An 82,119-nucleotide genomic window follows, 5' to 3' on the forward strand; every position below is an offset into this window, starting at 1 on the left:
CGCGCGGAGACGAACCGACCCTCTCGATCCGACGCGCCCCGGCGCGGGAGCCCGCTCGCTGCGGCGCTCCTGCTCGTGACCGCCCCCGCCGGTCCCTCCTCCGCACCGCCCTGATCGGGACGACGACCGCTCTGCTGGCCGTCCTGGTCGCGGCGGCGCTCCTGTTCCACGCGTCCGGCGGACGCTGGTTCATCGTGCAGACGCCCTCCATGGGCACGGCCGCCCCGGTCGGCACCCTCGTCCTCACCGAGCCGACGGCCCTCGAGGAGGTCCGGGTCGGCGACGCGGTCAGCTTCCACCCCACCACCACGCCCGACGAGACCTACACCCACCGGGTCGTCGAGATCGCGGACGACGGCACGCTCCGCACCCAGGGCGACATCAACGGAGCCGTCGATCCGTGGGCCACCGGCCAGGACCAGCTCATCGGAGTCGTCACCACGGCGCTGCCGGTGCTCGGCTGGCTCGTGCGCGGCCTGCCGCTGGTGATCATCGGCGCCGTCCTCGTGCAGCTGCTCACCCGCTTCATCGCCTCGCCCACCCAGCGGGCGTCGATGCGGATCCTCGGCCTCTCGCTCGTCGCGTCCGTCACCGTCTTCGTGCTCCGCCCGCTGGTCGGCATCGTCGTCCTCGAGGCCACCGTCGACAGCGGCACGACGAACGCCACGCTCGTCTCGACGGGCGTCCTCCCCATCCGCGTGAGCGCCAAGGGCGCCGACCCCGTCGACCTGGTCTCCGGACAGGTCGGCCGCCTGCAGATCCCGGCGCACGACGGAGACGCCTACGCCCTCTCCTCCGCTCTGCACCTGCCGTTCTGGGGCTGGGTCCTCTTCGTCCTGCTCTGCGCGATCCCGGTGCTCTACACGGTCTTCGTCGGCCTCCCCGGGGAGCCGGAGCGGACCGCCGAGCGCGGCCGCCGCGCCGCCCGCGAGGAGGAGACGGCATGAGCCGGCACCGCCTCTCCGCCGCCTCACCGGCCGCGCGGCTGCGCACCCTCCTCGCCCGCCCGAGGTCTGTCGTCGCCGCCCTCGCCGCCGCCGCCCTGGCCGCCGTGCTGCTCACCGCCCCGGCCACCTCCGGCGCGTACACCGCCTCGATCCTGAACTCGACCAACACGGTCGGCAGCGCCGCCGCGTTCTTCACCTGCGACGGCGCCCTCGCCGCCGACCGCGGGGCCGCGCTCTTCGCCTACACGCTCGCGCAGCCGAGCGGATCGACGACCGCGCCCGACACGGACTCCGGCCAGTACCCGGGCACCTACCGCTCCACCAGCCTCTTCCCGACCGCGATGGTCAGCTCCGCCGCGACGCCCAAGGCCTGCCCGCGCGACGCGGGCGGCTCGTGGACGCCGAACGGCACCAACCAGTACCTGAGCACGCCGCTGGAGATCAGGAACCCCGGCACCTTCAGCACCGAGATCTGGTTCAAGACCACGAACGCCGGCGGCAAGCTCTTCAGCTTCAGCGCGGGCGCCACCGCTCCCGGCGGCCAGTACGACCGCCACACCTACATCGGTGCCGACGGCAAGCTCGTCTTCGGCGTCTACAACGGCGCCGCGCAGACCATCACGAGCACCCGAGCCGTCAACGACGGGCTCTGGCACCACGTCGTCTCCACGCTCTCGCCGACGGCGGGCATCGCGCTCTGGGTCGACGGCGTGAAGGTCGCCTCGAACAGCACGTACCGCACGGCCGAGAACACGACGGGCACCTGGAAGATCGGATACGACAGCCTGGGCGGCCAGTGGCCGAACGTCGGCTCCTCGTACTTCGGCGGGAGCCTGCGCTACGCCGCGGTGTACTCGACGGTCCTCACGCCGGAGCAGATCCAGACGCACTACGCGGCAGGACGCTGAGCGAACGGCCCGGTCGGCGGCGCCTCCGCAGCCCTAGGGTGAGCGGATGAGCACCCCCGCCCTCTCGCGCCGCGCCCGCTTCCACCAGCGGTTCCTCGTGGAGGAGCGCGTGATGGCCCCGGAGGCGCGCCGCGGCCTCGACCGGGCCGGCTTCGGCCTCATCGGCGTCGGCGTCGTCCTCTTCGCGGCCTTCACCGCGCAGGTCGCGAGCGGCACCGGCCTCACCGTCCTCGATCCGGTCGTCGCCGAGTGGTTCCGCGAGAAGCGCTCCGCCGAGGGCACGGTCGTGATGGACGCGCTCGCCACCGTCTTCGGGCCGGTCTACCTGCCGGTCATCATCCTGGCGGTGCTCGTGCTCTGGTTCGTCCTCGCGCGGCACCTCTGGCGGCCGATCCTCCTGGCCGGCGGCATGCTCGTCGGGATGCTCAGCGTGCAGCTGGCCGCTCACCTCGTGATGCGGATGCGCCCGCCGGTCGAGTACATGCTGCTCGGGCCCGACGGCACGTTCTCGTTCCCCTCCGGCCACGTCACCGGCGTGAGCGACTTCTTCCTGATCACCACGTTCCTCCTCGCCTCCCGCCGCTCCTCCCGGAGCTGGATGATCGGGGGCTTCGCGCTCTCGCTCGGGATGATCGCCGGCCAGATCGTCGCCCGGCTCTACCTCGGCTACCACTGGCTGACCGACACGCTCGCCTCGGTGTCGCTCGCCCTGATCGTGCTCGGCTCGGTGATCGTCATCGACACCCGCCGGACCGCGGTCGTGCGGGGCGACGCGGGCTGACCGGCGGGGCGGCTCCCTCTGCGGCGAGGAGCAGGCCGCGGGAGCAGGCCCTGTCGTCAGCCCCGGTCGGCCGGATCCTCCCCGGTGACGATCGGCACCGGCTCCGTCACGCCGATCGTGCTGACGATCGGGACGATCCCGGTGCGGGTGAACGGCTCCTCGGCGGCCGGCGCCGACTCGTCGGACAGCGGTGCGGGGTCGACCGCGGCCGGCGCCGACGGGTCGGACGCCGTGAGGCCGGATCCGCTGCCCGACGCCGTGGCGTCCTGTGCGGTGTCCGCCTGCCCGGCCTCGGCGCCGTCGGGGTAGAGGACGTCGGCGGCGAGGGCCTGCTCGATCCCGCGGTCCCGGCGGGTCCGGGCGCGGACCGGCGCCACCGCGCGCACGATCGGGGTGCGCAGGCGGCGGTAGGCGATCCGGCCGAGCGTGACTCCGCCGGCGAGGCCCAGCGCGATCATGCCCGCCTGGAGCAGGAGCTCGATCCCGGCGCTCGGGCCGGCGTTCGAGGTGAGGCCGAGGACGCCGCGGTAGAGGGTGAGGCCGGGCAGGAGGGGGACGATCGCGCACGCGGTCGTCACCACGGCGGGCACCCGCATCCGCTCGGCCAGCATCTCGCCGAGCAGGCCGATCGCCAGCGCCGGGAGGGCGTTGGCCATGAGCGGCGCGAAGCCCGAGGTGGTCAGCGAGTCGGAGATCAGGAACGCGCCGGCTCCGGTGAGGGCGGCGATGAGCGCGGGCCGCGGCGGGGTGTGCGACGAGAGTGCCCAGGCGCCGGCCGCGACCCCGGCGCCGAGCACCTGCACAGCGGCCGGCCAGGGGCGGGCGTAGGAGTCGACCAGCACCAGCTCGACCCCGAGCGAGCGCGCGCCGTCGAGCACCACGGCGATCCCGACGACGATGCCCAGCGTCAGCAGCCCGACCTCCAGCAGCCGGCCGCCCGCCGTGATCGGGAACCCGTTGATCGCGTCGTCCGCCGCTCCCACGAACGAGAGCCCGGCGAGGAGCACGACCACCCCCGACGCGACGACGAGCGCGGGCGGCAGTACCGCCAGTTCCACGGGCAGCCGCGGCACGACCGCGAGCAGCACCACCGCCACTCCGGTCGCCACCGCGGCACCGGCGATCTGCTGGAAGAAGGCGGGCAGGCCCCAGCGGGCGAGCAGCTGGTTGACCAGGTCGATCGCGGCGGCCGTCGCGGCGGCGAGGAGCACGACGAGCGGGCCGCCCCCGAGCAGGAGCGCGACGCCCGCGGCCATCAGCGCGAGCGTGAGGGTGACGACTCCGCGGCGGTAGCGGTGCGGCTGGACGAGGATCGCGTCGAGCCGGTCGTGCGCGGCCTCGAACTGGTGCCGGGCCTCCTCGCGGGCCTCGGCGGAGTCGACGGCGTCGGCGACGCGGACCTCCGGCGAGCCCTCGGTGATGGCGGTGACGAGCGCCGTCACGCGGGCGAGCCGCTCGTAGTCGGCGCTGCGGGAGGGGACGACGCGCAGCACGCTCACGCTGGGGGAGTCGTCGCCTCCGTCGTGCACGACCAGGATCGACGTGAAGGTGAGGTCGACCTGGCACTCGATGCCGTACGCGCGGCACACCCGCTGGATCGTCTCGGTCACCTCGGCGGCCGCGGACCCCAGCGAGAGCAGCGTCTCGCCCAGCCGCACGGCCAGCTCGAGCACCCCGCGGACCGTCTGCTCGGCGAGGAGCGCCCGCTGCGCTCGACGGCTCACCGGGGCCGCGGGCCGCTGCCCGCCGAGCTTGCCGACGACCTGCTGCAGAAGACGAGGAGAGCGCACCGTCCAGGGTAGGCACGCGGGGGCCGGTCCGGGGACGGGTTGCGCCGGCGGCTTCTGCGCGGATGCCCGGGCAGCAGCCCTCAGAAGCAGGCGAGCACCCGGGTCGTCAGCCAGAGGGCGGCCTCGAGCTCGGTGTGCAGCTCCCGGCCGAGGGCGAGCCAGCGCTCCTCCGCCTCGGCGCTCCTCCAGCCCTCGAACACGTCGCATCCGGCGGCCCAGAGCTCCTGCCAGCGGAGCAGCGGTCCGTGCAGGGCCTCCGGGACGCCGATCGCACCCGGGTCGTCGACCGGGCCGTCGACCGCCCAGAGCGGATACTCCGCGCAGTGGTCCGGGTACAGGCGGAGGTCGGCGAGCCGCCCCTCCCGATCGGCCCGCGCGCGGGCGAGGGTGTCCTCCTCCGTCGCGAACGGCGGGACGATCCACTCGATCTGCGTGACGGGATCGACGACTCGGCGTTCCACGGCTCCTCCTCCGCTCCTCGATGCGCGCACGACGGTAGCAGGGCCGTTCCGCGCCGCATCGGAGGGGGCCTGCCTACACTGGCGAGCGACTGCGTCCGCGAACGGGCGGGCGGGGCGAGGGGTGGGAGCGCATGAGGGTTCACGAGCGCGCGGTGCGGCACGGGCGGCTCCGGCGGCGGTCCGGGGCGCGGTCAGTGGTGGTCGGGATCGCGGCGGTGGTCGGCGTCCTCGCCGTCAGCGCCACCTCGCTCGTGGCGATCGCGACGGTGAGCATCAGCCGGAACGTCGCCGACAACGCGGTCGACCTGGGCGTCGCTCCTCCCACCGCCGGGAACGTGCAGATGGGCGCGGTCGAGGGCGGTTTCGACGTCCTGGTGGTCGGCACCGACAACGACGCCACGCAGGGCGACACGTTCGGCGTCCGCGACGACACGCTCAACGACGTCAACATCCTGCTCCACGTCTCGGCCGACCACCGCAGCGCGACGGTGATCAGCTTCCCGCGCGACCTGATCCTGGACCGTCCCGCGTGCACCGACCCCGAGACGGGCGTCGTCACCGAGGCGGCCGCCGGCGTCCCGCTCAACTCCGCGTTCCAGTACGGCGGGCTCGCCTGCGTCAACGACACCCTGCAGCAGTTCACCGGCCTGACGGTGCCCTACGCCGGCTGGGTGTCCTTCAACGGCGTCATCGAGATGAGCAACGCCGTCGGCGGGGTCCCGATCTGCCTCACCGGTCCGATCCTCGACACCGACTCGGGCCTGGACCTGCCCGCCGGCACCTCCACCGTCTCCGGGTCGATGGCCCTCTCGTTCCTCCGCAGCCGCCACGGCGTCGGCGACCAGAGCGACCTCAGCCGCATCTCGTCGCAGCAGCAGTACCTGGCCTCCCTGATGCGCACCGTCCGCTCGGCCGACACCCTCTCGAACATCCCCGCCCTCTACGGACTCGCGCAGGCGACCTCGTCGAACGTGCACCTGTCGACGTCGCTCACGAGCCCGGCGACGATGATCTCGCTCGCCCTCGCGCTGAAGGACGTCGACCTCTCGAAGATGGTGTTCGTGCAGTACCCGGCGCTCGACGACCCGGACTACCCGGGCAAGGTCGTGCCGAACGCCGAGGTCGGCGCCGAGCTCATGAGCCGCGTCCTCAACGACCAGCCGGTGACCCTCGCGTCCGACGCTCCGGCGGAGGAGGCGCCCGCGGCGGAGACGCCCGCGGAGGGCGGCGCGGCTCCGACGGATCCCGCTCCCGTCGCCGTCGACGCTCCGGGTCAGACCGCGGCGGAGGAGACCTGCGCGGTGCCGTCCGACTGACCCGACAGGTCTCGCGACGGCGAAGGCGCCCGGGCGGTGTGCCCGGGCGCCTTCGTCGTGCGCGGTGCGCGGCCGTCTACGCGCGGCGGCGGCGGAGCACCGTCAGGGCGAGACCGCCGAGGATGCCGAAGGCGGCCAGGGCGAGCGGCGCGGTCGTCGAGACGCCGGTCGAGGCGAGGACGGGGCGGTGGCCGCCCGTCTGCGCCGCGGGTCCGGAGCCGGCCGGGTGCACTGCGGGCCCGGCGCCGGCAGGGTGCGCCGTGACGGCGGCGACCGCGGCGGAGCAGTCGGCCTCTCCGGCGATCGGGTCCTCCTCCGTCAGCGTGTAGTCGTAGGAGGTGCTCGCCACGAGACCGCTCGACGTGCCGCGGGCGATGACGCAGTAGATCTCGCTCGCCGGGTCCTGCAGAGGGTACTCGCCGAGGGAGATCAGGCTCCAGCCGAGCCCGTCGACGCCGACCTCGAGGCTCGAGCCGCCGCCCGTGAGCGTCTGGCGCGCACCCGAGGTCGAGAAGACGCCGATCGAGACGGTCTCGTCCGCGCCGAAGCCGAGGAGAGCGCCACCGCTGGTGGGCTGTCCGTCCGCCGGGGCGGGCTCGGGCGAAGCCCCCTGGGGCCAGATCCGGATCGCGGTGCGCGAGGGGACCTGCTCCAGCGACGACGTCACGGAGCGTCCGCTGGTCTCTCCCGTGGCGGTGACGGAGAAGGTGCCCAGCTGGTCCGCCATGGTGTCGGCGTCGAGCAGGACGAAGGCCTCGCCCGAGAGCGGGGTCGGCGCGGGGGGCACGAGGGCGGAGGTGCTGCCGTCGGGCGCGGTGAGCGTGACGGACACGTCCTCGCCGCGGTCGAATCCGCGGAACGAGGCGACGACGCCGTGGATCCGGAACTCTCCGACCTGGATGTCCGCACCGGCCGGGAGCACCCCGCCGTCCTCCCGGTTCTGGAAGACGACGCTCGTGTCGGGCTGCGTCACGGTCAGCTCGACGGCATCGGAGGCGACACGGGCGCCCGAGGCGTCGAGTCCCTCCGCGACGACGGAGATCGTCTCGCCGGGGAGCGGGAGGTGGGGGTCCACCGCGACGCCGTCCGCGTCGGTGGGGAGCCAGTCCTGGAGGCGGAGCCCGCCGGAGGCGGTGATCACGCTGGTGGTGACGGCCTCCTCCGAGGCGCCGTCGCGGAGCACGACGACGGCGACGGTGCCGGGCTGGAAACCGGTCCCGGACACGTCCAGGCCGCCGGCCCAGCCCTCCGCCGAGGGGATCGCGGAGAACGCCGAGCCCGCTTCGTAGGTGGTGCGGTCGAGGGCGATCGCCAGGGGCGACTGCGCGCTCTCGACGGGCGCGGTGGTCGGAGCCGGAGTGGGCGCCGGAGTCGAGGCCGGCTGCGGCGTCGCCGTGGGCTCCGGAGTCGCGGTCGGCTCCGCGGTGGGAGCCGGCTCGGCCGGTGCGGGGCTCGAGGCGGCGTCAGGGACGACCTCGGTGGCCAGGGCGACGGACGGGAACGCGAGCGCCCCCAGCAGTGCCGCAGTGGTGATGATGGTGACGCCGTGGCGTCGTCGCGCAGAACGCACGATTCCTGCTTTCTCCGAGCCGCTGATCGCGGTCGGCTTCCCCATGAGCGGGGGACGATCGCCCCCTGTGGCCGAGTGTGTCCTATGCGGAACCTCAGCCGGTGCCGGATCCTGCAACGATCCGATCACGCCGCGCGGCGCGAGGTGACGGTTCGGTCACGGCCGGGCGCGGCGATTCTGACGGGCCGGTGGTCGTCGCTCTCCGGAGGCTCCTCAGGCCGGCGGCACGACCAGCAGGACCACGCCGATCGCGGCGCTCACCGCGGCGACCACGCACCAGCGCTCCGCCCGGGTTCCCGCGGGTCCGCGCGTCCGCGCCACGGCGCCGAGACCGATCGCGAGCACGGCGATGCCGATCTGCAGGGCCACCGTCGTCCGGATCAGCGCCCACGCCTCGAAGGCGCTCGCTCCGGTCGATCCGGTGGCGAGGAGCGGCACTCCGCCGACGCCCGCCGGGACGAGCAGCAGGCCGGATCCGATCGCCAGCGCCGCGATCAGGTGGGCGAGCACGTCGTCCAGCGCGGTCCGAGGCGGCGCGCCGACCGGCGCGAGGGCGGCGGTGCCGGGCCTGATCGCGACCGTGCGGAGGTGCATGGGGCGAGCGTAGGCCCGGACCGCACCCGAGCGGACCCCCTGCGGAGGCCCCTGTCCGGTGGGCATTCCGGGGGAGGATCGGCGCTGAGCGAGTAGTCGAGGGCCCCGCCCTCCGGTCGCTCGTCGACGCCGTCCGTGCGGCTCGCTTCACGCCCGTCAGTCGCTGCTCCCGGTCCAGGTCCCTTCGATCACCTGGATCAGGTCGTGCCGCTCATCGGGGCCCAGATCCGGTTCGAACTCGACGACGAGCCGGTCCGACCGGTAGACGTCCCTCGTGTTGTACACCGTCGCCTGCCGCGCGAGATCGAGGGAGTGGTAGCGGTGGATCGACGCCCCGGGCCCGTCGACGCCCTCCACGCACCCACGACGATCTCCGCAGGCCTCCCTGCTCGGAGCGGCAGCGCGCTCGAGTCCGTCCAGCTCCGCGCGGGTGACGTCCCGGATCGTGATCCTCGATCTCGAGTCGTCGAGGAGGAGCCCCGCTCCGAAGACGGCGGCTCCGCCGACGACGGCCCCGACGACGAGACCCGCCGCCCCGAAGACGACGGCGGTCCGGCCGACCGTTCCCGTGGCTCTGCTCGTCGCTGTCATGGAGGTCCTCTCTTCGGCCGGCTGCTCGGGCGGACGGCGGAGTGCCACCGCATCCGGAGAACCTCCCAGCGCTCATCGGCGGAGTCAAGAGCGCACACCTCGATGGCAGGAGATGTGGCGCGATCGTCGACGCAGAGGGTGCAGCAGCAGGCTCCGCATCCGCCCGGCGCCTCCGCCTCAGGCGCCGTCTCCGGCAGGATCAGGGGATGCGCCTGCAGACCCTCACCACCGGATCCGGACCACGACACGTCGGGCTGGTGCACGGTCTCGGCGCGTCGGCGACGACCTGGGGGCCGTTCGTCGAGCGGCTCGTCGCGACCGGCCGCTACACGGTCACGGCCGTCGATCTGCGCGGGCACGGCGCGAGCCCGCGGGCGGAGTCGTACCGGATCGACGACATGGCCGCTGATCTGGTCGAGTCGCTGCCGGCGGGGCTCGACAGCGTGGTCGGCCACTCGCTCGGCGGCGCGGTGCTGCAGCGCGCCGTCGCCGCACTCGCGCCCGGCCGGGCCGTCTACCTCGATCCCGGGTTCGCCCTGTCGCTGCCGACGAGCGGCCTCGCCGGACGGCTGTTCTGGGCGGTGCCGCTCCTGTCGCTCGGCCTCGCTCAGCTCGGACAGGCGCGGGCGGGCGCCGCGGTCCGCGCCGCCTACAGCCCCGAGACCCGCGCGCTCCTCGACGACGCGAAGAAGCGGTTCGACGCGCGGATGGCCGTCGGCGTGTTCCGGGACGTCGCCTTCCACCCGGTCCCGGTCGAGGCGCCGACGGTCCCGTCGACGGTCGTGCTCTCCGACCAGTCGCCGGCGGTGCTGCCGGACGCCCTGGCCGCGCGGCTCGAGCAGCGGGGCTGGCAGGTGCGCCGGCTCCCGGGCGTGCACCACGACATGCAGCTCGAGGACCCGGACAGGACGTTCGCCGCGATCGCGGACGTGCTCTAGCCGCCCCCTCCGCGGGTCGGGCGCCGGTGAACGGGGATTCCGGGTGCATCCGTACCTCGCGGATCAAGACGTCGGGCGATCCCGGAGGCCCGCCCGCTGTCCTCCTGCGCCCGCGGTCAGCGGACGGTCGTCGCGGCGTTGTCGGCGTTGCTGCGCATCGACGGGTCCGGTGTCCTGACCGAGAACGCGGCGGCGAAGGCGGTCGCGGTGCCGGTGCGCGTGGCCGTGACGGTGATCCTCTCGGTGACGGTCTGCCCGTTCGCGAGACTCGAGCGCGGGAAGATCACGATGCTCCCGATGCGGCTGTACGAGCCCGTGGCGGACTCGAACTGCACGGTCGGGGGGAGGATCACCTTCGAGTAGACGGACGTCGACGCGGAGGGTCCGGCGTTCTTCGTGATGAGCGTGTACGTGAACGTCCTCCCCTTCACCGCGGTGGTCGGAGCGGAGACGTCGACGCGCAGGTCGGCCCTCGTGGTCGCCTTCTGCGGAGAGACGGTCAGCGTGCTCGCCGCCTCGACGGTGCCCGCCGGGTTCACCGCGCGGAGGGTGAAGCCGTACGTCCCCGCGGTGGTCGGAGTACCGGTGAGGCGCCCCGAGCCGTCGAGGGCGAGCCCAGGAGGCAGAGTGCCCGACGCGACGGTGACGACCGGCGCCGGGGATCCGGTCGCCGTGTACGTGAAGTCGTAGGCGGAGCCGACCACGCCGGCCGCGGCCGTCCCCGAGAGGGTCGGAGCGGTCGCCGCCTGCCCGACGGTGAGTGTGTGGGGCGCGCCGGTGGTGGTGCCGAAGGTGGTGCGGGCGGACACGGTGAAGGAGGACGCTCCCTCGACGGTCGGGGTGCCGGAGAGGACGCCCGCGGAGGTGAGGGTCAGGCCGGCCGGGAGGGACCCGGAGGCGAACTCGATCGTCGACGCGCCGCCGGTGGCGAAGGTGTAGGAGAAGGGCGTTCCGAGAGGCGCCGTCGCCGGAGGGGCGTCGGCCGTGAAGACGGGCCGAGCGCCGAGGGCGAGGCTGTGGAAGCTGCCGCCGGACACGGCGGTGGCGCCGGTGAGTCCCGTCGGCACGGAGGCCTCGCCGAAGCCGTCGTAGCCCCAGGCGGTGACGGTGCCGTCGCGGCGCAGAGCGATGCTGTGGTAGCCGCCGGCGGCGACGGCGGTGACGTCCGCGAGGCCGTCGGGGACGTCGGACTGGCCGTCGCTGTCGCTGCCCCAGGCGACGACGGTCCCGTCCGCGCGCAGCGCGAGGCTGTGGGTGGCTCCGGCGGAGACGGCGGTGACGCCGGTGAGTCCCGCGGGCACGTCGGTCTGCCCGAAGGCGTCGTCTCCCCAGGCGGTGACGGTGCCGTCGCGGTGCAGCGCGAGGTCGTGGAAGCGGCCGGCGGCGATGGCGACGACTCCGCTGAGCCCGTCCGGCACGGTCGCCTGTCCAGAGAAGTCGTATCCCCAGGCGGTGACGGTCCCGTCGCCGTGCAGGGCGAGGTTGTGGTAGCCGCCGGCAGCGATGGCGGTGACGTCGGCGAGCCCGTCCGGCACCGTGGCCTGCCCGTCGCCGTCGTCGCCCCAGGCGGTGACGGTCCCGTCCCTGCGCAGGGCGAGGCTGTGGTTGACGCCGGCGTCGACGGCGACGACGTCGTCCAGACCGGTCGGCACGGTGGCCTGCCCGCTGCTGTCCTCGCCCCAGGCGGCGACGGTGCTGTCGCTGCGCAGGGCGAGGCTGTGGGAGCCGCCCGCGGCGATCGCCGTCGCGTCGGTGAGCCCAGCCGGCGCAGCGACCTGCCCGCTGGAGTCGTCACCCCAGCCGACGACACCGGTCGCAGCGGGAGCCGCGGCGACCGCGGACAGGGGAGCCGTGGTCCCGAGGAGGAGCGCGACGGTCGCCGTCAGCGCGAGCAGGCCGAGCGCCGGCCGAGGCCTCGTCCTCTGCTCAGGGGTCGAGTGGGCCGTGCCGGCGTCCGGGTCGGTCGGGCGGGAGGCGGAGGGAGAGCGCATGCTGGAGCCTTCGATCGGGTCGACCGTGGGCGGCCGTCTCCGAACAGTGGCACCCGGTCCCACCGCCGACAACAGCCTCTAGCGGACATGTCCGCAACAGGGCAGGGGCCGGTGCGCGGAGGACGCGGTGTCCTCGTCTCGTCCCCCGCGGAGCATCCCCCACCGGTGCCCGGGGGCGGTCCCGCCGGATCGCGCGCAGGCGTCTCGCGCGGACCGATCGCGGCGAGACGTTCTCCTCCCGGCGACCCGTGCCGGACGGCCCGGCCCCTACCGTGGCCGCATGACAGCAGCGGAGTCAGGACGTCCCGGAGCCCGAGAGCGGAGCTCGAGCCGGATCCTCGTGGCCGGCGCCCTGCTGCTCGCCTCGGCCGGGCTGCAGCAGCTCGCAGCCGTCCAGCGCTGGGCCGTCGCCGGGCCGATCCTGGGCGAGCAGGCGATCGAGGACCACCGGTACGACTACTCGTGGCCCGCCGATCCGTGGGAGAACGTCGGATCGGCAGCGCAGCTGCTCGGGATCGGGCACCTCCTCGTCGCTCTCGCCGTCCTCGCCGCGGTCGGTCCGGGACGGCGGCGCCCGGTCGCGGTGATGCGGACCGTGGTCGCCGCGGCGTTCGGCTGCCTCGGCCTGCACGCGGTCCTGTCCGGGATCCTCGGCGCACCGACGATCCTGCAGGCGATGCTCCCGGCGGTCGTGCTGGGACTGGTCGCGCCCACCGCTCTTCTCGCGCTCGCGGTCCTCGTGGCGAGGACGTCGCCCCTCCGCGCAGCGTCGTTCGTCCTCCTGATCGGATCGACGCTGCCCGGCTACCTCGTCGCGACGTTCGCGATCGCTCCCGCGCTCGTCGGCTCCCAGTCGTACGACACCACGCCCTGGACGGAGTCGGTCGTCGCCGCCTCGGTGGCGCTCGCCGGGGCGCCGCTCCTGCTCGAAGCGCTGATCCGCTCGATCGTGCATCGCGCGGGGGCCGTGCCGCGTCGCGAGTCGCCGGGAGCCGACGCGTCCTGATCGAACGGCGGGCTCACCCGGCCCGCTCGGTCGTGCCGATCCCCCCGGACGCGAGGAAGGGCCGCCCCGAGGGACGGCCCTTCCCGCGACTCCGTCGGCCCGCGCTCCTCCAGAGGAGCCGGGCCGACGAGTGCTCAGTGCTGGCGGATCTTGTCGATCAGCTTCCCGCCGAGGTCCTTGACCTTGTCGGTGATGGGGGTGCTCGACTTCGGGCGCTCGGTGACGGTGAACGGCAGGGTGATCGCCTTGCCGGTCTGGTCGCCGGTCGCCGTGACGCTGTAGTCGCCGGGCGTGGTGGGCGCCTTCGCCGTGACGGTGAGGCCGCCGCCGGCGAGGTCGCGGGTCGCGGTGCGGTCCGTGAAGAGGGGCGCGGAGCCGATCAGCTGCGTGTCCCCGTTGAAGCCCTTCGCGGTGAGGGTGACGTCGGCTCCGGGGGCGAACGACGAGCCGGAGAGCTCGGCGGTGGCTCCGAAGCTCATCGAGCGGATGTCGCGGTCCACTCCGAGCGCGTTCGTGATGGTGAAGAACGTGTCGGTCTGGTCGGTGAGCCCGGCGACGTTCGCCGCGCCCGGTCCGTAGGCGGCGATGCGCAGCTGCGTTCCGGTGTGCTGCTGCGATCCGCCCTCGGCGGCGGTGCCGTACGACACCTTCATGGTGCTGCCGTCGGCGGTCTTCAGCGCGGTGCTGAGCGAGGTCGGCGGGGTGGAGTCGACGATCTGGCTGGAGTGGGCGTGGTCGGCGGTGACGATGACGAGGGTGTTCCCGTCCGCCTCGGCGAACGCGAGCGCGGCCTGGACGGCCTCGTCGAGGTCGACGGTCTCGCCGATCTGGCCGCACGCGTTCGCGGCGTGGTCCTGCTTGTCGATGCTCGCGCCCTCGACCTGGAGGAAGAAGCCCTTGTCGCCGGTGTCGAGGAGGTCGATCGCCTTCTCGGTCATGGAGCGGAGCGTCGGCTGCTCGGCCGGACGGTCGGGGTTCGCGACGCAGGTCTGCGGGGCGGCGTCCGCTCCGCCGACCGTCGCCGGGGTGGGCGCGTAGCGGACGGGCAGGTTGCCGGAGTTGAACAGTCCGAGCACGGGCGCGTCCTGGTCGGCGACGGCCAGCGCGTCGAGCTGCGCGGCGGTGGCGGCAGTCGTGGCGTCCCCGAGCACCTGGAAGCCGCGCTCCGCGGCCTGCTGGAACAGCGGCTCGCCGCTCCAGTCGCCGGCGCGGGCGACCTGCGCGAAGCTGGCCGAGCCTCCGCCGAGGGTCAGGTCGGCGCGGGTGTCGAGGATCTGCTCGCTGATCGAGCCGAGTCCGCCGTTCTCCAGCGCGTCGTCGCCGCAGCTCGCGCTGTCGGGTCCGTAGCAGCTGCGGGCGTCGACGTGGGCGGCCTGCACGGCCGGGGTGGCGTCCTGGATCTCGGCGGTGGTGACGTTGCCGGTCTTCAGGCCGTTCGCCTTCGCGATCTCGAGGAGGGTGTCCTTGCGCTGCTGGTCGATGTCGACCGAGATGGCGTTGTCGTAGGTCTTGGTGCCGGTGGCCCAGGCGCTGCCGGTGGCGGCGGAGTCGGGCACGTAGTCCGGGGCGCCCTTGACGGCGCCCGTCGCCGGGTCGTCCGCGCGGTAGAGCGAGTAGGTCGTGTACTGGCCGGTGATCGGCAGGGCGTCGATCCCGGGGAAGCGGCCGGCCGCTCCGTACTGGTAGTTGCGAGCGACGGTGATCTCCGAATCGCCCATGCCGTCCCCGATGAGGAGGATGACGTTCTTCGCGTCCTGCTCCTTCACCGCTGCGCGCAGCGAGTCGGAGAGGTCGGCGTCGACCGGGGAGATGCGGGCGGCTCCGCCGGTGGCGGAGAGGTCGGCGGCACCGACAGCAGTGGCGGCGCCGGGTGCGGCCAGTGCGGCGGCGCAGACCAGAGCAGCGGCCGAGAGGGCCAGAGCGGAGCGTCCGCGGTTCGCGGAGCGGAACAGTCGTGTCACGTCGTGGACTCCTTGAGAGGTGAGACCCCGGAAAGGGGCACGCTCATCTCACTCCGGATCGCCCCGTCGGTGGGTGAACGGTGATGCATAGCTGAGTGAACTTTCCGACGAGGGCTCTCGGCCCTGGCGGCCCGCCGGAGCGTCCTGCCGACCGGCGCTCACCGGGAGCGTCGGTCGGCAGGGGCGCGGTCGCCGGGAGCCTTTCGGGTCAGCGCTGGACGAGCGGGACGGCGATGTCCGTGACGTTCGCGCCGATGGCGCCGAGCGGAGTCGCCGTGCCGTTCAGCAGTCCGATCTCGTAGAGCGACCCGTTGACGGCGGCGAGGCCGACCGAGCCGATGGAGCTGCCGTTGCGGAGGACGGAGTAGATGTCGAAGCCGGTCGCACCCGCTGCGTCGAGGCCGAGCTTCCCGGTCGGCGCCAGGGTGCCGGCGTTGGCCGGGGACTGGATGGCGATCTGGTCGAGGGCCGTGTCGAGGACGAACAGGGTGGTCGCGCTGTTCGCGTCGAGGTCGTTGTTCGTGTACGCGGCCCCGGCGACACCGGTGGCCACGGCGGGCGCGGCGTAGCTGAGCGTGCCGTCGGCGACCGTCGCGGCGCCCGCGGTGGCGAACGGCTGACGGAGGTTCTGGCCCGTGTCGCTGACCACTCGGAGCGCGTTGGCGGCGGGGTTGAAGTCGACGCCGAAGGAGGTGCCGCTCAGCGCCACGGTGAGACGGGTCACCTGGGTGGCCACACCGGTGGACGGGTTGATGGAGTAGACGCCGGCGCTCGCCGCGTTGTCGCCGACGCCGTAGAGGGCGCCGTCCTGGACCCGGTAGTCGATGCCGATGAGCGCGGTGTCGCCGCCGGTGAGGCCGGTGACGGCGACGCGGTTCGTGACCTTGCCGGGCTTGGTCGGGTTGAACTGCACGAGCTTCGTGCCGCCGTCGGAGAGTCCGACGACCCGCAGCTTCGCCGCCACGGAGCGGACCGCGTTGATCAGGTTCCTGTCCGACGCGCTGCTGGAGTCGCTGGTCGCCGCGGCGGGAGCGACGCTGCTCGCACCGGCGAGCACGGGTGCCACCGCCATCACGCCCGCGACGGCGACAGCTGCGATACCGACTCTGATGTTCCTGGTCATCGTGCACTCCTCGAGACTTGCGGTCGCCGGAGATCGGCGGCTCGGAGGGGGATACCGTCCGGAGCGCGCGAGCGTTCATCCGATCCGGAGATCCGTGCCCCGTCACTCCCGAGAGCCGTCGGCGAACCGGCGGAGCGCGGCCGCGTAGCGGTCCGGGTCCCGGTGGTCGCTGTCGGTCAGGAGCAGCACCGAGCCGGAGACGGCGCGCGTGTACTCGCCGCGGCAGGGGAGGGTGACCACCGTCCTCAGTCCGGCCTTCCAGGCGGGGACGAGGGAGCCGAGGCAGCGCCGCTCGGGGGCGGCGTCCAGCGGGACGTCCCGCGCGTCCATCCGGGTGGACCGCAGCTCGTCGTGCCAGGCGCGGAAAGGCGCTCCGAGGGAGTCGTCGCCGAAGCGCTCCCGCCAGCCGGGGCCGCGCGCGAGGTCGAGGAGGCGTGCGCGCTCGGGCGATCCGTCGGCGGTGCTGGAGAGCTGCCGGAGGAGCGGGCCGGTCTCGACCGCCAGATGCTCGACGCAGTCCTGCCACAGCTGAGGCCAGGCGCGCTGCTCGTCGGCGCCGGGCTCCGCCGACCCGACCCGTTCCGGGGACCGCTCGAGCGGCGGCGGCCCGTCGCCCGCCGGAGTGAAGCCCCACGCTTCGCGGATCCAGAGGAGCTCGAGCAGCGCCGCGGGGTTGTCCTCGACCGTGATGACCATCTCCGACGGCCAGGGGTCGCCGGGAAGAGGACGGGATGCGCGCATGAGAGGAGCTCCTTCCGAGAGGATGAGGTCGGATCGTGCCGGAGAAGGCTCCAGGGAGGCTGGGCTCGCGTCGGCCGACGCGCCACTCCTCCCGGCGACCGGCGGCATCGCCGATGATCGTCTCCGCTGGCCGTCCAGGACGGCGCCGAGCGCCTCCCGAATGTCGGTGCCCCCGACCTACACTCGGACGCGTTCGAACACATGTTCGATGCGACGAGGAGGGAGCCGACCATGGGCGTGACCGTCGTGGAGCGCATCGCGACTCCGGCCTCGGACACCGTCGCCGTCACCTTCCTCGTCACCAGCGAGGCCGTGGCGGCCGGATTCCCGTCGCCGGCGCAGGACTACTTCGACGGGTCCCTCGACCTCAACGACCACCTGATCCGCGACAGGACGTCGACGTTCATCGTCCGTGTCTCGGGCGAGAGCATGGTCGGCGCGGGCATCAGCGACGGCGACGAGCTCGTGGTCGACCGGTCGATCACGCCGACGCACGGGAGCGTGGTCATCGCGATCCTCGACGGCGAGCTGACCGTCAAGCGCCTCGAGCTGCACTCCGGGGGAGTGGTCCTGCGGGCCGAGAACCCGGAGTACCCGCCGATCCACGTCGCCGAGCTGAGCGACCTCCAGGTGTGGGGCGTCGTCACCGTCTGCCTCCACCGGCTGCACCGTGCGCTCTGAGCGGCGCATCGCCCTGGTCGACGTGAACTCGTTCTACGTCTCCTGCGAGCGGCTGTTCGATCCGAGGCTCGCGGGCCGGCCGGTCGTCGTCCTCTCGAACAACGACGGCTGCGTGGTCGCCCGCTCCGACGAGGTGAAGAGGCTCGGGATCGAGAACGGCACGCCTTGGTTCCAGATCGAGCCGCTCATCCGCTCCGGTCGCCTCCCGGAAGTGATCGCCCGATCGAGCAACTACGAGCTGTACGGCGAGCTGTCCGCGCGCGTCATGGAGCTGCTGGGCCGCTACTCCGCCTGGCAGGAGGTGTACTCGATCGACGAGTCCTTCCTCGGCGTCGACGGCGACGTGGCGGAGCGGGCGAAGATCGGCCGGGCGATGCGGGCGGCCGTCGCGAAGAACGTCGGGCTGCCCGTCTGCGTCGGCTTCGGCCCGAGCAAGACGCTCGCGAAGTTCGTCAACAAGGGCGGAGCGAAGAAGCACCCGCGCCTGGGGGGCGTCTGCGACACCGACTGGTACACGCCCGAGCAGCTCGACGCGCTCATGGCCTCGCAGCACGTCACCGAGCTGTGGGGAGTCGCCGGCCGCACAGGGAAGCGCCTCGCGGAGCTGTCCATCCACACCGTCCGCGACCTCCGCGACGCGGACCCCGCGCTGATCCGCAAGAAGTTCTCGGTCGTCCTGCAGCGCTCCGTCTACGAGCTGCGCGGCGTCGACTGCATCCCGCTCGAGGCCGCCCGCACCGTCCGCGACCAGCTGATCTTCTCCCGGTCGTTCGCCACTCCCGTGACGACGATCAGCGACATGGAGCAGGTGCTCTCCGTCTACGCGCAGCGCGCCGCCCACCGCCTCCGCGCGCAGGAGTCGGTCACCAGGACGATGAGCGTGTTCGCGTCGACGTCGCCGTTCGCGGACGCGCCGTACGAGTCCGCCGGCGGCCTGGCCGGCTTCCCCGTTCCCACGGACGACCCGGTGGCGATGGTGAGGGCCGCGATCGGCACCCTGCGCCCGCGGCTGCGGGAGGGCGCGCGCTACGTGCGGGCCGGCGTCATCCTCACGAACCTCTCACCGCGGAACTCCCACGCGCTGCTCGAGATCTTCGACACCGCCTTCGACACGAAGGGCCTCGGCGCCACCATCGACGCCGTGACCAAGCGCCACGGCCGGTCCGCGGTCGGCCTCGGGCTGGCGGGCATCCGCACGGGGCCGGTGTGGACGATGAAGCGCGACGCCCTCTCGCTCCGGGCGACGACGCACTGGGGCGAGCTGGCGACGGCCCACGCGCGGTGAGCCCGCCGGCGGGGAGATCGGGTCATCCGACGCGTAGGCGCCCGGGGCGCTCTCGGGCAGGCTCGTCGCCATCGACGAGTGTCGGTGCGGGGACGGCGGGAGGACCCATGGCCGAGAGCTGGCAGGACGCGTCGGTGCGGGGCGTCGCGATGATCGAGAACGAGCTGGTCGTGCGCGACTTCCTCGAGGTGTGGAGCGCTCGCGACAGCCGCCAGCTCATCCCGTTCCTGCATCCGGAGGTCGTCTACAGCGCGTCGAGCTCGCAGGAGATCGCGGGGCGGGCGCGGGTCCTCGAGATGTGCGACGAGGTCCACCGGGCGTTCACCGAGATCCGGATCGCCCTCGTCACGATCGCCGTCGCCGGCAGCGTCGTCCTCACCGAGCACGCCCTGCACCTCCGCTCGGACACGGGGGAGGGCCACTGGCTCCGCTGCTTCGGGAGCTACGAGCTCCGCGGAGAGCAGATCGTCACCTGGCGGCAGCTCCATGGCTGAGGGCCTCGCGTGACGGCGGTGACCGGGCCCGCGCGACTGCGGCTCGCCCTGGTGCTGCTGGCCATCGCCTCGGGCGCGACCGACGCGTTCGCGTTCCTCCTGCTCGGCGGCATCTTCACCGCGAACATGACGGGCAACCTGGTGCTGCTGGGGCTGTACCCCCGCTCCGCCTGGCTGACGACCGCGGCCGGAGCGGTCACGGCGATCGTCTTCTTCGCCGGAGCGGTCTACGCCGGGTTCCGCACGACCCGGGCGCGCACGCCGTCGACCGGCGACGGGAGACGTCCGCTCCGCTCGATCGCGCTCGTGGGGGTCGTCCTGCAGCTCGCCGTCGCGGTCGCCTGGCCGACGGTGCAGAGCGGAAGGTCGCTGCTCGTCGACTGCGCGTTCATCGCGACCAGCGCGACGGCGCTCGGGCTGCAGACCGTGCTCGCGAAGCGGATCTCCGGCGCCGCCGGCCTGACGACGACGTTCGTCACGGGCACGCTCACGAGCCTGATGCAGGAGCTCGCCGAGCGCTCGTCCGGGTCGAGGACCCTCCAGGCGCTCATCGTCGCGAGCCTCGCAGGCGGGGCGGTCGTCGGAGCGGCGACCGTGACGCTCGCTCCGGCCTGGGCCCCGACGCCGGCCCTGGTGCTCTCGGCGGTCGCCGTCGTGCTTCTCTTCGCGCACCGCGCGCGAGCCGTGCCCGCGGGAGCGGAGCCCGGGGCCCCGCGTCCCGCGTGACCGGGATCAGGCGTCGAGCGCCCACTTCGGCCGGACCCAGTGGCAGGTGTAGCCGCCGGGGTGCTTGCGCAGGTAGTCCTGGTGCTCCTCCTCGGCGTCCCAGAACTCGCCGGCGGGCTCGACCTCGGTGACGACCGGTCCGGGCCAGCGGCCCGACGCGTCGATCTCGGTGATCGTCTGGCGCGCGACCCTCTCCTGCTCAGGCGAGAGGAAGAGGATCACGGAGCGGTAGGCCGTGCCGATGTCGTTGCCCTGACGGTTCTTCGTCGTCGGGTCGTGCACCTGGAAGAAGAACTCGAGCAGGTCGCGGTAGGAGAGCTGCTCGGGATCGAACTCGATCTCGACCGCCTCCGCGTGGTCGCCGTGGTGGCGGTAGGTCGCGTTCGGCGTGCTGCCGCCGGCGTACCCGGCGCGGGTGCTGAAGACGCCCGGCATGTCGCGGATGAGCTCCTGGAGCCCCCAGAAGCATCCGCCCGCGAGGATCGCGCGCTCCTCGGCCATCAGACGCCTGCCTTCGTGTCGTGCGCGGACTCGCGCGGAGAGATCATCATGCGGGCAAGTCCATCACGACCGGGGACGTCGCGGCGAGCGTCGGACGACTCTCGGAGCAGACCGTCGGCGGGGGAGCGGGGCGTGTCCCGCCCGAGCGCTCCGTCACTGCGATCGGTACGCCGCCGGAGATGCACCGGTGGGAACGAGTCATCTGACCGGGTCGCTCCGGGTGCCCCCGTTCCTACGCTCGTCGGTACAACCGAGGAGAGAGCGGAGCCGACCATGGAGCAGCCGAACGTCGAGACGCGCAGTGCACGGCGGGTGATCGAGACCCTGACCGCCAACGGCGTGAAGTACGTCTTCGGGATCCCGGGAGCGAAGATCGACGCGGTCTTCGACGTCCTCGCCGACGAGGGGCCGGAGCTGATCGTCTGCCGCCACGAGCAGAACGCCGCCTTCATGGCCGCCGCGGTGGGGCGGCTCACGGGCAGCCCGGGGGTCGTCCTCGTGACCTCCGGCCCCGGCACGACCAACCTCGCCACCGGCCTGCTCACGGCCAACACGGAGCAGGACCCGGTCGTCGCGCTCGCCGGGGCCGTGCAGCTCTCCGACCGCCTCAAGCGCACGCACCAGTCGATGGATGCGGCCGCCTTCCTCTCCACCGTGACGAAGTACACGGTCGAGTCGACGGATCCGGACGACGTCTCGGAGGCGGTCAGCAACGCCTTCCGCGCCGCCGTCACCGAGCCCCGAGGCGCCGCGGCGGTCGTCCTCTCGGCCAGCGTGATGGCCGCGCCGACCTCGCAGGTCATCACCCGGGCGGCCACGGGGCCGACGAGCGGTCCGGCGCGCGCCGAGGACCTCACCCACGCCGCCGACCTGATCAACACCGCGGAGCGGCCCGTCCTCCTCGTGGGACTCCGCGCGTCGGAGCCGGCGACCGTGGCGGCACTGCGGGTCCTGATCAGCGAGACGGAGCTGCCGGTGATCGAGACGTTCCAGGCGGCCGGCCTCGTCTCCCGCGAGCTCGAGGACCACTACCTCGGCCGCGTCGGCCTGTTCAAGAACCAGCCCGCCGACCTCGCCCTCGCCGAGTCCGACCTCGTCGTCGCGATCGGCTACGACGCCGTCGAGTACGACCCGGTGATCTGGAACAGCGACGTCGACCGCCGGATCGTCCACATCGACTCCGTCGACGCCCCGCTGGACAACCACTACCTGCCCGCGCTGGAGCTGAAGGGCGATCTCGCGCAGACCGTCGCGGCCCTCACGCCGCTCGTCTCCGGCCTGCAGCTCGACGAGGACGCGGCCGACCGGGTCGCCCGGCACCGGAGCGAGCTGGAGCGGATCGACGACGCGGCGCGGACGGCCGAGGCGGCTCCCGGGACCGTCGATCCCGCCCGCCTCGTGCTCCTGATGCGCGACCTGCTCTCGGACGACGCCACCGTGGCCTGCGACATCGGCTCGAACTACATCTTCATGGCCCGGCACTTCCGGGTGTACGAGCCCAAGCACCTGCTCTTCTCGAACGGGCAGCAGACCCTCGGCGTCTCCTTCCCGTGGGGCATGGCGGCGAGCCTCCTGCGCCCCGGGACCCCGGTGGTCTCCGTCTCGGGCGACGGAGGTTTCCTGTTCTCCGCGACGGAGATCGAGACGGCGACGCGGCTCGGCCTCTCGTTCACGCACGTGATCATGCGGGACGACACCTACGACATGGTCGGCTTCCAGCAGCTGCTGAAGTACGGCCGCAAGTCCGGGGTCCAGCTCGGCGACTACGACATCGAGAAGTTCGCCGCGGCGTTCGGCGCCACGGGCAGGAGGGTGAGCGGCCTCGCCGAGTTCGAGGAGGCCTTCCGCGCCTCCCTCGCCGAGCCGGGCGTCTCGATCATCGACGTCGCGGTGGACTACAGCCGCAACGTCGACATCGCCGCCCACCTGGTCGAGGACGCCTTCGAATGAGCACGCACACGGTCGACTCGACCGACGACTACGCGATCTACCAGAGCTCGACCATGGCCGCCCTGCTGGCCGGGGTCTACGACGGGGACCTGACGATCGGCGAGCTGCTCACCCACGGCGACCTCGGGCTGGGCACCTTCAACCACCTGGACGGCGAGATGGTGATCGTCGACGGCGTCTGCTACCACCTGCGCAGCGACGGCTCCGTCCAGGTCGCGGACGGCGACGACCGGACGCCCTTCGCCGCCGTGCTGCCCTTCCACGCGACCACGACGTTCACGGTGGAGGAGCCGACCGGTCTCGCCGGACTCACCCGGCTGATCGATGACGCGGTCGACGGCGGGAACATCCCCGTCGCCCTGCGGATCGACGGCCGGTTCACCGAGGTCCGCACTCGGACCGTGGGCGAGCAGACGGAGCCGTACCCGCCCCTGATCGAGGCGACCGCCCACCAGAGCGTCACCGGCATCGCCGACACCCGCGGCACGATCGCGGGCTTCCGCACTCCGCAGTTCGAGCAGGCCGTGTCGGTCCCCGGGTACCACCTGCACTACGTCGACGACGCCCGCGAGAAGGGCGGGCACGTCCTCGACGTGACCGTGGCCGAGGTGACGGTCTCGCTCACTACCGTCGCCGGACTGCACCTCGCGCTTCCGGAGACGGACCAGTTCCGCCGGGCGGACCTGGCGATGAAGGACATCGCGGCGCAGGAGGCGCGAGCGGAGGGGTGAGGCGGGCGGGACCTCCGGGGAGACGGGCCGGCCGCGACCCGTCTCCCCGGAGGCCGGTCAGGGCGCGAGCTCCTCGCGGACGATCGCTGCTCCCGCGCTCAGCGCGCTGAGCTTCCCCCAGGCGAGGTCGCGGGGCAGCGGTGCCATGCCGCAGTTCGTGCTCGGGAGGAGCAGGTCCGCGTCGACGAACCGGAGGGCGCGGCGCAGGGTGTCGGCGACCTCCTCGGGCGTCTCGACGGTCCCGCTCGCCACGTCGATCGCTCCGAGCATGACCTTCTTGCCACGGACGAGCTCGATCAGCTCCATCGGCACGTGGGAGTGGTGGCTCTCCAGCGAGACGATGTCGAGCGAGGACTGCTGGAGGAGCGGCAACGACTCCTCGTACTGCCGCCACTCCGACCCGAGGGTCGCCTTCCAGTCGGTGTTCGCCTTGATCCCGTAGCCGTAGCAGATGTGCACCGCGGTCTCGATGCGGAGTCCCTCCGCCGCCCTCTCCAGCGCGGCCACGCCCCAGTCCTGCACCTCGTCGAAGAAGACGGTGAAGGCGGGCTCGTCGAACTGGACGATGTCGACTCCGGCGTCCTGGAGGGCTCGCGCCTCCTCGTTGAGGATGGTCGCGAACTCCCACGCCAGCTTCTCGCGGCTCCCGTAGTGCCGGTCGGAGAGGGTGTCGATCATCGTCATCGGGCCGGGCAGGGCCCACTTGATGGGCTGATCGGTCTGCTCGCGCAGGAACCGGGCGTCGTCGGCGAACACGGGCCTCTCGAGGCCCACGGCGCCGACGACGGTCGGCACGCTCGCGTCGTACCGGTCGCGGATGCGCACCGTCTCGCGCCGCTCGAAGTCGACGCCCGTGAGGTGCTCGATGAACGTCGTGACGAAGTGCTGGCGGGTCTGCTCCCCGTCACTGACGATGTCCAGGCCCCGGTGGTGCTGCTCGTGGACGGCGGCGCGCAGGGCGTCCTGCTTGCCCTCGGCCAGGGCGTCGCCGGTCAGCCGCCACGGGGACCACAGGGTCTCCGGCTGCGCGAGCCACGACGGCTTCGGCAGGCTGCCGGCGATCGAGGTGGGCAGGAGCGGGAGGGACGTCGAGGATCCGCGGGCGCTCATCGGACCGCTCCCGCGTACCCGGCGGCCCACTGCCGCAGCCGCTCCCCGTGCGGCTTCATGAGGTGCTCCTCTGCGAACCGCCCCTGCTCGACCGCGAGCCGACCGCGCTCCTCGCGGTCGTAGGAGACCGCGGGCCGCACGTAGTCCTGCTGCTCCAGGTCCGGCCGGTAGACGTCGGCGGCGGCCGAGCGCGCGCCGTAGATCTCGGGCCGGTAGATCCTCTGGAACGTCTCCATCGTGCTGATCGTGGCGATGAGCTGGAGGTCCGAGTAGTCCTCCAGCAGGTCGCCGCCGCAGTAGAACGCGAGCGGCGCCGTGCTGCCGGGCGGCATGAAGAAGCGGACCCCGAGGCCCATCTCCGAGAAGTACCGGTCGGTCAGCGAGAGCTCGTCCTGCCGGTACTCGACGCCGAGGATCGGATGGAGGGTCCCGGTGCGCCGGTACGTCCTGCTCGTCGAGACGCTGATGCAGATGACGGGCGGCGTCGACGAGAGCTCCGCGTACTGCGCGGAGTCCCGGAAGTGCTGGAAGAGCGCGCCGTGCAGGACGCCGAAGTCGTCGGGGACGGTGAAGCCGGCCTGCGAGGCGTTGACCGCCGGCAGCCGCACGCTGAAGTCGTGGTCGCGGAGGTAGGAGGAGAAGTTGTTCCCCAGTGTCCCCGGCTGACATCGGCCGGTGCGGCGGTCGAGGATCCGGGTGCGCAGGACCTCCAGCAGGGGGAACTCCCGGTCCTCGCCGTCCGTGGTGAGCCGCAGCCCGACGGAGACGATGTCGAGCCCGACCGTGTAGCGGCCGCGGCTCGGATCGTCGCCCGGCACGAGATCGTTCAACCGGTCGTCGATCATCCGCAGCGCGGTCCGGAGGTTCTCCCGGCGGCGCTCGCCGCGGGCCAGATTCGCGAAGTTGGTGGTGATCCGGGAGCTCCGGGCCGGCGAGTAGTCCTCGTCGAAGGGGGTGAGGGTGATGCTGAAGGCGGGTTCGTTCGTCATGATCGGCCGATCGGTAGGAGGGACAGGGGCGGGGGCACGATCAGTGCGGGTGGTCCTCGGTCAGCTTGAAGCCGAGTCGGCCGTGCGCGAAGGCGGCTCCGGCTCCGATGGCGGCCGCGACCCAGGCTGATTCGGCGAGCTCGGTCTCGGTCGCACCGGCGCGCACGGCGTTCTGGCCGTGGCCGTCGATGCAGTAGACGCACTGCTTGCTGATGCCCACGGCGTAGGCGATGAGCTCGCGGTACTTGAGCGGGATCTCGCGACCCTGCGGAGCGAAGACGGCGGTGTCGAAGGCGGTGAACGCCGCAAGGACGTCGGGGGTCTCCTTCTTGTAGGCGGCGGTGTAGCGGCGGTCGGCTGCGCGGTCGTAGTAGGCGTCGGTCATGGTCTTCCTTCGGAGGTCGGAGAGGGGGCGGAGGGGATGAGGTCACGGCCGGGCGGGGATCTCCAGGCCGAGGTTCTCCCGCAGGGTCGTGCCCTCGTACTCGGTGCGCAGCGAACCGCGCTCCTGCAGCAGCGGCACGACGCGGTCGACGAACTCGTCCAGACCACCCGGGTGCAGGTGCGATCCGAGGACGACCCCGTCGCCGCCTCCGCTCTGCACGAACTCGTCGAGACGGTCGGCGACCTGCTCAGCCGTCCCCACGTACTCCGTGCGGTCGAAGACGGTCTCGGCGAGACCGCGGAGGGTGAGGTCGCGCTCCTGAGCGAGCGCACGCCAGGCGCGCACGGTCCCCGCGCGATCACCGTGGATCAGTGCGCGGCCCTCGATCAGCGGCGGCGCCTCGAGGTCGGGCTCGAGATCGGGTACCGGCCCGTCGACGTCGAAGCCCGACAGGTCCCGGTTCCAGACCTGCTCGAAGAGCACCTGGATCGTGCGCGGTGTGAGTTGCTGATCGCGGATCCACCGCGCTCTCTCCTCCGCCTCCGCAGCGGTGCCGCCGAGGACGACGGCGGCTGACGGGAGGATCCGCACGGAGCCGGCCGGGCGACCCGCCGCCGCGACCCGGGCCGCGATGTCGCGCGCGAACTCGTGCGCCTCAGGTCCCCGGTGGTAGGGGGAGAAGATCACATCGGCGCTCGACGCCGCGAAGTCGCGACCCTGCGGAGAGACGCCCGCCTGCACGATCACCGGGCGGCCCTGCGGGCTGCGCGGCACGGTGAAACGGCCGGAGACGTCGAACTGGCTGCTCGAGACGGCGAACGACCCCGTCGACGAGTCGGCGAGGAACTCGCCGGAGGGGGCATCGGCTCGCACGGCGTCGGAGGTCCAGGTGTCCCAGAGCGTCGTCACCGCGCGAACGGCCTCCTCGGCACGGGCGTAGCGGTCGGCGCGGTCGAGGAAGCCGCCGCGGCGGAAGTTCGCGCCCGTGAAGGCGTCGAAGGACGTGACCACGTTCCACCCCGCTCGTCCGCCTGAGAGGTGGTCGAGGGTCGCGATCTGACGGGCGAGCTCGAAGGGCTCGTTGAACGTCGCGTTGAGCGTGCCGACCAGGCCGATGTGCTCCGTGACCGCGGCCAGCGCGGCGAGGAGCGGCAGAGTGTCCGGTCGTCCGGCGATGTCATGGTCGAACGGGCGCCCCGCGCGCTCCCGCAGTGCCAGACCCTCGGCGAGGAAGAAGTAGTCGAACCGCCCGCGCTCCGCGGTCTCTGCGACGCGGCGGAACGTCGAGAAGTCGACCTGGCTGCCGGCGTCGGGGTGCTCCCACAGGGTGTGCTCGTTCACCCCGCCCACGTAGGCGGCGAGGACGATCTGCTTCGGTCGCCGCGTCATGACTGCTCCTCGGAGGCGTAGCGGTTCGGGATCGACGTGGGCAGGCCCAGGGCTGAGCGGAGGGTGCGGCCCTCCTCCGTCCCGACGAGCAGACCGCGTCGGCGCAGCTCGGGCACGAGGTCGTCGGCGATCAGCGGCAGATCGGTGGCGAGAACCGCGGGTCGGAGGCGGACGCCGTCGTAGCCGAGCCGTGAGAGCTCGGCGATGCGGTCGGCGACGGACGCGGCCGACCCGGCGGCGACGGCGGCGTCGCCGGTGAGCGGTCGGCCGAGAGCGTCGAGGCGCGAGAGTCTGGCCGCGGCGGACTCCGCCGGGGTGTCGAGGACGACGACGAGGTCGGCGAGGACCCGCAGGCGCTCGCCCGTGCGCCCCGCCCCGCGCTCCGCCTCGGCGATCTCCTGGAGGATCCTCTCGGCGTCCGCTGCGTTCTGAGGCGTCGCGAACACGACGTCGGCCGAGCGCGCGGCGAAACGGTACGGGATGTCGGCGTGTGCGAGCGCGGCGACGACGGGCTGCCCCTGCGGCGGCCGGGGAGTGATCGCGGGGCCGCGCACCGAGAACCAGCGTCCTGCGAAGTCGACGCGGTGCACCTTGTCGGCGTCGAGGAAGCGATCGGTGGCGACGTCGCGGATCTCGGCGTCGTCCTCCCAGCTGTCCCAGAGTCTCCGTGCGACCTCGACGGCGTCGGCCGCCTCCTCGAAGAGCTCGTCGACGACGTCGCGGATCGCGGGGTCCTCGAGAAGGGGCGTGCCCGGCTCCGGCGGCACGATCGCCGCGATTCGTCGTCCGACGTGCGAGGCTTCGTCGACGCGTGACGACACCCTGACCTGCCAACCGCCCCGCCCCCGGCTCAGGTGGTCGAGCGTCGCGACGGCCTTCGACACGTGGAAGGGCTCCGTGTGCGTCACGGTGACCGTGGGCACGAGACCGATGCGGCTCGTGAGGGGGGCGACGTAGGAGGCGATCAGCAGCGCGTCGAGCCGGCCGCGGACCTCGTCGGTGCGGTCGTCGGCCAGGAAGGGGTCCGCCGATTGCAGGGCGAAGGAGTCCTCGATCGTCACGAAGTCGATCCCGCCGCGCTCCGCCCGCTGCACGATGTCCGCCCAGTACGCGCCGGTGAAGAGCGCGTCGGGACGGGCGCCAGGCTCGCGCCAGGACGCGGGGTGCCAGCCGGCGCCCTCGAGGGCGACGGCGAGGCTGAGGGGTGGGGCGGCGGTCATCGTGCTCCTCGGATCAGGGTGCCGGCTCGGACGAGCTCCTCGTCGTCGAGTGCGCGGAGGCGGCGCAGCAGCGCGCGCGCGACCTTGTCGTTCTCGCGGAACGACACCGCGTTCGTGCCCGGCCGGGAGAAGGCGCCGACGAACGGCGAGTCGGTGTACGGGCCGATCGCGTACCGGCGGCCGACGCGGCCTCCCGCCGTCGAGCGCAGCAGGGTGTCGTCCTGGTGCACGCGCAGCCTCCCGGTCGACAGGAGTGTGTCGCCGACGTCGACGAGGTCCTCGACCGCCGACCCCGACGCGACGAGCGCTCGCATCAGCGCGTCGTCACTCCTCGCAACGGACGTCCGGGGTAGGCGCGCGTCGACGAGAGCGTCAGCGAGGACGACCTGATCGGTCGCCCCGCCGCTCGCGACGAAGCGGCCCTCCTCTTCGGAGGTCTCCACACGGATGCCCGGGCCGAGGAAGTCGACGACGCCCGCGTCCGAGAGTGCGAGCAGCTCCTCGAGACGGTGCGCGGGCGGCCCGCTCGCGAGGAAGCTGAACCAGCCGAGCCACCATCCGTGCAGATCCTCGATCCGCGAGCGGGGCGTCCACCTCGCGGACGCGGTGAGATCGGCGACGAGGAAGTGGCTGCGCAGAAGCGCGAGGAAGAGCGCCATCGTGGCGCTGTGCTCCTGCCGGCTGCGCAGAGCCAGGTCGTCCCGGATGTAGGCGCGCACCGCCTCCTGCAGCGCCGAGCCGTCGGCGAACCGCACATCGGCGAACGGGCGGTCGAGATCGGGGAGGAGCAGCCTGTCGAGGCTGTCCGGCACAGTGTCCGCGACGAGCGCGGTCAGGGTCCGCGCATCTCCGAGGACCCGCTCGGCGTCGGCCCCGAGTGCGGGGAGAGCGTACCCCTGTCCCGCTTCGGGTCGCGGGCCGCGGGAGCCGGCGAGGACCGAGGCGCGCGGGTCGAGCCGCGAGAACACCTCCGAGAAGTGCGTCCAGTCGGTGCTCACCCGGTCGGGGTGCCCGGTGAAGAGCTCACGGTAGTAGCCCCAGAGCATCTCCTGGGCGATCAGGGGCCAGACGTCCTCGCTGAAGTCGAGCGGGCGGTGTCGCGAGCGCAGCTCCTCGACGACGGACGCCGAGAACCAGCGGGGCTCGGGCGCGGCTCCCTGGAGCGTCGAGCCGATCTTCGAGTGGTAGGGGACCCCGCGGCGGCTGCCGATCAGGATGCGCGGCTCACGTCCCGACGGGTGGTAGCGCAGTCCGCCGGCGTCGTCCCGTTCGAAGCGGCCGCCCCGGCCCTCGGTGAGCAGCACCAGGAGGTCGACCGCGACGAGGCCGAGGCCGCGCACGATCACGTCGTGTCCGGCGCGGAGGGATCCGAGGTCGGCGTCGGCCGTGAACGACGGCGGCAGGTAGGCGAGGCCGTGGCGCTCGGCGAACCCGGCCAGCCGGGTCTCGTCGACCGTCGGCAGAGCGCCGCTGTGCCCGAGCGAGAACAGGACCAGGTCCGCCTCGATCACGTCGCCGGAGTCGAGGACGACCCGCTGCGCACCGTTGTCGCGGCCGAGCACCTCGACGACGCGCGCCGCGTGCTCGCGGACCTCGACGTCAGGGCGGAGAGCGGCGAGCGCCTCCCGGTGGAACCAGCGCAGATAGAGGCTCTGCAGCCGGCGGGTGGGGAAGCTGTCGGCGCGGAGCCCGTCGAGCTCGCGGCGCACGGCTTCGTCGCCCTCTGCGAGCGCGATCCGGCCGGCCCGCACCGCCTCCGCCCACTCGATCAGCGAGGGTCCGGGGCGCACCGGCCCCTCGATCGTCGCGCTCGCGTCGGTGAACATCGTCACGTCGGCTGCGCGCGAGTTGAGCTTCAGCAGCGGCGACTGCTCGTAGCGCCAGATCCGGCCGGGGCCGACGGGGTACGGGTCGACGACGTGGACGACGAGCGCGGCCGGCCCGAGGGCGTCCTCGGCGGCGTTCGCGGCGAGGCGCTCGAGGACCCCGACCGCGCGGGGACCTCCCCCGACGATCACGAGGGAGCGGGTCCCGTCCGATGGCGCTGACATGCGTCCACGATGACCCTTCCCCCGTGAGGACGCCGCTCTGTGACGACTCGTGACGATGTGAAGAAGTGTGTAGCGGCGGGGTTGGAGCCGGGTGGCCGCGGACCCTAGCGTCGGCCCCCACGGCGTGCAGAACGGTGCGCCCCGACAGGCAGGAGCCTCGAGTGCCCATCGAATTCCTCGGCATCGCCGCGCTCAACGACGGCAGCGAGACACGAGCACGCAGCGGCGCGAGCTTCGACCCGGAGTACACGGTGCGTCTGGCCGCGGCTCATGAGGACAGCGGGTGGGACCGCATCCTGTTCGCCTACCACTCCGGAGCCCCCGACCCCGCCGTCGCCGCCGCTTTCATCGCGTCGCGGCTCGAGCGCATCCAGCTGCTGCTGGCGCACCGGCCCAACGTCTCCTACCCCACGGTCGCGGCGAAAGCCTTCGCGACCCTCGATCAGCTGAGTGGAGGCCGCCTGAGCGTCCACGTGATCACGGGCGGGTCGGACGCGGACCAGGCCGCGGAGGGCGACTACCTGAGCAAGGACGAGCGCTACGCGCGCACCGCCGAGTACATCAGGATCGTCAAGCAGGTCTGGACGACCCGTGAGCCGTTCGATCACGTCGGGGAGCACTACCGCTTCTCCCGGTTCGTCAGCGACGTCTGGCCGGTGCAGCAGCCTCGGCCGCAGATCTCGTTCGGAGGCTCCTCTCCCGCCGCTCTGTCCGTCGGTGCCGCCGAGAGCGACGTCTACGCGCTCTGGGGCGAGCCGCTGCGGGACACCGCCGAGCAGATCCGCAGCATCCGGGAGGCGGCGGCGGCGGCCGGCCGCGACGTCGCGCCGCGCATCCAGGTCGCCTTCCGACCCATCCTCGGGGCCACCGAGGAGCAGGCCTGGGAGAAGGCGGAGGGGATCCTCCGCCGCATCGAGGCGCGCACCCGCGAGACCGCCCCCGGAGGCCTCGCCGCGCCGGAGAACACCGGCTCGCAGCGCCTCCTCGCGATCGCCGCCGCAGGCGAGCGTTTCGATCGCGCGCTCTGGACCAGGGCGGGAGTCGCCGCGGGAGCGCGCGGCAACTCGAACGCCCTCGTCGGGACGCCGGAGACGGTGGCCGCCGCGCTGCTCGACTACGTCGATCTCGGGGTCGACATCATCTCGGCGCGCGGCTACGACTACGTCGACGACACCCTCGACTTCGGTCGCCACGTGATACCGCTGGTGCGCGAGGAGGTCGCTCGACGCGACGCCGCGGCCGCCCAGGCCGCCGAGGAGGCCGCTCGTGTCCTCGCCTGACACCGTCGCGGCCGACGAGTTCGTCCATGTGCGGGCCGATGACCCGCGGGCCCGGCCCCTGCTCGACGAGCTCGAGCGCGAGTACGACACCCGCTACGGCACCGCCTGGGGCGAGCCGGCATCGGCCGAGCTCGCGCGCTACCCGAGCGAGGTGTTCGCCCCGCCGGAGGGATCCTTCGTCCTGCTTCTGCGCGACGGCACCGCGATCGCCGGAGGCGCGCTGAAGAGATTCGACGACACGACCGCCGAGCTCAAGCGCATCTGGACATCCTCGGCGCACCGTCGGCAGGGACTCGCCCTGCGCGTGGTCGCAGAGCTCGAGGCGGAGGCCCGCCGGCTCGGCTACTCGACCGTCTACCTCACGACCGGGCCGCTCCAGCCGGAGGCGCAGCGGCTCTACCTCACCGCGGGCTACACACCGCTCTACGACGTGACCCAGCCTCCGGAGGTGGTCGTCCTGCACGGCTATGCGCGGACGCTCACCGATCGGCCGCTCGACGTCGCGAGGATCCGGACCGCGCACGACGACTCCTTCGCGCAGCTCACCGCGTCCCTGCCCGACGGCGGAGCACGCCTGCGCGGTGGCGTCACGGGGCGTGCCTCATGAGCGGCACGATCGCGCCGCCTCGACCGCGGGACACGTCCGGCCCCCTTCCCGGAGGCATAGACCTCGCCCGACTCGGCGAGCGGCCGGTGCTGCCGCTGCGCCACCCGGTGCGCTGGGTGGTCGCCGCACTGGTCCTCGTGCTCCTGCTGAACGCCGGACAGACCCTCTTCACGAACCCGTCGTGGGAGTGGCCGAAAGTCGGGACCTGGCTCTTCAGTCCGGCGATCCTGAAGGGGCTGCAGCTGACGCTCCTCGCCACCGCCATCAGCGCCGTGATCAGCTTCGTCGGAGGCATCGTCGTCGCCGTAGCCCGGCTCTCGGGCAATCCGGTGCTGTCGACGCTCAGCTGGGTCTACATCTGGCTGTTCCGCTCGGTGCCGCTGATCCTCGTCCTCATCTTCCTGTTCAATCTCGGCAACCTGTATCCGACCGTCGGCATCGGCATCCCCTTCGGTCCGCAGTGGTCGGTGCCGACGGTGTCGCTGCTGCCTCCGCTCGCTCTCGGCGTGATCGGCCTGAGCCTGTCCGAGATCGCCTACAGCGCCGAGGTCGTCCGTTCCGGGGTGCTCGCGGTCGATCAGGGGCAGCACGAAGCGGCGAAGGCGCTCGGGATCCCGCAGCGCCGCCAGTTCACCCGCATCGTCCTCCCGCAGGCGCTCCGCTCGATCGTGCCCGCCTACGTGAACCAGATCATCGGCCTGCTGAAGGCGAGCTCGCTGCTGTTCTACGTCTCGCTGCTCGACCTGTTCGGGGTCGCTCAGAACCTCGGCAGCACGTACCCGACGGACATCATCCCCCTGCTCGTCGTCGCGACGATCTGGTACCTGGTGCTGACCTCGGCGATCTCGGTCGTGCAGTTCTACATCGAGCGCTTCTACGCCCGCGGCGCGCACCGGGAGCTCGCGCCCACGCCCCTCCAGCGGGTGCGGCGCTCGCTCGCCGGCCTGAGGAGTGCGCGATGACCGCCGCCATCGAGATCCACAACGCGACCAAGTCCTACGGCGACCGGACCGTGCTCCGGGGAGTCGACCTGCGCGTCGAGGCGGGCACCGTCACGGTTATCCTCGGTCCGAGCGGCTCGGGCAAGTCGACCCTGCTGCGGGCGATCAACCATCTCGAGAAGCTCGACGAGGGGTTCGTCTCCGTGAACGGCGAGCTGATCGGGGTGCGGCTGCGCGGCGGTCGGCTCAAGGAGCTGCGCGAGAAGGAGATCCTGCGCCAGAGGGCGAGGATCGGCTTCGTCTTCCAGAGCTTCAACCTCTTCCCGCACCTGACGATCCTCGAGAACGTCACCGAGGCGCCGATCTCGCAGGGGCAGCCGCCCGCGCAGGCCCGCGAGCGGGCACGCGCCCTGCTCGAGCACGTCCGTCTCGCCGACAAGGCGGCGGCCTATCCGAGGCAGCTCTCCGGCGGCCAGCAGCAGCGCGTGGCCATCGCGCGTGCGCTCGCGCTCGACCCCGAGGTGATCCTCTTCGACGAGCCGACCTCGGCTCTCGATCCCGAGCTCGTCGGGGAGGTGCTGCAGGTCATCCGGTCGCTGGCCGAGAGCGGCCGCACCCTCATCGTCGTGACCCACGAGATCGGCTTCGCCCGCGAGGTCGCCGACCGGGTGGTGTTCGTCGACGACGGCCTCGTCGTCGAGCAGGGCAGCCCGAGCGAGGTCCTCGACCGCCCGCAGAATCCGCGGACCCGCGACTTCCTCGGCCGAGTCCTCGGCTGAGCCCCAGCACTCCTCCTCCTCTCCATCCGCACGACAGACACAGGAATCGAATCATGACCAGACCGCACATCACTCGTTGGACCAGAGTCGGGGCGCTTCTCGCTGCCGCCGCGCTGACGACGGGCCTCGCGGCCTGCTCCGGTGCCGCCGCCTCCGCCCCGGCCTCCCCGGGAGCCGCCTCCGGCACCACCACCGTCACCGTGGGTGCCCTCTCCAACGGAGCGGCGACCGAGACGGACATCGACGTGCCGGTCGTCGACGAGATCCGCGGCACGCTGCCGCAGGAGATCCTCGACCGCGGGACCCTGACGATCGGCGTCGGCGCTCTCCCCGCAGGCTTCCCTCCGCTCGCGTTCACCGGGACCGACACCGAGACCCTCACCGGCTCGGAGCCCGATCTCGGCCGCCTCGTCGCCGCCGTCCTCGGGCTGCAGCCCGAGGTGGAGAACTCCACCTGGGACAACCTCTTCGTGGGCATCGACACCGGAGGCAGCGACGTCGGCTTCTCGAACATCACCGTCACGGAGAAGCGCAAGGAGAAGTACGACTTCGCCTCCTACCGCGCCGACACCCTCGCGTTCCAGGTCCTCGCCTCGAACGACTGGGAGTTCGACGGCGGCTACGAGAACCTCGACGGACTCACCGTCGCGGTCAGCAGCGGCACCAACCAGGAGAAGATCCTGCTCGAGTGGCAGGCCCGTCTGCAGTCCGAGGGCAGGTCCCTGGAGATCACGCGACTGCCCGATGCCAACTCCGTCACTCTCGCTCTCGGCTCCGGCCGGATCGACGCCTACTTCGGGCCCAACCCGACGACGGTCTACCAGAACCGGATCTCGGAGGACGGCGCCGACCCGACCCGCAACGCCGGCACGTTCTCCGGAGCGGGCGAATCGCTCGACGGGCTGATCGCGGCGACTGTGAAGAAGGACTCCGGACTCGCCGAGCCGATCGCCCAGGCCCTCGGCTACCTCATCGGGAACGGTCAGTACCAGGACTGGCTGTCGGCCTACGGCCTGCAGGACGAGGCCGTGGACGAGGCCCTGGTGAACCCGCCCGGGCTCCCGCTCGACAACAGCTGAGCCGCCCCCGCCTCGGGCGCCCCGATCGACCAGCGGGGCGCCCCCCGCCCGCTTCCCCGAGGACTCCCATGCACCTGTTCGACTCGCTCACGCGCGAACGACTCGACCGCCCGACGAGCCGCAAGTGGAGCCTCCGCCCCGGCACCATCGGAGCCTGGGTCGCCGAGATGGACTTCGGTACGGCGCCGGCCGTTCGGAGGGCACTGCACGACGCCGTGGCCGGCGACGTGCTGGGCTATCTGTCCCCCTCGACTGCGGGCGAGCTGGGCGAGGCCGCCGCGGAGTACCTCGCTGAGCAGTACGCGTGGACGGTCGACCCCGCCCGCGTGCACTCCGTCTCGGATGTCATGGCCGCGCTCGGAGTGGCCGTCACCGAGTTCTCCCGCCCCGGCTCACCGGTGATCGTGCCTACCCCCGCTTACATGCCGTTCCTCACCTACCTGTCGGCCATCGGACGCGAGGTGATCGAGGTCCCGGGAACGATCGTCGACGGCCGCTGGGAGCACGACCTCGACGGGATCGATGCGGCCTTCGCGCAGGGAGCGGGCACCCTGGTGCTCTGCAATCCGCACAACCCGACGGGCTCGGTAGTGCCACGGTCCGAGCTCGAAGGTCTCGCCGCTGTCGTCGAGCGCCACGGCGGGCGGGTCTTCGCCGACGAGATCCACGCGCCGCTGCGGTTCGACGGCGTCCCCCACATCCCTTACGCCTCGGTCTCGGAGGAGGCCGCCCGGCATTCCGTCACCGGAACGAGCGCCTCGAAGGCGTGGAACATCCCCGGCCTGAAGGCCGCGCAGCTGATCACCACGAACGACGCAGACGAGGACGTCTACTCGCGCTTCGGGTTCGCGGTGCAGCACGGCGCTTCGAATCTCGGCGTGATCGCCTCGACGGCCGCCTACCGGGAGGGCGGAGCGTGGCTCGACGAGGTCGTCGACTACCTCGACGGCAACCGGCGCCTCATCGCCGACTTCCTCGCCTCCGAGCTGCCCCGGATCGGGCACCACACCCCGGAGGCGACGTATCTCGCCTGGTTCGACCTGGGTGCTCTCGGCCTCGCCGATCCCGCGCAGCACCTGCAGCGCGAGGCGGGAGTGACGCTCACCTCCGGACGCCTGTGCGGCGCCGGCTACGCCGACCACGTGCGTCTCGTCTTCGCCATGCCGCGTCCCCTCCTCCTCGAGACGCTCGAAGCCGTGCGGGCCGCCGTGTGAACGGCGGAGCGCCTTCGCGGGGACTCGACGAGGTGGGACGGCGGAGCACCGAGGCGGGCGGCATTGCACGACAGTGGCGAGGAGCCGTCCTTCAGCGCCTCCGCTCCCTCTGCACCCCCGATGAGGCCGGGCCGCCGGCGGTGGACCGGGCGGCCTCGCGTGTCGAGGCTGTGCAGCTCGCCCACGAGATCGAGCACGGATTCTTCCGCCCGGTGACCGGCCGGGCGCAGGATCCGGAGTGAGACGGGGCGGACCCCCCCTACGTCCCGAAGAGGTTGGCGCGGGTCCCGCCGGGAGCGAGCTCGTCGCGGAGGATCCCGCGGCGGCGCAGCACGGGGACGAGGTCGTCGAGCATCCGGTGCAGGGTGACCGGGTGCAGGTCCCCGGAGAGGAGGAGCCCGTCGCTGCCGCCGTCGTCGCCGAGCTCCTCGACGAAGTCGGCGAACTCCTCCGCGGTGCCGACGAAGCCGGCGCGCTCGGCGACGCGGCCCTTGCGCGCCTTCCTGGTCAGCAGCTCCCGCAGCGGAGCGTCCTCCGTGCCGCCGTACAGGCCGGCGATGGTGCCGTGCGAGACATGCTCGCCGAACACCGACCGCGGGACGGGGAGGTCCAGGTCCAGCCCGGTGAGGTCGGTCTCCAGGTCGCTCGACCAGCCGAGCGCGATCCGCCGCAGCGCGTCCTCGTCGGGGTGGCGCGACGCCTCGACGACGCGCGCGGCCTCCTCCGGGCTCGACACGATCTCGGGCTTCACGACGAAGAGCACGCGCAGGTCGTCCGCCGTCCGCCCGTGCTGCTCGGCCGCGGCGAGCACGCGCGCCCGGTAGTCGCGCACCGCCCGGGCCTCCAGCGGCGCGAGGGCGAGCTGCACGTCCGACTGCGTGCCGGCGAAGGCCAGGCCGCGGGGGGAGCCGCCGGGGGAGACGACGATCGGGTCGCCGTTCGCGAAGGGGACGGCGTTCAGGGGTCCGTCCACGCGGAAGTGCTCCCCGCGGTGGCGGAACGCGTCGATCCGGGTGCCATCGGCGTAGCGGCCCGACTCGGGGTCGGCGACCAGCGCGCCCTCGCCCCAGCTGTGCCAGAGCCGGCGGACGACCGCCATCCACTCGTCGGCCCGGTCGTAAGCCGCGTCGTGCGACAGCGGCTCCAGGCCCACGTGGCGGGCGCTGCCGACGTCGGTGACGAGGTTGATCCCGAAGCGGTCGGAGCTGAGGTGCTGCAGCGTCGCCGCCTGCCGGGCGGCGAGGTACGGGGGCGTGATGCCGGCGTTGATCGTCGGCGCCAGCCCGATCCGCTCGGTCGCCGCGAACAGGTACGGCGCCAGGAGGAGCGGATCGTGCTTCGGCCCGCCGTACGCTCCCCGCACCCGCAGGTCGAGCGTCTCCGGGGAGCCGAGCGAGACGGCGTCCTCCATCACGATCAGCTCGAAGCCGGCCTGCTCCAGCTCGCGGGCCGACTGCTGGTAGAGGCCGGGCTTCGTCCAGTCGTGGTTCCACTCCCGGTAGGGGTGCCCCCATCCCTGCGGGCCGAAGCCGCGGGAGAAGAACCAGCCGAAGTGCTGACGGCGCGCCACGCTCACACCTCCGCGAGCGCGGGGAGGGCGCGTGCGCGCACCGCGGCGAGCCCGCGTTCGAGGTCGCGGAGGAGGTCGTCGACGTCCTCGATCCCGATCGACAGCCGGAGGAGCCCGGGGTGGATCCCGGCGGCGGCGCGCTCGGCGGGGGTGCGTCCGGCGTGGGTGGTCGACGCGGGATGCAGCACCAGCGAGCGCACGTCGCCGAGGTGGGTCATGTGGCTGAACAGCTCGACGGCGTCGATGAAGGCGGCCGCGCCCGCCTCCCCTCCGGCCACGGTGAAGGAGAAGACGGAGCCCTGCCCGCGGGGGAGCAGGCGCTGCGCGAGGGCGAACGACGGGCTCGACTCCAGGCCGGAGTAGTCGACCGACACGACCTCGGGCCGCCCCTCGAGGAAGCGGGCGACGGCGAGGGCGTTCGCGGAGTGCCGCTCGACCCGCAGCGACAGCGTCTCGACGCCCTGCCGCAGCAGGAAGGAGTTCAACGGTGACGGCGTCGGTCCCAGGCGGGAGACCACGATGTCCCGCGTGTACGAGACGAAGGCGCGCCGGCCGTGCTGCTCGGTCCAGCTGCGGCCGCCGAACGACCGCTCCTCCTGGTTGAGGTGCGGGAAGAGCGCGGGGCGCGCCGCCCAGTCGAACGTGCCGGCGTCGACGATCACGCCGCCGAGGGCGGAGCCGTGCCCGGCGAGGAACTTGCTGGTCGAGTGCACGACCACGTCGGCCCCGTGCTCGATCGGGCGGAGGAGGTACGGGGTCGCGAGCGTGTTGTCGACCACGAACGGCAGCCCGTGCCGATGCGCGATCGCGGCCAGCGCCGGGAGGTCCAGCAGATCGTTCTTCGGGTTCGGGATCGGCTCGCCGAAGAGGACCCGGGTGTCGGGCCCGATCCGCCGCTCCCACTCGCCGAGGTCCGACGCGTCGTCGACGAAGTCCACGCCGATCCCGAGCCGACCGAAGTTCTGCACCAGCAGCCCCCGGTTGCCCTCGTACAAGCGGCGCGACGAGAGCACCCGGTCGCCGGCCTGCAGGATCCCCAGGAGAGCGGAGGCGGTGGCCGCCTGGCCGCTCGCCACCAGGATCGCCTCGGCGCCGCCCTCGAGATCGGCGAGCCGACGCTCGACCTCCTCGGTGGTCGGGTTCCCGTTGCGGGTGTAGAGGTAGCCCTCGTCCTCGCCGGCGAACCGCTCGCGGGCGTGCTCGAAGCTGTCGAACACGAAGCCGGCGCTGAGGTGCACGGGCGTGACGCGCGCTCCGTGGGCGCCGTCGGGCGCGGCACCGGCGTGCACCTGGCGCGTGGTGAAGCCGGCCGCCGCGGAGGCACGGGGTGCGGGCGCGGAGACCCTGGTCGCGGCGCTCGCCGCCGCAGTGGTCGCGGTGGTCGCCGGTGCAGTGATCGTCACGGTGTGCTCCTGTCCAGACGCCCGGAAGGCGGATGCCGGGAGCCTGTCAGGCCGAGGGGAGTGCGCGCCGGATCGTGACGGAGTGTGACTGCGCGGGGCCGCCGGAGCGGTCTCCCGCCGGCGCAGCGGGACCGCCGACGCCCTCCTGCGGGTCGAGGAGGTGCAGCTCGTCGTCGCCCCGAGTAGGGGGTCTGTCTCGATTCCCGATACGCAGCCGTTCCCTCTTCTACCGTGAGCCGACCGCGAGTACGAGCTCGCGCCACCGGCCGCCGAGGAGCAGCAGCGCATGCGACAGTCCTTCTTCCACTCTCTCGTCGCCGCGGCCGTGTTGGTCGCGGGCGCCGGGCTGACGGTGGTGGCTGCGCCGGCCGCATCGGCGGCTCCGGCGCTCTCCTCCCCGTGCCTGACGTCGGACCGAGTCGTCCCGCTCTCGGACGTCGTCGTGCCCGAGGGCGTCGGCGCCGTCCGAGCCGTCCTCAGCGGAGCGGACGGCCAGGGGAGCGGGGATCAGTACTACGCACCCGGAGGCGGCGCGGGCGGTCGAGCAATCGGCGGCTCCGGTTCCACCCTCGTCGTCGATGTGGCCGTGACGCCCGGGCAGGTGCTGACGCTCGGCCGCATCACCGGTGCGCCGTCCGGAGGGGCGCCCGAGGCCGGCAGTCCCGATCTGAACGCCGGCGGCAGGGGCGGTGACCCCCAGTACCTCTCGACGGTCGGGTCCGACGGTTGTCAGCACGCCCTGGCGGTCGCAGGCGGTGGTGGCGGCGTCGGCGGGACGAACGCGCGCGGCGGCGACGCCGATGCAGGCAACGGCGCACAGGGAGGTGCGAACGGCGGCGGGAACGCCGCGGTCGACGGAGCCGGCGGCGGCGGAGCGACGTCGTCCCGCGGCGGATCAGGAGGAGCGGCCGGCTACGACAGGTTCAGCCCCTGCGCCGACGGCAACGCGGGTCGCGCGGGTGCCTTCCTCAGCGGCGGCGACGGCGCGGCCGTCGGGGAGCCGCGCCCGAAGACGAACTACGAGTGCGCCGCGTTCAACTTCTCCGGCGGCGGCGGCGGCGGAGGCGTATCGGTCGGTGGGACCGTTCTCTGTGATGCGCGGGTCCGAACCGTCCTGCCCTCATGGGCGCGACCCGGCACCCGTGGCAACTGTCCTGGCGGGCCCGACGAGGCTCACCGGTCGACGGCGACGCGGAGGTGGTGAAGAGCGGAAGGACGATCCGCTCCGGCCCGGGCGCCGCTCAGCGGCCGTCGCGGGCTTCGCGGGTACGGTTCCCCAGTTCTCCTGCCTGCTGCGCCGCCTTGTTGACGAGATCCCAATCGCTGCGGCTCGCCGTCGCCGGCGAGTTCTTGACCCGCGCGATGGCGGCTCGGTAGTCGGATTCGTTGGCCATGATCTCCTGCTCTCGTCGGTCGGTCGGGCCGAGAGTACGCGGATCCCGAGCAGGGAGGCGTCACCGCTTAAGGGGACGAGCCCGGTGAAGACACCCCGGCCTAAGCTCGTGCGGCCGAGCAGGGAGGTGCCGTGGCGGCTGCGACTCAGGCTCCGATCGACTCCGGTGGGGAGGCGGCGGCGGCATCGGCTGTCCTGCGGAGGATCGCGATCCACGTCGGTCTCGCCTACACGCTGGTGGTGCTCCTCGAGGCGTTGTCGCGGGGTGCTGCGGCCACCGTCGGAGCAGCGGCTATCGCCGCGGTAGTCATCGTCCTTGCGCTCCGACTCTGGTCACCCGTCTGGCTCGGCGTGGTCACGGCCGCGGGGCTCATCACCTGGTGGTCGACGGCGGTCGACCCGTGGGGGCCGATAGGCGCGGACGCAGCCGAGGTGATCGAACCCGCTCGGCCCCTCGCGATCGGGATCGCCCTGACGCTCCTCGGGCTCGGTCTTCAGCGCCTCAGCCACGCTCTCGTCGTCTCGATGACCGTCGCGGCGATCGCTCTCGTCGGGGCCGCGATACTCGGCGCACCCGGCCCGAGGATCCTCGCGGGCTGCCTGTGGTCGGTCAACCTGATCGTCGTCTGCGCTCTGGGCGGCTGGGGCATGCGGCGGGGGGCGGCGCTCGCCGGATCGGCGATCGCTGCTCTGGCCGCCGCCCGGCGTGACCGTGTGTACGGCGAGGAGTTTGCCCGGAGGCGTCGCGAGCACGACATCGCCGTCCACGACAACGTGCTCGCGACGCTGACGATGCTCGCGCACGGGGGCGTGGGGATGGACCCGGCCGAGCTCCGGCAGCGCTGCCGGGAGGACCTCGCCGACTTCACCGCCGGCCGCGACTCCCCCCTCGACGTCCCGACCGTCGGCGACCTGATCGACGGCTGGCAGCGGGTCGCCGAGTCGCTGCACCTGCGCTGGGCGGTCGACGTCTCGACCGACGGGTCGCAGGTGCTCGAGCAGGAGTCGCGCCTCGCCCTGGACGGAGCGGTCCGCGAAGCGCTCCGGAATGTGCGACTGCACGCCCGAACGGACGCTGTCGCGGTGCGGGTAGGAGGCGACACCTCCCTCCTGACCGTCGAGGTGGCGGACGACGGCGACGGCTTCGATCCGACGCACTCGCCGATGCCGACCCGGTGGGGAGTCGCGCGGTCGATCGTCCGTCGCATCGAGTCGGTGGGTGGTCGAGCCTCCGTCACCTCGATCGCCGGCGAGGGGACCCGGGTGCGGATCGAGATCCCCGACGTCGTCCGCGCCCTCCCGGAGAGCGCCGTTCCGCCGCCCGTTCCGGCGGCCGAGCGCCTGAGGAGGAGCTCGCGGACGGCCCCGATGGTGATCGGCTGGGTGGGGGTGGCCGACGCGACTCTCCTCGTCATCGTCTTCTGGCAGGACTACCTCGTGCCGGGCTTGGCGGGACTGTGCCTCGCGGTCCTCCTGGCGACGGGTGCGCTGACCGGACGCCCGACCGCGTCACGACGGCGCTTCCGGCGCATCGCGGCCCTCGCCGCCTTCGTCTTCCTGATTGTCGGCGCGACGGTGACCGCGACCCTCATCACGCCGGCGGGCGTCCGGTTCACCGGGGCGAACATCGGAGTGACCGGGGTGTCGCTCGCCCTCGTCTGGCTCTACCGGTCCCAGCCGAGCGCCGTGGTGCTGACGCTCGCGGGGGCGCACACCACGACCCTCCTGTGCCTCGCCCTGGCGTCGGGGGCCGTCGACGGCCCCTGGGTGCTGCCGGCGCTTGTCGCCCGGATCTGCGCAGAGGCGCTGGTCGTCCCTGCCGGCGTCGCGGTCTATCTGCGTTCGGCGGGTCGAGCGGTGGTCGAGCTGCAGGAGCTCGACCACGAGGCGGCGAGGCTGGAGTCGCAGCGGGCGGCGGTCGCGGCGGCTGAGTCCTTGCTCGCCGATCGCCGGTCGAGGCTCAGGGAGCTCGCCGCTCCTCTGCTCGACGACGTCGCGTCGGGCCGATCGCCGCTCCCCCTCGATCCGATCGCGGTGGACTCGGCGGTGGTCGTCGCGCGACGGGTGCGCGGCCTCCTCTCATCAGGGGCGGAGTCGGGGTGGCTCACGCTCGCGCTCGCGTCGCGCGATCTGCAGCGCCTGCGCTCGCCCGCGCAGCTCGACGTGCTCGACGGTGAGGGAGCCGCAGAGGACATCCCCGACCGCGTCCGGACGGTGCTGCTCGAGGTGATCGGACGACTGCAGACCCTCGCTGCGCGCCGGTCGGCTTCGGTCGCCGTCGTCGTCACGCGGTACGGGGACTCCGTCGGCGTCGTGCTCACCGCCGGGCCGGGCGTGATGCTCGAGCGGGACGTCGCGCTCGGCGGCCTCGTCGAGGCGGTCGATCGTCTCGGCGGGACCTCGAACGAGTCGGACGGGTTCGTCGTCGTCGAGGTGGAGTGGTCCCGATGACGATCTATAGCGATGCATTTCGTTCGGAGCTCCGCGAAGAGACGTGATGTCGCGAACTGGTGACCGAGTGGCGCGAAGTGTCCTAGATTCAGCCCGAGCGATCCGGACAGCGCTCGAAGGACGGACCCTGATGGCACTCACCGGCCTCATCAACGTCGCGATCGTCGATGATCAGCGGATGTTCCTCGATGGACTCGAGTCATGGCTGACGGCGGCCGATCCCCGGATCCGCGTGGTCGTCAAATCGCAGAGCTATGTCGGGTTCCTCGAGGAGCTGACCGGCCCCATCGACGTGGTGATCGTGGATGTCGACCTCAAGGACGACAGCACGATCGAGGCGCGCGTCGCCGAGATCACCGCGCGGGGGATGAAGGTCATCGTCGTCAGCACTTTCGCCGACGCGACAGTCGTGCACCGGGCGCTCGCAGCGGGAGCGCTCGGGTACGCGTCCAAGAGCGAGAGCGCCTCCGAGATCGGCTTCGCCATCGAGGCGGCCCTGTCGGGGCGCGACTACCTCACTCCGCACGTCACGGCTCTGCTCCTCCAGGAGACGCAGATCCGCCGACCCGCGCTGAGTATGCAGGAGAAGCGCGTGATGAGCCTCTACGCGACGGGGCTCCCGGTGAAGAACGTCGCCTTCCAGATGGGTCTGTCTCAGGACACGGTACGCACCTACTTGAAGAGGATCAAAGCCAAGTACGTCGAGTGCGGTATCCGCCTCGACACGAAGATCGACTTCTTCAAGCACTCCCTGCAGTTCCGGTCCGTGACTGTCCGCAAAGAAGAGGAGCCCTGTCACCACTTCATGTGACACGGGTCATGTGTCACCGATCAGTGTGACGTGACGATGCCGAGTGCTCTTGTCATCCTGACTCCGGACGCCGCAGGGCGCGGAGGATGGGGGCGACGGATGAGTGATCCGACCGGCGGGTGGGACTTCAGCCGCTTCACCGGCGGGGGCGGCACCACCCCCGGTAACGACTCGTCCAGAGCGGATCCCGCGCCCCGCGCCGACGCGTTCGGAGCGTCGTTTGGCGGGGCCTCGTCGACGGCGACCGCTCCCCTCACCGCGTCGGCCGGCTTCGGCGGCGCCGTCGCCACCGAGCCGGCTCCGTCCTCCGTCCGCTCGCCCATCGGCTGGCTGATCGGCGGAGTAGCGGTCGCCGCTCTCGCGGGGGCCGCCGCGCTGGTGCTCGGAGCGGACCCGCTCGCAGCGATCCTCTCGTGGGCGTTCGCGGGCCCGATCGCGATCGGCCTCTTCGCCGTCTACCTGCTGCTCGACACCAGGAGGCGCACCCAGCTGATGTACTCGCCGCCCACCTGGGCGCCGTGGCTCTACCGAGGGGGCCTGATCATCGTGCTGCTCGCCGTGATCGCCAGCGCCGCCCGCATCGCCTTCTGGGCGGGACGGGTGTGGCAGCTGTGAAGGGCCGCGGAGCTGGACTCCTCTCCGTCGTCGCGCTCGCGGTCCCGCTGATCGTCGGCGGACTAGTGCAGGCGCCGGCAGCAGCCGCCGCCGAGGCGGATCCGGCGCTGGGCGCCTTCGGGGCGTGCATCGCCGGTGGTGGTGCGGCCGACGTGCTGCTGCTCGTCGACGAGTCGAGCAGCCTCACGTCGAGCGACGCCGCGCTCGGCCGGGTCACCTCGGCCACCTACTTCGTCGATCAGCTCGCGGACTTCGCGACGGAGGCCGGCACTCCGGTCGACGTGCAGCTCAGCGTCTTCGGCGACTCCTACTCGACGCTGCTCCCGTGGACGCCGCTCGGCGCCGAGTCGGTCGACGGCGTCCGGGCGAGCATCGCCGGACTCGCCGAGCGCGTCGACGGCTTCGACACCGACTACTGGACGGCGCTCGACGGGGCGCGTGCAGATCTCGCGGACCGAGCGGCCGGACGCACGGGAGGCGCGGGCTGCCAGGCCGTGGTCTGGTTCACCGACGGCAAGCTCGACTACTTCCCCCGCGAGACCGGTGCCGAGCGCGCCGAGTACGGGACGCAGAAGCGCTTCGCCCCCGGCGTCGACCTGACCGATTCGGGCGCCGCCGCGCAGGTGCGGGACGCCGCCGCCGCCGACCTCTGCCGCGGCGGCGGTCTCGCCGACCAGCTGCGCTCGTCGGGGATCACGGTCTTCGGCGTCGGCCTCACCGGCCCCGGATCGACGGACGCCGACTTCGACTTCATCAGGTCGGTCACCACCGGCACCGACCTCGCCGGGACGCGCTGCGGCGACATCACGGAGCCGGTCCCCGGCTCCTTCCAGGTGGCAGGCGACATCGACAGCCTCCTCTTCGCCTTCGACGCGATCGCGACTCCCGGGGGAGCGCCGCTCACCCAGGAGGCGGGAATCTGCCAGGTCGTCGCCTGCGCCGACCAGGCGCACAACTTCGTCCTCGACGCTTCGACGCCCCGCGTCAAGATCCTCGGCTCCGCCGACGCCACCGGTCTCGCGGCGAGCATGAGCCTGCCGGACGGCACGCGGGTCGATCTCGCCCGCGACGCGGACGGCGGCGGGAGCGCCTCGGTCGTGATCGACGCGAGCGGTGCGTCGATCGACTACGAGTGGATCACCGAGAAGACGGTGTCGATCACGGTCGATCGCGGGTCGTCCGCAGACGCGGCGTGGGTCGGCCAGTGGGCCTTCACGTTCACGGATCCGCAGGGGGCCTCCGCCGATCGGCGGTCGAAGACGAACCTGCACATCAGCGGAGATCTGGGGCCGAGCTGGACGAACGGCACGGGCGTCGTGCTGCACGCGGGCGAGACGATCGACGGCGCGGTCTTCGCGCTCGTCGGCCGGGGCGGGGCGCCCGTCGACCCGTCGTCGATCCTCGGGACGATGCGGTACGCCGTGTCGCTCCAGGACGCGGAGGGAGCCGTCGTCACGGTGCTCGACACCGAGGACAAGGCGGCGATCGGGCGACCGGTCGCGCTGCCCCTCACCGATGCGGCTGTCGGGCTGGGGCTCCTCACCCTGCGCCTGGAGGTGACCACCGGGTCCGCCACCTCCGCTTCCGGCGCCGTCGTGCCCGGGACCGCTCTCGATCCGAGCGTGGTGGCGCAGCGGATCTCGATCGAGCCGCCCGCCGCCTACCCGACCGTCGCCGAGCGCGTCGACTTCGGCGGCGCCGAGGGACCGGTCGACCAGCAGGCCGTGCTTTCGCTCAAGGGCGACGGCTGCGCCTGGCTGGCCTCGGACTCGGCCGATGTCGTCGCGTCGCCGCAGGGTCTCGGCGCGGTGACGATCGAGTCGACAGCCTCCTCCGCCGACTCGTGCGTCGACTCGGGCGGCGCCGGCCTGCCTCTGCGGCTCAGCACCGAGCAGGGCGGCAACGGCGCGATCAACGGCACGATCACCGTGATGCTCGCCTCCTCTGACGGCAGCGGCCCGCCACTCGAGGTCGAGGTGCCGTTCACAGCGAGCCTCGCGCTGCCGCTGGACGTCCCGGTGGTCTGGCTCGCCTTCGCGATCACGCTCATCATCGGCATCGCGGTCCCGGTCGGCGTCCTCTACTTCGCGAAGTGGCTCGTCTCGGTCGTCCCGGCGAGGCCCCTCGTGGCGACGACGGTCCCGGTGGAGGTGTCCGGCGGCAGCGTGCTCCGCGGAGGCAGCCGCTTCGCCATCGGGCCGGAGGATCTCCGCGACGTGGTCCCGATCAGCGCGAGGGGCTCGCGCCGTGTGGTGACCGGCGGGGCGGAGCTGGTCGCCCGGGCGGGCGCCGCGCCGACCGAGGCGGGCTTCGTCCGCGTGGACCGCCCGGGCTGGTCGAGCGCCTCCGGCGCCTCGCCGTCGACCACCGCGAAGGGCACCACGGCGAGGCTCCCTCTCGCCGTGCACAACAACTGGGTCGTCTTCCACCAGCCGGGGCGCCCGGCCGGATCGGCCGAGGTCCTGCTGCTCATCGGGGGAACGGCCACGCCCGCGCAGCGCGCCAGTCTCGCGGACGATCTGAACTCGCGTCTCCCCGACATCCTCTCCCGCCTCGTCGCGGAGGAGCCGGAGTCTGACGCTCCTGCGGCCGAGGCGGCGAGCTCGCCGTTCGGAGGGGGAGGGGCCGCCGAGACGAGCGGCTTCGGCGGCTTCGGCTCCGGCCTCGGATCCTCTGCGGCGCCGACGGCCGTGGCCTCCCCGCCAGCGGCGCCGGCGCGGCCGGAGGCGGACACGGGAGAGGCGCCGCCCCGCCCGGCTCCCGATGCGAACCCCTGGGGGACCCTTTGATGCCCTCGTCCGGTCCACTCGATCCCACGTCGAAAGAGGTCTGATCCATGCAGAAGTTCCTGGTCGTCGGTTGCGGCGGCTCCGGGGGTTCGACCCTCGCCTACATGATGGATCAGCTGCACTCCGAGCTCGCGCCGCTGGGCATCGACCGGATCCCCGCCGGCTGGCAGTTCGTCCACATCGACGTGCCCAACGCGCCGGACACCCGGATCAACGGCATCGGCAACGTCCGCGACCAGGGCGGCACCTACATCGGCACCGCGCCCTCGACGGGCAGCTACACCGTCCTCGACAACGCCCTGAGCACGCGCCTGCGACAGGGCGGCGCGCTGGGCGAGTTCGGGACCTGGGCCCCCCGCGACCCGGCGTCGATCACGGTGCCGATCGGCAACGGAGCCGGGCAGATGCGCGCCGTGGGGCGGGCCATCACTCTGCAGCGCGCCTCCGACGTGTTCGAGGGCCTCTCGCGCGCCTTCCAGAGCATCAACACCGTCGAGGCGAACACCGAGATGACGCGGGTCTCGCGGATCCTGCCAGGAGCGGGCTCGTTCGACCCGGCGTCGCGGACGGTCGTCCTCGTGGTGTCGTCGATGGCCGGCGGCGCCGGCGCGAGCATGGCGCTCGACGTCTGCCGCCTCCTCACGCTCGTGCAGGGGGTCGACCCCGGGCTCGTCGGAGTGTTCATGGTCACCCCCGACGTGTTCGACGGCCTGCCCGCCTCCGCCCGCGGCGGTGTCCGGGCCAACGCGCTCGCCATGCTCGGCGAGATCGTCGCCACCCAGACCGCGGCGGCCGAGGACCACGACGTGGCCATCCTCAGCGCCCTCGGTCAGAGGGTCACGCGGACGAGCGCGGCGCCGTTCGCCCGGGTGTTCCCAGTCGGGCGGTTCGTCGGCGCCGAGAAGACGCAGTTCGGCGACGGATCGCAGTCGGCGGTGTACCGGGGGCTGGGGCGCGGTCTCGCGGCGCTCATCTCCAGCGGCAAGGCGTCGGGCGACTTCGTCGAGTTCGACATCGTGAACGTCGCCGACCCGACTCCTGCCGACCTCGACTTCCTGGGCTGGGGCGAGAGTGCGAACTCGATCCCCTGGGGCGCCTTCGGCTACGCGAGCCTCTCGATGGGCCGCGACCGCTACCGGCACTACTCGGCGCAGCGCCTCGCCCGGACCGCGGCGGACCGCCTGCGGGAGGGGCATCTCCAGCCGGGGAGCATCGCCTCCAGCGTCGATCAGCTCCGCGCGCTCGCCGACTCGCAGTGGACGCGTGTCGCCGACGCCATGGGCCTGCCCTTCTCGGACGCGCCCGGCCCCCTGTCGACTGAGCAGGTGCTCGGCTGGTTCACCGGCACGGCCTTCGCCCGCACCGACGCCGACGGCGCGGCGCGGCGGATCCTCGACGAGCAGTTCGTCCCCTACGTCCCGCCGCCCGCGACCACGGTCGCGCTCTGGTCGCCGACGCTGCGCCAGTTCCTCGCGGAGAGGAAGGCGGTGCTGGGCAGCGCCGCCTCCGAGGCGGCGTACCGCTGGGGGTTCCAGTGGAGCGACCACCTGCACGAGCGGATCCTCGCGCAGGTCGCCGAGGCCGTCGAGCTCTTCGGCCTGCCGTACGCCCGCGAGGTCCTCGACCGCGTGGAGCGGCTGATCCAGGATCAGCTGCTGACCCACCTGCAGACCATGGCGGGATACCAGGGCGGCGACCTCGGCCAGGTGCCCCCAGCGTTCGAGACGCAGCTCGCCGGGATGCGCGGCACGATCGCGAACGGTGCGAGCGTCGTCGACCGGCTGGTGGACCTCTTCCGGCAGCAGACCACGAACACGGTCTACGCCCGGAGCGCGGACGTCGCGCGCACGATCCTGCAGGCGCTCGTCACGGACGTCCTCGCCCCCCTGCGCCTCGCTCTGAGCGAGGGGATCCAGGTCCTCGAGAACGCGGTGCACGCGGCGCCGACAGCGGTCGGGCTCGCGAACGTCGCGACCAGCGACTACACGGCCTGGCCCTCGGAGGAGGACCGCTTCGTCCCCGCGCGCTTCGACGTCGCGGACAACGAGATCCTGCTCACCCCCTCCGCCGGCTTCGATCAGCAGTACGAGGGAGACCTGCGCGCCGCGGTCGCGGAGGGGACCACGGCGGTCATGTTCTCGGACGCGCGCGTCCTCGGCGCCCGCGCCGTCATCAGCGGCACGTGGCCGGTTGCGAGCGGTGCGGAGGCGCCGGGCGGCCTCGTGGAGAGGCTCGCCCAGTGGCGACCCGGGCTCTTCAACCGCGATCCGATGAACGGAGCACCGCTCACTCCGTCGCAGGGGCGCTACCAGTTCGCCGTCGCGCCGGCCGACCTCGTCGAGCGCGCCCTGGCGTTCATCCGCCGGCCGGGCGAGTCCTTCGAGATCTTCTGCGCTCTCTCCCTCCGGGACTTCGCCGAGGGCAAGGACCTCCCGCCGTCGGGTCTTCCCGGCCGGCACGCGGATCTCGTGGCGAAGTTCGGCGAGGCGCTCTCTCGCGCCCTCCCTCTGATCAGCATCGACTCGGACGCGGTGAACGCCATCCACGGCACGCCGACCCAGTACCGCTACAAGTTCTCGGGCGTGCCGTTCAAGGACTCGCCGGTCGTGGCGGCGCTCGAGCAGGTCATCGCCTCGCGCCAGAACATGGCCGACGAGGTGGCGCAGATCTTCGGACGGGCCGTCAACGCCGAGAGCACGCTGACCCGGATCGACATCTTCGGCTCCTACCGCAACTACGCGCCTCTCGTCTTCGACTCGCTCCTGCTCCCGGTGGCGAAGCAGTGGGCCGAGACGTCGCAGCAGGGACGCCTCACCTTCTGGTCGAACCGGCGCAGCCGACCGCTGCCGGCGTCGCTCCCCATGGGCGACCGCGAGCGTCGCGCCATGATCGCCGGCTGGTACGTCGGCCAGATGACGGGCCAGATCCGCATCCCGGACGCGCCGTACGACACACCGGTCGAGATCTGGGACCCGGAGGATGAGCGCTGGATGGCCTTCCCGCACCCGCTGCTGACGCCTCCCTCCGAGTTCCTCGGCCGCCTGATCGACTGGCTGCCCGCCGTTCTCGAGTCGTACCTGCTGGCGATCTCGCGGGCGCTCGACGCACCGGTGATGACGTCGATGAAGCCGTACCGCCAGTTGCGCAGGCTCTCGGACGCCAACCCGGGAGGCCCCGCGCGCGGGCTCATCGAGCGGTCCTCCGAGCGCGAGCTCGCTGGTTGGCTCGCGACAGGGGACACCCCCAGCGGCACGCCGTCGCGCATCGTCGGGGAGACGCTCGACGCCAGGTACGCGAATGCCCTCGCCTGGCTCGAGTCGATCCACACCTTCACCACGACGAGCTTCACACCGGGAGCTCCCGGCGCCGCGCCGGGGACCTACTCGACGATCGCCACGCGGCGGACCGCCTCGACCACGCCGATCTTCCGCGACCTGGCGCCGGACATCATCCTGGCCACCGAGGAGCTGCGGCAGACCCTCGACGCCGCGAGGACCCTGGCGGCCCGACCGGTGCCCGCCGCCGGACTGCCACGATCCGCCGACGGAGCCTTCGCCCCGGCCGGCGCCCTCGCCGCCGTCCCCGAGCCCGACTTCGGAGCCTTCTGATGTCGACGATCACGGTCCTCCTCGCGCCGGCCGGCCCGCTCGCGGGCATCAGGGACGCACTGACCGACTGGTCGGCCGCCGGAATGGTCGACGAGTTCCACTGGGTCGAGCCGCAGATGATCGGGCGCACGAGCATCTCGGCCCTTGTCGTCCGCGGCGGAACGATCGAGGGCACCACGCTGAACGCGCTCGCCGGAGCGGGGCGCACGGAGCGCATCCGCCTGGTCTCGCTGGTCCCGGCGCTCACCGGAGTGGTGCCTGCGGGCACCGCGGTCGAGCAGGAGCTCGCGCAGTTCCTCGAGAGCTCGTTCGGACAGGCGAAGGTGGTCCGCGTCCGGGCGGTCGTCGCACGGGCGGGCGGCCCCGCCACCGTGGCGGACCTCGCTGTGGACGGCTGGCACAACATCCTGCTCTCGCCCGAAGACTCGAGCGGACCCGGGATGGGTCAGACCCGCCTCCCCCCGACCACCGATCCTCTCGAGCTCGGCGTCCCCGCGGCCGCCGGTGTCGCCGGACTGGTCGGGCTGTGGACGGGCGTCGACGGCTCACCGCTCGACGACGAGAACCTCACCTACGGGCAGCTGGCCCGGATGTCGCGGTCGTACTACCGCCGACTCGGGACCGCGGAGCTGGAGGGCGCGCTGCGTCGGGAGGTGCTCTCGATGGAGCGGGGACTCCCGCTCCCGACGCAGTTCGGAACGGCGGCGACTTACGTCGAGGACGCTCCGCTCGCGTCCCAGAACATGTCCGAGCAGCTCTGGGCGCGCCACCCCGGTGTCCTCCGCGGACCCCGTGACGCGGAGCCGCCGCGGAAGACCAAGCAGATCGGCGCCTGGGACGCGCTGAAGATGCTCTTCGGATTCGTGCTGGCCGCCCTCCGCAACGCTCCGAGGGCCTGGCTCGCCGCCGTGGTCAACCGGGTGCGCGCGGACGCGGCGGCGGCGGTGCACGGCCTCGTCTTCGGAGGCGCACCGTCGGCCTACGCGGTGGTCGTGAAGGGGGTGACTGCCGACGGCATGCCGGCGAGCTGGCTCGACTACGGCGGTGCCGCCGCGTCGATCGACAGGATCCTCGACGAGCAGGGCGGCGCCCGGCGCGACCACGAGGCGCACGCCGACCTCTCGGCGCTGTGGCAGGACTACGTCGCCGCCTCCCTGACGCTCGCCGACGGCGGTGAGCGCGTCACCGGTCTCACTCCGGTGCAGATCGGAGCTCAGCGGGGTGTGCTCCGGCGCCCGGGCGGCATCGTGCCCGGAGCCGATCAGGCCTTCGACGGAGTGCCTCCGCACCTCGCGGCGACGGTGGGGCTGCCGGCAGCGGAGCCCTTCGACGTGCTCGGCGTCTACGCGCTCGAGCAGCGCCTCCGCTTCGTTGCCGAGCAGCCGGCGGTCGGCGTCGCCGCCGCGACCGCTCTGCAGGCCCTCGGGACGTGGAAGGCCGAGCACGGCGACAGCTTCGCCGCCCGCGTGGGTACGCGGATCGGCGAGAGCTTCTTCGCCGTGACTCTCGAGATCCGCACGCTCCTCGAGGACATCCGCCGGGCCGCCAGCGCGGACGACATCCTCACCTCCGTGCAGGCTCAGCAGAAGCGTCTCGCGTCGACGACTCGCATCCTCGTGATCGTGTTCACCGCCCTCCTGGTGGTGACGGGCGTCCTCCTCGCGACCGGTGTGATCGGAGTGACGATCGGACTGATCCTGCTCGGCTCGATCCTCCTGGTCGGATTCGCGACCACTCTGATCGTGTTCCTCCGGGGGCAGCGCGAGCTGTTCCGGCTGATCAACGCCAGGACCGAACTCCTGGCGCGGGAGGAGCTGGCCCGGCGGAATCTGCGTCACGCCGTCCGCGATGCGCGACGCCTCACCGACGCCTACGGGCAGTTCCTCGCGTGGTCGCGCGTGGTCGGGACGATCCTCGCGGCGCCCTTCGGCCGTGCGGAGGAGTCGGCACTCGCGCCGGACGTCGACGTCGCCGACCTCCCCCAGTCGGTGCGCCTGGGCGCGGGCGTGGTGGATCCCGCCGCGGTCGGCAGTGCCGCCATCGAGCTGCGCCGGGACATCTTCGCGATCGGCTGGCTCGATCAGTGCTGGACCGCCGCGCTCGCCGGCGCTCCCCGCCAGATCGGTCCCCGCGGCGTCGAGATCGAGGCGGACGCCCGCGCTCTCTACCGTCAGTCGGGCGGAGGCGAGGACAGCCTGCTCCCGCTCTGGACCGCAGCGCTCAGCGCTCACGGCGTCGACGGCTCCGTCGGCGATGCGACCTGGGCGAGGGTCCTGCAGGATCTCGACGGGCCGCGGTCCGCGATCGCCGACCGTCTGCTCGCGTCGGTGTCCGACGCACGTCTGGCCGGAGGCGCACCTGTGCCGTACGCGAGGTTCCTCGCCGACACGGACTCGCCCTCGCGCCTGCTCGGTGACCGGCTCGACGACGGCCTGCTCACCGACTCGGCGCGCGCCTCTGGTGCGAGCGCCGTGGAGCGTCCCGACTCGAGGATCGGCCGACGCGGACTCAGCCGCATCGTCGCCCTGACCGAGCTCACCGCGTCGATCCCGGCATACGAGTTCCTCGTCCACCGTGCTGCCGGCCCGCGCATGGTGTCGGACGTCGGTCTGGACGGCGCTCGGGAGTGGGCGTCAGCACCGGTCGTCGCCGCTCCCGCGGCGATCCCCGAGCCGACGGCCGCGGACGTCCCCGACCTGTTCGACGGGATGCCGTTCTGATGCCCGCGATCCTGGTCGACCCGGTGGAGGTGCACGATGCCTGACGCGCACGAGGCGAGACGACTGCGCTTCCTCACCTTCTGGGCCGAGGAGGCGGCGGGTCGCGGTCACCGGACGCCGCCGTTCGACGAGCTCCGGCGCATCGCGCTCGCGGGCTCGATGCCTCCCGACTCGAGCTCGTCGGCGCGCCAGTGGCAGCCGACCATCGAGTACCTCCTGAAGCAGGAGCGCATGGGGGCGAACGACCCCCAGGACTCGCTGCCGAGCCGGCTGCTCGAGCCGACCGGCGAGGGGGCGCCCGACGAGCAGCCCCCGCCGCCGCCCCCGACCGTCCCGCCTGTCCCGCCCGCTCCGCCGGTCCTGCCCGCCGCCTCCGAGACCCCCGAGGAGGCGGTGCTGACGGCGCTCAAGCGCTGGCGCGAGGACGCCATCGCCCGCGAGGCACCCGGGATCGGCCAGCTGACCGAGACCCACCTTCGGCTCGTCGCCCGATCGCGCAAGAGCGAGGCGGACGAGCTCAGGGCGACCTTCGCGCCCGTCGTGCGCCAGTTCGCCGACGACATCGCAGCCGTGGTGGCCCGCACGCTCGCGAGCCGCACCGAGGAGGCGCCCTCCGCTGGACCGGTCGACTCCCCGGCACCGGCGTCGCCGCCGGCGACGGAGCCGTCGGCGCCCGTCCCGCTCGCGACCACCGCCCCCGCCCCGTCGCCCGCCATCGACCCCGCCTCGTTCGCGCCCTACGCCTACGGCGGCTCCGAGGGCGTGCCGACTCCGCTGCGCGTCACTCCCGGGCCGGAAGGGTCCCTCCGCGCCGTCTGGTCGGACGCCGATGCGAGAGCGACCGCGGTGTTCCGCGTCGTCTCGGCCGACGAGCACGCCCCCTACTCACCGGACGACGGTCACCTCGTCGCGGCGACGGTCGAGACCGACGCCCTGGACGAGCGGCCGTTCACCACCGCGGTGCGGCACTACCAGGTGTGGCGGAACGTCGGTCGCGATGTGCGCGACGCCGTCCTCGCGCAGCCTTCGCTGCACGCCTTCGGCGCCGTGGTCGCACCGGTCGTCGATGTCGACGTGCAGGAGGACGAGGGTCGCGTGATCGGCCGCTGGAGGGCTCACGGCGGCACTACGCGCGTGCAGGTGTTCCGGGTGCCCCGATCCCGCGGCGCTCTGACCGTGGGCGATCCGAGCTTCAGGATTCTCGTCGACGAGGCGAACCTCGGCGGCTTCGTCGACAGAAACGCCGTGCGCGGGGAGAAGTACCTCTACCAGGTCTTCGCGGAGGCGGTGATCGACGGGGTCCCGCGCCTCTCCGCCCCCACGGCGGTGCCGATCGACATCCCCAACGTCCACGAGCCCGTCCTCGATCTCGCCTTCGAGCTGCACGACGATGCCGACGCTCCGTTCTTCGACCTGTCGTGGACGGTCCCGCCGGGGGGCGACGTCGTCATCTACCGCACGACGGCGCCGCCGAGCGCCGGGATCGAGCGCGAGATCGTGCCGGAGACGGTCCTCCCGCAGGCCAACCTCTCGACCGAGAGCCGGCTGGCGCATCCGATCACGACGGACGGCACCCGGGCCTCGATGCGCGACGTGCCGTGGCCGCGCGGCTGGACGCGGGCGTACTTCACGATCGTCGTGCTCATGGACGGCCAGGCGTTCGTCGGTCGGACCGTGCGAGGGGTCCGTGTGCCGCCGGTGGCGCAGCTCCGGATCGTCGAGCGCGTCCAGAACCAGAGGATCACCTTCGAGTGGCCCGACGGCGCGGACGTCGTGATGGCCTACCGCTCGCCCGTCGGCCTTGACTCCGCACTCGCCGTCCAGGGAGAGCCGAGGGAGATCTCGAAGTCGGAGTACTTCGATCGCGGATCGCTGGAGTACCGCACCGGCGGGCTCGATCCGCTCGGCTGCGAGCTCCACCTCGTGGCCGTGGCCTTCGACGGGGGCAAGCGCGTGCTCAGCACGGCGCGGAGCGTCGTCTATCCGGGCCTGCTCCGTCTGTCGTACCGCTGCGTGGTGAAGCGGACTCTCATGGGCCGCTACTCCGCGACGGTCACCCTCACCTCCGAGCGGGCTCTCGAGAGCTCGCCGCCGTTCGTGCTGGTGCACAATCCCGAGCGGTTCCCCCTGACCGTCGGCGACGGGACGCCACTGGCCGTCGTGCCCGACGTCGACGACGTCGTCGCACCGACCCGTCGTTTCGTGCCCGCGGCGATGGCCCCCGGCTCCGAGCAGCCCGGCTGGCGCACCGATCCCGCGGCGTGGCAGCAGGACGTGCCGCACCCGACCGGCTACCTCCGCCTGTTCGTCGACCTCCCGAGCGCGGTCCTGCGACGCGTGGCTCTGCTCGACCCTCCCATCGAGACCCTGCGGGTGCAGAGCCTCAAGGAGAAGGTCGGCGGCTTCCAGAACAGGGCGCGCGGTGGCTGAGCAGGGCGGGGCCGGCGGTCCGCGGTGGAGCCAGGCGACGTACACGCTCGACCAGGGCTGGCGGGTCCAGCTGCAGGCGGGCGAGCCGACGCAGGCCGAGATCGGCTTCGTCACAGCCTCCGCCGTCACGAGCTTCGGATCGCACGTCAGGCTCTCGGACTTCCCTGCGGCGGCGGAGCTCGAGGCCCGGCCGCTGCGCCTGATGCACCTCGCGTCGGTCGACGGCTCTGCGGTCTACCTCCAGTCCTCGGAGGCGGGAGCCGACAGCACGGGGCGCCCCGACAACGTCTACAACCACGTCGTGTTCGACAGGCGGCCGCACGAGCCGGAGCCTCCGCTGCGGCCCGTCGAGCTCTGGCGGTCGCCGGACCTCCTGACGCCCTTCTCGCACCTCGAGGTCGCTGCCGCGCGACTGCGGGCGGCGGGGATGCCGCAGCGCGGCGCGGTCGTCACCCTCGACTCCGTCGTCTCGTTCGTGTGCGACCCGAGCACCTGGCGCGCCGGCGTCCTCTCGGTCCTGATGGACGCCTCCGTCGCCGCGCTGCGCGGAGGGCCCCCGGTGGTGCTCATCGCGGACTCGCAGGACACCGGAGCGCTGTGGCTGGGGTCGGTTCAGCGCCTCATGGCGCCCTCGACTGCCCGCACCCTCTCCTGGTCCCTCTACGAGCGCGCAAGCAGTCTCGGAGCGGCGTGGGCGAGGGGCGTGCACATCGCCGTCGTACCGCGGATCGACGCCGGCGAGCGCTCGGCGTTCGCGGGCGCCGTCGTGATCGACGAGGCCGAGATACCGGCGGTCGGCCAGGCGGGCGGTGAACCCCATGTCACGGCGGCGGGCAGCGAGGTCGCTGCCTCGAACTGGTCGGGAGCAGCGCAGATGGTCCTCGTCGACGACGAGGTCGCGCGCCGAGTGCTCGTCGTCCTCGACGAAGCGGTGCTGCGGGTGGGCGACCGGGGTCTCGCGCCGGAGTGGCCGCTGGCCATGGCGGTCGTGCTCCTCGGCGACGAGACGATGGATGCGCGCGACGAGGCCTCGCGGGTGCTGCTGGACGCCTCGCCCGACGGCATCCGCCAAGACCTCGACCTCTACGAGAGGACCGTCGCGGTCGTCTCCTCGTCGATCGGCTCGACCACATGGGGCGTCTGGCGGGAGCTGGACGCTCGCGACACGAGGTCGTCTCTCCTGATCCGGGAGCTCATGGGGTCGGCCTACCTCGAGCGCTGCGTGTCGGACGCGGAGTGGCTGCTGAGGGACGAGGGCGTCCCGCTGCCCGACCAGGCGCTCCTCGACGCCGATCGGGAGCGGCTGACGGCGCTCGCCGAGGCCGCGATCGCCGACCTCGCCCGGCCGGTGGATCCGCGTGAGCCGGTGACGTCGGCCGTGCACGCCCTGCGACTGCTCGACGTCGTCGTCCGAGCGGGCCTGCTCGGCGCTGACGTCGGCCGGACGGGACCGGCGACGGCGACCCTCCTGCGCACGGTCGCCGAGCTCCTCGTGGGCGAGCGCGGGATCGCCGTCGCTGCCCGGGCGGGCGTGATGAGCCTCCCGCTGCGCGAACGGCTGATCGTCGAGCTCGAGGCCGTGCCGGTCCAGCGGGAGCCCGTTCCCGGGGGCGCCGCTCCTGAGGAGGTCCTGCGGTGGCTGGCCGGCGACGGACAGCTTCTGCCGTCGATCAGGGAGCGGATGAGCGGGCCCCTCACGGCTCTTCCGCCGGTGCAGCTGTCCCTCGCGATGCTGCTCCTGCGCGAGGGCGTGCCGGTCTCTGGGCTGACGGCGACCGTCGCTTACTCGCTCCTGTCCGAGCACGCGGTCTGGGAGCAGATCCCGGCCGTCGACCGCCGCGCACTCGTCCGGGCGGCCGCGCTCCCGGGCGCGGTGCTGCCCACCGAGTTCGCTGCGCTCGAGGAGGAGTTCGGCGGGCAGTTCCCCGAGGAGTTCGTCGCCGCCGCCCTCGCCTCGGCGCCGATGGGTGATGCGCTCAGCGGGCTGGCCAGGCGGGTGCAGGTTTCGCGACCGGGGCTGCCCTCGGCGCGGTTCGCGCTCGTCCGCCTCGCGATGTCGCAGTCGGCGACGGGGGAGCTCGTGCCCGCCCAGCACGTCCTCGAGCTGAGGGACGCGGTCGTCGCCATGCGCGCCGCCGCCGCGCCGGCCCCTGTGGCGGCCGACGTCGGTCCGCGCTACCTGGCCGCCGTCGTGTCCGTGCTCGGCGAGGTGCCCTTCAGCCGGGCGTGGCGGCCGTCTCTCGAGCGGGTGCTCCGCACCGAGGCGGCGTCAGGCGACGCACGGCGAGCCGCGGCCGCCGCCACGACGCTCTCCTTCCTCGCCGCTGAGGATCCGGCGGACCATCTGGACGCCGAAATCGCCCTCATCCGCACGTTCAGCGACGCCTCAGAGGGTGCGGAGGAGCGCCTGCGGACGCGACTCGAGAGCGGGGCGCAGGCGCCCAGGCACGCTCTCGGACTCGCGAGGCTCGCCTTCGTGACGTCGGACGACTTCCCCGACCCGTCGTTCGTCGACCCCCGAGCGCATGCCCTCGCGGCGCTGACCGTGTCCGACGGGGCCGGCCGCACGATCCGACTGCTCGATCGGCCGCTCCGCGAGCTGGCCGCCCAGGGCGACCTCGATCCGGAGGCGGTGACCGCCGTCCTCGTCGACCAGCTCAGGGCGGTCGTCACCGTCCGCGGCGCGGTGGGCGGCGACAAGCTCCTGACCGCGATCGAGCGCTCCGCCAAGGTCTGGCAGCGCGAACTGAAGGGTCCGCGTCCCCGCGGATCGTTCCGCGACGGACTCGCCTCCTTCCTGACCGACCGAAAGGAACGCTGATGCCCAGCTACATGATCACGGGCGGAGCCGTCGTCACTCTGAGCGACAGGCCCCTCACCGTGCGCCTCCAGATGCAGGCGGGGTCGGCGCGTCTGGACGCGGTCGTCGCGGGCGGGCCGCTGACGACCGCCGTCCGTCCGAGGCCGGACCTGCTCATCGTGCCGAGGGTGACAGAGCGCACGATGATCCGCCTCGTGCCGATCGGCAGCGAGCTCTTCCCCGCCGGTGCGGTCGCCAATGTGAGCGTCGGGATCGACGACGCGCGGTCCTCCGACCCGGAGAGGGCGGTCGTGCCTCCCCTCGACCTCGCCGGCCTCGCCGAGCGCGAGGTGGTCATCCTCGAGCCGGGCGGCGACGGGGTGCAGGTGCGCGGCGCCGGGATCTCCGAGCGCCGGTACCGGCTGAGCGGAGTCGCGGCGGAGGCGCAGGTCGCGACCGTCGGGATCCTGGGGGCGCAGGAGGTGTCGCCCACGAGCGCCCTGCACGTGGTGGTCGCGCTCGACGGCTCGGCGTCCTTCCGCCGTTTCGCCGAGGACGCGACCGCCGCCGATCCGTCCACGGCGGAGGCGGTCGTCGCCGTCCTCGACGGTGTCGCCTCCGTGCTCTCGACCGAGAGGAGGCGCGGAGCGGCGGTGGTCGGCGCGTCCGTCGCCTTCCGTGACGTCCCGCCCGACGAGCCGGCCGAGCGCGCGGTGATCTCGGCACTCCGGGAGGCGCCGCGCTCGAGCGGAGTGCGGTCGGGTGCCCCAGCGCTGAGCGGCTTCGCGGAAGGGAACACGGTCACCTACGTCGTCACCGACGCGGTCCCCGCCGACATCGGCGCCTTCGAGGCCGCCGACGAGATCGACGGCGAGGCCCGACACCTCGTGGTCATCGGATCGCGGTCGGCCTGGCAGCTGCAGACACCGCCGTCGACGCCGCACACCTTCATCGAGACCGATCCCGCGGGCCGGAGCCTGGCCGAGGCGTTCCGGAGCGATGCGGAACTGCTCCGCCGCCTGGTGCGCTCCCTGCTCGCCGGCTGCTTCGCTCCCGGCACGGAGCCCTACGCGAGGGTCGGCCGATGACGAAGTGCCCCAGCTGCTTCTCGCTGATCGGCGACGCCTCCTTCGCCTGGATCTGCACGACGGGCCGCTGCGCCCAGACGCTCGATCCCGACGCCACCCGCTACGCGCACGAGGACGTCATGACGGGGACGCGCTATGCGCTCGTCCGCCCGGCGGACGCCCGCAACTGGAGCCCGCCCACCGGGCTCGAGTGCCCCGAGTGCCGCGAGCCCCTCTCTGACGCCTGCCCGAGCTGCCACTGCCCCCTGCCGAGTGGGTACCGCAGCGGGCACGCGACCTGCATCGCGATGAACGGAGCGCGCGCCACCGGCAAGAGCCTCTACATCGCCGTGGTCGTCAAGCAGCTCGCAGAGATGGCGCAGCGGCTCGGAACTGTGCTCCAGGCCGCGAACGACGAGACGCGCCGCACCTACTCGCGGGTGTACGAGGCCCCCCTCTTCGAGGAGCGGGGCCTGATGGCTCCGACCCCTCGGTCGCAGAGCGCCGACTCGTACCAGAGGACGCCCCTCATCTACAGCCTTGGAACGATCCGCGGGGTGCGGCGCTTCATCGTCCTGCGGGACGTCGCGGGCGAGGAGATGGAGGAGCCGCCCGCGCGCGCGGGCCATCTGGCGTTCCTGGCCAACGCGGACGGCATCTTCTTCATGTTCGACCCGCTGGCGGTCCCGTCGGTGCGCGACAAACTCGTCGACGTGATCCCCGCTCAGCGCGGGTCCGGCGTGAATCCGCTCACCGTTTTGAACAACCTGATCACCCTGACGGGCGGCCGGCTCAGCCGTCTCGCCGTGGTCCTCTCGAAGTTCGACGCCGTCCAGCGCCTGAGCGAGGTCGAGGACGTGGCCTGGTCGTCGGTGATGTCCAACGCGGGATCCGCGATGCTGCGCGAGCCCGACCACGCCGCCCCGTCCTACGACACGGTCGACGGCGGCCTGCTCCACGAAGAGGTGAAGAGCCTGCTCTACGCGATGAACGCGGGGCCGATCGTGCTGACGCTCGAGAACCCGCACGAGGGCAGCCCGATCGATCACCGCTTCTTCGCCGTCTCCGCTCTCGGCGAGTCGCCGGACGGGCAGCAACTGAACGCGAGGGGCATCGCGCCTTTCCGCTGCCTCGACCCGCTCAAGTGGACCCTCGCCCGCACCGGCGTGCTCGCCTGAGCCGCCGACCTCCGCCGCACCCGACCACCTCGACAAGGAGAACACCATGACCATCAGCCTCAGCAAGGGACAGCGCGTCTCCCTCCTCAAACGGGAGGGCGGAACGCTGACTCGGGCCCACATGGGTCTCGGCTGGGACGCCAAGACCGTCCGCGGCTTCTTCGGCCGCGAGAAGGAGCAGGAGATCGACCTCGACGCCTCCTGCCTGATCTACGACGCCTCCGGGCGGTTGATCGACCAGGTCTGGTTCCAGCAGCTCGTCAGCGCGGACGGCGCGATCCGCCACACGGGCGACAACCGCACGGGGGCCGGGGACGGCGACGACGAGAGCATCGTCGTCGACCTCCTCGCTGTGAATCCAGCGGCCCAGACGCTCGTCTTCGTCGTCAACAGCTACTCGGGCGAGAACTTCAGCCAGATCGACAACGCCTTCTGCCGGATCGTCGACGCCTCGAACGGAGTCGAGATCGCCCGCTACGCACTCTCCGGCTCCGGCAGCCACACCGCCCAGATCATGGCGAAGCTCGTCCGCGACGGCGCTGGCTGGACGATGCAGGCGATCGGCGAGCGTGCCCAGGGTCGCACGATCCGCGATCTGCTGCCGGCCGTCGCCCGGATCCTCTGACCTCACCTCCACCACCGCTCCACCACTGCACGACTCAACGAAGGAGAACCACACTCATGGCCATCAGCCTCAGCAAGGGCGGGACCATCTCGCTCACCAAGGAAGCAGGACCTCGCGGACTCACCGCGATCACCGTCGGCCTCGGGTGGGACCCGGCGCCGCAGGGCTTCGGCGGCACCACCGACCTCGACGCATCGGCGCTCCTCCTGGACGCCTCCGGTCGCGTCGTGCAGGACTCGGACTTCGTCTTCTACGGGAACCTGGTGCACTCGAGCGGAGCAGTGAGCCACCTGGGCGACAACCTCACCGGCGAGGGCGAGGGCGACGACGAGCAGATCGTCATCGACCTCCTCGGCGTCCCCGCCGGAGTCGAGTCGGTGACCTTCCTCGTGAGCATCTACGACGCCGAGAAGAAGGGTCAGACCTTCTCGTCGATCGCCAGCTCCTTCATCCGGGTCGTGAACAACGACGGCGGCACCGAGCTCGCGCGCTTCGACCTGGGCGAGGGCGCCGGGTCGACCAGCACCCTCGTCTTCGGCGAGGTCTACCGGGACGGTGCCGAGTGGAAGTTCCGTGCGCTCGGGGACACCTACGACGGCGGCTTCGAGGGCACGCTGCGCCGGTTCGGCGTCAACGTCTGACGTCTCCCGTCCGCGGTCGCCGGCTCTCCGGCGGCCGCGGGCACTCGGCGGCCGTCCACTTGCGATCCGCCTCAGCACGACGAGATGGGAAGAACATGCTCAAGACCTTCGGATGGTCCTCAGCCGTCACGCTCGCGGGTATCGCACTCGGGTTCCTCTACGGCGGAATGGAGGGTCTGATCCTCGTCCTCATCCTCTGCGTCCTCGAGGTGTCGCTGTCGTTCGACAACGCTGTCGTGAACGCCGGGATCCTCGACCGGATGACTGCCTTCTGGCAGCGGATCTTCCTCACCATCGGAGTGCTCATCGCCGTCTTCGGCATGCGCCTGGTCTTCCCCTTCGTGGTCGTCGCGGCGACGGCGGGGCTCGGCCCCGTGCAGGCGGTCTCTCTGGCGATGGAGCAGGGCGACCCGGAGGAGCCGGGCAGCTACGGCTACATCCTGCACGAGGCCCACCCGGCGATCGCCGCGTTCGGCGGCATGTTCCTGCTCATGCTTTTCCTGAACTTTGTCTTCGACCCGCGCGAGCGCCTCTGGATCCGATGGGTCGAAGGACCCCTCCAGAAGCTCGGCAGGGTCCAGAACATCCACGTCGTCGTGGCGCTCGCCGTCCTGGTGTCGGTCGCCGAGTTCCTCGCGCCCGATCCCGCCGTGGTCCTCGTGTCCGGGGCGATCGGAACGGGCACCTTCCTGCTCGTGAACGCACTGGGCAATGTCTTCGAGGAGCAGGTCGACGACATGCCGGAGCCGGGGACGACCAGCGCGACGGCCAAGGTGGCAGGCCGGGCGGCCTTCTTCCTGTTCCTCTATCTCGAGGTACTCGACGCGAGTTTCTCGTTCGACGGCGTGATTGGGGCCTTCGCGATCACCTCCGACCCGATCCTGATCGCGATCGGACTCGGCGTCGGCGCGATGTACATCCGCTCGCTCACGATCCATTTCGTGCACCGGGGGACTCTGCGCGAATTCGTCTTTCTCGAGCACGGCGCACTCTGGGCGGTGGGCGCGCTCGCCGTCATCATGCTGCTGACGGTCTCGATCGAGATCCCCGAACTCGTCACGGGCCTCATCGGCGTCGTCTTCATCAGTGCAGGATGGCTGAGCAGCATCGTGGTCAACCGTCGTGTCGCAGCCACGGAGGCCCACTCCGCAGAGGTGCGAGAGGCGGTCTGAACCCATGTACCTGCAGCACTTCGATTCGCTCTCCTCCGACCAGCTCGACCAGCTGTTCGAAGTCCGGCCCGGCCCGATCCCGCTCGACTCCGTCACGGGAGAGCTCGGCCAGGCCCTCGGGGCGACGCTCTACCTGCCCGGTGACCGCCCCTGCCTGGTCGACGACGTCCTGTCACGGCGCCGCAACGGTGCGCAGTGTCTGGTCATGGACCTCGAGGACGCCGTCCGACCCGAGTGCCGACCGGAGGCGGAGGCGGCGGTCATCGCCGCGCTCGCCCGCCTCTCGGCCGAGGCAGCCGACGAGCCGGGGTCCGAGCGTGCCCTTCCCGCGGTGTTCGTGCGTGTCGCCGACGCCGACGGGATGCTCCGTATCGCACAGGCGCTCGGCCGCGCCGGATGCGCCGACTTGACGGGTTTCGTGCTGCCGAAGTTCGAGGCGGGTGAGAGCGGCGAGGCCGCGTTCGCCGCCGTCGCCGGAGCCGAGGAGGCCGCCGAGAAGCGCTTCTTCGTGATGCCGGTGATCGAGGCCGTATCGGTCGCTCACCGCGAGACGCGATCCGCTCAGCTGCTGGCGATCCGGCGACTGCTGGACGAGCACCGGGAGTCGGTCCTCTGCGTGCGCATCGGAGCGACCGATCTCGCGTCGGCCTTCGGGTTGCGCCGAGACGGCGAGTCGACGATCTACGACGTCCGAGTCGTCGCCGACGCCATCGGCGACATCGTCAACGTGTTCGCCAGGGAGCGGCCGTGGGCTTACCCGGTGTCGGGCGCTGTGTGGGAGCACTTCAGCAAGCGCAGCCGTCTGCAGAAGCCGCGGCTGCGGGAGTCGCCGTTCCTCGAGCGCGACGCCCCCCAGTACCGGCGCGCGCTGCTCGACAAGTGCCTCGACGGCCTCATCAATGAGATCGAGCTCGACAAGATCAACGGCCTCTCGGGCAAGACGGTGATCCACCCGTCGCACGTCTCCGTGGTCCACGCGCTGAGCGCCGTGAGGCACGAGGAGTTCTGCGACGCCGTCGCCGTCTCGGCTGCGAGAGATCGCGGAGGCGTGCTCCGCAGCGCGGCGGACAACAAGATGAACGAGGTGCGGCCGCACACCGCCTGGGCCGACCGGGTGCTGCTGAGGGCCGCAGCCTTCGGCGTGCTGAGGCCGGATCTAGGCTTTGTCGACCTGATGATGCAGCTCGATCGGATCAGCCGGTGACCGCAGCGGGCACCTCCTCGGTGCCGCTGGCCGTTGCGTTGCGCGACAACCCCCTCCGCAGGCAGCTCCTCGTGAGCTCGCTGCTGGGCAAGCACGTTCCCGTCGCGCCGTCAGTGGTCCGCGGTGCGGCGCAACGGCTCACCGAGCTGGTCGAGGACGCGGTCCGAGCGGCCAGCCTCGAGCCATCGGAGGCGGTCGTGCTCGGCTTCGCCGAGACGGCGACCGGCCTCTCCGCAGCGGTCGCCGATGCTCTCGGCGCCCGTTGGGACGCCCACTCGACGAGGTATCTCCTCCCCGGCGACGTCGCCGACGGTGCCTTCGAGGAGGTGCACTCGCACGCGCCCGGTCACCACCTCCTGGCGGGGGCTCTGCCACCGGGGCGGATCGGCGCACTCATCCTCGTCGACGACGAGGTCACCTCGGGCCGCACCGTCCTCGCGCTCGCGCGGCTGCTCCTCGAGGAGCACCCTGCGCCGCTCGTGGTCGTGGCCGCGCTGCACGACTCGCGGTCCGCCGAGCGCCGGGCTGCCTGGGATGAAGAGGCAGCCTTGCTCGCCGCCCCTGTGAGGCTGGTCGCGATCCACGAGGTGCCGGAGGACTTCGTCCCCTCGGCGCTCGAGGGGCTCGTCGGCAGCGGCGCGGCCGCCCCCGTTGTCCTCGCCTCGCCGGCAGCGGCGATCAGGAGGATCCGCGCGGAGGTGCTGCCCACGCGCTCCGCCCGGGGATCCGGGCGTGAGGACCGTCGGCGTCTGCGCGAGGCGGTTGCTGAGCTGGGCGACCGCGTCCTGCAGAGCGAGGGACTCGCCGAGCTCGGCGCGGAGGACGAGATCCTCGTCCTCGGCACCGAGGAGTTCCTCCGTGCACCGCAGCTCCTCGCGGAGCACCTCGAGGGCAGGACCGCCGCCCGCGTCCTCACGAGCTCGACGACCCGCTCGCCGGGCCTCGTCCTCGATCACCCCGCGTACGGACTGCGCTCGGGCATCGCCGTGCGGATGGACGTGGCCGGCGAGAGCGCCGCGCTGCGGTTCGCCTACAACCTCGCCCGAGACCCGAGAGGACTCCGCGTCGTCGTCGTCTGCCACGACGAGTCCGTCTCGCCCGACGGCGACGCCCCGGACGCCCTCCCCGCGAGCCTCGCCCGGTCGTCCCGCGTGATCGACGTGCTGATGGCCCCCGCCGACGAGGCGACAGCCGGGCCGCCACCCCTTACCGGTCCGGACTTCTCGTCCTACCGGGCAGACGACGTCGTGTGGCTGCTGACCGACCTCTCCGATCGCGCTCTCGAACGGCCGCGGGAGGAGCGAGAGGACCTCATTCAGACAGGCCGGCGGCACTACTCCGAGTCGCTGCCGATCGAGTACGAGCCCACTGCCCGCTACCTCGAGGCCTACGAGCACGCGCTCACCCGAGGGGCGGGCGCCGTGGCCGAGGGGGTCGCCGCGCTCGGCGTCGAGATCGAGCGGCGGCACGGCCCGCACCCCGTCCTTGTGTCGCTCGCGCGGGCCGGGGTACCGATCGGCGTGCTGCTGCGCCGCTGGTTCCTGGCGAGGGGCAATGAGGTGCCGCACTTCGCGATCTCGGTCATCCGCGACCGGGGGATCGATGCGGTCGCGCTCGATCACGTGATCGCTACGGCTGCTCCCGAGTCGATCGTCTTCATCGACGGCTGGACCGGGAAGGGCGTGATCGCCTCGACGCTGCGGGCCGCCCTGGCGTCGCACCGGTTCCCGCCCGGCGGCCGGGTCGCACCCTCGCTCGCGGTGCTGAGCGACCCGCTCGGCGTCGCGGACATCCGGGCGACCCGCGACGACATGCTCGTGCCCTCGGCCTGCTTGAACTCCACGGTGTCGGGACTTGTCTCGCGCACGGTCCTGAACGACGAGCTCATCCGTCCGGGCATGTTCCACGGCGCGAAGTTCTACCGGCACCTCGCCGCGGTCGACCGCTCCGAGCAGTTCCTGGAGGTGGTGCAGGCGCGTTTCCCCGCTGTCCCGCCCTCGCCCGCGACGTCGGAGCCGACGGCGCTGGGAAGCGCCGACGCCGAGATCGAGCGGCTGCTCCGGCGCCACGGCGTCCGGGACCGCAACCTGCTGAAGCCGGGCATCGGCGAGACGACGCGCGTGCTCCTGCGCAGGGTCCCCCGACAGGTGGTCGTGCGGTCCGACGCCGCCGACTCCGTCGAGCACCTCCTGGTCCTCGCCGCCGACCGCGGTGTCGAGGTCGTCGTCGACGAGGCCATGCCGTTCGCCGCCGTCGGCATCATCGCGCGGGCGGAGTCGCCGTGATCGCCGCATTCCTCGACCTCGACCGCACCCTCATCCACTCGGCGACCGCCGCGGAAGGCGTCATCGACGCGCTCGCGGTCGTCGAGCGGATCGACGGCCGGGCCTCCGCTTACGCACCGCCGACCCTCGCCCGCGATCTGATCGATCTCGCCTCCCTGGCGGCAGTGGTGCCGACGACGACGCGCTCGGTGGCGCAGCTTGCGAGGGTGACACTGTTCGACTCGGTGCCGACCCGCTTCCGGATCGCCGCCAACGGAGGGGTCCTCCTCGAGGACGGCTCGCCGGTCGAGGCCTGGTCGCGCCGGGTCCTGGACGCCGTCGCGGCCGGCGGGACGAGCGTCTCCCTGGTCAGGGAGCGCACGGCCGCACTCGTGCCCACCGCGACCGTCCGCATCGTCGACGGCGTCTTCGTCTATGCGGTCCTCGCCGCGGCGGACCAGGCGGAGGCCGCCCGCGGGCGGCTCCTCGCTTTCGCCGAGGACATCGAGTGGCGGTGCAGCAGGCAGGGGAGAAAGGTCTATCTGGTACCCCACGCGGTCGAGAAGTCGACGGCGATGTCCGAGGTCGCCCGCCGGCTCGGAGCGGACCTGATCCTCGCTGCCGGGGATGCGGAGCTCGATCGACTCATGCTGGGTGCCGCTGACCACGCGGTCGTCCCGGCACACGCCGATGTCCTGCGCCCGCCGGGCGTCGTCGCGACGCTCTCCTCCGGCCCGCACGCATCCACGGAGATCGTCCGTCGGCTGCGGGATCTCGCCGAGCAGCACAGGCGGCGTGCTTCGGCCTTCGACCAAGACAAGGAGACACGATGGATATCGGCGTCTGGCTGAACTTTCTCGCGCAGAGCACCGCGCTGCTGATCGGGTGCTATGTGATCGTTGCGGTCGTCACGGGCCTCGCACTCGCCTTCCCCGCGGGCGTTCCGCGATGGGCAGCGGTCACGATCAGCGTGCTGGTCCCGCTGGTCGGACCTCTCGTGCTCATGGTCGTCGTCGCGGTCCGACGGACCCGGCGACCCCTGCGGACGGGCACGCAGGCGACGCCCCCCGCGCCGGTCACGGCCGAACCGGCAATCTCCGCCCCATTCGGGATGAACGACACGTTCGATCCGTTCGGCGCCTCCGGCCCCGATGTCTCCGGAGTCGCTGCCACTGGTCGCGGTGCATCACCGTTCGGCACCGCGCCGCCGCCGAGCACGCCGTCTCCCTGGACGGGTGCTTCGGGCGCGTCGGCGTCGCCGTTCGGGGTCCCGAGCCACGACGCCGTGGCCGGTGCTGCCCCTGCGCAGACCGCGTCTGCGTCGATCGCCACGGCGCGCGCGCGACTGGCCTCGCGGACCGCGGCCGTGCGCGCGACGCACCGCCCCCTCACTGTCCTCAGGCTCGTGCTGCTGGCAGTACTGGTCATCGCGGTGTCCGGCACCGGATCTCTGCTGCTCGTGGGGTGGTTCACCTTCGACTCCCGGATCGTGCCGCCTCTCAGCGTGTCCGCCTGGGGGACCGGGCTCGACGTCGCCGTGATCGCTACTGCGGCAGTGCTCGTGGTCGTCCTCGTCCGGGCGTGGTGGCGGCCGTCGCGGGCGGCGGCGGTCGCGGCCGCTCTGGTGGGCGGGTGCTGGACCTTCGCGTCGGGCTCGGTCCTCGCCCTCGCCGCGCCTGTCACCGAGCTTCTCGGCGACATCGGGGCGATCTCGTACGACCTCGGCGACCTGCTCGGATCGTTCGGCCTGACGGGGAGCGCCGGCGTGGTGGAGCTCCCGGAGGGAATAGACCTGAGTGCGGTCGGCATCGTGGGGCGCACGGTCGACCTCCGGGCGGTCGACCTCGCCGCTCCGATCCCAGCGGCGACGCTCGAGCTCGGACCTGGCTGGTTCATCGCCCTGGCGGTCGGGCTCGTCGTGATGTTGTGGTCGATCGTCGAGGTCGTCGTCGCCGACAGGGGCGTCCGCAACGCGTGAGCGCGGCGGTCATCCTGCTGGAGGGAGCGCCGAGAGGCTTCGGCGACCCGAGGCGGCGTCCGCCGCCCCCTCACGAGCGGAAGCGGCCGCTTCGCCGGAGCGGTGGAGGGGTGGAGGCGGGGCGGAAGGGCTCGAAGGTCGGCCCTGTCGACCGGTCGAATCAGGGCGAGTGAGCGCCCGCCCGAAGCGCGGGTCGCGGACGAGGACTCCAGTCGGCGGTCTCCGAGCCCGGCCAGCCTGGCGATGGTCTTCCTGCGCTCCCGGTGCAGCTTCCGCCAGCTGACCGAGTGGCGGGGGGTGATCCGACCGAGCGCTGTCAGATCGGGAAGACCCTCCTCCTCGAGTCGGGCGCTCACCAGTGCCTTGTCCTCGCCGACGGTCGACCCGATGACGGCGTTCGCTCGGACGACACGTTCGGAAGAGAAAGATTCTCGGCGAGAGCAACGTCGGTGGAGTCCAGCCCGGCCTGAAGCTCGGGCGGCGTTTCTCGGTGCACCGTGCCCAAGAACGGTGTCGGTGGCTCTTGAAGTGCGGCGATACAGCGGAGTGTCCTCGACGGGAACGCCCTCACTAAATCGCAGCCGTCCTCCTGCAGTCCTCGCTCGACGAGGGCACCCATCTGCGGGTCGTCCTCGACGACGAGGATCCGGCGCATCAAAGCGCGCCGGAGGTGCCGAGCAGCGAACCGATCAGGAACGTCGCCGCGAGAGCGCCGCTGACGACGATGCGGATCATCGGCCTCAGCGCCGGACTGCCGCCGACCCGGGCGCTGAGGAACCCGGTCGCGGCGAGGGCGATCAGCACCACGGCGAACGTCACGGGAACCCTCAGCTCCGGCGGCGGGAGCAGGATCGCCAGCAGCGGCAGCACGGACTGATCCTTCGGCTTCGGCCGCGCCCAGTACGTCACCGGCGAGCTCGCTGCGCCCGGCAGCGCCTGAGCGGACGCGAGCTCCGCGGAGGACCCTCGGAACGGTCGGTATCGCCTCCGCGGCGGCGCGCTTCAGCTGTGCGTCGTGTTCGCCCGGATCTCCTCGACGGACAGCTCCGGCGCACCGCCCGCCGCAGCCGCCGGGTCCATCCAGACGAAGTCCCAGTGGTGGCCGTCGAGGTCGTCGAAGCTCTTCGAGTACATGAAACCGTGGTCCTGCTCGCCGGCCGGGGTCGCGCCCGCGGCGAGGGCCCTCCCGTGGAGGGTGTCGACCTCCTCCCTGCTGTCGGCGCTGAGGGCGAGCTGCACCTCGGTCGAGGTGGTGGCGTCGATGATCGGCTTGCTGGTGAACTCGGCGAAGAACTCCCGCGTGAGCAGCATCGCGGTGATCGTGTCGCTGATCACCACGCTGACGGCGTTCTCGTCGCTGAAGCCGTCGTTGATCGAGTAGCCGAGCGACTCGTAGAAGGCCCTCGCCCGGGCGAGATCGGCGACGGCCAGGTTGACGAAGAGCATGGTGGGCATCGGTGCACCGTTCCTGTCGGGTCGCCGGTGGCACGCCGCCGCCGGTCGTGACTGCATGATGATGACCGGCCGGCGGCGGTGTCAAGGAAGCGCCGTCGAGAAGGCGGCGGATGCCCGGTGCGGGGCGCCCGGGTGAGACTGCGGCGCGCGAGCGGGGAGCGGCTCATCGTCGTGAAGCCCTTTGGGAAGGGTCGTCACGGCTCCGCGTCCGCGCCAGTTCTGGTGGAAGCCGCGCCTGTACGGAGAAGGCTGTTGTTCCCTCGGCCGCTCGAACCTATGGTCGGCGATCGTGACCGCGGCGGCGGGGCTCCTCCTCCGTGACGGACCGCTCGGAAGGGTTGACCATGCGACGAAGCAGAACGTTCCACCTCTCGATCACCGCTGTGATCGCCTGCCTGACCGTCGGGACGGTCGCACCGGCCCCAGTCGCTCCTGCCGCCTCGACGAGTGTCCCGGTCGTCGTGAGCCGCGTCGACGGCATGTCCACGGGATTCCTCAGCGGTGTCGACGTCTCCTCCGTCCTCTCCCTCGAGGAGAGCGGGGTCGTCTTCCGCGAGAGGAGCGGCTCTCCGGCGGATCTCTTCGCCGTCCTCGCTGATGCGGGCGTCACGGCGGTCCGGGTCAGGGTGTGGAACGATCCGTTCGATGACCGCGGCCGAGGCTACGGCGGCGGGAACGTCGACGTCGGGCGAGCCGTCGAGGTCGGCAGACGCGCCACGGCTGCTGGACTGGGAGTGCTGGTCGACTTCCACTACTCCGACTTCTGGGCGGACCCCGGTCGTCAGCTGGCTCCGAAGTCGTGGGCCGGCTCGACGCCGGAGGCGACGGCAGCAGCCGTGCGAGGCTTCACGGTCAGCGCGCTGCGGAGGTTCGAGGACGCCGGCGTCGACGTGCGCGTCGTTCAGGTCGGAAACGAGACGAACACCGGGATGGCCGGCTACTCCCGCGACGCCACATCGATGGACGCCTCCCTCGCAGCGCTCTTCGCAGCGGGTGCTTCCGCCGTGCGGGAAGTGCTGCCGCATGCTCTGTCGCTCTGCACTTCACGAACCCGGAATCCGTCGGGCGGTACTCGGCGATCGCCGCGGGGCTCCACCGCTTCGGAGTCGACTACGACGTCTTCGCGAGCTCCTACTATCCGTACTGGCACGGCTCGACCGCGAACCTCACCGAGGTGCTGGCCCAGGTCTCACGGACCTACGGCAAGAAGGTGATGGTCGCCGAGACCTCGTGGCCATACACCCTGACGGACGGCGACGGGCATCCGAACGTCATCGCCACTGCTCCCTCTTCGAGCCGGTACCCGATCAGTGTGCAGGGCCAGGCGACGGCTCTCCGGGATGTCGTCGCAGCAGTGCGCGATGTCGGATCGACGGGCATCGGCGTCTTCTACTGGGAGCCGGCCTGGCTGCCCGTCGGTCCTCCATCGGCTCTCGCCGCGAACCGGTCGCTCTGGGAGCGCTTCGGCGCGGGATGGGCGACGAGCCGCGCCGCGGGCTACGACCCGGTCCACGTCGGCGGGAGTCACGGCGGATCGGCCTGGGACAACCAGGCCCTGTTCGCTGCGGACGGCCGTCCCCTTGAATCCCTGCGCACCTTCGAGTACCTTCGCGGCACCCGCGGTTCCCGCGAGGTCTCGACCTCGGAGTGAAGCAGGTGGTCGATCCTCAGTGGTCCCGCCGCACGACCCGGACGCCCTTCCCCGGAACGACCACGGTCCCGTCCACGGTGCTGCCGGTGATGAGCTCGAGCGTGCCGGGGCTCGCGACCGCCGCGTCCGTCTCGGCATGGTTGATCAGGAAGGTGAAGTCCGCGACGTCACCGTGGCGGACGACGACTTCGAGCCCTTCCACTGTCTCGGCGGGTGGAGTGATGCCGGCGTCCGTGAGCAGGGTGTCGACGAAGTCCGCGAGGTCGTCGCCCCGGAGCCGCGTGGATAGGTACCAGGCCGATCCGTCGCCGAGCACGTTGCGGGTGATCGCCGGTCCTCCGGCAGCTGGTCCGGTGGCGTACCGCGCTCTCTCGACCGCGCCCTCGAGGGCGATGTCGTCGGTCCAGCCGCTTCCTCGCGCTCCGGAGTCGAGCTCGACGACCTCGCCGTCGCGGAGCGGCAGGAACTCGGGGATCGAGAGGCCGAGGACCTCGCGAAGGGCGCCGGGGAAGCCGCCCTCGTGCACGGCGTCGTTCTCGTCGACGATCCCTGAGAAGTAGGAGGCGGCGAACGTGCCGCCGGCGCGGACGTACTCGGTCACGTTCGAGGACGACGTCCGGTCCATCAGGTAGAGCGAGGGGGCGAGGACGAGGCCGTAGCCGCTGAGATCGGAGTGGGGGTGGGCGAAGTCGACCGTGACACCGCGCTTCCAGAGCGCGGAGTAGAAGGCCTCGATCCGCTCGCGGTGATCGAGCTCGACCGAGGGCCGCCACTCCAGATCGTGCGCCCAGAAGGACTCGATGTCCCACAGGATCGCGACGCGAGTCCGGACGACGGAGCCGAGGACCGCTGAGAGGCGGTCGAGGTCGGCGCCGAACTCGACGACCTCCTTCCAGACCCGCGTCTGCGCCCCGGCGTGGGGGAGCATCGCGGAGTGGAACTTCTCGGCTCCGTACCGGGAGGCCCGGAACTGGAAGAAGAGGACCGCGTCGGCCCCGCGCGCGAGATGGCTCGCGGCGTTGCGTGCGAGCTCACCGGGGCGTTTCGCGATGTTGCGCGGCTGCCAGTTCACCGCCGACGTCGAGTGCTCCATGAGGATCCACGGACGCCCTCCGGCGAAAGATCGCGTGAGGTCGGCGTCCATCGCCAGCAGCACGTGGTTGTCGTGGCGCTCTGCGGCCAGGTAGTGGTCGTTCGAGACCAGGTCGACCTCGCTGCTCCATCTCCAGTAGTCGATCGAGGGGCAGTTGGTGGCCATGAAGTTCGTGGTGACCGGCTTGTCCGAGTAGCGCTTGATCGCGTCGCGCTCCGCCGTGAAGCAGGCGAGGAGCGCGTCCGAGGTGAAGCGGGCGAAATCGAGCCGCTGCGTCTGGTTCACGACGGTGGCCGCGACCCGTGGCGCGTCGATCTCGTCCCACTCCCCGTACACCTGGCCCCAGAAGAGCGTGCCCCACGCCGCGTTCAGAGCGCCGAGCGTCGCGTACTTCGCCTGCAGCCAGGCGCGGAAGGCCGCGACAGAGTAGTCGGAGTAGTCCTCGCTGACCGGAGCGCCGTACTCGTTGTGCACGTGCCAGAGGACCACCGCGGGATGCGCGGCGTAGCGCTGCGCGAGCTGCTCCGTGACGGCGACGGCCGCCGCCCGGTACTCGGGCGAGCTCGGGCTGACCATGCCGCGCGAGCCCCGGCCCAGGGTGACGCCCTCCCGGGTGACAGGGTGGGAGTCCGGGTACGCCTTCCAGAACCAGGCGGGCGGGACGGTCGTCGGGGTCGCGAGGTCGACATCGATCCCGGCGCCGTGCAGCAGATCGAGCAGCTCGTCGAGGAACCCGAAGTCGTACCGGCCCTCCTGCGGCTCGAGCAGTGCCCAGGAGAAGATCCCGACGCTGACGAGGTCGACGCCCGCCTCGCGCATCAGGGCGACGTCCTCCGCCCAGACCTCCCGCGGCCACTGCTCGGGGTTGTAGTCGCCTCCGTAACGCAGCCCCGGCCGCCCCGGGATCCACGGAGCCCGGGGGAGCGGACGCCCGTCGGCTCCGGGGAGCCGGTAGCGGAAGGCGGAGGGGGTGTCGCCGGTAGCGGTGGTCATGCGAGCTGTCTCCTTCGGCTGTGCGCGGTCCCAGTGTCGTGCCCTGGTGCGGGTGGCTGCGCCACTGTTGACAGGATCATACACGTATGGCTAACTGTAACCGCTCACAGGGCACGCCGCCGTCCTCCTCCCGAGCGGAGGCGCCGGGGATCGACAAACCAGCTTCTTCAAGGAGGACGAATGCACATCCCGTTCCGCAGGATCCGCTCCCTCGGCGCCGCCGCTGTCACCGGAGCGCTCCTGCTCACCGGTTGCTCCACCGGCTTCGACGACGGAGCCTCGGGCACTGTCGAGCTGACGTATTGGGCCTGGGCGCCGAACCTCGATCAGGTCGTCGACATCTGGAACGAGGACCACCCGGAGATCCAGGTCACCGTCAGCAAGCAGGACGGCGGCGACCCCGCCATCACCAAGCTGCTCACCGCCGTCAAGGCGGGCAGCGGAGCCCCCGATCTGGTTCAGGCCGAGTACCAGAAGATCCCCACCCTCGTCGCGGCGGATGCTCTGGCCGACATCTCCGACGAAGGCGCCGGCGATCTGGAGGGCAGCTTCTCCGACGGCACCTGGTCGGCCGTCACGCTCGGAGGTGATGCCGTCTACGCGATCCCCCAGGACTCGGGGCCGATGATGGCCTACTATCGCGCGGACATCCTCGAGAGCCTCGGCCTCGGCGTCCCGACGACGTGGGAGGAGTACGCCGCGGCCGCGGAGGCCGTCCACGCCTCCGACCCGGCCCGACACCTGGGCACCTTCTCCTCCAACGACGCGGGCTGGTTCGCCGGCCTCGCGCAGCAGGCCGGAGCCTCCTGGTGGTCGACGGACGACCGGAGCTGGGGCGTCGACATCGACGCCGGACCGACCGAGAAGGTCGCGGCCTACTGGGGAGAGCTCGTCGAATCCGGGGCGATCGGCAACACGCCGATGTACACGCCGGAGTGGAACGCAGGGTTGAACGACGGTTCGCAGGTCGGCTGGATCAGCGCCGTCTGGGCACCCGGCGTGCTCAGCGGCAACGCCCCCGACACGAAAGGCGCGTGGATCGCCGCAGCTCTGCCGCAGTGGGACGCCGCGAACCCCTCCAGCGGGAACTGGGGAGGAAGCACCACGGCAGTCACCAGTCAGACGAAGAAGACCGCGGCCGCTGCCGAGTTCGCGACCTGGCTGAACACGGATCCGGTGGCGGTCGCGGCACTCGCCGAGGTCGCGGGCGTCTACCCGGCGGCGACCGAGGCGGCGAGAGCAGCGCTCAGCAGCCCGCCCGACTTCTTCAGCACCCAGGGGGACTTCTCCGACATCGCCGCCGCCGCCTCCGAGTCGGTCGCTCCGTTCACCTACGGGCCGAACGTGAACGTCGCCTTCAGCGCGTACAACGACGAGTTCGCGAAGGCCGCCGCCGCGAGGACGCGGTCCGCCTTCGTCGACGCCGTGGCCGAGATGCAGCGGATCACCTCCGACGACCTCGTGAAGAGCGGCTTCTCCGTGGAGTGACCGGTGCGCGGCCCGCGTCCACCATCGGGCCGCGCGCCTCCCGGCGGCGAGGATCCGGCGCCGCTTCCCGACCGCTCTCGTTCCGAAGGACTCGGCATGGCTCCCCCACCCCTGACTCTCCCGACCGCGCCGCCGAGGAGAGGTCGACTCGGCACCGGCTTCCGCGCCCGAGTGCTCGCTCCCTATGCGATGCTCGCACCGGCGATCGTGCTCTTCGCCGCCTTCATGGCCGCGCCGATCCTCTACACCGTCATGCTCAGCTTCCAGAAGAAGCAGGCCGTTGGGCTCGGCCTGGGTTCCGGCGGCCGGAAGCAGGTCTTCGCCGGCATCGAGAACTACCTCGGGTCGCTCAGCGATCCGGAGTTCGGGGCCAGCGTCGGACGGGTGCTCCTCTACGGGCTCGTCCTCATCCCGTGCATGCTCGGTCTCGCGCTCCTCTTCGCTCTCCTCCTCGACGCGAGGCGGGCCCGTGCGGTCTCGTTCTCGAGGGTCTCGATCTTCCTGCCTTACGCCGTACCGGCCGTCATCTCCTCGCTGCTCTGGGGATTCCTCTACCTGCCGGCCGTCTCGCCTTTCGCGTACGTGATTGAGCGGCTGGGCGGGGAAGCCCCCGACATCCTGTCCTCCGGCGCCGTCGTCTTCGGGATCGCGAACATCGCGCTCTGGGGCGGCGTCGGATTCAACATGATCGTCATCCACACCGCCCTCCAGGCCATTCCCTCCGACGTCTACGAGGCGGCACGGATCGACGGGGCGAGCGATCTGCAGATCGCGCTGCGCATCAAGATCCCGATCGTCACCCCCGCTCTGGTGATGACGGCGCTCTTCTCGATGGTCGCAACTCTGCAGGTGTTCGCCGAGCCGACGACGCTGCGACCGCTGACCAACAGCCTCTCGACCTCCTGGTCCCCGCTGATGCTCGTCTACCGGGACGCGTTCACCCGCGACGACATCCACTCCGCCGCCGCGACCTCCGTCGTGATCGCGCTCGCCAGTTTCGCCGTCTCCTTCCTCTTCCTCCGGGTCGTGCAGAAGCGAGCCTTCGGACAGGAGGACTGATCCGTGCCCGGCATCCTTCAGCGGCCCCCCGCCCGCACCGTCGGGCGGACACGGTCCAGGACCGCACGCCGCGACCCCGATCGCGGACGTCCGGGCTGGATCGCGACGACGATCCTGCTGATCGGCGCCGTCTACTGCCTCTTCCCCGTGCTGTGGGTGGTGACGGCGTCCACGAAGAGCGGCGGCGAGCTCTTCTCCACCTTCACGCTCGCGCCCGGCTCGCATCTGATCGACAACGTGGTCGCTCTCGCGCAGTACCGGGGAGGTCTGTTCTGGCGCTGGATGCTGAACACCGCGCTCTACGCGGGCGTCGGTGCAGTGGCCTCTACCTGGGTATCGGCACTGTCGGGATACGTGCTCGCGAAGTTCGACTTCCCAGGCAGGAAGGGCGTCTTCGCCGTCCTGCTGATGGGCGTCCTCGTCCCCGGCGTGATCCTCGCGATCCCTCAGTACTTCCTGCTGGCCGAGGTGGGGCTGACCAACTCGTTCTGGGGAGTGCTGCTGCCGCAGATCATCAGCCCCTACGGCATCTACCTCGCGCGGATCTACGCCGCGGCCGCCGTGCCGACGGAGGTCATCGAGGCCGCCCGGACCGACGGCGCCCGGGAGATGGGGATCTTCACCCGGATCGCCGTTCCGATGCTCCTGCCGGGGCTGGTGACGATCTTCCTCTTCCAGTTCGTCGCGATCTGGAACAACTTCATGCTGCCGTACATCATGCTCGGCGACGACTCGCTCTTCCCGCTCACGGTCGGCCTGAACGGGCTGCTCAACCAGGGCGCCTCCGCGCCGGCGCTCTACACGCTGGTCATCACCGGGGCACTCCTCTCGATCCTGCCGCTGATCGCGATGTTCCTCGTCCTGCAGCGGTTCTGGCGGGTCGACCTGGCGGCCGGGGCGGTGAAGTGACGCGGATGCCTTCGCGCGGAAGAGGCGGGACGCCCTCACGCCCCACGATTCAGGACGTCGCTGTCGAGGCCGGTGTCTCGCGCGGGACGGTCTCGCGCGTGCTGAACGGCGGAAGATGGGTCAGCCCCGAAGCGCACGCGCGAGTGGAGGCGGCGATCACGAGGACCGGCTACCGCGCCAATCCCCACGCCCGGAGCCTGTCCCGCAGCCGCACCGACACGGTGGCCTTCCTCCTCACGGAGGACGCGCGCTCGCTCTTCGAGGATCCGAACTTCGCCACTCTGCTCCGAGGCGCCTCAGCCGCACTCGCGGAGCACGACGTCGCCCTCGTCCTCATCCTCGCGGGGACGGAGCACGAGCAGAGGCGAGCCCTCGCCTACATCGACGCGGGCCACGTCGACGGGGTCCTGCTCATCTCCGCCCACGTCGGCGCACGGCTGCTCACGGACATCCAGAGATCCTCAGTGCCGGCCATCGCCTGCGGCGTGCCGGTCGGCTACGAGAAGCGCATGGGCTACGTCGCCGCCGACGACGAGGAGGGAGCGCGGGAGATGGTCGCTCATCTGCGGAGCCTCGGACGCTCGCGCATCGCCACGATCGCCGGACCGCCCGACACTACGGGAGGGATCGCGCGGCTCGCGGGCTACCGCGCGGAGGTGGGCGGTGCGGAGGCGGTGGAGTTCGGCGACTACGGACGGGCCGGTGGGGCCACTGCGATGGAGGCGCTTCTCGCCGCGCATCCCGACATCGACGCCGTCTTCGCCGCCAACGACCGCATGGCAGCAGGCGCTATCGACGCACTCGCCCGGCTCGGCAAGCGTGTGCCGGAGGACGTCGCCGTCGGCGGATTCGACGATTCGGCCGTCGCCCTCACGACGGACCCGCCGCTGACGACCATGCGGCAGCCCTTCGAGCGGATCAGCGCGGAGATGGTCCGCCTCCTCCTGCAGGCGATCGAGGGGGAGCGCCCGGCTGCCATCACCCTGCCTACGGACCTGGTGAGGCGCGGGTCGACCCAGCCCGGCGTGAGCCCCTGACGACGGCGGTGCCGGTCTGGGCCTCGCGATCACCCGGGCGATCCTCGCCCGGGCAGGCGGGACCGTCACCGTCTCGACGTCGTTCACCCGGCCCGCCGGGGGCCGGTCTTCACGGCGACCCTCTCGGTACCGGCCTGACGGCGACTGCCGGCAGCGGTCATCATGGGAGGCGTGCGCCGGTGGTCGGGTCCGACACCGCAGCACGGGCAGGAGGGAGCGGGAGTGGTCCGGACCCTCGTCCTCACCGCCGTCGCGGCAGCCCTCCTCGCCGCCGCCTGGCACGCGATCGGACCCTCGCGCCCGGTCTTCGCCGTGGTCGCGCAGATGGTCCTCACCGGCTGGGCGGCACTGACCTTCGGTGCGCGCACCCGTCCGCTCGAGCAGTCCTGGTTCGACGTGGGCCGCCGTGAGCCGACGGTGCTGCGGGCGCTCGGGGTCGGCGTCTTCGGTCGGCTGCTCGACGTCGTCGGGTGGAACCGCCTCGTCACCCGCGAGCGCGGCTTCGACGGCACGCGCGCGGGGCTGGCCGCTCTCGATCAGCACACCCGCCGCTCCGAGGCGGTGCACGTCGCGTGCACGGCCGTCGGAGTCGCGCTCGCCCTCGCCGCGACAGTCACGGGTGCGACGGGCGGCGCGGCCTGGCTGCTCGGGTCGACGATCGCCGTTCAGCTCTACCCCGCGCTGCTGCAGCGGCTGGTGCGGGCGCGCATCCAGCGGGCGGGGCGGGCGGCGCGAGGTGCGCTTCACGTCGCGGACGCGGGAGACAGCGCCGCCGGCGGCGGACCGTCCACGGCTCCGGAAGGGCGGTGATCACGGGGTGCCCGACGCGCCGCGATCGTCACCGGGATCGGCCAGGGGATGGCGGCGCGCGAGGACATCGCGAGCCACGTCGGGCGGATCGCGCCGGTCGTGCTCCGCCGCCGTCAGCAGGAGAGCGAGGGCCGTGTCGGCGGGGACCCGCTGCGCTGCGCTGATGAATCCGACGGCCTGCAGCACGGCGATCGTCCCCGGCGTGAGCGGGGCGCGGGACGCCGCCCAGCGACGGACCTCGGCGTCGTCCGTGTCCCCGGTCAGAGCGTCGGCCAGGGGGCGTGGAGGGAGGCCATGGGCGGGCCGGTCAGTGTCCGAAGCCGTGCTCGAGCTCGACGTCGAAGGTGATGTCGTCCTCGCTCGGCTGCACGGGGAACACTCCCGTGAGCGCCCTGGTGCGTTCGCGGATGCGGGCGACCTCGGCCGTGTTGTCCGGCTCGGGGAGATCGGAGGGAGTGGTCTCGGCGACCAGGGCGGCGCCGGCGTTGAGCAGGAACACCGCCTGCACGGTGCCGCCGTCGCCGCCGATGCCGGTGTACTCCACGCGGTCCGCCGTGCTGCTCGCGGCGAGGGCGACGCCGTACTCGACCAGAGCGTCCGCCGCGTCGTCTCCGACCAGCATCGTCTTGTTCGCGAAGAGGAGATGCTTCATGCCCCCAGCGTGCGCAGCGCCGAGGCCGACGGGGGAGAGACTTGACAGCTCCTGGGGCGGTCGACAGACGCGACCGCGGCACCCGGTGAGGCCCGGTCGCGCCGGTCCCGATCTGCTTCGTGCCGTCCAGGGGCGAAGCCGCTCGCACGGCTCCGCCCGTGCGAGCCGAGGCGGTCGCGCCCGTCGTCGTCGACGTCGCCGAGACGGCATCCGTGGCGTCGGCCGTCCTCTGAGCGACTGCAGATGAGCGCCTTCAGGCCGATCGCTCGGCGGTCAGGCCGACGAGCGACCCTCGGGACGCGAGGAGCCGGCCTGGGCAGGACGAGCAGCCCTGGCGGGGCGTAGGAGTTCCCGAGGAGCAGTCGCACCCACTCCGCGCTGATCACGGGTGGTCGCCCGCCGTGGTACGTGAACCGCAGCGCGATGGCCGGATGCAGCCAGAGCGACGTCTTGCCGCTGCCGGCGCTGACGGAGGAAGAGGTCTTCCGTTGACGGACGGCCCGCTCACTCCAGGTCGGCTTGTACCGTCGACCCGCCCGCCTTCGGTGCGAGTCAGCTCCGGAGGGGAGAGCCTGCTGCGTCGAAGCGGTAGCCGCCGAAGGCGCCGCTGAGCAGCGGGCGCGCCGTCGCGATCGCGGCCTGGACCCGGGGGAGGGCGAGGGAGGCCCGATGCGCCTCGGCGCTCTCCCACAGCTCGACGACGAAGACGGTGTCGGGCTGCTCGTCGTCGACCCCGACCTCGTAGAGCAGGCAGCCGGCGTCGACGAGGTCGTCGTTGTGCTCGGTGAGGACGGCGACGAGCTCGTCGCGTCCGCCGGGGACGGCCCCGAGGGTGCCGACGTTCACGAAGGTCATGCCGCGAGGGTACCGCCGAGGACACCGGCGGCGGGTGGCCGTCTCGCCGGTCGGAGTGCGGTCGGGACGTCACGCTGGACGGAGTCGCCGTGCTCCCGCCTGCGAACCGCAGACCGGTCGCGCTCGGCCCGACGCCACGCCCGCTCGGGAGGATCGCGTCGTGAGAGAGGATCCCCGGTGGTCTCCGCGATCCCCGTCGGGTCCCACCGGCCAGGCATGGGCGTGCTCGGACCGACGGAGTGCGCCCGATCAGCCGGCGGGCCTGCTGAACAGATTGACGACGTTCCCGTCCGGGTCGCGGACGAGGGCGGAGCGGTTGCCCCACGGCATGGTGCTCGGCGGGAGCACCACGTCCTCGCTCCGGGGTGCGAGCTCGGCGAAGGCGCGGTCGACGTCGGCCACCTCGAACTCGAGCAGGACGGAGCGGTTCGACGCGGGGACGACGGCGCCGTCGAGCATCGCGACCGTCGAGGTGCGGGCGATCGCGAGGGTCGCGCCCGCTCCGGTGAACTGCGCGAAGACCGGCGCCGGGCGCTCGGCCGGTCGGCCGACGACCTGCTCGTAGAAGGCGACGAGGCCGTCGAGGTCGTCGGTGACGATGCGGAGGGAGGTGAACGACATGGGGCTCCTTCAGGGCCGGGATGAGGTGATGGCACCAGGCTCGCCGGTCGTCGCGACACCGTCCTGTCGGTGTTTCCGAAGATCGTCCGCGACTCCGCGAGGTCCGCGGCGGCCGTCCCCGGGGCGGGTCAGTCGTCGACGACGGACCGCAGCCGTCCGTACTGGAGCGCGAGGTCCTCGGCTCGCAGGGTGCGCTGCGGAGGCCGCTGGTCGGTCACCTCGACCGACAGCATCCGGTCGCCGCGGAACGCCCTGACCCCCTCCCGCAGCCGGCACCACGCGATCAGGTACCAGTGCTCCTCCTTCCCGATCGAGCCGAGCGGTTCGACGTCGCGGACCGACTCCGCGCCGCTGCTGTCGCGGTAGCGCAGCCGGACGACACGATCCGCTTGGAGGGCCGTCGCGAACTCCGCCGGGACGACCGCCTCCTCCTCGCTCTCGAGGAAGTGCACCCGGGAGGCGACCGCGCCGGCGCGGGCGGCCACGTCGTCCGGCAGGACCGCGAGCGTCTTCCGGGCAGCGGTCCTGGCTGCCTGCCGGAACGGACTGCGCTGCAGCAGGCGGGTCTGCCGATCTGGGCGGAGCCCGGCCGCACGGGCGGCTACGTCATCGACGCGTCCGCGACCCTCGGGCCGGCCGGATTCACG

General features: G+C 72.2%; 68 protein-coding genes and 1 pseudogene. 42 read left to right on the forward strand and 27 right to left on the reverse strand.

Going from position 1 to position 82,119, the window contains the following annotated elements:
* The 3 genes from C5C33_RS18430 to C5C33_RS06850 form a co-directional block, all read left to right on the forward strand.
* Window positions 1-947 (forward strand): S26 family signal peptidase (locus C5C33_RS18430; protein WP_104260749.1); only part of this gene is annotated, 947 nt, incomplete at its 5' end.
* Window positions 944-1,855, forward strand: a complete 912-nt coding sequence (locus C5C33_RS06845; protein WP_104247132.1) for a LamG domain-containing protein — start codon at window positions 944-946, stop codon at window positions 1,853-1,855. The genes C5C33_RS18430 and C5C33_RS06845, both read left to right, overlap by 4 nt.
* A gap of 46 nt (window positions 1,856-1,901) precedes the next feature.
* Window positions 1,902-2,636, forward strand: a complete 735-nt coding sequence (locus C5C33_RS06850) for a phosphatase PAP2 family protein (RefSeq protein ID WP_104260750.1) — start codon at window positions 1,902-1,904, stop codon at window positions 2,634-2,636.
* A gap of 56 nt (window positions 2,637-2,692) precedes the next feature.
* Here C5C33_RS06850 and C5C33_RS06855 read toward each other — a convergent pair whose 3' ends face one another.
* Entirely contained in the window at window positions 2,693-4,426 is a 1,734-nt protein-coding gene (locus C5C33_RS06855) for a threonine/serine exporter ThrE family protein (protein ID WP_181136206.1), read from the reverse strand.
* 80 nt (window positions 4,427-4,506) lie between these two features.
* The gene (locus C5C33_RS18435; RefSeq protein WP_181127767.1) at window positions 4,507-4,887 is read right to left on the reverse strand and encodes a hypothetical protein; all 381 of its coding nucleotides are present in this window, start codon (window positions 4,885-4,887) and stop codon (window positions 4,507-4,509) included.
* A 194-nt stretch (window positions 4,888-5,081) separates the two neighbouring features.
* On the opposite strand from C5C33_RS18435, the gene C5C33_RS06860 reads away from it, so the two are divergent.
* On the forward strand, window positions 5,082-6,203 hold the full coding sequence (locus C5C33_RS06860) for an LCP family protein (protein WP_146085753.1): 1,122 nt from the start codon (window positions 5,082-5,084) through the stop codon (window positions 6,201-6,203).
* A 76-nt stretch (window positions 6,204-6,279) separates the two neighbouring features.
* Here the strand turns inward: C5C33_RS06860 and C5C33_RS06865 are convergent, their stop codons facing one another.
* The 3 genes from C5C33_RS06865 to C5C33_RS06875 form a co-directional block, all read right to left on the reverse strand.
* A complete protein-coding gene (locus C5C33_RS06865; protein WP_146085754.1) occupies window positions 6,280-7,773 on the reverse strand; it encodes an LPXTG cell wall anchor domain-containing protein in 1,494 nt (497 codons plus the stop codon).
* A 213-nt stretch (window positions 7,774-7,986) separates the two neighbouring features.
* On the reverse strand, window positions 7,987-8,367 hold the full coding sequence (locus tag C5C33_RS06870; RefSeq protein ID WP_104262235.1) for a hypothetical protein: 381 nt from the start codon (window positions 8,365-8,367) through the stop codon (window positions 7,987-7,989).
* A 156-nt stretch (window positions 8,368-8,523) separates the two neighbouring features.
* The gene (locus C5C33_RS06875; protein WP_104226555.1) at window positions 8,524-8,958 is read right to left on the reverse strand and encodes a hypothetical protein; all 435 of its coding nucleotides are present in this window, start codon (window positions 8,956-8,958) and stop codon (window positions 8,524-8,526) included.
* Window positions 8,959-9,164: 206 nt separating this feature from the next.
* Between C5C33_RS06875 and C5C33_RS06880 the strand changes: the two genes are divergently transcribed.
* Window positions 9,165-9,896, forward strand: a complete 732-nt coding sequence (locus C5C33_RS06880) for an alpha/beta fold hydrolase (RefSeq protein WP_104226554.1) — start codon at window positions 9,165-9,167, stop codon at window positions 9,894-9,896.
* Between the two features lie 116 nt (window positions 9,897-10,012).
* On the opposite strand, the gene C5C33_RS18205 is transcribed toward C5C33_RS06880, so the two are convergent.
* Window positions 10,013-11,887: a DUF11 domain-containing protein gene (locus C5C33_RS18205; RefSeq protein ID WP_146085755.1), complete on the reverse strand. Its 1,875-nt coding sequence runs from the start codon at window positions 11,885-11,887 to the stop codon at window positions 10,013-10,015.
* Between the two features lie 280 nt (window positions 11,888-12,167).
* On the opposite strand from C5C33_RS18205, the gene C5C33_RS06890 reads away from it, so the two are divergent.
* On the forward strand, window positions 12,168-12,893 hold the full coding sequence (locus tag C5C33_RS06890; protein ID WP_146081503.1) for a hypothetical protein: 726 nt from the start codon (window positions 12,168-12,170) through the stop codon (window positions 12,891-12,893).
* A gap of 134 nt (window positions 12,894-13,027) precedes the next feature.
* On the opposite strand, the gene phoA is transcribed toward C5C33_RS06890, so the two are convergent.
* The 3 genes from phoA to C5C33_RS06905 all read right to left on the reverse strand — a co-directional run bounded on the left by phoA (window position 13,028) and on the right by C5C33_RS06905 (window position 16,718).
* Window positions 13,028-14,854 (reverse strand): alkaline phosphatase, encoded by a 1,827-nt coding sequence (gene phoA / locus C5C33_RS06895; RefSeq protein ID WP_258069192.1) that lies wholly within the window; start codon window positions 14,852-14,854, stop codon window positions 13,028-13,030.
* 208 nt (window positions 14,855-15,062) lie between these two features.
* Window positions 15,063-15,977 carry a DUF4394 domain-containing protein gene (locus C5C33_RS06900; RefSeq protein ID WP_219813325.1) on the reverse strand — a complete coding sequence of 305 codons (915 nt, stop codon included), beginning with the start codon at window positions 15,975-15,977 and terminating at the stop codon, window positions 15,063-15,065.
* A 102-nt stretch (window positions 15,978-16,079) separates the two neighbouring features.
* Window positions 16,080-16,718, reverse strand: coding sequence for a hypothetical protein (locus C5C33_RS06905; RefSeq protein WP_104260755.1), 639 nt, complete (start codon window positions 16,716-16,718; stop codon window positions 16,080-16,082).
* Window positions 16,719-16,949: 231 nt separating this feature from the next.
* Between C5C33_RS06905 and C5C33_RS06910 the strand changes: the two genes are divergently transcribed.
* From C5C33_RS06910 to C5C33_RS06925, 4 genes are all read left to right on the forward strand, one after another.
* Window positions 16,950-17,399 carry a LexA family transcriptional regulator gene (locus C5C33_RS06910; RefSeq protein WP_104260756.1) on the forward strand — a complete coding sequence of 150 codons (450 nt, stop codon included), beginning with the start codon at window positions 16,950-16,952 and terminating at the stop codon, window positions 17,397-17,399.
* Window positions 17,389-18,684 (forward strand): Y-family DNA polymerase, encoded by a 1,296-nt coding sequence (locus C5C33_RS06915; protein WP_104260757.1) that lies wholly within the window; start codon window positions 17,389-17,391, stop codon window positions 18,682-18,684. Before C5C33_RS06910 ends, C5C33_RS06915 begins: the two co-directional genes overlap by 11 nt.
* 107 nt (window positions 18,685-18,791) lie before the next feature.
* Window positions 18,792-19,178, forward strand: a complete 387-nt coding sequence (locus C5C33_RS06920) for a nuclear transport factor 2 family protein (protein WP_104247117.1) — start codon at window positions 18,792-18,794, stop codon at window positions 19,176-19,178.
* Between the two features lie 9 nt (window positions 19,179-19,187).
* The gene (locus tag C5C33_RS06925) at window positions 19,188-19,904 is read left to right on the forward strand and encodes a YoaK family protein (protein WP_104260758.1); all 717 of its coding nucleotides are present in this window, start codon (window positions 19,188-19,190) and stop codon (window positions 19,902-19,904) included.
* 6 nt (window positions 19,905-19,910) lie between these two features.
* Here the strand turns inward: C5C33_RS06925 and msrA are convergent, their stop codons facing one another.
* Window positions 19,911-20,405 carry a peptide-methionine (S)-S-oxide reductase MsrA gene (gene msrA, locus C5C33_RS06930; RefSeq protein ID WP_104226547.1) on the reverse strand — a complete coding sequence of 165 codons (495 nt, stop codon included), beginning with the start codon at window positions 20,403-20,405 and terminating at the stop codon, window positions 19,911-19,913.
* 273 nt (window positions 20,406-20,678) lie between these two features.
* Here msrA and alsS point away from each other — a divergent pair, with 273 nt between their 5' ends.
* Both alsS and budA read left to right on the forward strand, forming a co-directional pair.
* Window positions 20,679-22,355 (forward strand): acetolactate synthase AlsS, encoded by a 1,677-nt coding sequence (alsS, locus tag C5C33_RS06935; protein WP_104260759.1) that lies wholly within the window; start codon window positions 20,679-20,681, stop codon window positions 22,353-22,355.
* Window positions 22,352-23,086: an acetolactate decarboxylase gene (gene budA / locus C5C33_RS06940; protein WP_104260760.1), complete on the forward strand. Its 735-nt coding sequence runs from the start codon at window positions 22,352-22,354 to the stop codon at window positions 23,084-23,086. The genes alsS and budA overlap by 4 nt, the downstream gene beginning before the upstream one ends.
* 57 nt (window positions 23,087-23,143) lie before the next feature.
* On the opposite strand, the gene C5C33_RS06945 is transcribed toward budA, so the two are convergent.
* Genes C5C33_RS06945 through C5C33_RS06970 form a run of 6 tightly spaced genes read right to left on the reverse strand, consistent with a single transcriptional unit; the run spans window position 23,144 to window position 30,230 of the window.
* A complete protein-coding gene (locus C5C33_RS06945) occupies window positions 23,144-24,196 on the reverse strand; it encodes a methionine synthase (protein WP_104223328.1) in 1,053 nt (350 codons plus the stop codon).
* Window positions 24,193-25,185, reverse strand: coding sequence for a putative oxygenase MesX (locus tag C5C33_RS06950; protein ID WP_104260761.1), 993 nt, complete (start codon window positions 25,183-25,185; stop codon window positions 24,193-24,195). The genes C5C33_RS06945 and C5C33_RS06950 overlap by 4 nt, the downstream gene beginning before the upstream one ends.
* 40 nt (window positions 25,186-25,225) lie before the next feature.
* On the reverse strand, window positions 25,226-25,570 hold the full coding sequence (locus tag C5C33_RS06955; RefSeq protein ID WP_104223293.1) for a carboxymuconolactone decarboxylase family protein: 345 nt from the start codon (window positions 25,568-25,570) through the stop codon (window positions 25,226-25,228).
* Window positions 25,571-25,612: 42 nt separating this feature from the next.
* Window positions 25,613-26,959 (reverse strand): NtaA/DmoA family FMN-dependent monooxygenase, encoded by a 1,347-nt coding sequence (locus tag C5C33_RS06960; RefSeq protein WP_104223292.1) that lies wholly within the window; start codon window positions 26,957-26,959, stop codon window positions 25,613-25,615.
* Window positions 26,956-28,179: an LLM class flavin-dependent oxidoreductase gene (locus tag C5C33_RS06965; RefSeq protein WP_104260762.1), complete on the reverse strand. Its 1,224-nt coding sequence runs from the start codon at window positions 28,177-28,179 to the stop codon at window positions 26,956-26,958. Before C5C33_RS06965 ends, C5C33_RS06960 begins: the two co-directional genes overlap by 4 nt.
* Window positions 28,176-30,230 carry an FAD/NAD(P)-binding domain-containing protein gene (locus C5C33_RS06970; RefSeq protein ID WP_104260763.1) on the reverse strand — a complete coding sequence of 685 codons (2,055 nt, stop codon included), beginning with the start codon at window positions 30,228-30,230 and terminating at the stop codon, window positions 28,176-28,178. Before C5C33_RS06970 ends, C5C33_RS06965 begins: the two co-directional genes overlap by 4 nt.
* Window positions 30,231-30,391: 161 nt before the next feature.
* Here C5C33_RS06970 and C5C33_RS06975 point away from each other — a divergent pair, with 161 nt between their 5' ends.
* From C5C33_RS06975 to C5C33_RS07000, 6 genes are all read left to right on the forward strand, one after another.
* On the forward strand, window positions 30,392-31,510 hold the full coding sequence (locus tag C5C33_RS06975) for an LLM class flavin-dependent oxidoreductase (RefSeq protein ID WP_104260764.1): 1,119 nt from the start codon (window positions 30,392-30,394) through the stop codon (window positions 31,508-31,510).
* Window positions 31,497-32,117 carry a GNAT family N-acetyltransferase gene (locus C5C33_RS06980; RefSeq protein ID WP_219814754.1) on the forward strand — a complete coding sequence of 207 codons (621 nt, stop codon included), beginning with the start codon at window positions 31,497-31,499 and terminating at the stop codon, window positions 32,115-32,117. Before C5C33_RS06975 ends, C5C33_RS06980 begins: the two co-directional genes overlap by 14 nt.
* Window positions 32,114-33,079: an amino acid ABC transporter permease gene (locus C5C33_RS06985; protein WP_104233982.1), complete on the forward strand. Its 966-nt coding sequence runs from the start codon at window positions 32,114-32,116 to the stop codon at window positions 33,077-33,079. The genes C5C33_RS06980 and C5C33_RS06985 overlap by 4 nt, the downstream gene beginning before the upstream one ends.
* On the forward strand, window positions 33,076-33,837 hold the full coding sequence (locus C5C33_RS06990; RefSeq protein ID WP_104260765.1) for an amino acid ABC transporter ATP-binding protein: 762 nt from the start codon (window positions 33,076-33,078) through the stop codon (window positions 33,835-33,837). The genes C5C33_RS06985 and C5C33_RS06990 overlap by 4 nt, the downstream gene beginning before the upstream one ends.
* A 53-nt stretch (window positions 33,838-33,890) precedes the next feature.
* Window positions 33,891-34,916: a transporter substrate-binding domain-containing protein gene (locus C5C33_RS06995; RefSeq protein ID WP_104247109.1), complete on the forward strand. Its 1,026-nt coding sequence runs from the start codon at window positions 33,891-33,893 to the stop codon at window positions 34,914-34,916.
* Between the two features lie 68 nt (window positions 34,917-34,984).
* Complete coding sequence (locus tag C5C33_RS07000; protein ID WP_104260766.1) at window positions 34,985-36,130, forward strand: MalY/PatB family protein; 1,146 nt, start codon at window positions 34,985-34,987, stop codon at window positions 36,128-36,130.
* A gap of 259 nt (window positions 36,131-36,389) precedes the next feature.
* Here the strand turns inward: C5C33_RS07000 and C5C33_RS07005 are convergent, their stop codons facing one another.
* Complete coding sequence (locus tag C5C33_RS07005) at window positions 36,390-37,700, reverse strand: LLM class flavin-dependent oxidoreductase (protein ID WP_104233980.1); 1,311 nt, start codon at window positions 37,698-37,700, stop codon at window positions 36,390-36,392.
* A gap of 2 nt (window positions 37,701-37,702) precedes the next feature.
* On the reverse strand, window positions 37,703-38,989 hold the full coding sequence (locus tag C5C33_RS07010; protein WP_104247137.1) for an O-acetylhomoserine aminocarboxypropyltransferase/cysteine synthase family protein: 1,287 nt from the start codon (window positions 38,987-38,989) through the stop codon (window positions 37,703-37,705).
* 400 nt (window positions 38,990-39,389) lie between these two features.
* On the opposite strand from C5C33_RS07010, the gene C5C33_RS07015 reads away from it, so the two are divergent.
* Complete coding sequence (locus tag C5C33_RS07015) at window positions 39,390-40,307, forward strand: hypothetical protein (RefSeq protein WP_104260767.1); 918 nt, start codon at window positions 39,390-39,392, stop codon at window positions 40,305-40,307.
* Between the two features lie 37 nt (window positions 40,308-40,344).
* Here the strand turns inward: C5C33_RS07015 and C5C33_RS18440 are convergent, their stop codons facing one another.
* Window positions 40,345-40,497, reverse strand: coding sequence for a hypothetical protein (locus tag C5C33_RS18440; protein WP_181136207.1), 153 nt, complete (start codon window positions 40,495-40,497; stop codon window positions 40,345-40,347).
* 131 nt (window positions 40,498-40,628) lie between these two features.
* Here C5C33_RS18440 and C5C33_RS07020 point away from each other — a divergent pair, with 131 nt between their 5' ends.
* The 17 genes from C5C33_RS07020 (at window position 40,629) to C5C33_RS18210 (ending at window position 68,849) form a co-directional block, all read left to right on the forward strand.
* Entirely contained in the window at window positions 40,629-42,947 is a 2,319-nt protein-coding gene (locus tag C5C33_RS07020) for a sensor histidine kinase (protein WP_104260768.1), read from the forward strand.
* Window positions 42,948-43,077: 130 nt separating this feature from the next.
* Window positions 43,078-43,758, forward strand: a complete 681-nt coding sequence (locus C5C33_RS07025) for a response regulator transcription factor (protein ID WP_181136208.1) — start codon at window positions 43,078-43,080, stop codon at window positions 43,756-43,758.
* A 99-nt stretch (window positions 43,759-43,857) separates the two neighbouring features.
* On the forward strand, window positions 43,858-44,373 hold the full coding sequence (locus tag C5C33_RS07030; protein ID WP_104260770.1) for a hypothetical protein: 516 nt from the start codon (window positions 43,858-43,860) through the stop codon (window positions 44,371-44,373).
* Complete coding sequence (locus C5C33_RS07035) at window positions 44,361-47,162, forward strand: vWA domain-containing protein (RefSeq protein WP_146085757.1); 2,802 nt, start codon at window positions 44,361-44,363, stop codon at window positions 47,160-47,162. The genes C5C33_RS07030 and C5C33_RS07035 overlap by 13 nt, the downstream gene beginning before the upstream one ends.
* Before the next feature lie 47 nt (window positions 47,163-47,209).
* Window positions 47,210-50,770 (forward strand): tubulin-like doman-containing protein, encoded by a 3,561-nt coding sequence (locus tag C5C33_RS07040; RefSeq protein WP_104260772.1) that lies wholly within the window; start codon window positions 47,210-47,212, stop codon window positions 50,768-50,770.
* Complete coding sequence (locus tag C5C33_RS07045; protein ID WP_104260773.1) at window positions 50,770-53,490, forward strand: hypothetical protein; 2,721 nt, start codon at window positions 50,770-50,772, stop codon at window positions 53,488-53,490. The genes C5C33_RS07040 and C5C33_RS07045 overlap by 1 nt, the downstream gene beginning before the upstream one ends.
* A 36-nt stretch (window positions 53,491-53,526) precedes the next feature.
* Window positions 53,527-55,920: a hypothetical protein gene (locus tag C5C33_RS07050; RefSeq protein WP_104260774.1), complete on the forward strand. Its 2,394-nt coding sequence runs from the start codon at window positions 53,527-53,529 to the stop codon at window positions 55,918-55,920.
* Window positions 55,913-58,741: a hypothetical protein gene (locus tag C5C33_RS07055; RefSeq protein WP_104260775.1), complete on the forward strand. Its 2,829-nt coding sequence runs from the start codon at window positions 55,913-55,915 to the stop codon at window positions 58,739-58,741. The genes C5C33_RS07050 and C5C33_RS07055 overlap by 8 nt, the downstream gene beginning before the upstream one ends.
* Window positions 58,741-59,808, forward strand: a complete 1,068-nt coding sequence (locus C5C33_RS07060; protein ID WP_104260776.1) for a hypothetical protein — start codon at window positions 58,741-58,743, stop codon at window positions 59,806-59,808. The genes C5C33_RS07055 and C5C33_RS07060 overlap by 1 nt, the downstream gene beginning before the upstream one ends.
* Window positions 59,805-60,965 carry a hypothetical protein gene (locus tag C5C33_RS07065; protein WP_104260777.1) on the forward strand — a complete coding sequence of 387 codons (1,161 nt, stop codon included), beginning with the start codon at window positions 59,805-59,807 and terminating at the stop codon, window positions 60,963-60,965. Before C5C33_RS07060 ends, C5C33_RS07065 begins: the two co-directional genes overlap by 4 nt.
* A 46-nt stretch (window positions 60,966-61,011) precedes the next feature.
* Window positions 61,012-61,590 carry a TerD family protein gene (locus C5C33_RS07070; protein WP_104260778.1) on the forward strand — a complete coding sequence of 193 codons (579 nt, stop codon included), beginning with the start codon at window positions 61,012-61,014 and terminating at the stop codon, window positions 61,588-61,590.
* A gap of 56 nt (window positions 61,591-61,646) precedes the next feature.
* Window positions 61,647-62,231, forward strand: coding sequence for a TerD family protein (locus C5C33_RS07075; protein WP_104260779.1), 585 nt, complete (start codon window positions 61,647-61,649; stop codon window positions 62,229-62,231).
* Window positions 62,232-62,326: 95 nt separating this feature from the next.
* Window positions 62,327-63,403, forward strand: a complete 1,077-nt coding sequence (locus C5C33_RS07080) for a DUF475 domain-containing protein (protein ID WP_104260780.1) — start codon at window positions 62,327-62,329, stop codon at window positions 63,401-63,403.
* 4 nt (window positions 63,404-63,407) lie between these two features.
* On the forward strand, window positions 63,408-64,607 hold the full coding sequence (locus tag C5C33_RS07085; RefSeq protein WP_104260781.1) for an HpcH/HpaI aldolase/citrate lyase family protein: 1,200 nt from the start codon (window positions 63,408-63,410) through the stop codon (window positions 64,605-64,607).
* Window positions 64,604-66,892, forward strand: a complete 2,289-nt coding sequence (locus C5C33_RS07090; RefSeq protein ID WP_104260782.1) for a phosphoribosyltransferase domain-containing protein — start codon at window positions 64,604-64,606, stop codon at window positions 66,890-66,892. The genes C5C33_RS07085 and C5C33_RS07090 overlap by 4 nt, the downstream gene beginning before the upstream one ends.
* The gene (locus C5C33_RS07095; protein ID WP_104260783.1) at window positions 66,889-67,722 is read left to right on the forward strand and encodes a hypothetical protein; all 834 of its coding nucleotides are present in this window, start codon (window positions 66,889-66,891) and stop codon (window positions 67,720-67,722) included. Before C5C33_RS07090 ends, C5C33_RS07095 begins: the two co-directional genes overlap by 4 nt.
* Window positions 67,701-68,849, forward strand: a complete 1,149-nt coding sequence (locus tag C5C33_RS18210; RefSeq protein ID WP_146085758.1) for a hypothetical protein — start codon at window positions 67,701-67,703, stop codon at window positions 68,847-68,849. Before C5C33_RS07095 ends, C5C33_RS18210 begins: the two co-directional genes overlap by 22 nt.
* A 654-nt stretch (window positions 68,850-69,503) precedes the next feature.
* Here the strand turns inward: C5C33_RS18210 and C5C33_RS07105 are convergent.
* Together C5C33_RS07105 and C5C33_RS07110 are read right to left on the reverse strand one after the other, a co-directional pair.
* The gene (locus tag C5C33_RS07105) at window positions 69,504-69,719 is read right to left on the reverse strand and encodes a VIT1/CCC1 transporter family protein (RefSeq protein WP_104260785.1); all 216 of its coding nucleotides are present in this window, start codon (window positions 69,717-69,719) and stop codon (window positions 69,504-69,506) included.
* Window positions 69,720-69,851: 132 nt separating this feature from the next.
* A complete protein-coding gene (locus C5C33_RS07110) occupies window positions 69,852-70,304 on the reverse strand; it encodes a VOC family protein (RefSeq protein WP_104260786.1) in 453 nt (150 codons plus the stop codon).
* A 479-nt stretch (window positions 70,305-70,783) separates the two neighbouring features.
* Between C5C33_RS07110 and C5C33_RS07115 the strand changes: the two are divergent.
* A pseudogene (locus tag C5C33_RS07115) lies at window positions 70,784-71,955 on the forward strand (glycosyl hydrolase 53 family protein).
* A gap of 16 nt (window positions 71,956-71,971) precedes the next feature.
* On the opposite strand, the gene C5C33_RS07120 reads toward C5C33_RS07115, so the two are convergent.
* Window positions 71,972-74,041 carry a beta-galactosidase gene (locus tag C5C33_RS07120; protein ID WP_104260787.1) on the reverse strand — a complete coding sequence of 690 codons (2,070 nt, stop codon included), beginning with the start codon at window positions 74,039-74,041 and terminating at the stop codon, window positions 71,972-71,974.
* Between the two features lie 180 nt (window positions 74,042-74,221).
* Here C5C33_RS07120 and C5C33_RS07125 point away from each other — a divergent pair, with 180 nt between their 5' ends.
* The 5 genes from C5C33_RS07125 to C5C33_RS07145 all read left to right on the forward strand — a co-directional run bounded on the left by C5C33_RS07125 (window position 74,222) and on the right by C5C33_RS07145 (window position 79,344).
* Complete coding sequence (locus C5C33_RS07125) at window positions 74,222-75,529, forward strand: ABC transporter substrate-binding protein (RefSeq protein ID WP_104260788.1); 1,308 nt, start codon at window positions 74,222-74,224, stop codon at window positions 75,527-75,529.
* Between the two features lie 96 nt (window positions 75,530-75,625).
* Window positions 75,626-76,588: a carbohydrate ABC transporter permease gene (locus C5C33_RS07130; RefSeq protein WP_104223278.1), complete on the forward strand. Its 963-nt coding sequence runs from the start codon at window positions 75,626-75,628 to the stop codon at window positions 76,586-76,588.
* Window positions 76,589-76,687: 99 nt separating this feature from the next.
* A complete protein-coding gene (locus C5C33_RS07135; RefSeq protein WP_258062243.1) occupies window positions 76,688-77,497 on the forward strand; it encodes a carbohydrate ABC transporter permease in 810 nt (269 codons plus the stop codon).
* A 5-nt stretch (window positions 77,498-77,502) separates the two neighbouring features.
* Window positions 77,503-78,534: a LacI family DNA-binding transcriptional regulator gene (locus C5C33_RS07140; protein WP_104223277.1), complete on the forward strand. Its 1,032-nt coding sequence runs from the start codon at window positions 77,503-77,505 to the stop codon at window positions 78,532-78,534.
* Between the two features lie 222 nt (window positions 78,535-78,756).
* Window positions 78,757-79,344 (forward strand): hypothetical protein, encoded by a 588-nt coding sequence (locus C5C33_RS07145; protein WP_104260789.1) that lies wholly within the window; start codon window positions 78,757-78,759, stop codon window positions 79,342-79,344.
* On the opposite strand, the gene C5C33_RS07150 is transcribed toward C5C33_RS07145, so the two are convergent.
* The 5 genes from C5C33_RS07150 to C5C33_RS07170 form a co-directional block, all read right to left on the reverse strand.
* A complete protein-coding gene (locus C5C33_RS07150; RefSeq protein WP_104260790.1) occupies window positions 79,345-79,530 on the reverse strand; it encodes a hypothetical protein in 186 nt (61 codons plus the stop codon).
* 121 nt (window positions 79,531-79,651) lie between these two features.
* Window positions 79,652-79,996 carry a hypothetical protein gene (locus C5C33_RS07155; RefSeq protein WP_104260791.1) on the reverse strand — a complete coding sequence of 115 codons (345 nt, stop codon included), beginning with the start codon at window positions 79,994-79,996 and terminating at the stop codon, window positions 79,652-79,654.
* 552 nt (window positions 79,997-80,548) lie between these two features.
* Entirely contained in the window at window positions 80,549-80,851 is a 303-nt protein-coding gene (locus C5C33_RS07160) for a putative quinol monooxygenase (RefSeq protein WP_104260792.1), read from the reverse strand.
* Between the two features lie 249 nt (window positions 80,852-81,100).
* Window positions 81,101-81,472, reverse strand: coding sequence for a VOC family protein (locus C5C33_RS07165; protein ID WP_104233974.1), 372 nt, complete (start codon window positions 81,470-81,472; stop codon window positions 81,101-81,103).
* Between the two features lie 128 nt (window positions 81,473-81,600).
* The coding region (locus C5C33_RS07170; protein ID WP_146085760.1) for a YafY family protein at window positions 81,601-82,119 on the reverse strand (519 nt) is incomplete at its 5' end.

It is taken from the genome of Rathayibacter sp. AY1H3, from assembly GCF_002932015.1.

Excerpts from the sequence above, each read along its gene's own strand:
- C5C33_RS06910 (WP_104260756.1), top strand. The coding sequence starts at position 16,950 with ATGGGCGTGACCGTCGTGGAGCGCATCGCGACTCCGGCCTCGGACACC.
- C5C33_RS06955 (WP_104223293.1), bottom strand. The coding sequence starts at position 25,570 with ATGACCGACGCCTACTACGACCGCGCAGCCGACCGCCGCTACACCGCC.
- C5C33_RS06890 (WP_146081503.1), top strand. The coding sequence starts at position 12,168 with ATGACAGCAGCGGAGTCAGGACGTCCCGGAGCCCGAGAGCGGAGCTCG.
- alsS (WP_104260759.1), top strand. The coding sequence starts at position 20,679 with ATGGAGCAGCCGAACGTCGAGACGCGCAGTGCACGGCGGGTGATCGAG.
- C5C33_RS07160 (WP_104260792.1), bottom strand. The coding sequence starts at position 80,851 with ATGACCTTCGTGAACGTCGGCACCCTCGGGGCCGTCCCCGGCGGACGC.
- C5C33_RS06970 (WP_104260763.1), bottom strand. The coding sequence starts at position 30,230 with ATGTCAGCGCCATCGGACGGGACCCGCTCCCTCGTGATCGTCGGGGGA.
- C5C33_RS06845 (WP_104247132.1), top strand. The coding sequence starts at position 944 with ATGAGCCGGCACCGCCTCTCCGCCGCCTCACCGGCCGCGCGGCTGCGC.
- C5C33_RS07000 (WP_104260766.1), top strand. The coding sequence starts at position 34,985 with ATGCACCTGTTCGACTCGCTCACGCGCGAACGACTCGACCGCCCGACG.
- C5C33_RS07070 (WP_104260778.1), top strand. The coding sequence starts at position 61,012 with ATGACCATCAGCCTCAGCAAGGGACAGCGCGTCTCCCTCCTCAAACGG.
- C5C33_RS07125 (WP_104260788.1), top strand. The coding sequence starts at position 74,222 with ATGCACATCCCGTTCCGCAGGATCCGCTCCCTCGGCGCCGCCGCTGTC.
- C5C33_RS07155 (WP_104260791.1), bottom strand. The coding sequence starts at position 79,996 with ATGAAGCATCTCCTCTTCGCGAACAAGACGATGCTGGTCGGAGACGAC.
- C5C33_RS07165 (WP_104233974.1), bottom strand. The coding sequence starts at position 81,472 with ATGTCGTTCACCTCCCTCCGCATCGTCACCGACGACCTCGACGGCCTC.
- C5C33_RS07015 (WP_104260767.1), top strand. The coding sequence starts at position 39,390 with ATGCGACAGTCCTTCTTCCACTCTCTCGTCGCCGCGGCCGTGTTGGTC.
- C5C33_RS07050 (WP_104260774.1), top strand. The coding sequence starts at position 53,527 with ATGCCTGACGCGCACGAGGCGAGACGACTGCGCTTCCTCACCTTCTGG.
- C5C33_RS07120 (WP_104260787.1), bottom strand. The coding sequence starts at position 74,041 with ATGACCACCGCTACCGGCGACACCCCCTCCGCCTTCCGCTACCGGCTC.
- C5C33_RS18205 (WP_146085755.1), bottom strand. The coding sequence starts at position 11,887 with ATGCGCTCTCCCTCCGCCTCCCGCCCGACCGACCCGGACGCCGGCACG.
- C5C33_RS07065 (WP_104260777.1), top strand. The coding sequence starts at position 59,805 with ATGACGAAGTGCCCCAGCTGCTTCTCGCTGATCGGCGACGCCTCCTTC.
- C5C33_RS18210 (WP_146085758.1), top strand. The coding sequence starts at position 67,701 with ATGGATATCGGCGTCTGGCTGAACTTTCTCGCGCAGAGCACCGCGCTG.
- C5C33_RS07110 (WP_104260786.1), bottom strand. The coding sequence starts at position 70,304 with ATGCCCACCATGCTCTTCGTCAACCTGGCCGTCGCCGATCTCGCCCGG.
- C5C33_RS06850 (WP_104260750.1), top strand. The coding sequence starts at position 1,902 with ATGAGCACCCCCGCCCTCTCGCGCCGCGCCCGCTTCCACCAGCGGTTC.
- C5C33_RS06880 (WP_104226554.1), top strand. The coding sequence starts at position 9,165 with ATGCGCCTGCAGACCCTCACCACCGGATCCGGACCACGACACGTCGGG.
- C5C33_RS07085 (WP_104260781.1), top strand. The coding sequence starts at position 63,408 with ATGTACCTGCAGCACTTCGATTCGCTCTCCTCCGACCAGCTCGACCAG.
- C5C33_RS07045 (WP_104260773.1), top strand. The coding sequence starts at position 50,770 with ATGTCGACGATCACGGTCCTCCTCGCGCCGGCCGGCCCGCTCGCGGGC.
- C5C33_RS07060 (WP_104260776.1), top strand. The coding sequence starts at position 58,741 with ATGCCCAGCTACATGATCACGGGCGGAGCCGTCGTCACTCTGAGCGAC.
- C5C33_RS06870 (WP_104262235.1), bottom strand. The coding sequence starts at position 8,367 with ATGCACCTCCGCACGGTCGCGATCAGGCCCGGCACCGCCGCCCTCGCG.
- C5C33_RS06945 (WP_104223328.1), bottom strand. The coding sequence starts at position 24,196 with ATGAGCGCCCGCGGATCCTCGACGTCCCTCCCGCTCCTGCCCACCTCG.
- C5C33_RS06875 (WP_104226555.1), bottom strand. The coding sequence starts at position 8,958 with ATGACAGCGACGAGCAGAGCCACGGGAACGGTCGGCCGGACCGCCGTC.
- C5C33_RS07075 (WP_104260779.1), top strand. The coding sequence starts at position 61,647 with ATGGCCATCAGCCTCAGCAAGGGCGGGACCATCTCGCTCACCAAGGAA.
- msrA (WP_104226547.1), bottom strand. The coding sequence starts at position 20,405 with ATGGCCGAGGAGCGCGCGATCCTCGCGGGCGGATGCTTCTGGGGGCTC.
- C5C33_RS06960 (WP_104223292.1), bottom strand. The coding sequence starts at position 26,959 with ATGACGCGGCGACCGAAGCAGATCGTCCTCGCCGCCTACGTGGGCGGG.
- C5C33_RS06905 (WP_104260755.1), bottom strand. The coding sequence starts at position 16,718 with ATGCGCGCATCCCGTCCTCTTCCCGGCGACCCCTGGCCGTCGGAGATG.
- C5C33_RS07030 (WP_104260770.1), top strand. The coding sequence starts at position 43,858 with ATGAGTGATCCGACCGGCGGGTGGGACTTCAGCCGCTTCACCGGCGGG.
- C5C33_RS07130 (WP_104223278.1), top strand. The coding sequence starts at position 75,626 with ATGGCTCCCCCACCCCTGACTCTCCCGACCGCGCCGCCGAGGAGAGGT.
- budA (WP_104260760.1), top strand. The coding sequence starts at position 22,352 with ATGAGCACGCACACGGTCGACTCGACCGACGACTACGCGATCTACCAG.
- C5C33_RS06965 (WP_104260762.1), bottom strand. The coding sequence starts at position 28,179 with ATGACCGCCGCCCCACCCCTCAGCCTCGCCGTCGCCCTCGAGGGCGCC.
- C5C33_RS06990 (WP_104260765.1), top strand. The coding sequence starts at position 33,076 with ATGACCGCCGCCATCGAGATCCACAACGCGACCAAGTCCTACGGCGAC.
- C5C33_RS06985 (WP_104233982.1), top strand. The coding sequence starts at position 32,114 with ATGAGCGGCACGATCGCGCCGCCTCGACCGCGGGACACGTCCGGCCCC.
- C5C33_RS18440 (WP_181136207.1), bottom strand. The coding sequence starts at position 40,497 with ATGGCCAACGAATCCGACTACCGAGCCGCCATCGCGCGGGTCAAGAAC.
- C5C33_RS07025 (WP_181136208.1), top strand. The coding sequence starts at position 43,078 with ATGGCACTCACCGGCCTCATCAACGTCGCGATCGTCGATGATCAGCGG.
- C5C33_RS06950 (WP_104260761.1), bottom strand. The coding sequence starts at position 25,185 with ATGACGAACGAACCCGCCTTCAGCATCACCCTCACCCCCTTCGACGAG.
- C5C33_RS06920 (WP_104247117.1), top strand. The coding sequence starts at position 18,792 with ATGGCCGAGAGCTGGCAGGACGCGTCGGTGCGGGGCGTCGCGATGATC.
- C5C33_RS06900 (WP_219813325.1), bottom strand. The coding sequence starts at position 15,977 with ATGACCAGGAACATCAGAGTCGGTATCGCAGCTGTCGCCGTCGCGGGC.
- C5C33_RS07140 (WP_104223277.1), top strand. The coding sequence starts at position 77,503 with ATGCCTTCGCGCGGAAGAGGCGGGACGCCCTCACGCCCCACGATTCAG.
- C5C33_RS07080 (WP_104260780.1), top strand. The coding sequence starts at position 62,327 with ATGCTCAAGACCTTCGGATGGTCCTCAGCCGTCACGCTCGCGGGTATC.
- C5C33_RS06995 (WP_104247109.1), top strand. The coding sequence starts at position 33,891 with ATGACCAGACCGCACATCACTCGTTGGACCAGAGTCGGGGCGCTTCTC.
- C5C33_RS07040 (WP_104260772.1), top strand. The coding sequence starts at position 47,210 with ATGCAGAAGTTCCTGGTCGTCGGTTGCGGCGGCTCCGGGGGTTCGACC.